At 70.7% G+C, this 109,702-nt stretch carries 119 protein-coding genes and 4 tRNA genes (1 of these 123 only partly in view); 79 read left to right on the top strand and 44 right to left on the bottom strand.

The window, feature by feature from the left end; translation table 11 throughout:
• Nucleotides 1-698 carry the 5' portion of a fumarylacetoacetase gene (gene fahA / locus ACH4TP_RS04560; protein WP_389221085.1) on the bottom strand. 529 nt of this gene lie to the left of the window's left edge, so 698 of the gene's 1,227 nt are visible here — the first part of the coding sequence; it begins with the start codon at nt 696-698; its stop codon lies off the left edge, out of view.
• Between the two features lie 292 nt (nt 699-990).
• On the opposite strand from fahA, the gene ACH4TP_RS04555 reads away from it, so the two are divergent.
• Nucleotides 991-2,325 (top strand): peptidase, encoded by a 1,335-nt coding sequence (locus ACH4TP_RS04555; RefSeq protein WP_398435627.1) that lies wholly within the window; start codon nt 991-993, stop codon nt 2,323-2,325.
• 30 nt (nt 2,326-2,355) lie between these two features.
• Here the strand turns inward: ACH4TP_RS04555 and ACH4TP_RS04550 are convergent, their stop codons facing one another.
• Nucleotides 2,356-4,353 carry a CocE/NonD family hydrolase gene (locus ACH4TP_RS04550; protein WP_398435625.1) on the bottom strand — a complete coding sequence of 666 codons (1,998 nt, stop codon included), beginning with the start codon at nt 4,351-4,353 and terminating at the stop codon, nt 2,356-2,358.
• Nucleotides 4,354-4,564: 211 nt separating this feature from the next.
• Here ACH4TP_RS04550 and ACH4TP_RS04545 point away from each other — a divergent pair, with 211 nt between their 5' ends.
• Complete coding sequence (locus ACH4TP_RS04545) at nt 4,565-5,575, top strand: polyprenyl synthetase family protein (RefSeq protein ID WP_389221077.1); 1,011 nt, start codon at nt 4,565-4,567, stop codon at nt 5,573-5,575.
• A 150-nt stretch (nt 5,576-5,725) separates the two neighbouring features.
• Complete coding sequence (locus ACH4TP_RS04540; RefSeq protein ID WP_398435623.1) at nt 5,726-6,934, top strand: outer membrane lipoprotein carrier protein LolA; 1,209 nt, start codon at nt 5,726-5,728, stop codon at nt 6,932-6,934.
• 67 nt (nt 6,935-7,001) lie between these two features.
• Here ACH4TP_RS04540 and ACH4TP_RS04535 read toward each other — a convergent pair whose 3' ends face one another.
• A complete protein-coding gene (locus ACH4TP_RS04535; RefSeq protein ID WP_398435621.1) occupies nt 7,002-8,312 on the bottom strand; it encodes a M28 family metallopeptidase in 1,311 nt (436 codons plus the stop codon).
• Nucleotides 8,313-8,605: 293 nt separating this feature from the next.
• On the opposite strand from ACH4TP_RS04535, the gene ACH4TP_RS04530 reads away from it, so the two are divergent.
• Nucleotides 8,606-9,001, top strand: a complete 396-nt coding sequence (locus ACH4TP_RS04530; RefSeq protein WP_398435620.1) for a hypothetical protein — start codon at nt 8,606-8,608, stop codon at nt 8,999-9,001.
• A gap of 66 nt (nt 9,002-9,067) precedes the next feature.
• Here ACH4TP_RS04530 and ACH4TP_RS04525 read toward each other — a convergent pair whose 3' ends face one another.
• Both ACH4TP_RS04525 and ACH4TP_RS04520 read right to left on the bottom strand, forming a co-directional pair.
• On the bottom strand, nt 9,068-9,916 hold the full coding sequence (locus ACH4TP_RS04525) for a helix-turn-helix domain-containing protein (protein WP_398435618.1): 849 nt from the start codon (nt 9,914-9,916) through the stop codon (nt 9,068-9,070).
• Nucleotides 9,917-10,173: 257 nt separating this feature from the next.
• Nucleotides 10,174-10,569 carry an ATP-binding protein gene (locus ACH4TP_RS04520; RefSeq protein ID WP_398435616.1) on the bottom strand — a complete coding sequence of 132 codons (396 nt, stop codon included), beginning with the start codon at nt 10,567-10,569 and terminating at the stop codon, nt 10,174-10,176.
• A 142-nt stretch (nt 10,570-10,711) separates the two neighbouring features.
• Between ACH4TP_RS04520 and ACH4TP_RS04515 the strand changes: the two genes are divergently transcribed.
• The 4 genes from ACH4TP_RS04515 to ACH4TP_RS04500 all read left to right on the top strand — a co-directional run bounded on the left by ACH4TP_RS04515 (nt 10,712) and on the right by ACH4TP_RS04500 (nt 12,832).
• Nucleotides 10,712-11,578, top strand: coding sequence for a Scr1 family TA system antitoxin-like transcriptional regulator (locus tag ACH4TP_RS04515; RefSeq protein ID WP_398184036.1), 867 nt, complete (start codon nt 10,712-10,714; stop codon nt 11,576-11,578).
• A complete protein-coding gene (locus tag ACH4TP_RS04510; RefSeq protein ID WP_398435614.1) occupies nt 11,575-11,766 on the top strand; it encodes a DUF397 domain-containing protein in 192 nt (63 codons plus the stop codon). Before ACH4TP_RS04515 ends, ACH4TP_RS04510 begins: the two co-directional genes overlap by 4 nt.
• Nucleotides 11,767-12,003: 237 nt before the next feature.
• Nucleotides 12,004-12,138, top strand: a complete 135-nt coding sequence (locus ACH4TP_RS04505; RefSeq protein WP_389221054.1) for a CGNR zinc finger domain-containing protein — start codon at nt 12,004-12,006, stop codon at nt 12,136-12,138.
• 46 nt (nt 12,139-12,184) lie between these two features.
• Nucleotides 12,185-12,832 (top strand): NADPH-dependent F420 reductase, encoded by a 648-nt coding sequence (locus ACH4TP_RS04500; protein ID WP_398435612.1) that lies wholly within the window; start codon nt 12,185-12,187, stop codon nt 12,830-12,832.
• On the opposite strand, the gene ACH4TP_RS04495 is transcribed toward ACH4TP_RS04500, so the two are convergent.
• Nucleotides 12,781-13,428, bottom strand: a complete 648-nt coding sequence (locus ACH4TP_RS04495; protein WP_398184045.1) for a DUF4291 domain-containing protein — start codon at nt 13,426-13,428, stop codon at nt 12,781-12,783. The genes ACH4TP_RS04500 and ACH4TP_RS04495 overlap by 52 nt on opposite strands.
• Before the next feature lie 127 nt (nt 13,429-13,555).
• Between ACH4TP_RS04495 and ACH4TP_RS04490 the strand changes: the two genes are divergently transcribed.
• On the top strand, nt 13,556-13,873 hold the full coding sequence (locus tag ACH4TP_RS04490; protein ID WP_389221046.1) for a DUF6401 family natural product biosynthesis protein: 318 nt from the start codon (nt 13,556-13,558) through the stop codon (nt 13,871-13,873).
• Nucleotides 13,874-14,026: 153 nt separating this feature from the next.
• Here the strand turns inward: ACH4TP_RS04490 and rarD are convergent, their stop codons facing one another.
• Nucleotides 14,027-15,013, bottom strand: a complete 987-nt coding sequence (gene rarD, locus ACH4TP_RS04485) for an EamA family transporter RarD (RefSeq protein WP_398435789.1) — start codon at nt 15,011-15,013, stop codon at nt 14,027-14,029.
• A 153-nt stretch (nt 15,014-15,166) separates the two neighbouring features.
• Nucleotides 15,167-16,033, bottom strand: a complete 867-nt coding sequence (locus ACH4TP_RS04480) for an SDR family oxidoreductase (RefSeq protein ID WP_398435610.1) — start codon at nt 16,031-16,033, stop codon at nt 15,167-15,169.
• Between the two features lie 106 nt (nt 16,034-16,139).
• Here ACH4TP_RS04480 and ACH4TP_RS04475 point away from each other — a divergent pair, with 106 nt between their 5' ends.
• The 4 genes from ACH4TP_RS04475 (at nt 16,140) to ACH4TP_RS04460 (ending at nt 22,023) form a co-directional block, all read left to right on the top strand.
• Nucleotides 16,140-16,520, top strand: a complete 381-nt coding sequence (locus ACH4TP_RS04475) for a winged helix-turn-helix transcriptional regulator (RefSeq protein WP_389221040.1) — start codon at nt 16,140-16,142, stop codon at nt 16,518-16,520.
• A gap of 75 nt (nt 16,521-16,595) precedes the next feature.
• Nucleotides 16,596-17,426, top strand: coding sequence for a hypothetical protein (locus tag ACH4TP_RS04470; protein ID WP_398435608.1), 831 nt, complete (start codon nt 16,596-16,598; stop codon nt 17,424-17,426).
• Nucleotides 17,427-17,641: 215 nt separating this feature from the next.
• A complete protein-coding gene (locus ACH4TP_RS04465) occupies nt 17,642-19,840 on the top strand; it encodes an ABC transporter substrate-binding protein (RefSeq protein ID WP_398435787.1) in 2,199 nt (732 codons plus the stop codon).
• Nucleotides 19,841-19,842: 2 nt separating this feature from the next.
• Nucleotides 19,843-22,023, top strand: a complete 2,181-nt coding sequence (locus ACH4TP_RS04460) for a bifunctional serine/threonine-protein kinase/ABC transporter substrate-binding protein (protein ID WP_398435785.1) — start codon at nt 19,843-19,845, stop codon at nt 22,021-22,023.
• 39 nt (nt 22,024-22,062) lie between these two features.
• Here ACH4TP_RS04460 and ACH4TP_RS04455 read toward each other — a convergent pair whose 3' ends face one another.
• The 5 genes from ACH4TP_RS04455 to ACH4TP_RS04435 all read right to left on the bottom strand — a co-directional run bounded on the left by ACH4TP_RS04455 (nt 22,063) and on the right by ACH4TP_RS04435 (nt 29,389).
• Entirely contained in the window at nt 22,063-23,124 is a 1,062-nt protein-coding gene (locus ACH4TP_RS04455) for a 2-oxoacid:ferredoxin oxidoreductase subunit beta (protein ID WP_398435607.1), read from the bottom strand.
• Entirely contained in the window at nt 23,117-25,054 is a 1,938-nt protein-coding gene (locus ACH4TP_RS04450; protein WP_398435605.1) for a 2-oxoacid:acceptor oxidoreductase subunit alpha, read from the bottom strand. The genes ACH4TP_RS04455 and ACH4TP_RS04450 overlap by 8 nt, the downstream gene beginning before the upstream one ends.
• A 281-nt stretch (nt 25,055-25,335) precedes the next feature.
• Nucleotides 25,336-26,007 (bottom strand): LuxR C-terminal-related transcriptional regulator, encoded by a 672-nt coding sequence (locus ACH4TP_RS04445; protein WP_398184335.1) that lies wholly within the window; start codon nt 26,005-26,007, stop codon nt 25,336-25,338.
• Nucleotides 26,008-26,785: 778 nt separating this feature from the next.
• The gene (locus ACH4TP_RS04440) at nt 26,786-28,075 is read right to left on the bottom strand and encodes a sensor histidine kinase (protein ID WP_398435603.1); all 1,290 of its coding nucleotides are present in this window, start codon (nt 28,073-28,075) and stop codon (nt 26,786-26,788) included.
• Between the two features lie 111 nt (nt 28,076-28,186).
• On the bottom strand, nt 28,187-29,389 hold the full coding sequence (locus ACH4TP_RS04435; protein WP_398435602.1) for a sensor histidine kinase: 1,203 nt from the start codon (nt 29,387-29,389) through the stop codon (nt 28,187-28,189).
• A gap of 202 nt (nt 29,390-29,591) precedes the next feature.
• Here ACH4TP_RS04435 and ACH4TP_RS04430 point away from each other — a divergent pair, with 202 nt between their 5' ends.
• The 13 genes from ACH4TP_RS04430 to ACH4TP_RS04370 all read left to right on the top strand — a co-directional run bounded on the left by ACH4TP_RS04430 (nt 29,592) and on the right by ACH4TP_RS04370 (nt 41,555).
• On the top strand, nt 29,592-30,020 hold the full coding sequence (locus ACH4TP_RS04430; protein WP_398435600.1) for an NADH-quinone oxidoreductase subunit A: 429 nt from the start codon (nt 29,592-29,594) through the stop codon (nt 30,018-30,020).
• Entirely contained in the window at nt 30,011-30,574 is a 564-nt protein-coding gene (locus tag ACH4TP_RS04425; protein WP_388843967.1) for an NADH-quinone oxidoreductase subunit B, read from the top strand. Before ACH4TP_RS04430 ends, ACH4TP_RS04425 begins: the two co-directional genes overlap by 10 nt.
• The gene (locus ACH4TP_RS04420) at nt 30,571-32,139 is read left to right on the top strand and encodes an NADH-quinone oxidoreductase subunit C (RefSeq protein ID WP_398435598.1); all 1,569 of its coding nucleotides are present in this window, start codon (nt 30,571-30,573) and stop codon (nt 32,137-32,139) included. The genes ACH4TP_RS04425 and ACH4TP_RS04420 overlap by 4 nt, the downstream gene beginning before the upstream one ends.
• Nucleotides 32,136-33,104, top strand: a complete 969-nt coding sequence (locus tag ACH4TP_RS04415) for an NADH-quinone oxidoreductase subunit H (RefSeq protein WP_389221021.1) — start codon at nt 32,136-32,138, stop codon at nt 33,102-33,104. Before ACH4TP_RS04420 ends, ACH4TP_RS04415 begins: the two co-directional genes overlap by 4 nt.
• 107 nt (nt 33,105-33,211) lie before the next feature.
• On the top strand, nt 33,212-33,706 hold the full coding sequence (locus tag ACH4TP_RS04410; RefSeq protein WP_389221580.1) for a 4Fe-4S binding protein: 495 nt from the start codon (nt 33,212-33,214) through the stop codon (nt 33,704-33,706).
• Nucleotides 33,703-34,260: an NADH-quinone oxidoreductase subunit J gene (locus ACH4TP_RS04405; RefSeq protein WP_389221018.1), complete on the top strand. Its 558-nt coding sequence runs from the start codon at nt 33,703-33,705 to the stop codon at nt 34,258-34,260. The genes ACH4TP_RS04410 and ACH4TP_RS04405 overlap by 4 nt, the downstream gene beginning before the upstream one ends.
• Nucleotides 34,260-34,601, top strand: a complete 342-nt coding sequence (gene nuoK, locus ACH4TP_RS04400; RefSeq protein ID WP_389221015.1) for an NADH-quinone oxidoreductase subunit NuoK — start codon at nt 34,260-34,262, stop codon at nt 34,599-34,601. Before ACH4TP_RS04405 ends, nuoK begins: the two co-directional genes overlap by 1 nt.
• Nucleotides 34,598-36,574, top strand: coding sequence for an NADH-quinone oxidoreductase subunit L (locus tag ACH4TP_RS04395; RefSeq protein WP_398435595.1), 1,977 nt, complete (start codon nt 34,598-34,600; stop codon nt 36,572-36,574). Before nuoK ends, ACH4TP_RS04395 begins: the two co-directional genes overlap by 4 nt.
• 27 nt (nt 36,575-36,601) lie before the next feature.
• The gene (locus tag ACH4TP_RS04390) at nt 36,602-38,155 is read left to right on the top strand and encodes a NuoM family protein (protein ID WP_389221578.1); all 1,554 of its coding nucleotides are present in this window, start codon (nt 36,602-36,604) and stop codon (nt 38,153-38,155) included.
• Nucleotides 38,152-39,660 carry an NADH-quinone oxidoreductase subunit N gene (locus ACH4TP_RS04385; protein ID WP_389221009.1) on the top strand — a complete coding sequence of 503 codons (1,509 nt, stop codon included), beginning with the start codon at nt 38,152-38,154 and terminating at the stop codon, nt 39,658-39,660. The genes ACH4TP_RS04390 and ACH4TP_RS04385 overlap by 4 nt, the downstream gene beginning before the upstream one ends.
• 35 nt (nt 39,661-39,695) lie before the next feature.
• On the top strand, nt 39,696-40,145 hold the full coding sequence (gene mscL / locus ACH4TP_RS04380; RefSeq protein ID WP_389221006.1) for a large conductance mechanosensitive channel protein MscL: 450 nt from the start codon (nt 39,696-39,698) through the stop codon (nt 40,143-40,145).
• 157 nt (nt 40,146-40,302) lie between these two features.
• Nucleotides 40,303-41,166, top strand: a complete 864-nt coding sequence (gene htpX, locus ACH4TP_RS04375; RefSeq protein ID WP_389221003.1) for a zinc metalloprotease HtpX — start codon at nt 40,303-40,305, stop codon at nt 41,164-41,166.
• A complete protein-coding gene (locus tag ACH4TP_RS04370) occupies nt 41,163-41,555 on the top strand; it encodes a YccF domain-containing protein (RefSeq protein ID WP_389221000.1) in 393 nt (130 codons plus the stop codon). The genes htpX and ACH4TP_RS04370 overlap by 4 nt, the downstream gene beginning before the upstream one ends.
• A gap of 37 nt (nt 41,556-41,592) precedes the next feature.
• Here ACH4TP_RS04370 and ACH4TP_RS04365 read toward each other — a convergent pair whose 3' ends face one another.
• The 4 genes from ACH4TP_RS04365 to ACH4TP_RS04350 all read right to left on the bottom strand — a co-directional run bounded on the left by ACH4TP_RS04365 (nt 41,593) and on the right by ACH4TP_RS04350 (nt 44,633).
• Nucleotides 41,593-42,831, bottom strand: a complete 1,239-nt coding sequence (locus ACH4TP_RS04365) for an APC family permease (protein WP_398184077.1) — start codon at nt 42,829-42,831, stop codon at nt 41,593-41,595.
• 10 nt (nt 42,832-42,841) lie between these two features.
• Nucleotides 42,842-43,474: an alpha-ketoglutarate-dependent dioxygenase AlkB family protein gene (locus tag ACH4TP_RS04360; protein WP_398435592.1), complete on the bottom strand. Its 633-nt coding sequence runs from the start codon at nt 43,472-43,474 to the stop codon at nt 42,842-42,844.
• Nucleotides 43,471-44,034: a methylated-DNA--[protein]-cysteine S-methyltransferase gene (locus tag ACH4TP_RS04355; RefSeq protein ID WP_398435590.1), complete on the bottom strand. Its 564-nt coding sequence runs from the start codon at nt 44,032-44,034 to the stop codon at nt 43,471-43,473. The genes ACH4TP_RS04360 and ACH4TP_RS04355 overlap by 4 nt, the downstream gene beginning before the upstream one ends.
• Nucleotides 44,035-44,141: 107 nt before the next feature.
• Complete coding sequence (locus ACH4TP_RS04350) at nt 44,142-44,633, bottom strand: YajQ family cyclic di-GMP-binding protein (protein WP_041130732.1); 492 nt, start codon at nt 44,631-44,633, stop codon at nt 44,142-44,144.
• Between the two features lie 171 nt (nt 44,634-44,804).
• On the opposite strand from ACH4TP_RS04350, the gene ACH4TP_RS04345 reads away from it, so the two are divergent.
• Nucleotides 44,805-44,886, top strand: a tRNA-Tyr gene (locus ACH4TP_RS04345).
• A 65-nt stretch (nt 44,887-44,951) separates the two neighbouring features.
• Here ACH4TP_RS04345 and ACH4TP_RS04340 read toward each other — a convergent pair.
• A complete protein-coding gene (locus tag ACH4TP_RS04340) occupies nt 44,952-45,608 on the bottom strand; it encodes an SDR family oxidoreductase (RefSeq protein ID WP_398435588.1) in 657 nt (218 codons plus the stop codon).
• Between the two features lie 2 nt (nt 45,609-45,610).
• Complete coding sequence (locus tag ACH4TP_RS04335; RefSeq protein ID WP_398435586.1) at nt 45,611-46,891, bottom strand: amidohydrolase family protein; 1,281 nt, start codon at nt 46,889-46,891, stop codon at nt 45,611-45,613.
• Nucleotides 46,892-47,097: 206 nt separating this feature from the next.
• Here ACH4TP_RS04335 and ACH4TP_RS04330 point away from each other — a divergent pair.
• From ACH4TP_RS04330 to ACH4TP_RS04295, 8 genes are all read left to right on the top strand, one after another.
• Nucleotides 47,098-47,170, top strand: a tRNA-Thr gene (locus ACH4TP_RS04330).
• Between the two features lie 44 nt (nt 47,171-47,214).
• Nucleotides 47,215-47,287 (top strand) — tRNA-Met (locus ACH4TP_RS04325).
• An 88-nt stretch (nt 47,288-47,375) separates the two neighbouring features.
• On the top strand, nt 47,376-47,540 hold the full coding sequence (gene rpmG, locus ACH4TP_RS04320) for a 50S ribosomal protein L33 (RefSeq protein WP_003956487.1): 165 nt from the start codon (nt 47,376-47,378) through the stop codon (nt 47,538-47,540).
• Between the two features lie 102 nt (nt 47,541-47,642).
• Entirely contained in the window at nt 47,643-48,095 is a 453-nt protein-coding gene (locus ACH4TP_RS04315; protein WP_030687915.1) for a MaoC family dehydratase N-terminal domain-containing protein, read from the top strand.
• Nucleotides 48,096-48,097: 2 nt separating this feature from the next.
• Complete coding sequence (locus ACH4TP_RS04310) at nt 48,098-48,526, top strand: MaoC family dehydratase (protein WP_389220982.1); 429 nt, start codon at nt 48,098-48,100, stop codon at nt 48,524-48,526.
• 91 nt (nt 48,527-48,617) lie between these two features.
• A complete protein-coding gene (locus ACH4TP_RS04305) occupies nt 48,618-49,187 on the top strand; it encodes a TetR/AcrR family transcriptional regulator (RefSeq protein WP_389220979.1) in 570 nt (189 codons plus the stop codon).
• 102 nt (nt 49,188-49,289) lie between these two features.
• Nucleotides 49,290-50,807, top strand: coding sequence for a DHA2 family efflux MFS transporter permease subunit (locus tag ACH4TP_RS04300; RefSeq protein WP_398435583.1), 1,518 nt, complete (start codon nt 49,290-49,292; stop codon nt 50,805-50,807).
• A 303-nt stretch (nt 50,808-51,110) separates the two neighbouring features.
• The gene (locus ACH4TP_RS04295; protein ID WP_398435581.1) at nt 51,111-52,169 is read left to right on the top strand and encodes a UDP-N-acetylmuramate dehydrogenase; all 1,059 of its coding nucleotides are present in this window, start codon (nt 51,111-51,113) and stop codon (nt 52,167-52,169) included.
• Here ACH4TP_RS04295 and ACH4TP_RS04290 read toward each other — a convergent pair.
• A complete protein-coding gene (locus ACH4TP_RS04290) occupies nt 52,166-52,798 on the bottom strand; it encodes an NAD(P)-dependent oxidoreductase (protein ID WP_398435579.1) in 633 nt (210 codons plus the stop codon). The genes ACH4TP_RS04295 and ACH4TP_RS04290 overlap by 4 nt on opposite strands.
• Nucleotides 52,799-52,886: 88 nt before the next feature.
• Between ACH4TP_RS04290 and ACH4TP_RS04285 the strand changes: the two genes are divergently transcribed.
• Nucleotides 52,887-53,483, top strand: coding sequence for a TetR/AcrR family transcriptional regulator (locus ACH4TP_RS04285; protein WP_389220967.1), 597 nt, complete (start codon nt 52,887-52,889; stop codon nt 53,481-53,483).
• Here ACH4TP_RS04285 and ACH4TP_RS04280 read toward each other — a convergent pair.
• Nucleotides 53,480-54,496: an adenosine deaminase gene (locus tag ACH4TP_RS04280; RefSeq protein ID WP_389220964.1), complete on the bottom strand. Its 1,017-nt coding sequence runs from the start codon at nt 54,494-54,496 to the stop codon at nt 53,480-53,482. The two genes, ACH4TP_RS04285 and ACH4TP_RS04280, sit on opposite strands and share 4 nt — an antisense overlap.
• A 120-nt stretch (nt 54,497-54,616) precedes the next feature.
• Nucleotides 54,617-55,843, bottom strand: coding sequence for a pyridoxal phosphate-dependent aminotransferase (locus ACH4TP_RS04275; RefSeq protein WP_398184098.1), 1,227 nt, complete (start codon nt 55,841-55,843; stop codon nt 54,617-54,619).
• A 205-nt stretch (nt 55,844-56,048) separates the two neighbouring features.
• Between ACH4TP_RS04275 and ACH4TP_RS04270 the strand changes: the two genes are divergently transcribed.
• The 10 genes from ACH4TP_RS04270 to ACH4TP_RS04225 all read left to right on the top strand — a co-directional run bounded on the left by ACH4TP_RS04270 (nt 56,049) and on the right by ACH4TP_RS04225 (nt 69,186).
• Nucleotides 56,049-56,121, top strand: a tRNA-Trp gene (locus tag ACH4TP_RS04270).
• A 105-nt stretch (nt 56,122-56,226) separates the two neighbouring features.
• Nucleotides 56,227-56,514, top strand: coding sequence for a preprotein translocase subunit SecE (gene secE / locus ACH4TP_RS04265; RefSeq protein WP_389220958.1), 288 nt, complete (start codon nt 56,227-56,229; stop codon nt 56,512-56,514).
• 44 nt (nt 56,515-56,558) lie between these two features.
• Nucleotides 56,559-57,425 carry a transcription termination/antitermination protein NusG gene (nusG, locus tag ACH4TP_RS04260; protein WP_398435576.1) on the top strand — a complete coding sequence of 289 codons (867 nt, stop codon included), beginning with the start codon at nt 56,559-56,561 and terminating at the stop codon, nt 57,423-57,425.
• A gap of 167 nt (nt 57,426-57,592) precedes the next feature.
• Nucleotides 57,593-58,027: a 50S ribosomal protein L11 gene (rplK, locus tag ACH4TP_RS04255; RefSeq protein ID WP_030687894.1), complete on the top strand. Its 435-nt coding sequence runs from the start codon at nt 57,593-57,595 to the stop codon at nt 58,025-58,027.
• Nucleotides 58,028-58,106: 79 nt separating this feature from the next.
• Nucleotides 58,107-58,835 (top strand): 50S ribosomal protein L1, encoded by a 729-nt coding sequence (gene rplA / locus ACH4TP_RS04250; protein WP_041130743.1) that lies wholly within the window; start codon nt 58,107-58,109, stop codon nt 58,833-58,835.
• Between the two features lie 117 nt (nt 58,836-58,952).
• Entirely contained in the window at nt 58,953-59,876 is a 924-nt protein-coding gene (locus ACH4TP_RS04245; protein WP_398435575.1) for a hypothetical protein, read from the top strand.
• 250 nt (nt 59,877-60,126) lie between these two features.
• A complete protein-coding gene (gene rplJ / locus ACH4TP_RS04240) occupies nt 60,127-60,657 on the top strand; it encodes a 50S ribosomal protein L10 (RefSeq protein ID WP_225803578.1) in 531 nt (176 codons plus the stop codon).
• A 112-nt stretch (nt 60,658-60,769) separates the two neighbouring features.
• Nucleotides 60,770-61,156: a 50S ribosomal protein L7/L12 gene (gene rplL / locus ACH4TP_RS04235; RefSeq protein ID WP_389220947.1), complete on the top strand. Its 387-nt coding sequence runs from the start codon at nt 60,770-60,772 to the stop codon at nt 61,154-61,156.
• A 549-nt stretch (nt 61,157-61,705) separates the two neighbouring features.
• Nucleotides 61,706-65,188, top strand: a complete 3,483-nt coding sequence (rpoB, locus tag ACH4TP_RS04230; RefSeq protein WP_389220944.1) for a DNA-directed RNA polymerase subunit beta — start codon at nt 61,706-61,708, stop codon at nt 65,186-65,188.
• A 98-nt stretch (nt 65,189-65,286) separates the two neighbouring features.
• Nucleotides 65,287-69,186, top strand: a complete 3,900-nt coding sequence (locus ACH4TP_RS04225; protein WP_389220941.1) for a DNA-directed RNA polymerase subunit beta' — start codon at nt 65,287-65,289, stop codon at nt 69,184-69,186.
• Between the two features lie 62 nt (nt 69,187-69,248).
• On the opposite strand, the gene ACH4TP_RS04220 is transcribed toward ACH4TP_RS04225, so the two are convergent.
• The 14 genes from ACH4TP_RS04220 to ACH4TP_RS04155 all read right to left on the bottom strand — a co-directional run bounded on the left by ACH4TP_RS04220 (nt 69,249) and on the right by ACH4TP_RS04155 (nt 80,959).
• A complete protein-coding gene (locus ACH4TP_RS04220; RefSeq protein ID WP_389220938.1) occupies nt 69,249-69,512 on the bottom strand; it encodes a hypothetical protein in 264 nt (87 codons plus the stop codon).
• Entirely contained in the window at nt 69,499-69,732 is a 234-nt protein-coding gene (locus ACH4TP_RS04215) for a hypothetical protein (protein WP_389220935.1), read from the bottom strand. Before ACH4TP_RS04215 ends, ACH4TP_RS04220 begins: the two co-directional genes overlap by 14 nt.
• 17 nt (nt 69,733-69,749) lie before the next feature.
• Nucleotides 69,750-70,655, bottom strand: a complete 906-nt coding sequence (locus ACH4TP_RS04210; RefSeq protein ID WP_398435571.1) for a peptidoglycan-binding protein — start codon at nt 70,653-70,655, stop codon at nt 69,750-69,752.
• Between the two features lie 96 nt (nt 70,656-70,751).
• A complete protein-coding gene (locus ACH4TP_RS04205; protein ID WP_389220929.1) occupies nt 70,752-71,123 on the bottom strand; it encodes an ATP-binding protein in 372 nt (123 codons plus the stop codon).
• Between the two features lie 10 nt (nt 71,124-71,133).
• Entirely contained in the window at nt 71,134-71,706 is a 573-nt protein-coding gene (locus tag ACH4TP_RS04200; protein WP_389220926.1) for a hypothetical protein, read from the bottom strand.
• Complete coding sequence (locus tag ACH4TP_RS04195; protein WP_389220923.1) at nt 71,706-72,836, bottom strand: hypothetical protein; 1,131 nt, start codon at nt 72,834-72,836, stop codon at nt 71,706-71,708. The genes ACH4TP_RS04200 and ACH4TP_RS04195 overlap by 1 nt, the downstream gene beginning before the upstream one ends.
• Before the next feature lie 10 nt (nt 72,837-72,846).
• The gene (locus tag ACH4TP_RS04190) at nt 72,847-73,989 is read right to left on the bottom strand and encodes a hypothetical protein (RefSeq protein ID WP_398435569.1); all 1,143 of its coding nucleotides are present in this window, start codon (nt 73,987-73,989) and stop codon (nt 72,847-72,849) included.
• Nucleotides 73,990-74,054: 65 nt separating this feature from the next.
• Nucleotides 74,055-75,242 (bottom strand): hypothetical protein, encoded by a 1,188-nt coding sequence (locus ACH4TP_RS04185; protein ID WP_389220917.1) that lies wholly within the window; start codon nt 75,240-75,242, stop codon nt 74,055-74,057.
• 34 nt (nt 75,243-75,276) lie between these two features.
• A complete protein-coding gene (locus ACH4TP_RS04180) occupies nt 75,277-76,470 on the bottom strand; it encodes a hypothetical protein (protein ID WP_398435567.1) in 1,194 nt (397 codons plus the stop codon).
• Between the two features lie 39 nt (nt 76,471-76,509).
• Entirely contained in the window at nt 76,510-77,433 is a 924-nt protein-coding gene (locus ACH4TP_RS04175; RefSeq protein WP_389220911.1) for a phage distal tail protein, read from the bottom strand.
• Nucleotides 77,434-77,482: 49 nt separating this feature from the next.
• Nucleotides 77,483-78,733, bottom strand: a complete 1,251-nt coding sequence (locus tag ACH4TP_RS04170; protein ID WP_389220908.1) for a tape-measure protein — start codon at nt 78,731-78,733, stop codon at nt 77,483-77,485.
• Nucleotides 78,730-79,932 carry a phage tail protein gene (locus ACH4TP_RS04165; RefSeq protein ID WP_389220905.1) on the bottom strand — a complete coding sequence of 401 codons (1,203 nt, stop codon included), beginning with the start codon at nt 79,930-79,932 and terminating at the stop codon, nt 78,730-78,732. The genes ACH4TP_RS04170 and ACH4TP_RS04165 overlap by 4 nt, the downstream gene beginning before the upstream one ends.
• Before the next feature lie 49 nt (nt 79,933-79,981).
• On the bottom strand, nt 79,982-80,638 hold the full coding sequence (locus ACH4TP_RS04160) for a hypothetical protein (RefSeq protein WP_389220902.1): 657 nt from the start codon (nt 80,636-80,638) through the stop codon (nt 79,982-79,984).
• 111 nt (nt 80,639-80,749) lie between these two features.
• Complete coding sequence (locus ACH4TP_RS04155) at nt 80,750-80,959, bottom strand: hypothetical protein (RefSeq protein ID WP_389220899.1); 210 nt, start codon at nt 80,957-80,959, stop codon at nt 80,750-80,752.
• 259 nt (nt 80,960-81,218) lie between these two features.
• On the opposite strand from ACH4TP_RS04155, the gene ACH4TP_RS04150 reads away from it, so the two are divergent.
• A complete protein-coding gene (locus ACH4TP_RS04150) occupies nt 81,219-82,037 on the top strand; it encodes a hypothetical protein (RefSeq protein WP_398435564.1) in 819 nt (272 codons plus the stop codon).
• 31 nt (nt 82,038-82,068) lie between these two features.
• On the opposite strand, the gene ACH4TP_RS04145 is transcribed toward ACH4TP_RS04150, so the two are convergent.
• The 4 genes from ACH4TP_RS04145 to ACH4TP_RS04130 all read right to left on the bottom strand — a co-directional run bounded on the left by ACH4TP_RS04145 (nt 82,069) and on the right by ACH4TP_RS04130 (nt 84,019).
• Entirely contained in the window at nt 82,069-82,365 is a 297-nt protein-coding gene (locus ACH4TP_RS04145; RefSeq protein WP_398435562.1) for a hypothetical protein, read from the bottom strand.
• Between the two features lie 113 nt (nt 82,366-82,478).
• Entirely contained in the window at nt 82,479-82,769 is a 291-nt protein-coding gene (locus ACH4TP_RS04140; protein ID WP_389220890.1) for a hypothetical protein, read from the bottom strand.
• Nucleotides 82,770-82,864: 95 nt separating this feature from the next.
• Nucleotides 82,865-83,476 (bottom strand): phage tail protein, encoded by a 612-nt coding sequence (locus ACH4TP_RS04135; protein WP_398184137.1) that lies wholly within the window; start codon nt 83,474-83,476, stop codon nt 82,865-82,867.
• A 132-nt stretch (nt 83,477-83,608) separates the two neighbouring features.
• Entirely contained in the window at nt 83,609-84,019 is a 411-nt protein-coding gene (locus ACH4TP_RS04130; protein ID WP_398435560.1) for a hypothetical protein, read from the bottom strand.
• A gap of 739 nt (nt 84,020-84,758) precedes the next feature.
• On the opposite strand from ACH4TP_RS04130, the gene ACH4TP_RS04125 reads away from it, so the two are divergent.
• Nucleotides 84,759-85,583: a RimK family alpha-L-glutamate ligase gene (locus ACH4TP_RS04125; RefSeq protein WP_398435558.1), complete on the top strand. Its 825-nt coding sequence runs from the start codon at nt 84,759-84,761 to the stop codon at nt 85,581-85,583.
• A gap of 51 nt (nt 85,584-85,634) precedes the next feature.
• Here the strand turns inward: ACH4TP_RS04125 and ACH4TP_RS04120 are convergent, their stop codons facing one another.
• From ACH4TP_RS04120 to ACH4TP_RS04110, 3 genes are all read right to left on the bottom strand, one after another.
• A complete protein-coding gene (locus ACH4TP_RS04120) occupies nt 85,635-85,838 on the bottom strand; it encodes a hypothetical protein (protein ID WP_389220879.1) in 204 nt (67 codons plus the stop codon).
• A complete protein-coding gene (locus ACH4TP_RS04115; RefSeq protein WP_389221576.1) occupies nt 85,832-86,533 on the bottom strand; it encodes a hypothetical protein in 702 nt (233 codons plus the stop codon). Before ACH4TP_RS04115 ends, ACH4TP_RS04120 begins: the two co-directional genes overlap by 7 nt.
• 139 nt (nt 86,534-86,672) lie before the next feature.
• A complete protein-coding gene (locus ACH4TP_RS04110) occupies nt 86,673-86,948 on the bottom strand; it encodes a WhiB family transcriptional regulator (protein ID WP_398184143.1) in 276 nt (91 codons plus the stop codon).
• A gap of 251 nt (nt 86,949-87,199) precedes the next feature.
• Between ACH4TP_RS04110 and ACH4TP_RS04105 the strand changes: the two genes are divergently transcribed.
• From ACH4TP_RS04105 to tuf, 5 genes are all read left to right on the top strand, one after another.
• Complete coding sequence (locus tag ACH4TP_RS04105; protein WP_398184146.1) at nt 87,200-87,649, top strand: helix-turn-helix domain-containing protein; 450 nt, start codon at nt 87,200-87,202, stop codon at nt 87,647-87,649.
• A gap of 336 nt (nt 87,650-87,985) precedes the next feature.
• Nucleotides 87,986-88,357, top strand: a complete 372-nt coding sequence (gene rpsL / locus ACH4TP_RS04100) for a 30S ribosomal protein S12 (RefSeq protein WP_003948652.1) — start codon at nt 87,986-87,988, stop codon at nt 88,355-88,357.
• Nucleotides 88,358-88,359: 2 nt separating this feature from the next.
• Complete coding sequence (rpsG, locus tag ACH4TP_RS04095) at nt 88,360-88,830, top strand: 30S ribosomal protein S7 (RefSeq protein ID WP_015035567.1); 471 nt, start codon at nt 88,360-88,362, stop codon at nt 88,828-88,830.
• Between the two features lie 39 nt (nt 88,831-88,869).
• The gene (fusA, locus tag ACH4TP_RS04090) at nt 88,870-90,996 is read left to right on the top strand and encodes an elongation factor G (protein ID WP_389220870.1); all 2,127 of its coding nucleotides are present in this window, start codon (nt 88,870-88,872) and stop codon (nt 90,994-90,996) included.
• A 148-nt stretch (nt 90,997-91,144) separates the two neighbouring features.
• Nucleotides 91,145-92,338 (top strand): elongation factor Tu, encoded by a 1,194-nt coding sequence (tuf, locus tag ACH4TP_RS04085; protein WP_388844063.1) that lies wholly within the window; start codon nt 91,145-91,147, stop codon nt 92,336-92,338.
• 96 nt (nt 92,339-92,434) lie between these two features.
• Here the strand turns inward: tuf and ACH4TP_RS04080 are convergent, their stop codons facing one another.
• Nucleotides 92,435-94,408, bottom strand: coding sequence for a PIG-L family deacetylase (locus tag ACH4TP_RS04080; RefSeq protein WP_398184151.1), 1,974 nt, complete (start codon nt 94,406-94,408; stop codon nt 92,435-92,437).
• A 214-nt stretch (nt 94,409-94,622) separates the two neighbouring features.
• On the opposite strand from ACH4TP_RS04080, the gene ACH4TP_RS04075 reads away from it, so the two are divergent.
• The 26 genes from ACH4TP_RS04075 to map all read left to right on the top strand — a co-directional run bounded on the left by ACH4TP_RS04075 (nt 94,623) and on the right by map (nt 109,526).
• Nucleotides 94,623-94,985 carry a YciI family protein gene (locus tag ACH4TP_RS04075; RefSeq protein ID WP_398184154.1) on the top strand — a complete coding sequence of 121 codons (363 nt, stop codon included), beginning with the start codon at nt 94,623-94,625 and terminating at the stop codon, nt 94,983-94,985.
• Nucleotides 94,986-95,087: 102 nt separating this feature from the next.
• Entirely contained in the window at nt 95,088-96,329 is a 1,242-nt protein-coding gene (locus tag ACH4TP_RS04070; RefSeq protein ID WP_398435554.1) for an RNA polymerase sigma factor, read from the top strand.
• A gap of 419 nt (nt 96,330-96,748) precedes the next feature.
• Nucleotides 96,749-97,057, top strand: a complete 309-nt coding sequence (rpsJ, locus tag ACH4TP_RS04065; protein ID WP_003948644.1) for a 30S ribosomal protein S10 — start codon at nt 96,749-96,751, stop codon at nt 97,055-97,057.
• A gap of 13 nt (nt 97,058-97,070) precedes the next feature.
• Complete coding sequence (gene rplC, locus ACH4TP_RS04060; protein ID WP_030687820.1) at nt 97,071-97,715, top strand: 50S ribosomal protein L3; 645 nt, start codon at nt 97,071-97,073, stop codon at nt 97,713-97,715.
• Between the two features lie 7 nt (nt 97,716-97,722).
• Nucleotides 97,723-98,373 carry a 50S ribosomal protein L4 gene (rplD, locus tag ACH4TP_RS04055; RefSeq protein WP_189800378.1) on the top strand — a complete coding sequence of 217 codons (651 nt, stop codon included), beginning with the start codon at nt 97,723-97,725 and terminating at the stop codon, nt 98,371-98,373.
• Nucleotides 98,373-98,696, top strand: a complete 324-nt coding sequence (gene rplW / locus ACH4TP_RS04050; protein WP_041130775.1) for a 50S ribosomal protein L23 — start codon at nt 98,373-98,375, stop codon at nt 98,694-98,696. Before rplD ends, rplW begins: the two co-directional genes overlap by 1 nt.
• Nucleotides 98,697-98,736: 40 nt before the next feature.
• The gene (gene rplB, locus ACH4TP_RS04045; RefSeq protein ID WP_030208986.1) at nt 98,737-99,573 is read left to right on the top strand and encodes a 50S ribosomal protein L2; all 837 of its coding nucleotides are present in this window, start codon (nt 98,737-98,739) and stop codon (nt 99,571-99,573) included.
• 12 nt (nt 99,574-99,585) lie between these two features.
• Entirely contained in the window at nt 99,586-99,867 is a 282-nt protein-coding gene (rpsS, locus tag ACH4TP_RS04040; protein ID WP_015035577.1) for a 30S ribosomal protein S19, read from the top strand.
• Between the two features lie 42 nt (nt 99,868-99,909).
• A complete protein-coding gene (rplV, locus tag ACH4TP_RS04035; RefSeq protein ID WP_031012097.1) occupies nt 99,910-100,257 on the top strand; it encodes a 50S ribosomal protein L22 in 348 nt (115 codons plus the stop codon).
• Nucleotides 100,257-101,096, top strand: a complete 840-nt coding sequence (gene rpsC, locus ACH4TP_RS04030; RefSeq protein WP_015035579.1) for a 30S ribosomal protein S3 — start codon at nt 100,257-100,259, stop codon at nt 101,094-101,096. The genes rplV and rpsC overlap by 1 nt, the downstream gene beginning before the upstream one ends.
• Nucleotides 101,097-101,101: 5 nt before the next feature.
• Nucleotides 101,102-101,521, top strand: coding sequence for a 50S ribosomal protein L16 (gene rplP / locus ACH4TP_RS04025; protein WP_017239579.1), 420 nt, complete (start codon nt 101,102-101,104; stop codon nt 101,519-101,521).
• Nucleotides 101,521-101,745, top strand: a complete 225-nt coding sequence (rpmC, locus tag ACH4TP_RS04020) for a 50S ribosomal protein L29 (RefSeq protein WP_017239580.1) — start codon at nt 101,521-101,523, stop codon at nt 101,743-101,745. The genes rplP and rpmC overlap by 1 nt, the downstream gene beginning before the upstream one ends.
• A complete protein-coding gene (gene rpsQ / locus ACH4TP_RS04015) occupies nt 101,745-102,026 on the top strand; it encodes a 30S ribosomal protein S17 (protein WP_030208995.1) in 282 nt (93 codons plus the stop codon). Before rpmC ends, rpsQ begins: the two co-directional genes overlap by 1 nt.
• 99 nt (nt 102,027-102,125) lie before the next feature.
• Nucleotides 102,126-102,494, top strand: coding sequence for a 50S ribosomal protein L14 (gene rplN, locus ACH4TP_RS04010; protein ID WP_003956455.1), 369 nt, complete (start codon nt 102,126-102,128; stop codon nt 102,492-102,494).
• Nucleotides 102,495-102,496: 2 nt separating this feature from the next.
• Complete coding sequence (rplX, locus tag ACH4TP_RS04005) at nt 102,497-102,808, top strand: 50S ribosomal protein L24 (RefSeq protein ID WP_041130777.1); 312 nt, start codon at nt 102,497-102,499, stop codon at nt 102,806-102,808.
• On the top strand, nt 102,805-103,362 hold the full coding sequence (gene rplE / locus ACH4TP_RS04000) for a 50S ribosomal protein L5 (protein ID WP_351657769.1): 558 nt from the start codon (nt 102,805-102,807) through the stop codon (nt 103,360-103,362). Before rplX ends, rplE begins: the two co-directional genes overlap by 4 nt.
• Nucleotides 103,363-103,367: 5 nt before the next feature.
• Entirely contained in the window at nt 103,368-103,553 is a 186-nt protein-coding gene (locus tag ACH4TP_RS03995; RefSeq protein ID WP_003948630.1) for a type Z 30S ribosomal protein S14, read from the top strand.
• A gap of 208 nt (nt 103,554-103,761) precedes the next feature.
• Nucleotides 103,762-104,160: a 30S ribosomal protein S8 gene (gene rpsH, locus ACH4TP_RS03990; RefSeq protein WP_041130779.1), complete on the top strand. Its 399-nt coding sequence runs from the start codon at nt 103,762-103,764 to the stop codon at nt 104,158-104,160.
• A 21-nt stretch (nt 104,161-104,181) separates the two neighbouring features.
• Entirely contained in the window at nt 104,182-104,721 is a 540-nt protein-coding gene (gene rplF / locus ACH4TP_RS03985) for a 50S ribosomal protein L6 (RefSeq protein ID WP_086827576.1), read from the top strand.
• 3 nt (nt 104,722-104,724) lie between these two features.
• A complete protein-coding gene (rplR, locus tag ACH4TP_RS03980; RefSeq protein WP_030687809.1) occupies nt 104,725-105,108 on the top strand; it encodes a 50S ribosomal protein L18 in 384 nt (127 codons plus the stop codon).
• Between the two features lie 45 nt (nt 105,109-105,153).
• Nucleotides 105,154-105,756 (top strand): 30S ribosomal protein S5, encoded by a 603-nt coding sequence (gene rpsE, locus ACH4TP_RS03975; protein ID WP_015035588.1) that lies wholly within the window; start codon nt 105,154-105,156, stop codon nt 105,754-105,756.
• The gene (rpmD, locus tag ACH4TP_RS03970) at nt 105,756-105,938 is read left to right on the top strand and encodes a 50S ribosomal protein L30 (RefSeq protein WP_041130781.1); all 183 of its coding nucleotides are present in this window, start codon (nt 105,756-105,758) and stop codon (nt 105,936-105,938) included. Before rpsE ends, rpmD begins: the two co-directional genes overlap by 1 nt.
• A 1-nt stretch (nt 105,939) precedes the next feature.
• The gene (gene rplO / locus ACH4TP_RS03965; RefSeq protein ID WP_388844077.1) at nt 105,940-106,395 is read left to right on the top strand and encodes a 50S ribosomal protein L15; all 456 of its coding nucleotides are present in this window, start codon (nt 105,940-105,942) and stop codon (nt 106,393-106,395) included.
• A 214-nt stretch (nt 106,396-106,609) separates the two neighbouring features.
• Nucleotides 106,610-107,929, top strand: coding sequence for a preprotein translocase subunit SecY (secY, locus tag ACH4TP_RS03960; protein WP_359507655.1), 1,320 nt, complete (start codon nt 106,610-106,612; stop codon nt 107,927-107,929).
• Nucleotides 107,929-108,576 carry an adenylate kinase gene (locus tag ACH4TP_RS03955; protein ID WP_389220856.1) on the top strand — a complete coding sequence of 216 codons (648 nt, stop codon included), beginning with the start codon at nt 107,929-107,931 and terminating at the stop codon, nt 108,574-108,576. Before secY ends, ACH4TP_RS03955 begins: the two co-directional genes overlap by 1 nt.
• Nucleotides 108,577-108,674: 98 nt before the next feature.
• Nucleotides 108,675-109,526 carry a type I methionyl aminopeptidase gene (map, locus tag ACH4TP_RS03950; RefSeq protein ID WP_369145970.1) on the top strand — a complete coding sequence of 284 codons (852 nt, stop codon included), beginning with the start codon at nt 108,675-108,677 and terminating at the stop codon, nt 109,524-109,526.
• The last annotated feature ends 176 nt before the right edge of the window (nt 109,527-109,702 follow it).

Here is a 109,702-nt window from a genome sequence, read left to right as displayed (position 1 = left end):
TCCCGCGCCGACCAGTCGTTGAGCAGCGTCAGACCGAAGACGTGCTCCCGGAAGTCGGCCAGCGGGACCGGCTTGCCGAGCTCGGACGGGGTGCCGACGAGGAAGCCGACCTCCGCCTCGATGTCCAGCTTGACCGAGGGGCCGAAGACCGGGGCCGGGTCCGACGGCGCCTTGCGCTGCCCGGAGGGGCGGACGACATCGGTGCCGGAGACGACGACCGTGCCCGCGCGGCCGTGGTAACCGATCGGCAGGTGCTTCCAGTTGGGGGTGAGCGCGTCGCCGTCCGGGCGGAAGATCTTCCCGACGTTCGTCGCGTGGTGCTCGCTCGCGTAGAAGTCGACGTAGTCCGCGACCTCGTACGGCAGGTGCAGCGTCACCGCGTCCAGCGGGTGCAGCAGCGGCTCGATGTCGGCCCGGTGCGCGGGCACCGTCACCCAGGCCGTCAGCGCCCGCCGGACGTCGCGCCAGGCGGTCCGCCCGGCCGCGAGCAGCGGGTTGAGGCTCGGCTGCGCGAGCAGCGCCGCGTACGGGGAGCCGAGCGCGTGCGCCGCGGCACCCGCGTCCAGGACGTGCCCGCCGATCCGGACGCCGAGCCGGCGCCGCCCGGGCTCGTCGGCGGTCGAGAAGACGCCGTACGGGAGGTTGTGCGGGCCGAAGGGGTCGCCCTCGGCCAGGTCGAGCGGGCTGTGCTCGGACATCGGTGCGTGCCTCGCTTTCCACGTGTGTGGGGGACACGTTACGGGGCGGGCCGCCGGGCGCGGATGACATGGATCACACAGAAACCGCGGCCTCCGTGGGCAACTGCCCCCATACGCGCGGTTTGTGTCCCGGGCCGCCCCGGAACACCCCCGCGAGCTGCGGAAACAGGGCTCCCCCGGGAGCCTTCCGAGTCATACGATCAGGGCGGTGTCGTGCCGCGTGAAGTAGCCGCGGGCGCGCGCCCACCATCTTTCTTCGCACTCTTTCTCTGACCAGGAAAAGGTCCGCAACGTGAAGATCCGCCGCATTCTGGCGACCGCCGTGGCCGCCGCCGTGACCACCCCGGTCGTCTTCCTCTCGGCCGCGCCCGCGTCCGCCGACACCAAGCCGACCTCCGGGCCCTCGCAGAAGCCCGTGACCCACGCGGGCGACCTCGACGAGGACATGCCCTCGCTGGAGGACCTGAAGGCCGCCGTCGCGGCCGCGCAGAAGGCGTACGACGAGGCCGTCGCCGACGTCGCCAAGGCCCGGGCGGACATCGACGCCCTCGACAAGGCCGACCACCCGCTGCAGGTCGCGGCCGCCGACGCGAAGAAGGCCGCCGACGAGGCCGCCGCCAAGAAGACCGCCGCCGACGAGGCGCTCGCCAAGGCGAAGCAGGACGAGCAGGCCGTGAAGGACAAGCCCGACGCCACCGACGAGGAGAAGGCCGCCGCTGCCGCCGCCGTCACCGCCGCGCAGACGGCCGCCGACGAGGCCGCCACCGCGAAGGCCACCGCCGACACGAAGGCCAAGGAGGCCTCCAAGACCCTGGAGGACGCCAACGTCCAGGCGTTCCGGGTGCTCGCCCTCGCCCAGAAGGTGGAGAAGGCCGCCAAGGAGAAGCTCGACGACGCCAAGGAAGAGCTCGCCTCCTACGAGGACATGGGGGACGAGTGCGAGGAGGACTCCTCCCTCAAGGTGACGGTGAGCGGCCCGAAGAAGGTCACCGCCGGTGAGCCCGCGGTCTTCTCGATGCACGTCACCAACACCTCCGACCACAAGCTGGACCTCGTCAACGCCTTCGCGAACGCCATCCGGCTGCCCGCGCCCGGCGACGAGATCGACGAGGACACGGACTTCTCCGAGCTCGCCATCCCCGTCGAGTGGTCCTCCGCCGACGTCCTGGAGTGGACGCCGATCACCGAGAAGTCCGAATCCATCGAGGTCGGCGAGCTCGACAAGGGCGCCTCGTACGACGTGAAGCTGCGCCTCACGGTCGACGCCAAGGCCACCGCCGGCAAGGGCGCCCTCTTCGGCTACGGGGAGTACGAGAACAACGACGGCTCCTGCGGCTTCGCCAGCGACTTCAAGGACGTGAACTTCGACATCCTCGCCGCCGGCAAGGGCGACAAGCCGAAGCCGACGGAGACCACGACGCCCACCCCGGCGCCGACCGCCACCACCGGCGGCAACACGAACACCACCCAGCAGGGCGGCTCGTCCAACACCCCCGTGAACGGCACCCTCGCCGCCACCGGTGCGAACGACACCCTGCCGCTCGGCTACGCCGCCGCCGGGGCCGTCGCCCTGGGCGCCGGCGCGCTGGTCGTCGCCCGCCGCCGCAAGGCGGACGCGCAGGCGTAACCCCTGATCGGTCCCCCGTACGGCGTGAAGTCAGCCCGCCGTACGGGGGATCCTCTTTTCCCAGGTCCGGTGGAAGACGATCTCGCCGCCCTCCCTGCACACCACCTCGTCCTCGGCGAGGAAGGCGTCCGCGTCGCAGGAGAGCGCCGAGCGGGTGTCGACCGTGACGTCCCAGGCGAGCTCGGGCCGGTGCAGCCGGATCGCCCACTCCGAGCGGGTCCGGGCGGACAGCGGGCCGCTCTCGTCGATCACGCAGGTCTCCACGGCGTCCTCGGTGTACTCCAGGCCGTCCGGGTACACGCGCGTGCCGCCGTACGCCGGGCCGGCCTCCAGCGTCCATTCGCCCCTGGCCACGTCCCGGACCACCACCCGCTCCGGGCGCGGCTCCTCCAGGGTGGCCGGGTACGCGACGCCGAGGGGCGCGGACTGCTCCGGCTCCTCCCACCCGACGGCGTCCTCGGCGGGCGCGCGGACGGGCAGGGTGAGGTTCGAGCCCGCCGGGTCGAGGGTGAAGCCGGCCGCGTCCGGCTGGGGCCAGATCCACGGCCAGTACGCGGAGGAGACCGCGAGCCGCACCCGGTGGCCGGGCGCGAAGCTGTGCCCGATGCCGTTCAGCTCGAAGACGAGGCTCTCCGTCTCGCCGATCTGCGCCTCCACGGCCCGGTCGCGGCCGTAGCGGGCGGAGAGGTTCAGGGCGCCCCGGGTGACGAGGGTGGAGGAGCCGTCCGGGGCGATGTCGCAGAGCCGGGCGATCACCTGTCCGGTGGGGGCGGAGGTGCGCAGGGAGAGGCTCACGGAGGGCCGGCCCAGGATCTCGACGGGGCCGCCGTCCTCGGGGACGGGGAAGTCGAAGCAGGCCGAGCGGGCGTCCTCGTCGCGCTGGTCGGGCGGCAGGTCGGCCTCGCCGCCGACGGGGAGGAAGCGGCCGGCGTCGAGGCCGGTCCGCTGGGGCGAGTCGACCAGGACGGGGGCGCCCTGGAAGGCGTACGTGACGGGGGTGACGTGCGGCGAGGGCCAGGAGGGGTCGGCGACCCAGCGGCCGGGCAGCTCCCCGTACACGGTGGCCGGCGGGTGCGAGTCGCTGATCCAGGAGCGCAGCAGCGGCTCGGCCATCACGTCGTTCTCGACGCCCCTGAGGTGGTGGTCCCACCAGCGCAGGGTCTCCTGGAGGAAGCCGATCGCCGGTCCCGGCGGCAGGCCGCGGTCGGGGTACTGGTGGGACCAGGGGCCGATGATGCCCCGCACCCGGTCCTGGGGGAGGTGCCGGGCGAGCCGCAGGACGGTGTCGCGGTACGGGTCGTGCCAGCCGCCGACGGCGAGGACGGCGGCCCGGACCGCCCCGTAGTCCTCCCGGACGCTGCCGTGCCTCCAGTACGCGTCCCGGGTCTGGTGGGCGAGCCAGGTGTGGACGGGCGGTTCGACGGCCTCCAGGCGCCGCAGCCACAGCTCGCGCCACCCCTCGCCCGCGTACTGAGGATCCGGGGGCCGGGCGGCGAAGGCGAGCAGGGTGGCGGACCGGGCGGACATGCCGGCGCCGAGGACCGAGCCGCCCATGTAGTGGACGTCGTTGTCGTAGCGGTCGTCGGTGGCGCAGACGGAGACGACCGCCTCCAGCGGCCCGGGGGCGAGGGCGGCGACCTGGAGGGCGCTCGCGCCGCCCCGGCCGATGCCGAACATGCCGACCTTCCCGGTGCACCACTCCTGCCCGGCGAGCCAGTTCACGACGGCGACCCCGTCGGCGAGCTCGACGGCGTCGTACGCGTCCCCGGGCAGGCCCCCGCTGTTGCCGTGGCCGCGGACGTCGACCCGTACGGAGGCGTAGCCGTGGCCCGCGTACCAGGGGTGGCGCTGCCAGTCGCGCGGGGCCGTGCAGTCGGTGAGGCGGAACGGCTCGTACTCCAGGAGGGCCGGTACGGGCTCGTCGGTGAGCGGCCGCCACGCGCGCGCGTACAGTTCGGTGCCGTCCGGCAGCGGGATGCGGAGGTCCTCGTGGCGGGTCTCGTACGGGAAGTCGGTACGGATGCGCATGTCAGAACCTCGGTGGACGGGGTGCGCGAACGCTGTTCGGGACAGAACAGTCGTTCCTGGGCGTATCAGCTGATCACGAACATACCGGTGGTGACGGGAAGGCGCCCACGGTGATCGAAAGGTGACCGGATACGCTGGCTTGAGTGAATCGAGCGACACATCGACAATCCATGTGATCGTCAGCAGGCGTCAGCAGACAGGAGACCCCCTCGTGACCGTCGTCGGGCCGTTCGGCCTCAGCGTGCGGGACCAGGCTCTTGAGGCCGATGTCCAGGCCGGTCTGGCGGCTGTGGAGGCGGGCCTCCTGGACGCCACCAAGAGTGACGTCCCCTTCATCACGGAGGCCGCGCAGCACCTCGTCCTGGCCGGGGGGAAGCGGTTCCGCCCCCTGCTCGTGATGCTCGCCGCCCAGTTCGGCGACCCCTACGCGCCGGGCGTCGTGCCCTCCGCCGTGGTCGTCGAGCTCACCCATCTGGCCACGCTCTACCACGACGACGTCATGGACGAGGCCGACGTCCGGCGCGGCGTCGACAGCGCCAACACCCGCTGGGGCAACTCGATCGCCGTCCTCACGGGTGACTTCCTCTTCGCCCGCGCCTCGCACACGCTCGCGGACCTCGGCCCCGAGGCCGTGCGCATCCAGTCCGAGGCGTTCGAACGGCTCGTGACCGGCCAGATCCTGGAGACCGCCGGGCCGATGGACGGCCGCGACCCCGTCGAGCACTACCTCGACGTCCTGGGTGGCAAGACCGGCTCCCTCGTCGCCGTCTCCTGCCGCTTCGGCGCCATGATGTCCGGCGCCGACGAGAGCGTCGTCGACATCCTCACCCAGTACGGCGAGCGGCTCGGCGTCGCCTTCCAGCTCGCCGACGACGTCCTCGACATCGCCTCCGACTCCCACGAGTCCGGCAAGACCCCCGGCACCGACCTCCGCGAGGGCATCCCCACCCTCCCCGTCCTCCGCCTGCGGGCCGCCGCGGCCGCCCACGGGCGCCCGGAGGACCTGGAGCTCGTCGCCCTCATCGACGGCGGCCTCGCCGACGACGAGCGGCACGCGGAGGCCCTGCGCCGGCTGCGCGCCCACCCCGCCCTGGAGCAGGCCCGCCGGGACACCGTGCGGTACGCGGAGGAGGCGCGCGCGATGCTGGCGCCGCTGCCCGACGGGTACGCGAAGGCGGCCCTGGCGGAGATGTGCGACGCCGTGGTCCACCGCGCGGGCTGAGTCGTCCCACCGGTCTAGGTCATCTCAGGGTCGGGTCATCCCGAAGCAGTACGTGAGGTTGATCCCGGGGTCTGACGCTTCCGCGCCGCCTTCTTGGTGAGATGGAGTCATCAACCACAGGGGCAGCACGGTACGGAGGTAGCGGAGACCATGGCAGAGACCCGTAAGGCCAGCCGGTTCATCGTCCCGGTCGCGGTGGCAGGAGTGGCCGCGGCGACCATCGGGCTCGTCCCGGCGCTCGCGGCGTCCGGCGACCCCGACCTGCCGGAGATCACGGCCCAGCAGCTCATCGAGAAGATCGCGGCGTCCGACACCCAGACGCTGTCCGGCACCTTCAAGATCTCCACCGACCTGGGCCTGCCGGCCCTCGACGGGCTGGCGTCCGGCCTCGGGGGCCTGGGCGGCGGCGACGGCGGCTCCGCGTCGGCCGACCCGACCGAGAAGCTCACCTCGCTCTTCTCGGGCAGCCACACCCTGCGCATCGCGGCGGACGGCCCGGAGCGCCAGCGGCTCACCCTGCTCGACGGCTCCGACGAGTACAGCCTGATCCACAACGGCGACGACGTCTGGGGCTACGACAGCAAGTCGAAGGAGGCCTTCCACGAGAAGGGCGCGGGCGGCCCCGGTGCCCCCGGGAAGGACGAGAAGCTCCCCGGCACGCCGAAGCAGCTCGCCGACGAGGTCCTCAAGGCCGCGGGCGACACCACGTCGATCACGGTCGACGGGACGGCGAAGGTGGCCGGCCGGGACGCGTACCAGCTGGTGATCAAGCCGAAGCAGACCGGTTCGACGGTCGAGTCGGTGAAGATCGCGGTGGACGCGGCCAACGGCACCCCGCTGAAGTTCACGCTCTCCTCCGTCGAGGGCGGCAAGCCGGTCGTCGACGCGGGCTTCACGAAGGTCGACTTCGGCAAGCCGGCCGCCTCGGAGTTCACCTTCAAGGCGCCGAAGGGCGTGAAGGTGACGGAGGGCGCGGCGGAGAAGGCCGAGAAGGGCGAGAAGGTCCCGGGTGACCTGCCGGAGGGCTTCGAGGGCGGCTTCCCCGGCCTCGGGAAGGACTTCGGCAAGGACTTCGGGAAGGGCTTCGAGGGCTCCGGCGAGGGCATGAACGTCATCGGCGAGGGCTGGACGACGATCGCGAAGCTCGACATGGGCGGACCGGCGCCCAAGACGGACGAGGCGCCGAAGGAGGTCCAGGGCTTCCTGGACTCCTTCGGCGACAAGGTCACCGGCAAGTTCGGCTCGGGCACCGTCTTCAAGACGAAGCTGGTGAACGCGCTCATGACCGACGACGGCAAGGTCTACGTCGGCGCGGTGACGAAGGACGCGCTGGTGGCCGCGGCGAACGCCGGCAAGTAAGGCCCGAGTTGGGACCCCGGGCGGGTCGGGGGCGAAATTCACCGACCCGCCCGGGAGCTTCTCGGCGTTACGGGAACGTCAGCTTGAAGCTGTTGATGTAGCCGGTGTCGGCCGCGGCCTTGTCCTGGACGCGGAGCTTCCAGACGCCGTTGGCGACCTCGGTGGAGGCGTTCACGGTGTAGGTGGTGTTGATGTTGTCGGTGCTGCCGCCCGCCCGGTTGGACAGGTTGTAGACCGAGCCGTCGGGGGCGATGAGGTCGACGACGAGGTCACCGATGTAGGTGTGGACGATGTTCACACCGACCTTCAGCGTCGAGGGCGCGTTCCCCGTGATGCCGGAGACGGTCACCGAGGAGGTCACCGCGGCTCCCGGGGAGTCCGGGATGGCGACGTCCGTGTCGTTGCCGAAGACCGTGCCGGCCGGCGGGGTCGTCCCGGTGGACAGGTTCCAGACCGCGTACGCGATGGCGTCCGAGTTCCGGTCCAGGGCCGTGTCGTTGATGTTCGCCGAGGTGTCGCAGGACGCGTGGTAGCAGCGGTCGAAGGCCTGGCCGGACGTGCCGCCCCACTTCTGCGCCTGCGCCGCCGTCTTGATGTAGTCGGCACCGGAGAAGAGCCCGCCGACCGGGATGCCCACGTTCTTGAAGGGCGCGTGGTCGGAGCGGCCGTCGCCCTCGGTCTCGATCTCGGTGGGGATGCCGAGCCCGGTGAAGTAGTCCTTGAAGGTCTGCTCAAGGGTCGGGTCGTCGTCGTAGACGAAGTAGCCCGGGTTCGGCGAGCCGATCATGTCGAAGTTCAGATAGCCGCTGATCTTCGAACGCTCGGTCGAGGGAAGGTTGTTGACGTAGTACTGCGAGCCGACGAGCCCGAGCTCCTCGGCGCCCCACCAGGCGAACCGCAGGTGCTTCGTCGGCTGGAGCTGGGCGCGGGAGACGGCGAGCGCGGTCTCCAGGATCGCGGCCGATCCCGAGCCGTTGTCGTTGATGCCGGGACCCGCGGTGACCGAGTCGAGGTGCGCGCCGGTCATGAGCACCTGGCTCGGGTCGCCGCCCGGCCAGTCGGCTATCAGGTTGTAGCCGGTGGCGCCGCTGGAGGTGAAGGTCTGCAGGGTGGTCGTGTAGCCGGCGGCGTCCAGCTTCGCCTTCACGAAGTCGATCGACGCCTTGTAGCCGGTACGGCCGTGGGCCCGGTTGCCGCCGTTGGCGGTGGCGATCGACTGGAGGTCCGTCAAGTGCTGCTTGACGTTGGCGAGCGGGATGTCGGGCGGCGTCACGGCCGCCGTCTGGCCGGCAGCGGCGCTGGTGCCGGTCAGTCCGGCGAGCGCGAGTGCCGCGAGTGCGGCGGCCGCGGTGACGCGTCTGGGCACGGAGATGTTCATGTGGGGGCTCCGGATTCCGAACGGGGATGGGACGGAACGTGCGAGACGCCCCGGGCGGCGGTGCCACGAGGCGTTGGAGCTGTGCGGGTGCGCGGTTGTTCAGTTGTGCGGCTGTTCGGTCACGCGTGCTGAATGTTCAGTGAGAATTTGACTTCACGTCAAGAGCGGAAACCGGTCAGGGGCGTTCGCTCAGCGAACAGTCCGGTGGGCGGCGCAGGACCTGCGCGTGGTGCCGTGGACGGTCCGCGCTCCCACCCCTTTCATCTGGTCGCCCGGCATGGCATCGTCCGCACGTGACAGACATCGCCGGCGGAGCAACGGACTCAGGACGACCCGACGACCGCACCGCGTCCGCCCTGCGGTTCGCCACGGAGCTCGTCGCATGGGTGGCGACCCCCTGGGCCCTGGCCGCGCACTCGTGGCTGCTCGCCGCCCTGTCCGTGGTGGTCCTGATCGGTCTTCCGACCCTCTTCTCCACCCCGGGGGACAAAGCCCATGTGATCGTCGCGGTGCCCGGCTGGGCCACGATCCTGCTGGTGCTGCTCCAGCTGTTCGCCGCCGTGACGGCTTCCTGGCTCGCCTGGCCCGCCTGGGCGGCCGCGCCCGTGACCGGACTGGCCGCCGCGACGGTCGTCACGGAGCGCCGACGCTGGATGTGGCTCCTCTCCGAGAACCGACGCACCGGCTGAGATGCCCACGCGTCGCCGCACCGGGCAGGCCGGGCGACCGCGACGCGTGTGGGCACCCGTCCGGCTTCAGGCGGCGGCTCTCGCGGTCTCGCGGCATTCGGTGCACAGGCCGTCGGGGGTCGGCGGCGGGAAGGGGCGACCGCAGTCGGCGCACTCGATGAAGCGGGGACCCGGCGCGGATGCCGGGGGCGGCGCAGTGGGCAGCGGTGGCGGCAGCAGGGTCCTCAGCCGGTGGGCGAGCAGACCTGCCGGGTGGGCGAGCTTCTCGGGGAGACCCGCGCAGAGCGTGCGGCGGACGGCGTCCGGGTGCGTCCCCCGGTCGAGCCAGGCGGTGACCTCCGGGGCCAGGCGGTGCACGTCACGCTCCGACAGCAGCAGCCGGGGATCGTGCACCCGCAGCCCGGCAAGCAACTCGGCGGCGGCCCGGTGGCGCTCCGCGAGCGGCAGGGGAGGCGGCGGCGGGGTTTTGGGTGCGGGCAGTTCCGGCGGCGCTTGCGGTTCCGGCGGTGCCTGCGGTTCAGGCGGCGCCTGCGATGCCTGCGGTTCAGGCGGCGCCGTCCTCCGTCCGGGCTTCGGCTCAGCCCCCGGACGGTTGTACGAGACCGTACGGTGCACGAACCGGCCGTCCGGCAGCCGCTCCCTGGTCCGCTTCAGATACCCGCAGGCCTCCAGCTCCCGCATGGCGCGGGCGACGACCAGCTCGCTGTTGCGATGCCTGGCCGCAATCGCCTTGATCCCGACCGGGGCCCCGGCAGGAAGCGACTGGATGTAGAGGGCGAGCCCCTTCGCCTGCAGCGTGAGCTCGCGGTGCTGGGCGAGGTGGTTGCCGGTCACCACGTAGTGGGTGTCGTGCCGGACGTTGACGTGAATGAGCCCGGAGGCGCCCAGGGGCGCGCTAGGCTGCTTGGAAGCCATCAGGAAGGGCTTACTTCCTCGGTGGTCAGGCCCTCGATCAGGATTCGCGTTCCGGTCGGGGGCCGACATGTTGCTGGAGTTGTCGCGGTGAGCATATGCCAGGCAACCAGCCGCAAATCCAGCCCAGTTGACCCAATTCACCTGTGTGAGTGACGGGCGGCCTGCGGGGAGGCTGGTGGGGTGAGGTAGGTCATTCCCCCCGGCTTACGCCTTTACGTCGCACCTGACCGCGACGCGGACATCCGCGTCGCGGGCGGCTACGACAGGGCCAGTTCCGCCCACACCGTCTTGCGCGGTACGGGTCCGGGCTGCACGCCCCAGCGCTCCGCGAGCACCTCCACGATCAGCAGCCCGCGCCCGGTCGCGACGGGCAGCCGGTCACCCCGCGTATCGGTCACCTCGATACGGAGGGTGCCCTCGGCGGCGGACATCGCGAGCCGGAAGTCCCGCCCCGGCACGCGACCGTGCGTCACGGCGTTCGCCGCGAGCTCGGCGACGACGTGGGCGGCCGGCCGGGCCACGTACTCCAGTTCCCAGGACCGCAGCTGCTCGACGGCGAGCAACCGGGCGAGCCGCGCCCCGCGAGGGGTTGCGGAGAGCTGGATTCCGAATTGGCGTACGGACGCCACGAGTTGGATGTTTTCTTCGTTCATGTCACCCAGGGTGGTGGCACGTGCCTACGCTGCCCACCGAACACGCCCTTACGTACGGTTACTGTCCCGCGTCTGTCCGGCCCTGTCCCGACTGTCCCGCGCGGCGCTCCGGGAAGGGCTCTGCCGAAGGAGGTGGGCACGCATGAGCGTGGACGAGGTGGACGGCACGGGGACAGAGGACGCGGGCTGGGAGGTGGAGCCGGGGGACGAGTCGGGTGCGGCGGTGGTCGCCGCCGTCGGACGTCAGATCAAGCTCTGGAGAGAGGCCAAGGGGCTGAGCGCGGTCGAGTTCGGCGCGCTGATCGGTTACGGCGAGGACCTGATCCGCAAGGTCGAACGCGGGGTCCGTATCCCGCGCCCGGAGTACCTGGACAAGGTGGACGGCGTGGTGGGGGCCGGCGGGCTCATCTCGGCGATGAAGAGGGACGTGGAGGAGGTTCGGTACCCGAAGCAGGTGCGGAGCCTGGCGAAGCTGGAGGCACGGGCAGTCGAATTCAGCCTTTACTCCAACTCGAACATCCACGGCCTGCTGCAGACCGAGGAGTTCGCGCGTGCGCTGCTCCGCACGTGGCGCCCGGCGTACGGACCGGCGGAGCTGGAGCGGTACGTGACGGCACGTGTGCGGCGTACGGAGGTCCTGGAGAAGGGGCCGGGGCCCGAGTTCAGCTTCATCCAGGAAGAAGCGACGCTGAAGCGGCCGATTGGGGGCAAGATGGTACTTCGCCGTCAGCTCGAACGTCTGCTGGAGGTGGGCGATTTGCCCAACGTCGAGATCCAGGTGATGCCGACCGAGCGCGCCGATCACCCCGGGACGGCCGGGCTGATCGAGATCCTCAAGTTCGGGGACGGCACCAGCGTGGGACGCAGCGACGGCGACTTCAACGGTCGTCCGGTCTCCGACCTCAAGCGGCTCCGGATCTTGGACCTTCGCTATGGCATCATCCGCTCCAAGGCCCTCACTCCTGCGGAGTCCCGGGACTTCATCGAACAACTGCTGGGAGAGACATGATCGGCAACCCCGAGCTGGACTGGTTCAAGAGCAGCTACAGCAGCAGCAGCAACGGCAACGACTGCGTCGAGGTCGCCACCGTCCCCGGCACCGTCCACGTCCGTGACTCCAAGGACGCCGAGGGCGCCCGTCTCGCCTTCGGCCCGGGCGCCTGGGTCGGGTTCGTCGCGTACGCCTCCGGCGAGTAGGGGCTCCGGGGCTGGCCTGCGCGGCTTCGCCGAGTCCGTGCGCGTCCGGGCAGCTCGACGGGGACGTCGAGCTGCCCGAGGAGATGGCGGGCCGGCGCGCTGAGATCGAGGCGGAGGAGCAGCGCGCCGCCGAGGCCGGTGAGTGGCGGCTCGTGTGGAACGGGCCCCGGTAAGCCGTCGAGTCCGTCGAGGTCACCCGTACCGCTCTCGACGAGCAGTCAGAGGTCCACCGGCCGGATGCGGGAATGCGGCGCCGACGACCGCGTGTTGCCGTTTGCCGACACCTCCCGCCCCGGGCGCCGCAGTCGGTGCTCGACGGACCGCTGGGACATCCGCGGCAAAGTGCGGGAACACCGAGCTCGTACGTCATAGGGTCGGCCTCCCGGTCAGTCCTCCCCTTCTGAAGGAGCGCACGCACATGAAGATCGCCGTACTGGGAACGGGTGAGGTCGGGCAGCGGCTCGCCACGAAGTTGGTCTCGCTCGGGCACGAGGTGGCGCTGGGGTCCCGGACCGCGGACAACGCCGACGCCGCGAAGTGGGCGGGGGAGAGCGGCGGGACGCACGGGACCTTCGCCGATGCGGCGGGGCCGGCCGAGCTGGTCGTCAACGCGACCGGCGGGCTCGTCTCGCTGGCCGCCCTGGAGGCGGCGGGTGCCGAGAACCTGCGGGGCAAGGTGCTGATCGACGTGTCCAACGCGCTGGACTTCTCGGAGGGGTTCCCGCCCAAGGTCGGACTGCCCGACGGCAGGAGCGTCGCCGAGCACCTCCAGGAGGCCTTTCCGGAGGCGCGGGTCGTCAAGACGCTCAACACCATGACCAACACCGTCATGGTGGAGCCCGGCCGGGTCCCGGGGCACCACAACGTCTTCCTGAGCGGTGACGACGCGGACGCGAAGGCCGTGGTGGCGGAGCTGCTCGCCTCCTTCGGGTGGGCGGCCGACCGGATCATCGACCTCGGTGACCTGTCGAGCGCCCGCGCCACGGAGCAGCTGATGCCGCTGTGGCTGCGGCTCTACGGGGTGCTCGGCACCGGGGACTTCAACTTCGGCGTCGTGGGGGCCTGAGCCCGATCCCGCAGGTGGTCCAGGAGGCCTTCCGGCTCCGGGTAGGGCCTCTCCTGGGGGAGCAGCCGGGCGGCGGCCTCCAGGTCGCCCGCCCGGACCAGGCCGTGGACCTCGTGGGCGAGCGCCGTCACGTCGGTGATCGAGACCGTCCACTCGTCCGCGTACCGGCGGGACGCCTCGCCCGCCAGGCCGAGCTGAAGCGAGCGGTGCGGGAGGGGGCTCAGGCGCAGGTCGCGCTCCGGGTCCCACTGGACCCGGGCCGGGGCCTGGCGCAACTGCCGCTTCCAGGAGGCCTGGTCGGGGTGGAAGCCGGTCTTGTAGTGGGAGAGGCAGGCGTTCCGCAGGGCCCACTCGAAGCCCTCGCGGGTGATCTCCACGGCGAGGACGGTCTCCTGGCCCTCCTTCTCGCCCCAGCCGCAGCGGTACATCATCCACAGGAACGACGGCTTGATCCAGGTCATCCGGTCCCGCTTCCAGGCGGCCGGGAAGCGGCCGTCGCGGGCGGCGGGGAGGCCGATCCCGGGCCGGTAGGCCTGGTAGACGGTGACGGTGTCCTCGGTGTGGAGCGCGCGGATCCGGTACTTCGGTTCTTCCATGCGCCCCAGGGTGCGGGGGCCGCCCTCGGGCGGGCCACCGGTTTTTCCCAGGACGCCCCCGCGGCCTCCCGGAAGATGCGACCGAAGTCACGGTCCGAACGCCCTGGTACGCACTTAATGTGAAGGGATGAACGATTCGCCCGGCAGCCCGCTGATCGACGTGGTCGCCACGTACATGGCCCGGCTCTCGGAGTTCTCCTTCGAGCCGGGGCTCGTGGCCGCCGTCGACCAGCATGCGGCGGCCGTGTGCGACGCGCTGATCCCGGCCCAGCGGGGCCCGGAGGTCCGGACCGTGCGCCGGGAGGACCTCGCCGACTACGTCCTCGGGTTCACCGACCGGCTCTCCGAGGTCGACTGGACCGAACCCGTCGGCCACGACTTCGCGACCCTGCGCCTGACGGCGGTCTGCTGGCTGATCCGGGAGCACGACCTGCTGGACGCGTGACGGTCGGCGCGATCTGTCGGACGCGTGACGGTCACACGGGCTCCTTGCCGGGGCGGCGTTCCGTCCGCTCCCGCGCCGCCTGGGGGAGAGGCCCCGTGGGTCCGGGGCCCGGACTCCCGACACGACTACGCGCGTGTGCCCCCCCGCCTCCGGTCAGCTCCGGGGCCGGGCCGATGGGGTCGAAGCCGGTGTGGTCCCGCTCTCCCCGCCGGTGTGTCCGCTTGCGGGGGCGGTCTCCGTGCGGTCGGCGGTGCCGGAGGGGTCCGCGGTCTCCGTGCGGGCCGCGGCGGCGGCCGCCTCGACCGCGGCGCGGCTCCCGCGGGCCGTCCGGAGGGCGTCCCAGGTGAGGATCGTCAGGGCCAGCCAGACGAGGGAGAAGCCCACCCAGCGCTCCGCCGGCATCGCCTCGTGGAAGTAGACGACGCCCAGGAGGAACTGGAAGACCGGCGCGAGGTACTGGAGGAGTCCGAGCGTCGACAGCGGGACGCGGATCGCCGCCGCCCCGAAGCAGATCAGGGGCGCCGCCGTGACGATGCCGGTCGCGGCGAGCAGCGCCGTGTGCCCGGCGCCGTGGTGGCCGAAGGCCAGGGTGCCCCGGGTGCCGAGCCAGACGAGGTAGGCGAGGGCGGGCAGGAACTGGACGGCGGTCTCGGCGGCGAGCGACTCCAGGCCGCCGATGTTGACCTTCTTCTTCACCAGGCCGTAGAGCGCGAAGGAGAAGGCGAGGGTGAGCGAGATCCACGGCGGCCGCCCGGCGCCGACCGCCAGGACGACCACGGCGAAGAGGCCGATGCCGACCGCCGTCCACTGCGCGGGGCGCAGCCGCTCCTTCAGGACGAGGACGCCGAGGGCGATGGTGACGAGCGGGTTGATGAAGTACCCGAGGGAGGCCTCGACGACGTGGCCCGTGTTCACGGACCAGATGTAGAGGCCCCAGTTCACGGTGATGACGGCGGCGGCCAGGGCGATCAGGCCGAGCTTGCGCGGGCTGCGGAGCAGCTCGGGTAGCCAGCTCCAGCGGCGCAGCGCGAGCAGCGCGACGGCGACGAAGAGCAGCGACCACACCATCCGGTGGGCGAGGATCTCGATCGCGTCGGCGGGCTTGAGGAGGGGCCAGAAGAGCGGGACCAGCCCCCACATGCCGTAGGCGCCGATCCCGTAGAGCAATCCTGCTCGACCTTCGTTCTGCTCCGTCTTCACCGGACCTCCCGCCCTGTGACGCGCTGTCCTGTCGAAGGTAGCGCCGCACGGGGCGGGTTGTCATGCCCGTTCCGGCATACGGTCATGACAGTGTTACGAGGCGGCCAGCGCTTCCTTGATCGACTCGGCGACCGGGGTGGTCGGGCGGCCGATCAGCCGTGCCAGGTCGCCCGTCCGGAGGGCGAGCGCGCCGAGCGCGACGGCCCGGTCGACGTCGACGAGGATCTCGGCGAAGGGGGCCGGGACCCCGGCGCCGGTGAGGATCTCCAGGTGGACCGCGCCGGGGACGGCGTTGTACGCGATCTCCCGGCCGGTCTGGGCGCCGACCTCGGCCGCGTACTCGGCGAAGGACCAGGCGGTGTCGCCGCTCAGCTCGTACGTCTTGTTCAGGTGCTCCTCGGCCGGGCCGGTCAGGACGGCGGCCGCGGCGGCGGCGTAGTCGGCGCGGGCGGCGGAGGCGACGCGGCCCTCGCCGGCGCTGGCGACGACGGCGCCGTGGGCCAGGACCGGGGCGAGGTTGGCGGTGTAGTTCTCGGAGTACCAGCCGTTGCGCAGGAAGGTGTACGGCAGGCCGGACGCGAGGATCAGCTCCTCGGTCGCCTTGTGCTCGTCGGCGAGCGTGAAGTCGGCCTCCGGGCCGCCGAGGATGCCGGTGTACGCGAGCTGGGCCACGCCCGCCGCCTTCGCCGCGTCGATCACCGCGCGGTGCTGGGGGACGCGCTGCCCGACCTCGCTGCCCGAGATCAGCAGCACCCGGTCACCGGCCTCGAAGGCCTCCGCCAGGGTCTCCGGACGGCTGTAGTCGGCGATCCGCAGCTCGACGCCGCGCTCGGCGAGGTCGGCGGCCTTGGCCTTGTCGCGGACGACGGCGACGACGGACTCGGCCGGGACGGTGTCGAGGAGGGCGTCGACGACGAGACGGCCGAGCTGTCCGGTGGCTCCGGTGACGACGATGCTCATGGTGCTTCCTTCTTCCCGTGGGGGGCGTGGGCTCGCTGGGCGATGCACTCACCGTACGACAGGCGCTAACCATTCGAAAGTACCCACTTTGAAGTAAGGTACTGGCATGGGAGTAAGCAAGCAGCCGAACGTGAACGAGCCGATGTGCCCCTCGCGCCTCGTCCTGGAGCACGTCACCAGCCGCTGGGGCGTCCTCGTCCTCGCGGCCCTCATGGAGCGCTCGTACCGCTTCAGCGAGCTGCGCCGCGAGATCGGGGGCGTCAGCGAGAAGATGCTGGCCCAGACCCTCCAGACCCTGGAGCGCGACGGCTTCGTCCACCGCGACGCCAAGCCCGTCATCCCGCCCCGCGTCGACTACAGCCTCACCCCCCTCGGCGAGGGAGCCGCCCGCCAGGTCTGGGAGCTCGCCCGCTGGACCGAACAGCAGGTGGGCGCGGTCGAGGCGGCGCGCGTGCGTTACGACACCGTGCGCGCGGCGTCCCAATGACGCTGTAGAGCGGGCGAGTTGATCCACGGAGCCCGTACGATCTCCCTCACCGACCGGGGGACCGTGCGAGCGACCGTGGGGGGAACAGTGAGGGACGCGTACGGAAGGGTGCTGCGCGCCGGCGCCGCACTGGCGGCGGGGGCGGCGCTCGTGGCCGGCTGCTCGTCGGGAGGCGGCGGGGGCGACGCGAAGCCGCCCCGGGAGACACCGGGCAAGAGCACGCCCGGGACGCCGACCCCGACCCCGACCCCGACCTCGAAGCCGACCGCGCCGGTCTTCACCCCGGACCCGAAGAAGGCCCCGCGCACCGAGGCCGAGGCGCGGCGGCTCGCCCTCGCGATCGTGGCCGGGCCGGACGACTGGGGGCCCGACTACGTCAAGCGGACCCCGTTCCTCAGCGAAACCGGCTACTGGCCGGTCCTCGACGAGAACTGCGAGTGGGAGGCCGGCACCCTGCCCCGCTCCATCCTCTACAGCGTCACCGCCTACAGCGAGATCCCGGCCGCCGGCGGCAAGGGCCCCCTGCGCGTCGCCGCCACCGTCACCGTCCACCGCACCCCCACGGACGCCGACTGGGAGATGGCCGAGACCCTGGAGGAACCACTGCGCTGCCCCGACCAGGAGCTGCGCCAGGGCGAACGCATCACCGGCCTCCAGTCGCTCGGCATGCCCTACGGCGCCGACGAGAACACCGACTCCCTCATCGAACGCGGCTCGTACCTCAACGACGCCTTCAAGGGACCGCAGCTCTACAGCTGGTACCAGCTGCGCATCGGCCAGGTCAGCGTCGCCGCCGTCGTCAAGGGAGCCCCCGGCCACACCGAGACGGAGACCAACCTCTCCCAGGTCCGGGCCAGCGCCACCATGCAGGACCGCGCCAAGAAGCAGTTGGGAGCCCAGTCGTGAGCCCGATCCCCGACCCCGCCCCCGAGCCCGGCGCCCAGCCGGACCACGGCCCCGGCTCCCGGCCCGGCTCTGAGTCCGCGCACGGGTCCGACGCCCAGCCGCACCACGACGCCGGCTCCCGGTCCGCCGACCAGCCCGCGCACGGGTCCGGAGCGCAGCCGGACCACGGCCCCGGGGCCCGGCCCGCCCCCGAGCCCGGCGCGCTTCAGCCGCTCCTGGCCTCCGACCCCTCGTCGATCGCCGGCTACCGGCTCCTCGGCCGGCTCGGCGCCGGTGGCATGGGCGTGGTCTACCTCGGCCGCACCGACAGCGGTGAGCTCGCCGCCGTGAAGGTCACCCACGCCGACCAGGCCGACCAGGCCGACTTCCGGGCCCGGTTCCGCCGCGAGGTGGAGGCCGCGCGCAGGGTCTCCAGCCCCTGGGCCGTGCCCGTCACCGGCGCCGACCCGGACGCGCCCGAACCGTGGATGGCCACCGCCTTCGTCGCGGGACCCTCCCTCGGCGAGGCCGTCACCGCGCACGGCCCGCTGCCCGAGCGGTCCGTCCGCCTCCTCGGCTGGTCCGTCGCCCGCGCCCTCGCCGCCGTCCACGCGGCCGGACTCGTCCACCGCGACGTCAAGCCCGGCAACGTCCTCCTCGCCGTCGACGGCCCCCGGCTCATCGACTTCGGCATCGCCCGCGCCACCGGCGAGACCGCCCTCACCGCCACCGACATGGTCGTCGGCACCCCCGGCTTCCTCGCCCCCGAACAGGCCGAGGCCCGCACCGACGCCATCGGCCCGCCCGCCGACGTCTTCGCCCTCGGCTGCCTCCTCGTGTACGCGGCGACCGGCCGCCCGCCCTTCGGCACCGGCGCCGTGGACGCCCTCATGTACCGCACCGTCCACGACGAACCCGACCTCACCGGCGTACCCGAAGGACTGCTCGGCCTCGTCCGGGCCTGCCTCGCCAAGGACCCGGCCGCCCGGCCCACCGCCGCCGAGGTCGGTGTACAGCTCGTCGAGGACACCCCGCGCGACGGCGCCGAATGGCTGCCCGCCCCCGTCGTCCGGACCATCGCCGAACGCTCCGCCCGGATGCTCGCCCTCCCCGACATCGACCCGACCGCCCCCGGCACGGCCCCGGACGCCCCGGCGAAGCGCAGCCGGCGCGGCTTCCTGCTGCTCGGCGCCGGTGCCGCCGTCCTCGCGGCGGGCGGCGGCGCCTTCGCGCTGTTCGACCGGCGCGACGACAACGGCAGCGACGGGAAGCACCCCGCGCCCAAACCCCGCGACACCTGGTCCATCGGCGTCCTCGCCGACCTCACCGGGCCCGCCCGGGAGATCGGCCGGGCCCAGGAGCGCGGCGCCCGCCTCGCCGTCGAGCGGTTCAACGCCGTCCACAAGGGCAAGCCCTTCACCCTCGAACTCAAGGTCTCCGACGACCGCGGCGACCGCACCGGCGCCCTCGCCGCCGCCCGCAGGCTCACCTCCGACCCCTCCGTGCTCGCCGTCCTCGGCCCCACCTCCGACGACACCGGCATCGCCGCGCTCCCCGCCTTCGAGGAGGCCGGCGTGCCCCTCCTTACCACCTCGGCGGGCTACAACCTCTTCACCCTGCGCGGCGACGCGGGCAGCCCGCCGAACACGACTGTGCTCCGCGCCATCCCGAACCACTTCATGGCGGGCGTCTACCTCTCCTGGTCCGTCACGCTGCTGCCGCAGATCCGCCGCCCCGGAGTCCTCCAGGAACGCACCGACGACCAGTACAGCTGGCAGTACACCAGCGGCGGCCGCTACGGCTTCAAAAAGGCCGGCCTCAAGCCGCACTACCGGGTCGTCCCGGGCCGGGCCACCGACTACCGCTCGATCATCGGCGAGATGATCGACGCCGGCATCGACGCGTACGTCCACAACGGCGTCCGCTCCACGGCCGTGCTCGCCGCCCGCGCCCTGAACGAACTCGGCTTCACCGGGCCCCGGTTCACCGGCCAGCACGTCTTCGGGACCGAGTTCCTGAAGGAGGCCGGGAGCGCCGCCGAGAACTGGTTCGTCTGCGCGCCCGTCATGGACCCCGTCCAACGGGCCGCCGACACCCGGCAGAAGGCGGCCGACCGCAAGCTCACCCAGGACTTCCTCGACGCCCACCGCAAGCGCTACGGCACCGCCCCCGCCTACTACACCGGCGAATCCTTCGACGTGGTCGGCCTGGTCGCGTCCTGGCTCACCACGCGCGCCCCCAAGGGCCCCCTCACCCGCAAGGGCCTGTGGGAGGCCCTGCGCGAGCAGAAGTACACCGGGGCCATGGGTGGCTACCAGTTCGGCGACAACGGCGAGCTCACCGGTGTCGGCACCTTCCTCTACGGCGTGCAGAAGGGTGCCTACAAGTACCTCGGCCCCGCGCCCGCCGAGCCCGCCAAACCCGCGAAGGCGTGAGCGTGCAGCCCCTCAAGAAGGCCGACCCCTCCTCCCTCGCGGGCTACCGGCTGCTCGGGAGGCTCGGCACCGGCGGCATGGGCGTGGTCTACCTCGCCCGCTCCGCCGGCGGCGCGCTCGCCGCGCTCAAGCTGATCCGCGCCGAGCACGCCGCCGACCCCGGCTTCCGGGCCCGCTTCCGCCGCGAGGCGACCGCCGCCGAGCGGATCACCGGCCGCTGGGTCGTCCGCGTCCTCGGCGCCGACCCGGAGGCCCGTGAACCCTGGCTGGCCACCGAGTACGTCCCCGGACCCTCGCTCGCCGAGGCCGTCGCCCTGCACGGCGCCCTGCCCGAGCCCACCGTCCGCACCCTCGGCGCCCGGCTCGCCGACGCCCTCGCCGACATGCACGCGGCCGGGCTCGTCCACCGGGACGTCAAACCCGGCAACGTCCTCCTCGCCCTCGACGGACCCCGGCTCATCGACTTCGGCATCGCCCGGGTCAGCGGCGCCACCGCCCTCACCGCCACCGACGCGATGATCGGCACCCCCGGCTTCCTCGCCCCCGAACAGGCCCGGGCCGCGGGCGCCGGCGAGGTCGGCCCGGCCGCCGACGTCTTCTCGCTCGGCTGCGTCCTCGCATACGCCCTCACCGGCGAACGCCCCTTCGGTACGGGCGGGATGGCCGCCGTCGTCTACCGCACCGTCCACGAGGAACCCGTCCTCGACGACGTACCGGACACGCTCCTCCCCCTGGTCGCGGCCTGCCTCGCCAAGGACGCCGCCGACCGTCCGACCGCCGCCGAGGTACGGGACGCCCTCGGCCCCTACGAGGGCCCGGCGACGGGGAACTGGCTGCCGCCCGGCCTGCCCGCCCTGATCGCCCAGCGCTCCTCCCGGGTCCTCGACCTGCCCGTCGCCGACCCCACCGTGCTCAACCCCGAGGAACCTCAGGGAACTTCACGGCGCCGCTTCCTCGCCCTCGGCGCGGCAGGGGCCGTCGCGGGCACGGCCGGCCTCACCGCCTGGCTGCTCGGCCGGGACCCGGGCGGCGGCACCGGCGGCGGGACCGGCGGCGGGACCGTACGGACGGCGTACACGCTCGGCGTCCTCACCGACCTCAGCGGCCCGGCCAAGGCGGACGGACGCGCCCAGGAACGCGGACTGCGCCTCGCCACGGAGACCTTCAACGCCCGCGCCGACCGGCCCTTCGACCTGGTGCTCAAGGTGACGGACGACGGGGGAGACCCCAAGCGGGCCGCCGCCGGGGCCCGCGCCCTCCTCAGGGAACCGGCCCTGGTCGCCGTCCTCGGCCCGACGACCCCCGAGACGGCCCTGGCGGCGGCAGACGTGCTCGTGGACCCGAGGGTGCCCATGCTCAGCCTGGTGCCGACGGTCACGGACGGGCAGATCCGGGGCCAGACGCAGGAGACGCGCACCTACTTCGAGATGCGTCCCTACGTCGAAGCGATGATCGTGCCCTTCGGCCGCTATCTCAGCGAACACCACCTGGGCCGCACCGCGGTCATCGAGGACCGGGCCGCCGGCACCTACAGCTGGAGCGCCGCCCGGAGCGCGCAGAACTCTCCCCCCGCCGGCGGCACGGTCACGGTGCACCGGGTCGCGGCGGACAGCGAGGACTTCGGCCCGGCGGTCCGGGAGGCACTCGCCACCTCCCCCACGGGCGTGATGTACCTGGGGACGTCACCGCGCCGGGCCGCCCTGTGCGCCAGGGCCCTGCGGCAGCAGGGCTACCGGGGCCCCCGCGGCAGCGTCGAGGCCGCGCTCGGGCCGGAGTTCCTCGCCGTGGCGGGACCGGCCGCCGAGGGCTGGTACTTCGGGACGGGCTACACCGATCCCGACACGATCCCGACCGCGAAGCCGTTCACGGCCGCGTACCGCAAGCGCTGGCACCTCGCGGCCACGGACCCCGTGGAGCGCTTCGCGGTGGAGTCGTACGACGCCCTGTTCTGGACGGCGCAGGCACTGCGCACCGCCCTCAAGAGGAACGCGGCGCACCCGAGCGCGGCCTTGGCGAACGCCTTCATGAAGGACGACCTCGCCTACCGCGGCGTGGCCAGGTCCTACAACGCCCGCTCCAACGACCGCTCGGAGTCCCAGCTCGTGGGCCTGACCCTCTGGCAGATCAAGTCCGGAAAACCCCGCTGCCTCGGCCCGTTCGCCGAGGCAGCGAAGCGCGACTGACCACGAGACCGGCCACGCAACCGGCCACGCGACCGTACGTCAGCCGACGACCGTCCAGGTGTCGTTGCCTGTGAGGAGCTGGCCCAGGTCGCCCTTGCCGCGTTGTTCGACGGCGGTGTCGAGCTGTTCGGCCATGAGGGTGTCGTAGACGGGCCGGTCGATGGAGCGGAAGACGCCGATGGGCGTCTGGTGCAGGGTGTCCGGGTCGGCCAGCCGGGACAGTGCGAACGCGGTGGTGGGGGTGGTGGCGTGGGCGTCGTGGACGAGGATCTGTGCCTCGTTGTCCGGGGTGACTTCGACGACCTTCAGGTCGCCGGTGGCGGGGTCGCGGACGACGCCCTTGCCGTGGTCGGTGCCGAAGCGGATGGGTTGTCCGTGTTCGAGGCGGATGACGGCCTCGGTGGCCTGGTCCTTGTCCTTGAGGGCTTCGAAGGCGCCGTCGTTGAAGATGTTGCAGTTCTGGTAGATCTCCACGAGCGCGGTGCCGTTGTGCTGGGAGGCCTGGCGCAGCACCTCGGTGAGGTGTTTGCGGTCGGAGTCGACGGTGCGGGCCACGAAGGACGCCTCGGCTCCCAGGGCGAGGGAGACGGGGTTGAAGGGGGCGTCGAGGGAGCCCATCGGCGTCGATTTGGTGATCTTGCCGAGCTCGCTGGTCGGGGAGTACTGGCCCTTGGTGAGGCCGTAGATCCGGTTGTTGAAGAGCAGGATCTTGAGGTTGACGTTGCGGCGCAGGGCGTGGATGAGGTGGTTGCCGCCGATGGACAGGGCGTCGCCGTCGCCGGTGACGACCCAGACGGACAGGTCGCGGCGGGAGGTCGCGAGGCCGGTGGCGATGGCGGGGGCGCGGCCGTGGATGGAGTGCATCCCGTAGGTGTTCATGTAGTAGGGGAAGCGGGAGGAGCAGCCGATGCCTGACACGAAGACGATGTTCTCCTTCGCCAGGCCGAGTTCGGGCATGAAGCCCTGCACGGCGGCCAGGACGGCGTAGTCGCCGCAGCCGGGGCACCAGCGGACTTCCTGGTCGGACTTGAAGTCCTTCATGGACTGGGCGGCTTCGGCCTTGGGGACCAGGTGCAGGAGCGACTCGGTGGGCTCAGGCATCGATGGCCTCCTTGAGGGCGGCCGCGAGCTGCTCGGCCTTGAACGGCATGCCGTTGACCTGGGTGTGGCTGCGGGCGTCGACGAGGTACTTCGCGCGGATGAGGGTGGCGAGCTGGCCGAGGTTCATCTCCGGGATGACGACCTTGTCGTAGCGTGCCAGGACTTCGCCGAGGTTGGTGGGGAAGGGGTTGAGGTGGCGCAGGTGGGTCTGGGCGATGTGGCCGCCCTCGCGGCGGATGCGGCGCACGGCCGCGGTGATGGGGCCGTAGGTGGAGCCCCAGCCCAGCACCAGGGTGGCGGCGCCGTCCGGGTCGTCGACCTCCACATCCGGGACCTGGATGCCGTCGATCTTGGCCTGGCGGGTGCGGACCATGAACTCGTGGTTGGCCGGGTCGTAGCTGATGTTGCCGGTGCCGTCCTGCTTCTCGATGCCGCCGATGCGGTGTTCGAGGCCGGGGGTGCCGGGCACCGCCCACGGGCGGGCCAGGGTCTCGGGGTCGCGCTGGTAGGGCCAGAAGACCTCGGTGCCGTCGGTGAGGGTGTGGTTCGGGCCGGTCGCGAACGGTGTGGTGAGGTCGGGCAGGTCCTCGACCTCGGGGATCCGCCAGGGCTCGGAGCCGTTGGCCAGGTAGCCGTCGGACAGCAGGAACACCGGGGTGCGGTACGTCAGCGCGATCCGGGCGGCTTCCAGGGCGGCGTCGAAGCAGTCCGCCGGAGTGCGCGGGGCCACGACGGGGACGGGGGCCTCGCCGTTGCGCCCGTACATGGCCTGCAGCAGGTCCGCCTGCTCGGTCTTCGTCGGCAGACCCGTCGACGGCCCGCCGCGCTGGATGTCCACGATGAGGAGCGGCAGCTCCAGCGACACCGCCAGCCCGATCGTCTCCGACTTCAGCGCCACACCCGGGCCCGACGTCGTGGTCACGGCCAGGGAGCCGCCGAAGGCGGCCCCCAGGGCGGCGCCGATGCCGGCGATCTCGTCCTCGGCCTGGAAGGTGCGCACGCCGAAGTTCTTGTGCCTGGACAGCTCGTGCAGGATGTCCGAGGCCGGCGTGATCGGGTACGAGCCCAGATACAGCGGCAGGTCGGCCTGACGGGAGGCGGCGATCAGGCCGTAGGACAGGGCGAGGTTCCCGGAGATGTTCCTGTACGTGCCGGTGGGGAAGGCGCGGGTGGCGGGGGCGACCTCGTAGGAGACGGCGAAGTCCTCGGTGGTCTCGCCGAAGTTCCAGCCGGCGCGGAAGGCGACGATGTTCGCCTCGGCGATCTGGGGCTTCTTGGCGAACTTCTGTCGCAGGAAGGTCTCGGTGGCCTCGGTGGGGCGGTGGTACATCCAGGACAGCAGGCCGAGGGCGAACATGTTCTTGGAGCGTTCGGCTTCCTTGCGGGACAGGCCGAAGTCCTTGAGGGCTTCCAGGGTGAGGGTGGTCAGCGGTACGGGGTGGACCCGGTAGCCGTCGAGCGACCCGTCCTCCAACGGAGACGTCGCGTAGCCGACTTTGGCCATGGCGCGTTTGGCGAATTCGTCGGTGTTGACGATGATCTCGCCGCCGCGGGGGACGTCGGCGATGTTGGCCTTCAATGCGGCGGGGTTCATGGCGACCAGGACGTTGGGGGCGTCGCCGGGGGTCAGGATGTCGTGGTCGGCGAAGTGGAGCTGGAAGGAGGAGACGCCCGGCAGGGTTCCGGCGGGGGCGCGGATCTCGGCGGGGAAGTTCGGCAGCGTGGAGAGGTCGTTCCCGAAGGACGCCGTCTCGGAGGTGAAGCGGTCACCCGTGAGCTGCATGCCGTCACCGGAGTCACCCGCGAAACGGATGATCACCCGGTCGAGCCGGCGTACTTCCTTCTCGGTGCCGTGGTGGGGCGTCGCAGGAGCGCTGCGCTGCTCCCCGACCAGGGCCTCACCGGCCTCGCTACTGACCTGGCTGGTCACTGAACTGGACCTCCCTCGCGGCAAGGGGACTCTCCGCCGGAGGCGGGGAGAAGGCTCGGGGTGCGGCAGGCGACCCCGTACGGAGATCACCTACCGTCCCGAGGCCCACCCTACGACGGTAAGGGGGGCCTTCCCGGGACTTCTCGCATCCTGGACCTCTTTTTGAGACGCCCTCTTGCCCTGAATCGTCACGTTCTGTCGCCACCCGGAGTGTTCCGGAAAGTCGGGTTCCGCTCGTTCTTTGGGTCTAGGACCAGTTTATCTGACGAGGTGTCAGGTGATCAGGACTTCAGGTACGTCAATACCGCGAGAACCCGGCGGTGATCGCCGTCGCTCGGGGAGAGGCCCAGCTTCAGGAAGATGTTGCTGATGTGCTTCTCCACCGCGCCGTCGCTCACGACCAGCGCTTTCGCGATGGCGGAGTTCGTCCGCCCCTCGGCCATCAGACCGAGGACCTCCCGCTCGCGCGGGGTCAGATTCGCCAGCACGTCCTGCTGGCGGCTCCGGCCGAGCAGCTGCTGCACGACCTCCGGGTCCAGGGCCGTACCGCCCCCGGCCACCCGCACGACCGCGTCCACGAACTCGCGGACCTCCGCGACGCGGTCCTTCAGCAGGTACCCCACGCCCCGGGTGGAACCGGCCAGCAGTTCGGTGGCGTACTGCTCCTCCACGTACTGCGACAACACGAGCACCCCGAGGCCCGGGTACTCCTTCCGCAGCCGCACCGCCGCCCGGACGCCCTCGTCGGTGTGCGTCGGCGGCATCCGTACGTCGGCCACGACCACGTCCGGCAGCGCGCCCTCGCCCGCCAGTCCCGCCACCGTCTCCACCAGCGCCTCGCCGTCCCCGACCCCGGCGACGACCTCATGCCCCAGATCCGTCAGAAGCCGGGTCAGCCCCTCCCGGAGCAGTACGGAATCCTCCGCGATGACCACCCGTACCCGACCCGCCACGTCCTGCACGCTCACGCCCTGCCGCCCCCATGCTCCGGTGATCCACTCGAACCCCCAGCATGGCATTTCCACGCCCCCCGACGCCGCGCTTCGCCCACCTCCGCGCGCCCGCCCGCCCACGCGCGTCGCCCCGCCGCGAGGCCCGCGCCCGCGCTGGGCGGCGCGCTCCGCCCGGGCTCCGCCCCGCCCCCGTCTGGGGCTCGCACCCGCCTGGGGCTTCGCCCCGCGCCCGTGTGGGGCCCGCGCCCGTCTGGGGCTCCGCCCCGCCCCCGTGCGGGGCCCGCGCCCGCGCGGGGCGGTGCGCTTCGCCCGGGGCTTCGGCCACGCCCCGTCTGGGGCCCGCACCCGCCTGGGGCTTCGCCCCCCCCGCCCGTGTGGGCCGCGCGCCCGGCGGGGCGGTGCCCCCTCCCACCCCCCGTGTGGGCAATCGTCCCGCTGGGGCGGGACGGGTGGGCACACGGGACGGCGCCCTCTAGCGGCGCCTCCGCGTTCCGCGCCTGGACCCGCACCCCATGTGCGCCGTGCACCGGGTGCGGGTCCGGGCTCGGAAGCCTCTGGCGCCGGCAGGGCGCGGGTCCGTTGTGCCCACCCGTTCCGCCCCAGCGGAACGATTGCCCACAACGGGCGGGGCGCGGCCCACAACGGGCGGGGCGCGGCCCGCAACGGGGGCGGGCGCGGCCCGCAACGGGGGCGGGCGCGGCCCGCCACGGGTGGCGTGGCCCACAACGGGGCGAGGGCGCCGCCCAGCTGGGCGCGGGCCCGGCGCACGGCGTCGGCGCTACGCGCGCCAGGGCAGCTCCACGGTCACCGTCGTAGGGCCACCCGTGGGCGAGTCGACCGCGAGGACCCCGTCCACCGCCCCCACCCGCTCGGAGAGCCCGGAGAGGCCCGTGCCGCCGGAGAGGCGCGCGCCGCCGGTGCCGTCGTCGCGGACCTGGAGGAGCAGGCGGTCGTCGGTGCGCCAGACGTCGACCCAGGCGCGCCGGGCGCCGGAGTGGAGGGTGACGTTGCGGAGGAGTTCGGAGACGGTGAAGTAGGCGATGCCCTCGATGGCGGGGGCGGGCCGGGAGGGGAGGTCCACGGAGACGGAGACGGGGACCGAGCAGCGGGAGGCGACGGCGGAGAGGGCCGCGTCCAGGCCCCGGTCGGTGAGGACGGCGGGGTGGATGCCCCGGGCGAGGTCGCGAAGCTCCTGGAGGGCGAGCTTCACCTCGCCGTGCGCCTCGTCGACGAGGACGGCCGCCGCCTGCGGGTCCCGGGCCAGCTTCTCCTTCGCGAGCCCCAGGTCCATGGCGAGCGCGGCGAGCCGCGCCTGCGCCCCGTCGTGCAGGTCGCGCTCGATGCGCCGCAGGTCGGCCGCGGCGGTGTCGACGACGACGCCCCGGTCGGACTCCAGCTCGGTGACGCGCGAGGCGAGGCGCGAGGGGCCGAGGAGTCCGGAGACGAGGAGCCGGTCGACGGAGACGAGCCCGCGCAGCACCCACGGCCCGATGAGGACGAACGCGAGCCCGATGGCGCTGGTCACGGCGATCTCGAAGGGCGCGTCGAGGTAGAAGGAGTGGTTGGCGTCCCCGTACAGCTGGATGCCGTCCTGCCCGACCCACGCGGGGAAGACCCACTGCCACAGGGGGTACGTGAAGAGGCTCCAGCCCCAGGTCCACAGCGCCACGGTCACCGAGAAGGAGAAGACGGCCCACGGCATGTGCAGGACCGCGTACAGCAGGTGCCGCCACGACGCGCCGCTCTTCAGCATGGCCCCCATCCAGGAGAGCGCCCCGCCGGTCCGCCCGCGCACCGGCTCCGGCGCCGCCACGTCGAGGCCGAGCAGCCCGCGCGCCCGGGCCCGCTCCACCGCGCCGAAGCCCCGGCACATCCCGAGCGCCCCGGCGAGGATCGGCACGCCGAGGAAGGTGATGAGCAGCCCGGCGCCGGCCGAGACGAAGGAGACGGAGAGCGCGAACCAGAGGACGCTCAGCGGCAGCCCGATCAGCACGTACAGGAAGGCGCGCCAGGTGCGGGCCTCGAACGGCGCGCGGATCGCGGCGGGAAGTCGGTGGGAGGCGGCCATCGCGGGGTTCCTTCTCTCCTCGGACGGGGGCGGGCGGTACGTGTTCCAGGGTTCCGTTTCGCGACCCGCCGGACCATGAGGGAGGTCGGCGTCTGCGGGCGGGGGTTTTCCCTACCGGACGGGCCCCGAGGTCGGCCGGGACCGCCACGGCAGCTCCGCCGTGACCGTCGTCGGGCCGCCCTCGGGGGAGTCCAGGACGAGCAGCCCGTCGACCGCGCCGAGCCGCTCCGCGAGCCCCGCGAGCCCCGTACCGCCGTCGAAGCGCGCCCCGCCGGCCCCGTCGTCCGCGACCTGGAGCATCAGCCGGTCGCCGACCCGCCACACCTCCACGGAGGCGGACCGGGCGCGCGCGTGCTTGGAGACGTTCTGGAGGAGCTCCGAGACCGTGAAGTACGCGATGCCCTCGATGGCCTCCGCCGGCCGCTCCGCCAGGTCGACCTCCACCTTCACGGGCACGGTGCAGCGCGCGGCGACGGAGGACAGGGCCGCGCTCAGGCCCCGGTCGGTGAGGACGGCGGGGTGGATGCCCCGGGCGAGGTCGCGAAGCTCCTGGAGGGCGAGCTTCACCTCGCCGTGCGCCTCGTCGACCATCGCGGCGGCGGCCTCCGGGTCGGCGAGCAGCTTCTCCTTCGCGAGGCCGAGGCCCATCGCGAGGGCGACGAGCCGGGCCTGCGCGCCGTCGTGCAGGTCGCGCTCGATGCGCCGCAGGTCGGCGGCGGCGGTGTCGACGACCACGCCCCGGTCGGACTCCAGTTCGGCGATCCGCCGCTCCAGCTCGTCGGAGGGCGAGAGCAGTCCGTGGACCATGACCTGGTCGCCGTACGACAGGACGCGGGTCAGGAACGGCAGGACGGGCCAGAGGACGAAGAGCGAGACCAGGGTGAGGACGAACGTCAGGATCCCCCAGGGCAGCCGGATCAGCCCGTACAGCTGGGTCCGCCAGGCCACCGGGTCCTTCAGCGTGGACCACAGCCAGCCGAAGAAGCCGCCGCGCGAGGGCAGCGGGGACGGCTCGGCGATCCGCGTGCCGAGCAGCGCCCGGGCCCGCATCCGCTCCGACTTGCCGATGAAGCGGGCGCCGCAGAGGCCGAGGGCGAGCAGCGGCAGCCCGATGACGGTGACCGCGAGGCCCACGCCGAGCGTGACGCTGACGACCGCGTAGACGAAACCGGCCAGCGCCGTGAACAGGTTGGAGAGGAGGAAGGCGACCTCCTTCCAGGTCTCCTTCCCACAGGCGAACAGCACCGGCGGACGGGGGGTCTCGACGGAGCCAAGGGACTCGACCGGCTGGCGGGGATCAAGATCGGCGCTCATGGTCCCCAGCCTGCCGGTCGGAGAGGGCGCGACGCCATGGGGGAGGTGGGTGAGCGGAAGGGGGGCTATCCCCACCGGAGGGGGCGCCGTCCCCATCGGACGGGGCGCCGTCCCCACCGGAGGGGGGCGCCGGTCAAGCCACCCGCGCCTGCTTACGGCGCCTTTAGCAGGGCCTAGACTCGCGTCCGTACAGAAGTGACCCATGAGACATCGAGACCGAGGGGCGGACGTGCGGGAACCGACCGTTGTCGCGGCCGACGCGGCGGACTACTTCCAGGCGTACTCCGTCGTCGGCCTGCTCGCCGTCGTCGGCGTGCTCTTCGTCGCCGTGGCGTTCGGCGCCGGCCGGCTGCTCAGGCCCGTCGTGCCGACGCCCGAGAAACTCCTCACCTACGAGTGCGGCGTCGACCCCGTGGGGGAGGGCTGGGCCCACACCCAGGTCCGGTACTACGTGTACGCCTTCCTCTACGTCATCTTCGCCGTCGACTCGATCTTCCTCTTCCCCTGGGCGACGGTCTTCGCCGCGCCCGGCTACGGCGCCACGACCCTGGTCGAGATGTTCGTCTTCCTGGGCTTCCTCGCCGTGGGACTGCTCTACGCATACAAGAAGGGCGTCCTGACATGGACGTGACCCCGCTCCCCGCCCCGAAGCTGGGGACCCTCGCCAGGCTCGCCCCCGAGCCGATGAAGGTGGTCCTGAACTGGGGCCGCCGCTACAGCCTGTGGGTCTTCAACTTCGGCCTCGCCTGCTGCGCGATCGAGTTCATCGCCGCGTCGATGGCCCGGCACGACTTCATCCGGCTCGGCGTGATCCCCTTCGCGCCGGGCCCGCGCCAGGCCGACCTGATGATCGTCTCGGGCACGGTGACGGACAAGATGGCGCCGGCCGTGAAGCGTCTGTACGAGCAGATGCCCGAGCCGAAGTACGTCATCTCCTTCGGCGCCTGCTCGAACTGCGGCGGCCCGTACTGGGACTCGTACTCGGTGACGAAGGGCGTCGACCAGATCATCCCGGTCGACGTGTACGTCCCCGGCTGCCCGCCGCGCCCGGAAGCGCTCCTCCAGGGCATCCTCAAGCTCCAGGAGAAGATCGCCCGGGAGAGCCTGGCGGAGCGGTACGCGACCGCCGCCACGGTCTCCCAGCTGACGAGCCCGCTGACGCCCCCGCCGGGAGGCCGGGCATGAACGCGTACGACTCCCTCCCCGACTCCGTGACGGAGGTCTTCGGCGAGGAGGCGACGGCGGAGCGGGCGTACGACCTGCTGACGGTCGACGTCCCGCCGGCGGCCTGGATCACGGCCCTCGAAACCGCCCGCGACGAGCTGGGCTGCACCTTCTTCGACTGGCTGAGCGCGGTCGACGAACCGGGCACGGGCTTCCGCGTCTGCGCGCACCTCGTGGCGCTGGGGGAGGGCGCCCCGAAGCGCCTCCTCCTCCGTACGACGGTCCCGCACGACGCCCCCGTCCTCCCCACCGCCGTCGGGGTGTACGCGGGCGCGGGCTGGCACGAGCGCGAGACCCACGAGATGTTCGGCGTGGCCTTCGAGGGCCACCCGCACCTCGTCCCCCTCCTCCTCCCCGAGAACTTCGAGGGCCACCCCCTCCGCAAGGACTTCGTCCTCGCCGCCCGGGTCGCCAAGGCCTGGCCCGGCGCCAAGGAGCCCGGCGAGTCCCACGACGGCGGCGGCCCCAAGCGCCGCCAGATGCTCCCCCCCGGCGTCCCCGACCCCAACGAATGGGGCCCCCTCAAGGGCCAACTCCCCCCTGCCCCCACCCGCCCCACCCGCGCCGCAGCCGGCGACCGCCCGGTCCGCCGCACCCGCTCGGCCACGGAGGGCTCGGCAACCCAGGCGACCCCGGAGCCGGGCGCCCCGGTCCGCCGCTCCCGCTCGGTCACGGAGGGCTCTGCCAGCCAGGCGACCCCGCCCAGCCCGGAGCCGGGCGCCCCGGTCCGCCGCTCCCGCTCGGCGTCGGAGGGCTCTGCGAGCCAGACGCCCCCGGAGCCGGACACGACGGAAACCCCGGCTTCCCCGGCCCGCCCGCCGCGCCGCTCCCGTTCGGCTGCCGACGGCTCGGCGAGCCAGGCGGCCTCGGAGCCGGTGGCCCCGGCGGCCGGCGGCCCGGTGAGCCCGGAGCCCGGCGCGTCCCCGGAGACCCCGCCCGCCACGGCCCGCCCGCCGCGCCGCTCCCGTTCGGCTGCCGACGGCTCGGCGAGCCAGGTGGCCCCGGAATCGGTGGCCCCGGAGTCGTCAGCCACGGAGGCCGGCGGCCAGGCGGCCCCGGAGCCCGGGGCATCCCCGGAGACCCCGCCCGCCACGGCCCGCCCCCCGCGCCGCACCCGCTCCGCGGCCGACGGCTCGGCGAGCCAGACGGCCCCGGAGACGCCGGACACGGCGGGCCCCGCGCCCCGCGCGGCGGCCGCCACCCCGCGTACCCGCAGCTCGGACGCCCCCTGGCACCACGCCCGCCCGGCCTTCGACGAGGAGCCGCCGCCCCCGGCGGCCGAGCCGGAGGCCCGGAAGGCCGACGCGGCCGAAGCACCGGCCGCCGCCGAACCCGGCGCTACCGAAGCGCCGGCAGCCGAAGCCGCTGCCCCCGAAGGCGCCCCGCCCTCCGGGCCGGCCGCGGCCGAGGCAGCCCCCGACGCCGCCGGAGGCAAGACCGCCGAGGACGGCCCCGCCCCGCAGGGCGACCGCGCCGACAGTGACCCCCACGACCCCAACGACCCCGCCGGAGGCGATCCCGCGTGAACGACGTACTCGACGTCGCCCTCCGGCTGCTCGTCGTCTTCGCCGTGTTCCTCGTGCTGCCGCTCGTCGTCGGGCAGACGGAGCACAAGGTCATGGCGCACATGCAGGGCCGGCTCGGGCCCATGTACGCGGGTGGTTTCCACGGCTGGGCGCAGCTCGTCGCCGACGGCGTGAAGTTCGCGCAGAAGGAGGACGTGGTCCCGAAGGACGCGGACCGGCGGATCTTCCAGCTCGCGCCGGCGGTGGCCCTGCTGCCGTACCTGCTCGTGCTGGTCGCGATCCCGATCGGGCCGAGCGAGGGGGCCGTCGGGCAGGTCGTCGACGCCGGCATCTTCTTCGTGCTCGCGGTGATGGGCGTCGGCGTGCTCGGCTCGCTGATGGCCGGCTGGGCGTCGGCGAACAAGTTCTCGCTGCTCGGCGGCCTGCGGACGGCCGCCCAGCTGCTCGCGTATGAGCTGCCCATGCTGCTGGCGGCCGCCTCCGTCGCGATGGCGGCCGGGACGGTGTCCCTGCCCGGCATCCTGAACGCCTTCGAGTGGTGGTGGCTGCCCTGGCAGATCATCGGCGCGCTGGTGTTCTTCGTCGCGGGGCTCGCCGAACTCCAGCGGCCCCCGTTCGACATGCCGGTCGCCGACTCGGAGATCATCTTCGGCGCGTACACCGAGTACACGGGGCTCCGCTTCGCGCTCTTCCTGCTCGCCGAGTACGCGGGCATCGTCGTCCTCAGCGGCCTCACCACCGTCCTCTTCCTCGGCGGCTGGCACGGCCCCATGGGCGCCGACGGCCTCGGCTGGGTCTGGACCCTCCTGAAGACGGCCGTCCTCGCCTTCGTCGTGATCTGGCTGCGGGTGAGCTACCCGCGCCTGCGCGAGGACCAGCTCCAGAAGCTCGCCTGGACGACCCTCGTCCCGCTCGCCCTCGCGCAGATCGCGCTCACCGGCATCGTGAAGGTGGCGATCCAGTAATGCCCACCGCGTCTCCCGACCACCGCCCCTCATCGACGCCCTCCGGGCGGCCCCGTTCGTTCCCCGGCTCCGGCCTCGCCAAGGGGCTCGCCGTCACCCTGCGCACGATGACGAAGAAGACCGTCACCGCGCAGTACCCGGACGTGCAGCCCGAGCTGCCGCCCCGCACCCGCGGGGTCATCGGCCTGTTCGAGGAGAACTGCACGGTCTGCATGCTCTGCGCCCGTGAGTGCCCCGACTGGTGCATCTACATCGACTCCCACAAGGAGACGGTGCCGCCCGCCGCCCCCGGCGGCCGCGAGCGCAGCCGGAACGTCCTCGACCGCTTCGCCATCGACTTCTCGCTCTGCATGTACTGCGGGATCTGCATCGAGGTCTGCCCCTTCGACGCGCTGTTCTGGTCGCCCGAGTTCGAGTACGCGGAGACCGACATCCACGAGCTCACCCACGAGCGCGACAAGCTCCGCGAGTGGATGTGGACGGTCCCCGAGCCGCCCGCGCTCGACCCGCGCGCGGAGGAGCCGAAGGAGATCGCCGCGGCCCGCAAGGCGGCGGAGAAGGCCGCCGCCGCGCAGGCGGCGGCCACGGAGGACCAGCAGTGACCCTCGCAGCGGCCCAAGCGGCCACGCACGGCTTCCTCTCGCCCACCGGCGTCGAGGTCGCCTTCGTCCTCGTCGGCCTCGCCACCCTCGGCGCGGCCCTCGTCACCGTCACCACCCGCCAGCTGGTGCACGCCGCCCTCTGGCTGGTCGTGGCGCTCGGCGGGCTCGCCGTCGAGTACCTCCTCCTGACCGCCGAGTTCATCGCCTGGGTCCAGGTCCTGATCTACGTCGGCTCCGTCGTCGTCCTCCTCCTCTTCGGTCTCATGCTCACCAAGGCCCCCATCGGCCGCTCCCCGGACGCCGACTCCGGCAACCGGCCGGTCGCCCTCGCCGTCGCCCTGGCCGCCGCGGCCGCCCTCGTCTGGGTCGTCGTCGACGCGTTCCGCACGACCTGGATCGATCTCGACGGACCCGCCCAGGGCTCCACGGGCGTGACCGGCGAGATCCTCTTCCAGCACTGGGTGCTGCCCTTCGAGGCGCTGTCGGTGCTGCTGCTCGCCGCCCTGGTCGGCGCGATCGTCCTCTCCCGGAAGAAGAAGGAGGACGAGAGCTGATGCACCTCGCCTACCCGGCCGTCCTCGCCGTCCTCCTCTTCGCCGTCGGCCTCTACGGCGTCCTCGCCCGCCGCAACGCGATCCTGGTCCTGATGTCCGTCGAGCTGATGCTCAACGCCGTCAACCTCAACCTGGTCGCCTTCGACGTCTGGCTCCGCGACACCCTCCACGCCGGCCAGGCCCTCACCCTCTTCACCATCGCCGTCGCCGCCGCCGAGATCGGCATCGGTCTCGCGATCGTCCTGATGGTCCACCGCAACCGCGGCACCTCGGACGTCGACCGCCTCCGCGACACCAAGGAACAGCCGTCCGCCGAGGAGAAGGCCGAGGCCGCCGCGTGACCACGACCACCCTCGCCGTCCTCGTCCCCCTCCTCCCCTTCCTCGGCTCCGCCACCGGACTCCTGCTCGGCCGCACCGCGCCCGGCTTCGTCCGCCCACTGGCCGTGCTGCCGACGCTCGCCGCCGCCGTGCTCGCCGTCCTCGTCGCCGCCCGCCAGGGCGGGGGGAAGGCGATCGACGCCGCCACCCAGCTCACCCCGACCGGGTCCGTCCCGATCGACCTGAGCCTCCACATCGACGGCTTCGCCGCCCTCGTCGCCGTCCTCGTCGGCGTGGTCGCGACCTGCGTGCAGATCTACTCGACCGGCTACCTCCGCGACGACCCGCGCTACCCCTCGTACGCCGCGCTCGTCTCCCTCTTCACCTCCGCGATGCTGCTCGTCGTCTACTCCGGCGACCTGATGGTGCTCCTGGTCGGCTGGGAGATCATGGGCATCTGCTCGTACTTCCTCGTCGGCCACTACTGGGAGACCCCCGAGGCGCGCTCCGCCTCCCTGAAGGCCTTCCTCGTCACCAAGCTCGGTGACGTCCCCTTCCTCATCGGTCTCTTCGCGCTCGCCGCCGACGCGGGCACCTTCCGGATCACGGGCGTCCTCGGCGCCGTCGCGAGCGGCGGCCTCGACCACCCCACCCTGATCGCCCTGCTGCTGCTCGCCGGCGTCGCCGGCAAGTCGGCGCAGTTCCCGCTCCACACCTGGCTCCCGGACGCCATGGCCGGCCCCACCCCCGTCTCCGCGCTCATCCACGCGGCGACGATGGTCGCCGCCGGCATCTACTTCACGGCCCGGCTGCTGCCGGTCTTCGCCGCCTCCGCCGCCGCGATGACCGTGCTCGCCGTGATGGCCGCGATCACGATGGTCGGCTCGGCGCTCGCCGCGCTCGCCCAGGACGACATCAAGCGGGTCCTCGCCTACTCGACGATCGGCCAGCTCGGCTACATGGCCGGCGCCCTCGCCGTCGGCGACCGGGGCGCCGCCGTCTTCCACCTCCTCTCGCACGCCGCCTTCAAGGCGCTGCTCTTCCTCGCCGCCGGCGCGGTCATCCACGCCGCCGGTACGAACTCGCTCACCGCCATGTCCCGCATGAGCGGCCTCGCGAAGCGCATCCCCGACGCGTACTGGACGATGACCGTCGCCCTCCTCGCGCTCGCCGCGATCCCGCCCTTCGCCGGCTTCTTCTCCAAGGAAGCCGTCCTCGTGGCCGCCGAGCACACCGCCCTCGGCGAGCGGGACGTCGCCCCCGCCGGGGCCGGCTGGATCGTCCTCGTCGCCGGACTGCTCACGGCCCTGCTGACCGCCGCGTACGCGCTCCGCCTCTGGCTGCGGACCTTCCGCGGCCGCGGCGCCGAAGCCCCCGACCACGGCCGCCAGCCGATCGCCATGACGAGCGTCCTGTGGGTCCTCGCGATCCCCTCCCTCGGATTCGGTCTGACCGTCACGTACCTCGACGACTGGTTCGACGGGCACCCGCTGACCCCGACCCTGACCACGGCCGTCCTCGGCACGGGCCTCGCCGCCGCCGGAGCCGCCATCACCTACGCGGTCTGGCGCACCCTCGCCGCCCGCACCCCGGTCACGGCCCCCGTCCCGCACGTCGCCCACCCGGACGCCGAGGCGGGCCAGGTCGAGGCCGAGGCACTGCACCTGCCGCACCCCGCCGAGGACCCGGCCGACCCCGGCCGCGCCCTCCTGGGGCCGCTGCACGGCGCGGCCGCCGACGGCTTCCACCTGGACGCCGTCTACCGGACCGCCTTCGTCCGCCCCGTACTCGCCGCCGCCTCCCTGGTCCGCTTCCTGGACCGCGAGGTCGTCGACACGTACGTGCGCGCCGCGGGCGATTCCGCGAAGGGCCTCGGCTGGCTCGTCCGCCGCGCCCAGACCGGCAACGTGCAGACCTACCTCAGCGCCCTGCTCGCCGGCTCCGTCGTCCTGGCGATCGTCGCCGTCGCCCTCGCCAACGCCGCCGGAGCGTGACCCGTGATCGATATCAGCGAATCCGTGATGCAGTTCCTTCTGGCGTTGATCGTCGCCGGCCCGCTCCTCGGCGCCGCCGCCGCTCTCCTCCCGGCCCCGCCCGGACTGAAGGGGAAGTCGCCCGACCAGGCCGTGCTCCGCCACGGCGTCACCGTCACCGGCGTCATCCTGCTGGCCGCGCTCGTCCTCGCGCTCGGCTTCGACCACGACCACCCGTCGAAGATGCAGGCCACGACGGACATCAGCTGGATCAGGGCACTCGACGTGCGGATCCACCTCGGTGTCGACGGCATTTCCCTCCCCCTCCTGGTCCTGACCGCGCTGCTGACCTTCCTCTGCGCGCTGTACAGCTACTTCAAGATGCCTGCGGGCCCGTCCCCGAAGGCCTTCGTCGCCCTGCTGCTCGTCCTGGAGTCCGGCACCCTCGCCACCTTCGCCGTCCTCGACCTCGTCCTGTTCTTCCTGGCCTTCGAGATGGTCCTCATCCCGATGTACTTCCTCATCGCCCGCTGGGGCGGCGAGGGCAGGCAGGCCGCCGCCTGGAAGTTCATCCTCTACACGCTGCTCGGATCCGTCGTCATGCTGCTCGGCCTGCTCCTCATCGGCGTGAAGGCGGGCACGTTCGACATGGTGGCACTGGCCACTGACAACGGCCGTGGGCTGACCACGTCCGTGCAGGTCATCGCCGTTCTCGCGATCGGTCTCGGGCTCGCCGTGAAGACCCCGATGTGGCCGCTGCACAGCTGGCTCCCGGACGCCCACACCGCCGCCCCGACGGTCGGCTCCGTCCTCCTCGCCGGCGTCCTGCTGAAGATGGGCACGTACGGCTTCGTCCGGATCGTGCTGCCGATCGCCCCCGACGGCATGGCGACCTTCGCCCCGTACCTCGCGGCCTTCGCCGTCGCCGGGATCATCTACGGATCGCTCGCCTGCCTCGCCCTCGCGAAGCCCGGCAACAAGGGCGACCTCAAGCGCCTCATCGCGTACTCCTCCGTCGGCCACATGGGCTTCGTGCTCCTCGGCATCGCCACCATGACCCCCACCGGGGTCAACGGCGCCCTCTTCGCGAACATCGCCCACGGCCTCGTCACCGGCCTGCTGTTCTTCCTGGTCGGCGCGGTCAAGGACCGGTACGGCACCGCCGACCTCGACACCCTCGCCGGAGCCACCGGCGCCGCCCTCTACGGCCGCGCCCCCCGCCTCGGCGCCCTCCTCGCCTTCGCCGCCGTCGCCTCCCTCGGACTGCCCGGCCTCGCCGGCTTCTGGGGCGAGATGCTCGCCCTCTTCGGCGCCTTCGACCCGGCCGAGGGCCTCAGCCGCCCCGCCTTCCTCACCTTCATGGCGATCGGCGCCTTCGGCACCCTCCTCACCGCCGCCTACCTCCTCCTCGTCGTCCGCCGCGTCTGCATGGGCGGCCCGCGACCGGCGGGGGAGACGGCGATCGCCGACGTCCAGGGGTACGAGTTCGCCGCCTGGACCCCGCTCGTCGCCCTCACCGTCCTCGCCGGACTCTGGCCCGCGGTCCTCCTCGGCCTCACCGACCCGGCCGTCCAGCAGCTCCTCGCGGGAGGCCCCCGATGACGTCGTCCCTCGTCCAGTCCGTCGACTGGCTCGCGATCGCGCCCCCCACCCTCACGGCCGTGGTCGCGCTCGTCGTCCTCGTCGCCGACCTCTTCGTGCCGCCGGAGCGCAAGCGGCTCCTCGGCTGGACCGCGATCGGCGGCCTCACCGCCGCCCTCGCCCTCCTGCTGCCGCTGCGGGACGGCGACCGCACCACCTTCTGCCTGACCGCCAAGGCCCAGGCCGAGGGCCACGCGGGCGCGTGCAGCTACACCGCCGACCACTTCACCGTGGTCATCCAGCTGCTCGTCCTCGCCGGCGCGCTGGTCACCGCGTTCCTCTCCCTGGACGAGACCCGCGAGAGGCTCCCGGCCGGCGAGTTCTGGTTCCTGCTGCTGTCCTCGGCCGCCGGCGCCGCCCTGCTGCCCGCCTCCCGCGACCTCGCCACCCTCGTCGTCGCCCTGGAGGTGGCCTCGCTGCCGGCCTTCGCGCTCGTCGGCCTCAAGCGCGGCGACCGCATGTCCGGCGAGGCCGCGCTCAAGTTCTTCCTCTCCTCCGTCACCGCGACCGCCGTCACCCTGCTCGGCGTCAGCTTCGTGTACGCGGCGACCGGCACCCTCCACCTCACGGAGATCGCCCAGCGCCTCGACGACGTCCCCGGGCAGCTCCAGACCCTCGCCGAGGCCGGAGTCGCCCTCACCCTCGTCGGCTTCGCCTTCAAGACGGCCGCCGTCCCCTTCCACTTCTGGGTGCCCGACACCTACGTCGGCGCCCCGCTGCCCGTCGCCGCCTACCTCTCCGTGGTCGGCAAGGCCGTCGGCTTCACCGGCCTGATCCTGGTGACGGTCGTCGCCTTCCCCTCGTACGCGGACGTGTGGGGCCCGGCGCTCGCCGCCCTCGCCGCGCTCACCATGACCGTCGGCAACGTCGCCGCCCTCCGCCAGGTGTCCACGCGCGCGTGGAGCGCGGTACGCCTCCTCGCCTGGTCCTCCGTCGCCCAGGCCGGCTACCTCCTGGTGCCGATCGCGGCCGCCGCGTACTCCGGCGACGACCAGGTCGGCGCCACCGTCGCGTACGCCCTCATGTACGCCGTCGTGAACCTCGGCGCCTTCGCGGTCGTCGCGCTCGTCGCCCGCACCCACCCCGAGAGCCGGATCGCGGACTTCCGGGGCCTGTACGCCTCCAGCCCCGCCGCCGCCCTCGCGCTCGCCTTCTTCCTCCTGAATCTGGCCGGTTTGCCCCCGGGTATCATCGGCCTCTTCGCCAAGGTGACCGTCTTCTCGGCGGCCGTCGACGCGGGCCTCGGGTGGCTGGCCGTGATCATGGGCGTCAACGTCGTGATCGCGCTGTACTACTACCTGCGCTGGACGGCCCTGCTCTTCCGCGTGCCGGAGGGCGCCGTCGAGAAGGCCCACAAGGCCTCCGCGCCGGTCACCCTGGCGATCGTGCTGACCGCCGCCGCCGGAGTCGTCCTGTCGGGCTACCCGCAGTTCGCCCTCCGCTTCGCGACGGGCAGCCTCTTCTGATCCCCCCACAGGAAAACACCGAGGAGCGACACCCCGTGCTGAACGGATTCAAGGACTTCATACTTCGCGGGAACGTCATCTCGATGGCCATCGGTCTGGCCGTCGGCTCGGCGTTCACGGCCGTCGTCACCGGCTTCAGCAAGGCGTTCATCACTCCGCTCATCGGCCTGGCGACGGGCTCGGTCGGCGACTTCAGCGAGGCCAGCTTCACCGTCGGCAAGACCGTCTTCCCCTACGGTCTGGCCATCGCCGCCGCCATAGCGTTCGTCATCACCGCCGCCGTCCTGTACTTCCTCATCGTCGTCCCCATGACGAAGATCCAGGAGAAGTTCGCCAAGGAGGAGGCGAAGGACCCGAAGTCGGAGAAGCGCGACTGCCCCCGCTGCTTCACCGAGATCCCGGCCATCGCCTCCCGCTGCGCCCACTGCACCAGCGAGGTCGAGCCCGCCGTCGGCGGCCTGCAGAAGGTCCCGGCCGCCCGCTGATCGCACGTCGATCACCCGTACGGCCCACACGGCACCCCGTGCGAGCCGGGGAACCCGAGCCTCCCGCCTGGCGTTGACCAGAGCGGGAGGGTCCACTGAGTGAGTGGACCACCACGAAGCGAAGGGTTCCCCTGCCGCACCACCAGGAGGGCGTACCGTGCACCGCCGGCACAACGGGCTGAGGACCGCCGTACTCCTCGGAGGGCTCTCGGCCCTCATCATCGTCATCGGCAGCTTCTTCGGGCGTACGGGGCTGATCGTCGGACTCGTCGTCGCGCTCGGCACGAACGCGTACGCCTACTGGAACAGCGACAAGCTCGCGCTGCGGGCCATGCGGGCCCGCCCGGTCAGCGAGTTCGAGGCGCCCGCGCTCTACCGGATGGTGCGCGAGCTCTCCACGCAGGCGCGGCAGCCCATGCCCCGGCTCTACATCTCGCCGACGCAGGCGCCCAACGCCTTCGCGACCGGCCGCAACCCGCGCAACGCCGCCGTCTGCTGCACCGAGGGCATCCTCGCGATCCTCGACGAGCGCGAGCTGCGCGGGGTCATCGGCCACGAGCTGAGCCACGTCTACAACCGGGACATCCTCATCTCCTCGGTCGCCGGAGCACTCGCCTCCGTCGTGATGTTCCTGGTGAACTTCGCCTGGCTGATCCCGGTCGGCCGCTCCAACGACGACGACGGCCCCGGCATCCTCGGCTACCTGCTGATCGTGATCCTCGGCCCGATCGCCGCCTCGATCATCCAGCTCGCCATCTCCCGCTCCCGGGAGTACGAGGCCGACGCCTCCGGCGCCCAGCTCACCGGAGACCCGCTCGCCCTCGCCGGCGCCCTGCGGAAGCTGGAGGCGGGCACGAAGCAGCTGCCGCTGCCGCCCGAGCCGAAGATCGAGACCGCGAGCCACATGATGATCGCGAACCCGTTCCGGCCCGGCCAGGGCCTCTCCAAGATGTTCTCCACCCATCCGCCGATGGCCGAGCGGATCGCCCGGCTCGAACAGATGGCAGGTCGACGCCCGTGAAGACGATCCTCAACGTCATATGGCTGGTCCTGTGCGGCTTCTGGATGTTCCTGGGCTACATGCTCGCGGGCGTCCTGCTCTGCATCACGATCATCGGCATCCCCTTCGGCCTCGCCGCCTTCCGCATCGGCCTCTACGCCCTCTGGCCCTTCGGCCACACGGTCGTCGACCGGCGCGACGCGGGCGCCCCGTCCTGCGTCGGCAACGTCCTCTGGCTGATCCTGGCGGGCTGGTGGCTGGCGCTCGGCCACATCACCACGGGCATCGCCCTCTGCATCACCATCATCGGCATCCCGCTGGGCATCGCGAACTTCAAGATGATCCCGGTCTCCCTCCTCCCGCTGGGCAAGGAGATCGTCCCGACGAGCCAGGCGTACGGCGCCCACTAGCGCGCCCGTGCGGGCCGCGTCCGCGCCCCGCGACGGACTAAGCGCGCGGCGGCACCCCCCGCCCCCGGCTCACCGACCAGGACACCACGCCCGCCGCCAGCACCCCCGAGCCCGCCAGGACGGAGCTCGTGGGGAGGGCGAAGGCGAGGGCGAGGCAGCCGGTGAGACCGAGGGCGGACAGGTGGCGGGCGCGGCCGCCCAGCGTCCAGGCGGAGGCGTTCGCGATGCCGTAGTAGGCGAGGACGCCGAAGGAGGAGAAGCCGATCGCGCCCCGCACGTCCACGACCGCCGCCACCACGGCCACCACCGCGCCCACCGCGAGCTCCGCCCGGTGCGGCACCCGGAAGCGCGGGTGGACGGCCGCGAGGGCCGTCGGCAGGTGGCCGTCGCGGGCCATCGCGAGGGTCGTGCGGGAGACCCCGAGGATCAGGGAGAGCAGTGAGCCCAGGGCCGCGACGGCCGCGCCGACCGTGACCAGCGGCACCAGCCAGTCGGCGTCCGCCGCGCGGGCCGCGTCGGCCAGCGGGGCGGGGGAGGCGGCGAGGGCGGCCGGGCCGAGGACGGTCAGCACGCTCACCGCGACGAGCGCGTACACGACGAGCGTGAGGCCGAGCGCGAGCGGCACCGCGCGGGGGATGGTGCGGGCCGGATCGCGGACCTCCTCGCCGAGCGTCGCGATCCGCGCGTACCCCGCGAACGCGAAGAAGAGCAAACCCGCGGCCTGGAGCACCCCGCCCGTCACGAGCTCCCCGCCGAGTGCGTGGAGCCCTGCTCCACCCGCCCTGAAGGAGACCGTGACCACGCACGCGAGGAGCGCCAGGACCGCCGCCACGATCACCCGGGTGAGCAGCGCCGACTTCTGAACTCCCCGGTAGTTGACGGCAGTCAGGGCCACCACCGCGGCGACCGCCACCGCATGCGCCTGCTCCGGCCACACGTACGCCCCGACGGTCAGCGCCATCGCCGCGCAGGAGGCCGTCTTGCCGACGACGAACGCCCAGCCGGCCAGGTATCCCCAGAAGGAGCCGAGGCGTTCGCGACCGTACACGTACGTGCCGCCGGAGGCGGGGTAGCGGGCGGCGAGCCGGGCGGAGGACATGGCGTTGCAGTACGCGACGACGGCGGCGAGGCCGAGTGCCCAGAGCAGCCCCGCCCCGGAGCCGGCGGCGCCGGCCGCGGGCCCGAGCGCGACGAAGATCCCCGCGCCGATCATCGAGCCGAGGCCGATCACGACCGCGTCGAAGAGGCCGAGGGAGCGGCGCAGTTCCGGTGTCATGCTCCGCACATTAGACGCCGAGGCCGGTCTCCCTGAGCGTGATGTTCAGGCGCCCGGCGAGACCGAGCGCGGGCGCGGCCGTCCCCGGGAACACCCGGGGGACCCCGTGGTGGACCCACCGTGAGACCCCGCCGAAGACGAAGAGGTCCCCGGAGGCCAGCTCGACGTCCTGGTACGGCCGGCCCCGGTTCTCCTCGTTCCCGAAGCGGAACACGCACCGGTCCCCGAGGCTCAGCGACACCACCGGCGCCCCCGACCGCTCCTCCCGGTCCTGGTGCATCCCCATGTGCGCCCCCGGCGCGTAGAAGTTCACCAGCGCGGTGTCGGGCGTGAAACCCCCGTGGTCCCCGTACGCCTCGACGAGCGCCTCCCGGCCCAGGGCGACCAGCCAGTCCGGCAGTTCGATCCCGACCGTGTCGAGGTAGCGGTACGGCACCCACTGCCGGCCCAGGCAGAGCGACCGCACGGACATCACCCCGCCGCCGGGCAGCACCGTCCGCCGGTAGGGGAAGGGCCCGCGCCCCCACGCGCGGCAGACGTCCACCAGCTCCCGCTGCCGCGCGAACGGCAGCCACGCGGGCACGTGCACCGCCCCGGGCGCCACCGTGGCCCGCTCGCGCGGGAAGAGCCCGTCATCGGTCACACGAGAGCCCCGAGAGCCCCGAGGGCCCCGGAGGCCCCGGAGGCCCCGGAGGCCCCCTGGACCCCTCCCAGGGCCCCTTCGAGCCCTAGGAGCCGCTCCTTGCGCTCCAGCCCGGCGGCGTACCCGCGCAGGTTCCCGTCGGCCCCGATGACCCGGTGGCAGGGCCGCACCACGAGCAGCGGATTGCGCCCGATCGCGGTGCCCACCGCCCGCACCCCGGCGCCGGACGAGCCGACGCGCCGGGCGATCTCCCCGTACGAGACGGTCGTCCCGTACGGGATCTCCTCCAGGGCCCGCCAGACGCGCCGCTGGAACGCGGTGCCGGCGTCGCCGGCGAGCGGCAGGTCGAAGCGGTCGCGGCGCCCGGCGAAGTACTCGCCCAGCTGCCGGGCGGCCTCGGCGAACGCCCCGGGTGCGGGCGTCCACCCGTCCTCGACCTCGACGGCGCCCTTCTGCCCCGGCAGGGACAGCGAGCGCAGCACGGCCCGGCCCCCTTCGGCGAGCTGCCCGACGAGGAGCATCTCGCCCAGGGGGCCGTCGACGTACGCGTACACGGTCATGGCTGGTTCCTCTCCCCGTACGGGTCTTCCTCGGACCCAGTGTGCGGGGACCGCCGAGCCCGGGGCTGGCGGTATTCGGACACGACCCTCATGACCTCACGGCAGGGTCAGCGGTAGTTCACGAACTGGATCGCGAAGTCGAAGTCCTTGCCCTTGAGCAGCGCCTGCACGGCCTGCAGGTCGTCCCGGCTCTTCGAGCTGACGCGCAGCTCGTCGCCCTGCACCTGCGCCTTGACGCCCTTGGGGCCCTCGTCGCGGATGGCCTTCGCGACCTTCTTGGCGTTCTCCTGGGAGATGCCCTCCTGGACGGAGGCGAAGAGCTTGTACTCCTTGCCGGAGAGCTGCGGCTCACCCTCGACGTCCAGCGACTTCAGCGAGATCCCGCGCTTGATCAGCTTGGACTGGAAGATGTCGAGGATCGCCTTGACGCGCTCCTCGCCGTTCGCCTGCATCAGGATCTTCTCGCCCGACCAGGAGATCGAGGCGTTGGTTCCCTTGAAGTCGTACCGCTGGGAGATCTCCTTCACGGCCTGGTTGAGGGCGTTGTCGACCTCCTGCCGATCGACCTTGGACACGATGTCGAAACTGGAGTCGGCCATGACTCGTGGCTCCTTGCTCTGATGCTGTGGGTACCCCCCGAAGCCTAGGGGGTGAGCCGCCGGCCGAACCGCTGATCAATCCGGTGGCGAAGCACCCCCCGGGATCAGGTATTGTTTACGTCGTTGCCGGGGAACACCGCAGAAACGCGGAGGACCAAGGCGACAACCCATGGCGATGTGCCCGAGTGGCCAATGGGAGCGGACTGTAAATCCGTCGGCTTAGCCTACCCAGGTTCGAATCCTGGCGTCGCCACGTGAAGAAGGTCCCCGGTGCTTGCACCGGGGACCTTCACTCGTTTCCGGGGATGGATCCGCGGGTCAGTTTCCGGCCACGTCCTTCACCGCGACCGAGAGCGGGACCGAGCCGGCGATCAGTTCCAGGGTGAGGCCCGCGGTCGCCGGGGTGTCGAGGAGTTCGGCGAGGACCGCGGCGACGTCGTCCCGGGGGACCGGGCCGCGACCCGTACGGGCCTCCAGGCGGACCATGCCCGTGCCCGCGTCGTCCGTCAGGGAGCCGGGGCGCAGGATCGTCCACTCCAGGGCCGTACGGCGGCGGATCTCGTCGTCGGCGGCGCCCTTGGCGCGCAGGTAGGCGTCGAAGACCCCGTCGCCCGGGTGGGACGCGTCCGCGCCCATCGAGGAGACGACGAGGAAGCGGCGCACGCCCGCGCGTTCCGCCGCGTCGGCGAACAGGACGGCCGCCCCGCGGTCCACCGTGTCCTTGCGGGCGGTCCCGCTGCCCGGGCCCGCGCCCGCCGCGAAGACGGCCGCGTCGGCGCCCTGGAGCACCGCGGCGACCATCTCGACCGACGCCGACTCCAGGTCCAGGACGGCGGGCTCCGCGCCCGCCTCCCGCAGGTCGTCGTCCTGTTCCGGGTTGCGGATGATCCCCACGACCTCGTGCCCCGCCGCCGAGAGCAGCCTCTCCAGACGCAGGGCGATCTGTCCGTGTCCTCCAGCGATGACGATGCGCATACTCACGACCGTACGACGGGTCCGGCCGGAGGGCTTCCCGGCTCGGGCGGCCGCTCCGGGCGCGCCTGCCGCGGCAGGTCCAGGGCCGCCGCCGAGTCGCAGTACTCCCGCACCGCGCTGGTCCGGGCCACCACCCGCCCCCGGTGCACCACGATCCGGCTGTACGCCAGGGACAGCACGCCCGCCAGGCGCTCGCCGCGCACCGCGAGCAGCTCCGCCGGGAAACCGGCCTCCACCCGCACCTCGGGGAGGCCCATCACCGCCCGCGCCTCCGCGCTCACCGCCCCGTACGCCTCCTGGGGCGCGAGCCCGCCGAGCGAGGCGAGCAGGTACGCCGCCTCCAGCGGGTCCCCGCGGCCCACCGGGTTGGCCACGTCCCGCAGCGCCCCGCTCCCCGCCGCGACCCGCACCCCGGCCGCCCGCAGCAGCCGCACCGGCGCCGCCCCGCGCAGCTCCGTGCCCCCGCAGCCGCCCTGCGGCAGGCACACCACCGTCATGCCGGCCGCCGCCAGCCGGTCCGCCGTCCGGTGCGCCGCGTCGGGAGGGAGCCGGGAGAGCCCCGCGCACGGCCCGATCGTCACGCCCGGCCGCAGCCCGCCCGCCATCGCCGCGAGCCGGGCCAGGCGCGCCGGGTCGTCCCCGTCGGTGTGCAGGTCGACCGGGACGCCGTGCTCGGCCGCGACGCCGAGCAGCGCCTCCACGTACCCGGCCGGGTCCGGGTCGAGGTCCGGGCGGCCGCCCACCACGCCGGCGCCCATCTTCACCGCGTCCCGCAGCATCGCGAGCCCGTCCGCGCCCGCCGCGCCCGTGAGCAGCCGGGGCACGGCGACGGCCGTCAGGTCGGCGAGGCCGCGCAGCGAGCGCCGGGCCTGGAGCACCGCTTCGAGCGGGCCGAGCCCCTGGACGTCGCCGATCCGCACGTGCGCGCGGAGCGCCGTCGCGCCGTGGCCGAGCTGGAGCAGGGTGGCCTCGGTGGCCCGGCGCTGCACCTCCTCGGGGGCGTACGAGACGGGTCCGGGGGTGTCGGCGGAGAGCGCGGTGTCGGCGTGGGCGTGGGGTTCGGCGGCGGCGGGCAGCAGCAGATAGCCGCTGAGGTCGACCCGTGCGCCGGTGGAGGTGAGGCTGCCGGCGGTGCCGACGGCCTCGATGCGGCCGCCGACGAGGCGTACGTCCACGGTCCGGCCGTCGGTGAGCCGTGCGTGGGAGAGCAGGAGCGAGGTCGAGTCGGCGGTGGTGGCGGCCCCGTCCTCGGGCGGCTGGGGCTGCTTGCTGTCGGCTGACATCGGGCTCCTCAAGACTCCTCAAGATCAAGATCACGCAGCGTGGGGCCGAGCCTAGGGGCGCTCGGAGCGACCTTCGAGGAGGAGCGCAATAGTCGTACTGATGAGGCCACGAGTGGCGTACGGGACGCCTGGTGGGAGCCGTCGCGGGGCCTCGGGGAAACGGATTTGGGTGATGGGCCGGAGACCGTGTAATGTCTTCCTCGCTCGCCCCAATAGCTCAGTCGGTAGAGCGTCTCCATGGTAAGGAGAAGGTCTACGGTTCGATTCCGTATTGGGGCTCTGGTGAGAGGGATCCCGCCTTCGGGCGGGATCCGGATCATCAAAGCGGTGTAGCTCAGTCGGTAGAGCAAGCGGCTCATAATCGCTGTGTCACCGGTTCAAGTCCGGTCACCGCTACAGACAGTAGCCGATTGTGGGGTCGGTCCTGCGATCGGCTACTCTTCTATGCGTTCATCCGTCCATCCGTCCGTCAAGGAGCACTCACGTGGCTGCCACCGACGTCCGCCCGAAGATCACGCTGGCCTGCGTGGAGTGCAAGGAGCGGAACTACATCACCAAGAAGAACCGGCGTAACAACCCGGACCGTCTTGAGATGAAGAAGCACTGCCCCCGCTGCAACTCGCACACCGCGCACCGCGAGACGCGCTAATCAGGCTCGTACACGAGGCCGTCCCCACTCGGGGGCGGCCTCGTGTCGTTTGTCGGCTCCCCCCGACGACATCGGAAACACATCCTGGAGGTATCGAGTTCCATGGCGCTCGACCAGTCCTTCGTGGGCCGGACCTATCCGCCCACCGCGCCCTACGAGGTCGGCCGCGAGAAGATCCGCGAGTTCGCCGAGGCGATCGGTGACGCGAATCCCGCGTACACCGACACCGAGGCGGCCAAGGCGCTCGGGCATTCCGATGTGATCGCCCCGCCCACTTTTGTGTTCGCCATCACGTTCAAGGCGGCCGGCGCCGTCATCGAGGACCCGCAGCTGGGCCTCGACTACAGCCGCGTCGTCCACGGCGACCAGAAGTTCGCCTACACCCGGCCCGTACGCGCCGGGGACCGGCTCTCGGTCACCTCCACCATCGAGGCGATCAAGTCCCTCGCGGGCAACGACATCCTCGACATCCGCGGTGAGGTGCACGACGCCTCCGGCGAGCACGTCGTCACCGCCTGGACCAAGCTCGTCTCCCGCGCACCCGAGGGGGCCTGACCATGACCGCGAAGATCGCCTACGACGAGGTCGAGGTCGGCACCGAGCTGCCCGCCCGGACCTTCCCCGTGACCCGCGCCACGCTCGTGCAGTACGCCGGCGCCTCCGGGGACTTCAACCCGATCCACTGGAACGAGAAGTTCGCGGTCGAGGTCGGCCTCCCGGACGTCATCGCCCACGGCATGTTCACCATGGCCGAGGCGATCCGCGTCGTCACCGACTGGGCCGGCGACCCGGCCGCCGTCGTCGAGTACGGCGTCCGCTTCACCAAGCCGGTCGTCGTCCCCAACGACGACAAGGGCGCCGAGATCGAGGTCTCCGCCAAGGTCGCCGCCAAGCTGGACGACCAGCGGGTGCGGGTCGACATCACGGCCGTGAGCGCCGGGCAGAAGGTGCTGGGCATGAGTCGGGCCGTCGTGCGCCTGGCCTGACCCGCGACTTCGGAAGGGGGCGGCCGTCCCGACGAGGCCGCCCCCTTTTCCGGGTTGACGGAGTTAGTGATTGAGTACTAACTTTGTATGCATGGCCAGGATGAGTGCAGAGGAGCGGCGCGAGAGCGTGATCCGCGCGGCGATGAAGGAGTTCGCCCGGGGTGGCTACCACGGCACCTCGACGGAGGCGATCGCCCGCCGCGTCGGCGTCTCGCAGCCGTACCTCTTCCGGCTCTTCCCCGGAAAGAAGGCGATCTTCCTGGCGGCGTCCGAGCGCTGCCTGGCGGACACCCGGCGGGTCTTCGAGGAGGCCGCCGAGGGGCTGAAGGGGGAGGAGGCCCTGCATGCCATGGCCAATGCCTACACCCGGCTCATCACCGAGCAGCCGGACCGGCTCCTGATGCAGATGCAGGTCTACGTCGCGGTGGCCGCCGCGGAGGAGGCCGGCGACCACGAGTTCGGCGAGGCCGTCCGGGCCGGCTGGATGGAGCTGTGGGAGGCCGTCCACCTGCCGCTCGGCGCCGACGTCGGCGAGACCACGACCTTCCTGGCGTACGGAATGCTCGTCAACACCCTCGTCGCCATGGGGTTCCCGCCCGAGCACCGGGTCTGGGAGGGGTTCTACCCCTCCGCCCGCCTCCTCGGGCGACTGGAGAAGTAGCGCACGCCCGGGCTCCGGCCCGGGGGCCGGTCGCTCCGCGTCCCGGCCGAGCTCTGCCCGTAGAAGTTAGTCATCAATAACTAACCTGAAAGGTGAGCAGCGATGAACCAGCCCGAAGCCCGCCGCGGTTCCGCCGCCTGGGCCCTCGTCATCACCAGCGTCGCCGGCTTCATGGCGGCCCTCGACAACCTCGTCGTCACCACCGCCCTGCCCTCCATCCGGGAGGACCTCGGCGGAGCGCTGCACGACCTCGAATGGACGGTGAGCGCCTACACCCTCACCTTCGCCGTCCTGCTCATGTTCGGCGCCGCCCTCGGCGACCGCTTCGGCCGCCGCAGACTGTTCCTCACCGGCCTCGCCGTCTTCACCGGCGCCTCCGCCGCCGCCGCGCTCGCCCCCGGCATCGACGCGCTGATCGCCGCCCGCGCCGTCCAGGGCGTCGGCGCCGCGATCATGATGCCGCTCACGCTCACCCTGCTCACCGCGGCCGTCCCGCCCGCCAAGCGCGGCATGGCGTTCGGCATCTGGGGCGCCGTCAACGGCCTCGCCGTCGCCGCCGGCCCGCTCATCGGCGGCAGCCTCACCGAGCACATCTCCTGGCCGTGGATCTTCTGGCTGAACGTCCCGCTCGGCCTCGCCCTCCTGCCGCTCGCCCGGCTGCGGCTCGCCGAGTCGTACGGCGCCGGCGCCCGCCTCGACATCGCCGGCACGCTCCTCGCCAGCGGCGGCCTCTTCGGCATCGTGTACGGGCTGATCCGCGGCCCCCTCGACGGCTGGACCTCCGCCACCGTCCTGATCGCGCTGGTCGTCGGCGCCGCGCTCATCGGCGGATTCGTCCACCACGGCATCCACAACAAGGCGCCGATGCTGCCCATGCGGCTCTTCCGCAGCCGCGCCTTCTCCGGCATCAACGCGGCCAGCCTGCTGATGTTCCTCGGCATGTTCGGCTCGATCTTCCTGCTCAGCCAGTACCTGCAGGGCGTCCTGGGCTACTCGCCCACCCAGGCGGGTCTGCGGATGCTGCCCTGGACCGGCATGCCGATGCTCGTCGCGCCGATCGCGGGCGCCCTCTCCGACCGGATCGGCGGCCGCCCGGTCGTCGCCGCGGGCCTCGCCCTCCAGGCGATCGGCCTCGGCTGGTTCGCCCTCGTCGTGACGCCCGACGTCTCGTACGTGGTCCAGCTCCCCGCCCTCGTCGTCAGCGGCATCGGCATGGCGCTGTACTTCGCCCCCGCGGCCAACCTCGTGATGTCCAGCGTCCGCCCCTCCGAGCAGGGCATCGCCTCCGGCGCCAACAACGCGCTGCGCGAGGTCGGTGGCGCGCTCGGCGTCGCCATCATGGCCTCCATCTTCGCCGCCCAGGGCGGCTACGAGTCCGCCCAGAGCTTCGTCGACGGCCTGGTCCCCGCCCTGTGGGTCGGCGCCGGGGCGGTGGCACTCGGCGCGGTGGCCGTCCTCTTCGCCCCGTCGCGCCGGGCCCGCGAGGCGGCGGAGACGGAGGCCGGGGCGGATTCCGGAGCGGATTCCGGAGCGGAGGCGCTGGCCGGGGCTGGAGCCGGGGCCGGAGGCGAGTCCGACTCCGGGACCGGTGCAGGGAAGTCGGGGCTGATCGTCGCGTGACGGCGGTCCGGTGCCGCGCAGGAGAAGCGGCGGCACCCCGAGGCGCACGGCCCCGCCCCTCTCGGCGGGGCCGTCACCTTTCCGTTCGCCGCGACTGCGGCCCGGGGCCGTGTCGGAGGGGCGGCGGCACCCGTGGTGCACGGCCCCGTTCCTTCCGGCGGGGGCGTCGCCTTTCCGGCCGTCGCGGCTGCGGTCCGGTGCCGCGCAGGAGAAGCGGCGGCACCCCGTGGCGTACGGCATCGCCCCTTTCGGCGGGGCCGTCGCCTTCCGTGCGCCGTGAGCGCGGCCCGTACTCTTGAGCCCGTGCAGCAGATCGCAGATGCCCCCCTCGCGCCCCTGACCACCTTCCGGCTCGGCGGGCCCGCCAGCCGGCTCGTCACCGCCACCACCGACGACGAGGTGATCGCGGCGGTCCGTGAGGCCGATGCCGCCGGGACCCCGCTGCTGATCATCGGCGGTGGATCGAACCTGGTCATCGGGGACAAGGGCTTCGACGGCACGGCGCTGCGCATCGCCACCACCGGGTTCGACCTGGAGGGGACCCGCCTGGAGCTGGCCGCAGGCGAGGTCTGGACGGATGCCGTGGCGCGGACCGTGGAGGCGGGGCTCGCCGGGATCGAGTGCCTGGCCGGGATCCCCGGCTCGGCCGGTGCGACCCCCATCCAGAACGTCGGCGCGTACGGGCAGGACGTCTCCGCCACCGTCACCGAGGTCGTCGCGTACGACCGGCGTGCCGAGGAGACCGTCACCCTCACGAACGCCGAGTGCGCCTTCTCGTACCGGCACAGCCTCTTCAAGGACCAGCCCGACCGGTACGTCGTGCTGCGGGTCCGCTTCGAGCTGGAGGACGCCGACGGGATGTCGGCGCCCCTCAAGTACCCCGAGACCGCCCGCGCCCTCGGCGTGGAGGCCGGGGAACGGGTGCCCCTCGCCACCGCCCGCGAGACCGTCCTGGAGCTCCGCGCCGGCAAGGGCATGGTCCTGGATCCGGAGGACCACGACACCTGGTCCGCGGGCTCCTTCTTCACCAACCCCATCCTCACGGCGGGGGAGTACGAGACCTTCCTCGCGCGCGTGGCGGAGCGGCTCGGCCCGGACGTCACCCCGCCGGCCTTCCCGGCGGGCGAGGACGGCGCCGTGAAGACCTCGGCGGCCTGGCTCATCGACAGGGCCGGGTTCACCAAGGGGTACGGTTCCGGGCCCGCCCGGATCTCCACCAAGCACACGCTCGCCCTCACCAACCGGGGCGAGGCGACCACCGAGGACCTCCTGGCCCTCGCCCGCGAGGTCGTCGCCGGGGTGCGGGACGCCTTCGGGATCACCCTCGTCAACGAGCCCGTGACGGTCGGGGTCGAGCTCTAGTGCGCGACCCCGACGCCCTGCTTCAGCGTCGCGGGGTCGTCGATCATCGCCAGCATCGCGTGCGCCACGTCCGCGCGGGCCAGGAAGCGGCCCCGGAGCGGGGTGCCGCCGACGACCGTGCGGTACTGCCCGGTGCCCGGCTTGTCCGTCAGCCGGGGCGGGCGCACGGCGGTCCAGTCGGTGCCGCTCGCGGCGAGCTCGGACTCCATGACCCGCAGGTCGGCGTAGATGTCCTTCAGGACCGCGTTGATGACCGCGAGCGTCGCCCGGTCGACGAGGGGCTGACCCTCCGGGGTCGGCCCCAGCGGGGCCGCGCTGACCACCAGGATCCGGCGCGTCATCTCGGCCTCCATCGCCGTGAGCACCGAGCGGGTCAGCCGCGCCGCCACGCCCGCGTCCGCCCGGCTCCGGGCCCCGAGGCCCGAGAGCACCGCGTCCCGGCCCGCGACGGCCCCGCGCAGGGCCTCGGGGTCGGTCAGGTCGGCCCGCCGGACCGTCAGGCCCGCGCCGGTCACGGTGAGCCGTGCCGGGTCCCGCACCACCGCCGTCACCTCGTGGCCCGAGGCCAGGGCCTGCCGGACGATCTCCTGGCCGATGCCACCGGTCGCGCCGAAGACTGTGAGCTTCATGTCGCACCCTCCCAGGGTGGGTAAGTATTCACTCACCCCTAGGGTGAGTGGATACTCACTCAAACGTCAAGCGTGCACTGGAGGATGCGTGGAACAGAGACCGACCCGGACCCGGATCATCGACGCCGCCCGCGACCTCATGCGGACGGCGGGGCTCGCCCGCACCACCACCAAGGAGATCGCCAAGGCGGCCGGCTGCTCGGAAGCCGCGCTCTACAAGTACTTCAGCAGCAAGGAAGAGCTCTTCCTGACCGTCCTGAACGAACGCCTGCCCCAGCTCGGCGAGCTCCTCGGCATACTCGCCGCCGACCCCGGCGGCCGCACCGTCGAGGAGAACCTCACGGAGGTCGCCCGGCAGGCCGTGCGCTTCTACGAGCAGACCTTCCCGGTCGTCGCCTCCCTCTACGCGGAACCGCAGCTCAAGCGGCGCCACGAGGAGGCCATGCGCACCTACGGCGTGGGCCCCCACAAGCCCATCGAAGGCCTCGCCGCCTACCTCCGCGCCGAGCAGCAGCACGGCCGCCTGAGCCCCGACGCCGACCCGGTGGCCGCCGCCTCCCTGCTCCTCGGGGCCTGCGTGCAGCGCTCCTTCGCCTGGGAGATGACCCCCGACCGCAGGCCGCCGGACTCCCTCGACGACTTCGCCCGCACGCTCGTCCGCACCCTGCTCAGGGGCATCGGCTAGGCGATCCAGTCGTCGATCCCCGCCAGGAGCTTCGCCTTGACGTCCTCCGGCGCCGCCGAGCCCCGCACCGACTGACGGGCCAGCTCCGCCAGCTCCGCGTCGGTGAACCCGTGGTGCCGGCGGGCGATCTCGTACTGGGCGGCCAGCCGCGAGCCGAACAGGAGGGGGTCGTCGGCACCGAGCGCCATCGGGACCCCCGCCTCGAAGAGGGTGCGCAGCGGGACGTCCTCGTGCTTCTCGTACACCCCGAGGGCCACGTTCGACGCCGGGCAGACCTCGCAGGTCACGCCCCGCTCGGCGAGCTTCCGCAGCAGCCGGGGGTCCTCCGCCGACCGCACCCCGTGGCCGACCCGCGCCGCCCGCAGATCGTCCAGGCAGTCCCGTACGGACGAGGGGCCCGTCAGCTCGCCGCCGTGCGGGGCCGCGAGCAGGCCGCCCTCCCGCGCGATCGCGAACGCCCGGTCGAAGTCCCGGGCCATGCCCCGCCGCTCGTCGTTGGAGAGCCCGAAACCGACCACGCCCCGGTCGGCGAACCGGACGGCCAGACGGGCGAGCGTACGGGCCTCCAGGGGGTGCTTCATGCGGTTCGCCGCCACCAGGACCCGCATCCCGAGCCCGGTCTCCCGGGAAGCCGCGTCGACGGCGTCGAGGATGATCTCCAGGGCCGGGATCAGGCCGCCCAGGTGCGGGGCGTACGAGGTGGGGTCGACCTGGATCTCCAGCCACCCCGAGCCGTCCCTGACGTCCTCCTGGGCCGCTTCGCGGACGAGCCGCTGGATGTCCTCGGGCGCGCGCAGGCAGGAGCGGGCGATGTCGTACAGCCGCTGGAAACGGAACCAGCCGCGCTCGTCGGTGGCCCGCAGTTTGGGAGGGGTGCCGCTCTTGAGCGCCTCCGGGAGGTGCACGCCGTACTTGTCGGCCAGCTCGATGAGGGTCGTGGGCCGCATCGAACCGGTGAAGTGCAGGTGCAGATGGGCCTTGGGCAACAGGGTGAGATCGCGTACGTGCTCCATTGGCCGATACTGCCGCACCCGAATGGACGAATGAAGTCCATTTCCCCGATCGGGACCTTGCTAGAACGCAAAAACGGGCCCCCGGTTCCGGAGAACCGGGGGCCCGCGGCGATCAGCGGATCAGTCCGTCGCCTCGGCCAGGAGCTTCTGGATCCGGGACACGCCCTCCACCAGGTCCTCGTCGCCGAGCGCGTACGAAAGACGCAGGTAGCCCGGGGTGCCGAAGGCCTCGCCCGGGACGACCGCGACCTCGGCCTCGTCCAGGATCAGGGCGGCGAGCTCGACCGAGGTCTGCGGGCGCTTGCCGCGGATCTCCTTGCCGAGCAGCCCCTTCACCGACGGGTACGCGTAGAACGCGCCCTCCGGCGTCGGGCAGTACACGCCCTCGATCTCGTTCAGCATCCGCACGATCGTCTGACGGCGGCGGTCGAAGGCGGCGCGCATCTCGGCGACCGCGTCCAGGTTGCCGGAGACGGCGGCGAGCGCGGCCACCTGGGCGACGTTGCTCACGTTGGACGTGGCGTGCGACTGGAGGTTCGTCGCGGCCTTCACGACGTCCTTCGGGCCGACGATCCACCCGACGCGCCAGCCCGTCATCGCGTACGTCTTCGCCACACCGTTGACCACGATGCACTTGTCGCGCAGCTCGGGCACGATCGCCGGCAGCGAGACGAACTTCGCGTCGCCGTAGACCAGGTGCTCGTAGATCTCGTCCGTCAGGACCCACAGGCCGTGCTCGACGGCCCAGCGGCCGATCGCCTCGGCGTCCGCCTCGCTGTAGACCGCGCCGGTCGGGTTCGAGGGGGAGACGAAGAGGACGACCTTGGTCCGCTCCGTGCGCGCCGCCTCCAGCTGCTCCACCGAGACCCGGTAGCCGGTGGTCTCGTCGGCGACGACCTCCACCGGGACACCGCCCGCGAGACGGATCGACTCGGGGTACGTCGTCCAGTACGGCGCCGGGACGATGACCTCGTCGCCCGGGTCGAGGATCGCGGCGAAGGCCTCGTAGATCGCCTGCTTGCCGCCGTTGGTCACCAGGACCTGGGAGGCGTCGACCTCGTAACCGGAGTCGCGCAGCGTCTTGGCGGCGATCGCGGTCTTCAGCTCGGGAAGGCCGCCGGCCGGCGTGTAGCGGTGGTACTTCGGGTTCTTGCAGGCCTCGACGGCCGCTTCGACGATGTAGTCCGGGGTCGGGAAGTCGGGCTCACCGGCGCCGAAACCGATCACCGGACGACCGGCGGCCTTGAGGGCCTTGGCCTTGGCGTCGACGGCGAGGGTGGCGGACTCGGAGATCGCACCGATCCGGGCGGAGACCCGACGCTCGGTGGGAGGGGTAGCAGCGCTCATACCGGCCATCGTCCCAGACCGTGCGGAGGCCCGGCACGCAGGTTTCACGGACCGGACAGGACCGGTCATTACCGGTCGTACGCGCGTCCGGGAGCAGGTCGGCGCGGTTTCTGTTCGACGTAGGGGCCCATGACCACGTATGCTCACTCCTCGTTGGCCCGCACCGACCACATCTCACGATGCGGTACGTTGGGGGCACCGACAAAGGGTCGTAGCTCAATTGGTAGAGCACCGGTCTCCAAAACCGGCGGTTGGGGGTTCAAGTCCCTCCGGCCCTGCTACACACACCGCCAGGTGTTGTGCGCATGTGTACGTACTTCATTGCACCGCCGTGCGGCTCCACCCGGGCGCGGCACGGCCGACCCGGAATCAGGTGAGACATCGTGACGGACGCCGTAGGCTCCATCGACACGCCTGATGCCGACGACGAGACCGCCGAGTCGAAGAAGAAGTCCCGCAAGGGCGGCAAGCGCGGAAAGAAGGGCCCCCTGGGCCGTCTCGCGCTCTTCTACCGCCAGATCATCGCGGAGCTCCGCAAGGTCGTCTGGCCCACGCGGAACCAGCTGACGTCGTACACCACCGTGGTGATTGTCTTCGTCGTCATCATGATCGGCCTTGTCACCGTGATTGACTATGGCTTCCAGGAAGCAGTCAAGTACGTCTTCGGCTGACTTTTTGTTCCACCCCATCTGTATCGCAGGAAGAAGCAGCCACCGTGTCTGACGCGAACCTGAACGACGCCTTCGAGTCCGAGTCCGTCGAGGACGAGCTGGACATCGTCGAGGCCGCCGACGAGGACGTCGAGGACGTCGAGGTCGACGCTGCTGAGGACGCTGCGGACGAGGACGTCGAGGTCGAGGCCGACGAGGACGTCGACGCCGACGAGGACGAGGCCGTCGAGATCGACGAGGACGTCGAGGACGAGGACGAGGACGCCGAGGAGGAGGCCGAGCCGGCCGCCCCGGTCGACCCGATCGCCGCGCTCCGCGAGGAGCTCCGCACCCTCCCCGGCGAGTGGTACGTCATCCACACCTACGCGGGCTACGAGAAGCGCGTGAAGGCCAACCTCGAGCAGCGTGCCGTCTCGCTCAACGTCGAGGACTTCATCTACCAGGCCGAGGTCCCCGAGGAAGAGATCGTCCAGATCAAGGGCGGCGAGCGGAAGAACGTCAAGCAGAACAAGCTCCCCGGCTACGTCCTCGTCCGCATGGACCTGACGAACGAGTCCTGGGGCGTCGTCCGCAACACCCCCGGCGTCACCGGCTTCGTGGGCAACGCCTACGACCCGTACCCGCTGACCCTGGACGAGATCGTCAAGATGCTCGCCCCGGAGGCCGAGGAGAAGGCCGCCCGCGAGGCCGCCGAGGCCGAGGGCAAGCCGGCTCCGGCCCGCAAGCTGGAGGTCCAGGTCCTGGACTTCGAGGTCGGCGACTCGGTCACCGTCACCGACGGCCCGTTCGCGACCCTCCAGGCCACGATCAACGAGATCAACCCGGACTCGAAGAAGGTCAAGGGCCTCGTCGAGATCTTCGGTCGCGAGACCCCGGTCGAGCTCAGCTTCGACCAGATCCAGAAGAACTGATCTCAGCTTCTTCCGCATCTTCCGACCAGGTCAGAGTGGCTCTCGCAGCCGCTCTGACCTGCTCGGTTTTTAGCCGCACGTCTATACCCGTTATCGTTGTGCGGTATGCCTGCATCCGGATGACCGGATGGCGGGCTGAACACTCTCACTAGGACCCGGAGAGAGCAATGCCTCCCAAGAAGAAGAAGGTCACGGGGCTTATCAAGCTCCAGATCAACGCCGGCGCGGCCAACCCGGCCCCGCCGGTCGGCCCCGCGCTCGGTCAGCACGGCGTCAACATCATGGAGTTCTGCAAGGCCTACAACGCCGCGACCGAGTCGCAGCGTGGCATGGTCGTGCCGGTGGAGATCACGGTCTACGAAGACCGCACCTTCACCTTCATCACCAAGACTCCGCCGGCCGCCAAGCTGATCCTCAAGGCCGCGGGCGTGGAGAAGGGCTCCGGCGAGCCGCACAAGACCAAGGTCGCCAAGCTCACGGCCGCCCAGGTCCGCGAGATCGCCACGGTCAAGCTCCCCGACCTCAACGCCAACGACCTGGACGCCGCGTCCAAGATCATCGCTGGCACCGCCCGCTCCATGGGCATCACGGTCGAGGGCTGATCACCCCCCCTCGTGACCTCAGTGGTAGGGCCGGCGCGGCCCGCACCACGACTCCACACCTGAACAAACAGGAGAAGCAGTGAAGCGCAGCAAGGCTCTCCGCTCCGCGGACGCCAAGGTCGACCGCGAGCGGCTCTACGCCCCCCTCGAGGCCGTCCGTCTCGCCAAGGAGACCGCCACCACGAAGTTCGACGGCACCGTCGAGGTCGCCTTCCGCCTGGGTGTCGACCCGCGCAAGGCCGACCAGATGGTCCGTGGCACCGTGAACCTCCCGCACGGCACCGGCAAGACCGCCCGGGTCCTGGTCTTCGCGACCGGTGAGCGTGCCGAGGCCGCGATCGCCGCGGGCGCCGACATCGTCGGCTCCGACGAGCTCATCGACGAGATCTCCAAGGGCAACCGCCTGAACGAGTTCGACGCCGTTGTGGCCACCCCGGACCTCATGGGCAAGGTCGGCCGCCTCGGCCGCGTCCTCGGCCCGCGTGGTCTCATGCCGAACCCCAAGGTCGGCACCGTCACCCCCGATGTCGCGAAGGCTGTCAACGACATCAAGGGCGGCAAGATCGAGTTCCGCGTCGACAAGCACTCGAACCTGCACTTCATCATCGGCAAGGTCTCCTTCGACGAGACGAAGCTGGTCGAGAACTACGCCGCGGCCCTGGAGGAGATCCTCCGTCTGAAGCCGTCCGCCGCGAAGGGTCGCTACATCAAGAAGGCGGCCATCACGACGACGATGGGCCCCGGCATCCCGCTGGACTCCAACCGCACCCGCAACCTCCTCGTCGAGGAGGACCCGGCCGCGGTCTGAACCTCACCGGTTCGCTGAGTGGTCAGCCGGCCCCGCACCTCTCCGGAGGTGCGGGGCCGGCTCTTTGTTACGGTTCAAAGAACGGTAAAGACTTCGATCAAGGGGTGGGGAACTCTGATGAGCAAGTCCGCTTGGAAGCGCGCCGGTGTCGCCCTGACGGCCGTGGCCGTCGTGACGGGCGTCGCGGGCTGTCAGGACGGCGGGGACTCCAAGGCGGCCCCGAAGGAGGCCCCCAAGGCCTCCGCCGAGGCGCAGGGCCACGGGGACGTCACGAAGGTCATCCAGGCCGCGTACGAGAAGACCTCGAAGGCCAAGGCCGCCAAGGTCAAGATGACCATGAGCGTGGAGGGCGTCGGCGCCGAGTCGGGCACCATCGAGATGAGCGGCGTCCAGAGCTGGGCCCCGGCGGCCATGGACATCACCATGAAGGGGTCCATGCTGGGCAAGGGCAAGCCCGGCGCACCCGAGCAGATGCGCATGATCATGCTCGACAACGTCATGTACATGGACGCGGGCGCCAAGCAGGCCGCCGAGATGGACGGCAAGCGCTGGATGAAGCTGGACCTGACGGCCGCGGCCGAGGCCACCGGCGACAAGGCGGTGCAGAAGCAGCTGACCGGCGGCCTGGACAACATGAACCAGGACCCGGCCCAGCAGCTCGCCCTGCTCCTGGACTCCCCGGACCTGAAGCACATCGGCGCCGAGAAGATCAACGGCCTGGAGACCCAGCACTACAAGGGCACGCTCACCTTCGAGCAGATGCTCAAGGCCAACGAGTCGTCGAAGCTCCTCTCCAAGGAGGACCACGACAAGCTCATCGCCGGCATGAAGAAGACCGGTCTCAAGGGCTACGACACCGAGCTCTGGGTCACCGAGGACGGCTACCCGACCCGCATGGACATCGGCATGACCATGGCCGAGGGCAAGATGCGGATCCGGGCCGACTACACCGACTACGGCACCCAGATCGCCGTACAGGCCCCGCCGGCCGAGGACACCCTGGACCTCTTCGAGATGCTCAAGGGCATGGGCACGGCCTGATTTGCTCCTGGCCCAGGCCATCACGTACGCTTCCACAGAAGCCAAAGACCGCTGGTCGTTGCTGTGCCCTTACCGGGTGCGGTGGCCGAAGGATCCGCTGACAACGGACGACCCGCGCAGGTGACTGTGGAAGTGTTCCCGGACTTCACGTTCGGTCGAGCTCAGCCCCGTGCGCCTGCGCCCGGGGCGTTTTGTTTTGTCCAGCCCCCTTCTGAGCGGTCCTCATCACCCGGAAGGAGGCCGACGCACTATGCCGACGCCCAACAAGGCTGCATCGGTGGCCGAGCTCAAGGACGCGTTCCAGAGCTCCAACGCCGCCGTGCTGACCGAGTACCGGGGTCTCACCGTCGCGCAGCTCAAGACGCTGCGTCGCTCTCTCGGTGAGAACGCCCAGTACGCCGTGGTGAAGAACACGCTGACCAAGATTGCGGCCAACGAGGCCGGGATCACCGCACTGGACGAGCACTTCGCTGGTCCGACCGCGGTCGCCTTCGTCACCGGTGACCCGGTGGAGTCGGCGAAGGCCCTGCGTGACTTCGCCAAGGAGAACCCGAACCTCATCATCAAGGCCGGTGTCCTTGACGGTAAGGCTCTCTCCGCCGACGACATCAAGAAGCTTGCGGACCTCGAGTCCCGCGAGGTTCTGCTCAGCAAGCTGGCCGGTGCCTTCAAGGGCAAGCAGACTCAGGCTGCTCAGCTCTTCCAGGCGCTGCCGACGAAGCTCGTCCGCACCGTGGACGCGCTTCGCGCCAAGCAGGCCGAGCAGGGCGGTGCCGAGTAATTCGGCTCGCGCATTGATCCACGCCGCCTAGTGCGTGGGTCGTAGCGGGCCGTTACGCCCGCCTCTCAAGACACATCGGCACCTGCCGAGATTAGTGGAAGGATCGCCCATCATGGCGAAGCTCTCTCAGGAAGACCTGCTCGCTCAGTTCGAGGAGATGACCCTCATCGAGCTGTCCGAGTTCGTCTCGGCCTTCGAGGAGAAGTTCGACGTCAAGGCTGCCGCGGCCGTCGCCGTTGCCGCTGCCCCGGCTGGTGGCGGCGACGCTGCCGGTGGCGCCGAGGAGCAGGACGAGTTCGACGTCATCCTCGAGGGTGCCGGCGACAAGAAGATCCAGGTCATCAAGGTCGTGCGCGAGCTCACCTCCCTGGGCCTCAAGGAGGCCAAGGACCTCGTCGACGGCACCCCGAAGCCGGTCCTCGAGAAGGTCGCGAAGGAGGCCGCTGACAAGGCCGCCGAGGCCCTCAAGGCCGCCGGTGCCTCCGTCACGGTCAAGTAAGACCGTTTCGGCTCACTGAGCTGACTCCTGCCCCCGTGTAACGCGGAGGCAGCGAAAGGCGATCACCCTTCTGGGTGGTCGCCTTTCGGCGTTCCCCGGAAGCGGGCGTGGCGGGGCGCCTCAAGGCCGCCGCGAGCGGAGTATGGTGATCTTCGCCGTGCGCCCCGCTGACCGGGGGGCCTTGACGAACCGCACGCAGCGCGCAATTCTCAGGACGCGTCGTCACAACGATCCGTTTCCGAGGCATGGATCGACGACTGAACGGGCAGTATCGAGGTGCGCCGCACGGCGCGAGGTACCGCGGAGTTGAGAGCAACGAGGGTCGCGAAGAAGTCGCCCTGGACATCAGTGAGCCAAGTGGCTACACTGACCCTTTGCGCTGCCTGTTAGCTGCCCCCTGCCCGTCACCAGGGGCATACCTTCGCATCAGCTTCGTGGACCGACCCCGTCTGACCTGGCCTTTTGGTCATCTCAGGAAAAGTCTGCCGTGAAGCGTTGCTGGGGACCGGTACGCGCGTAGTGAGTCCGAGCCCTCGGAAGGACCCCCTCTTGGCCGCCTCGCGCAACGCCTCGACCAATACGAACAACGGCGCAAGCACCGCCCCGCTGCGCATCTCCTTTGCAAAGATCAAGGAGCCCCTCGAGGTTCCGAACCTCCTCGCGCTGCAGACCGAGAGCTTTGACTGGCTGCTCGGCAACGCCGCCTGGAAGGCTCGCGTCGAGGCTGCCCTTGAGTCGGGACAGGACGTCCCCACGAAGTCCGGTCTGGAGGAGATCTTCGAGGAGATCTCCCCGATCGAGGACTTCTCCGGGTCGATGTCGCTGACCTTCCGCGACCACCGCTTCGAGCCGCCGAAGAACTCGATCGACGAGTGCAAGGACCGTGACTTCACGTACGGCGCCCCGCTCTTCGTCACCGCCGAGTTCACCAACAACGAGACCGGCGAGATCAAGTCCCAGACGGTCTTCATGGGCGACTTCCCGCTCATGACCAACAAGGGCACCTTCGTCATCAACGGCACCGAGCGTGTCGTCGTGTCGCAGCTCGTCCGCTCGCCGGGTGTCTACTTCGACTCCTCCATCGACAAGACGTCCGACAAGGACATCTTCTCCGCCAAGATCATCCCGTCCCGGGGCGCCTGGCTGGAGATGGAGATCGACAAGCGCGACCTGGTCGGTGTCCGCATCGACCGCAAGCGCAAGCAGTCCGTCACCGTCCTCCTGAAGGCCCTCGGCTGGACCACCGAGCAGATCCTGCAGGAGTTCGGCGAGTACGAGTCCATGCGCGCCACCCTGGAGAAGGACCACACCCAGGGCCAGGACGACGCGCTGCTCGACATCTACCGCAAGCTGCGCCCGGGCGAGCCGCCGACCCGTGAGGCCGCTCAGACGCTGCTCGAGAACCTCTACTTCAACCCGAAGCGCTACGACCTCGCGAAGGTCGGCCGCTACAAGGTGAACAAGAAGCTCGGCGCCGACGAGCCGCTGGACGCCGGTGTCCTCACCACCGACGACATCATCGCCACGATCAAGTACCTCGTGAAGCTCCACGCGGGCGAGACCGAGACGGTCGGCGAGAACGGCAACGAGATCGTCGTCGAGACCGACGACATCGACCACTTCGGCAACCGTCGTCTGCGCAACGTCGGCGAGCTCATCCAGAACCAGGTCCGCACGGGTCTGGCTCGTATGGAGCGCGTCGTCCGCGAGCGGATGACCACGCAGGACGTCGAGGCGATCACCCCGCAGACCCTGATCAACATCCGCCCGGTCGTGGCGTCGATCAAGGAGTTCTTCGGCACCTCGCAGCTGTCCCAGTTCATGGACCAGAACAACCCGCTGTCGGGTCTGACGCACAAGCGTCGTCTCTCGGCGCTGGGTCCGGGCGGTCTCTCCCGTGAGCGGGCCGGCTTCGAGGTCCGAGACGTGCACCCGTCCCACTACGGACGCATGTGCCCGATCGAGACCCCCGAAGGCCCGAACATCGGTCTGATCGGTTCGCTCGCCTCGTACGGCCGCGTCAACGCGTTCGGTTTCATCGAGACGCCGTACCGCAAGGTCGTCGACGGCCAGGTCACCGACGAGGTCGACTACGTCACCGCCGACGAGGAGGACCGGTTCGTCATCGCGCAGGCCAACGCCGCGCTCGACGACGAGCTCCGCTTCTCCGAGAACCGCGTCCTGGTCCGCAAGCGTGGCGGCGAGGTCGACTACGTCGAGCCGTCGGACGTGGACTACATGGACGTCTCGCCGCGCCAGATGGTGTCGGTCGCGACCGCCATGATCCCGTTCCTCGAGCACGACGACGCCAACCGTGCCCTCATGGGCGCGAACATGATGCGTCAGGCCGTCCCGCTGATTAAGTCGGAGGCCCCGCTCGTCGGCACCGGCATGGAGTACCGCTGCGCCACCGACGCCGGCGACGTGCTCAAGGCCGAGAAGGACGGTGTCGTCCAGGAGCTGTCGGCCGACTACATCACGGTCGCCAACGACGACGGCACGTACATCACGTACCGCCTGCACAAGTTCTCCCGCTCCAACCAGGGCACCTCTGTCAACCAGAAGGTCGTCGTGGACGAGGGGCAGCGCGTCATCGAGGGCCAGGTCCTCGCCGACGGTCCCGCCACCGAAGAGGGCGAGATGGCCCTCGGCAAGAACCTCCTCGTGGCGTTCATGCCGTGGGAGGGCCACAACTACGAGGACGCGATCATCCTGTCGCAGCGCCTCGTGCAGGACGACGTCCTCTCCTCGATCCACATCGAGGAGCACGAGGTCGACGCCCGTGACACCAAGCTCGGCCCCGAGGAGATCACCCGGGACATCCCGAACGTCTCCGAGGAGGTCCTCGCGGACCTCGACGAGCGCGGCATCATCCGCATCGGTGCCGAGGTCGTCGCCGGCGACATCCTGGTCGGCAAGGTCACCCCGAAGGGTGAGACCGAGCTGACCCCGGAGGAGCGCCTGCTCCGCGCGATCTTCGGTGAGAAGGCCCGTGAGGTCCGTGACACCTCGCTGAAGGTGCCGCACGGCGAGATCGGCAAGATCATCGGCGTCCGCGTCTTCGACCGCGAGGAGGGCGACGAGCTTCCCCCGGGCGTGAACCAGCTGGTCCGCGTCTACGTCGCCCAGAAGCGCAAGATCACCGACGGTGACAAGCTCGCCGGCCGTCACGGCAACAAGGGTGTCATCTCCAAGATCCTCCCGATCGAGGACATGCCCTTCCTCGAGGACGGCACCCCGGTCGACATCATCCTCAACCCGCTGGGTGTCCCGTCCCGAATGAACCCGGGACAGGTCCTGGAGATCCACCTCGGCTGGCTCGCCAGCCGCGGCTGGGACGTCTCCGGTCTCGCGGACGAGTGGGCGCAGCGCCTCCAGGCGATCGGCGCCGACCAGGTCGCCCCCGGCACCAACGTCGCCACCCCGGTCTTCGACGGTGCGCGTGAGGACGAGCTCGCGGGTCTGCTCCAGCACACCATCCCGAACCGCGACGGCGAGCGCATGGTGCTCCCGTCCGGCAAGGCGAGGCTGTTCGACGGCCGCTCCGGCGAGCCGTTCCCGGACCCGATCTCCGTCGGGTACATGTACATCCTCAAGCTGCACCACCTGGTCGACGACAAGCTGCACGCGCGTTCGACCGGTCCGTACTCGATGATCACCCAGCAGCCGCTGGGTGGTAAGGCCCAGTTCGGTGGCCAGCGCTTCGGTGAGATGGAGGTGTGGGCGCTGGAGGCTTACGGCGCCGCGTACGCCCTCCAGGAGCTGCTGACGATCAAGTCCGACGACGTGACCGGCCGCGTGAAGGTCTACGAGGCCATCGTCAAGGGCGAGAACATCCCTGAGCCCGGCATCCCCGAGTCCTTCAAGGTCCTCATCAAGGAGATGCAGTCCCTGTGCCTCAACGTGGAGGTGCTGTCCTCGGACGGCATGTCCATCGAGATGCGCGACACCGACGAGGACGTCTTCCGCGCAGCGGAGGAGCTCGGCATCGACCTGTCCCGGCGCGAGCCGAGCAGCGTCGAAGAGGTCTGACGGGAGTCCGGCGGGGGCTCAGCGATGAGCCCCCGCCGGCCCCAGGACCCCCGTATCAGACCCCACAGCCTTACAACCCTGAGAGGGATTGACGCATAGTGCTCGACGTCAACTTCTTCGACGAGCTCCGGATCGGTCTGGCCACCGCTGACGACATCCGTCAGTGGAGCCACGGCGAGGTCAAGAAGCCGGAGACCATCAACTACCGCACCCTGAAGCCCGAAAAGGACGGACTCTTCTGCGAGAAGATCTTCGGTCCGACCCGGGACTGGGAGTGCTACTGCGGCAAGTACAAGCGCGTCCGCTTCAAGGGCATCATCTGTGAGCGGTGTGGCGTCGAGGTCACCCGCGCCAAGGTGCGCCGCGAGCGGATGGGCCACATCGAGCTCGCCGCTCCCGTCACCCACATCTGGTACTTCAAGGGCGTTCCGTCGCGCCTCGGCTACCTGCTCGACCTCGCCCCGAAGGACCTGGAGAAGGTCATCTACTTCGCGGCGTACATGATCACGTACGTCGACGACGAGCGCCGTACGCGTGACCTGCCCTCCCTGGAGGCGCACGTCTCCGTCGAGCGCCAGCAGATCGAGAACCGTCGCGACTCCGACCTGGAGGCCCGCGCCAAGAAGCTCGAGAACGACCTCGCCGAGCTGGAGGCCGAGGGCGCCAAGGCCGACGTGCGCCGCAAGGTGCGCGAGGGTGCCGAGCGCGAGATGAAGCAGCTGCGCGACCGCGCGCAGCGCGAGATCGACCGTCTGGACGAGGTCTGGTCCCGCTTCAAGAACCTCAAGGTCCAGGACCTGGAGGGCGACGAGCTCCTCTACCGCGAGCTGCGTGACCGCTTCGGCACGTACTTCGACGGTTCGATGGGTGCCGCGGCGCTGCAGAAGCGCCTGGAGTCCTTCGACCTGGAGGAGGAGGCCGAGCGCCTCCGCGAGATCATCCGTACCGGCAAGGGCCAGAAGAAGACCCGTGCGCTCAAGCGCCTCAAGGTCGTCTCCGCGTTCCTGCAGACCGCGAACAGCCCCAAGGGCATGGTTCTCGACTGCGTCCCGGTCATCCCGCCGGACCTGCGTCCGATGGTGCAGCTGGACGGTGGCCGCTTCGCGACCTCCGACCTGAACGACCTGTACCGCCGTGTCATCAACCGCAACAACCGTCTGAAGCGTCTGCTCGACCTCGGTGCCCCCGAGATCATCGTGAACAACGAGAAGCGGATGCTCCAGGAGGCGGTCGACGCCCTCTTCGACAACGGCCGTCGTGGTCGCCCGGTCACGGGCCCCGGCAACCGTCCGCTGAAGTCCCTCAGCGACATGCTGAAGGGCAAGCAGGGTCGATTCCGTCAGAACCTGCTCGGCAAGCGTGTCGACTACTCGGCGCGTTCCGTCATCGTCGTCGGCCCGCAGCTCAAGCTGCACCAGTGCGGTCTGCCGAAGGCCATGGCGCTGGAGCTCTTCAAGCCGTTCGTGATGAAGCGCCTGGTCGACCTGAACCACGCGCAGAACATCAAGTCGGCGAAGCGGATGGTCGAGCGCGGCCGCACGGTCGTGTACGACGTCCTCGAAGAGGTCATCGCCGAGCACCCGGTCCTGCTGAACCGTGCGCCCACGCTGCACCGCCTCGGCATCCAGGCCTTCGAGCCGCAGCTGGTCGAGGGCAAGGCCATCCAGATCCACCCGCTCGTCTGCACCGCGTTCAACGCGGACTTCGACGGTGACCAGATGGCCGTCCACCTGCCGCTCTCCGCGGAGGCGCAGGCCGAGGCCCGCATCCTGATGCTGTCCTCGAACAACATCCTCAAGCCGGCCGACGGCCGTCCGGTCACGATGCCGACCCAGGACATGGTCCTCGGTCTGTTCTTCCTGACCACCGACGGCGAGCTCCGTGACACCAAGGGCGAGGGCCGTGCGTTCGGCTCCACGGCCGAGGCGATCATGGCGTTCGACGCCGGCGAGCTCGCGCTGCAGTCGCAGGTCGAGATCCGCTTCCCCGTCGGCACCGTCGCTCCGCGCGGCTGGGTTCCCCCGGTCGCCGAGGAGGGCGAGCCGGAGTGGCAGCAGGGTGACTCGTTCCGTCTGCGGACGACCCTGGGCCGCGCGCTCTTCAACGAGCTGCTGCCCGAGGACTACCCGTTCGTCGACTACTCCGTCGGCAAGAAGCAGCTCTCCGAGATCGTCAACGACCTCGCCGAGCGCTACCCCAAGGTCATCGTGGCGGCGACGCTCGACAACCTGAAGGCGGCGGGCTTCTACTGGGCGACCCGTTCCGGCGTCACCGTGGCCATCTCCGACGTCGTCGTTCCCGAGGCGAAGAAGGAGATCGTCAAGGGCTACGAGGCGCAGGACGAGAAGGTCCAGAAGCAGTACGAGCGCGGTCTGATCACCAAGGAAGAGCGCACGCAGGAGCTCATCGCGATCTGGACCAAGGCGACCAACGAGGTCGCCGAGGCGATGAACGCGAACTTCCCCAAGACGAACCCCATCTTCATGATGGTTGACTCGGGTGCCCGAGGAAACATGATGCAGATGCGGCAGATCGCCGGTATGCGTGGTCTGGTGTCGAACGCGAAGAACGAGACCATCCCGCGTCCGATCAAGGCGTCCTTCCGTGAGGGCCTCTCCGTCCTCGAGTACTTCATCTCGACGCACGGTGCCCGTAAGGGTCTCGCCGACACCGCCCTGCGTACCGCCGACTCGGGTTACCTGACCCGTCGTCTGGTGGACGTCTCGCAGGACGTCATCATCCGCGAGGAGGACTGTGGCACCGAGCGCGGTCTGAAGCTGCGGATCGCGGCCAAGGACGAGGCCGGTGTCCTGCGGAAGACGGACGACGTCGAGACCTCCGTGTACGCGCGGATGCTCGCCGAGGACGTCGTCGTCGACGGCAAGGTCATCGCGCCGGCCAACGTCGACCTGGGTGACGTGCTCATCGACGCCCTGGTCAACGCGGGCGTCGAGGAGGTCAAGACCCGCTCGGTCCTGACCTGTGAGTCCGCCGTCGGCACCTGTGCGTTCTGCTACGGCCGTTCGCTCGCCACCGGCAAGCTGGTCGACATCGGTGAGGCGGTCGGCATCATCGCCGCCCAGTCCATCGGTGAGCCCGGTACCCAGCTGACGATGCGTACCTTCCACACCGGTGGTGTGGCCGGTGACGACATCACCCAGGGTCTGCCCCGTGTCGTCGAGCTCTTCGAGGCCCGGCAGCCGAAGGGTGTCGCCCCGATCTCCGAGGCGGCCGGTCGCGTCCGCATCGAGGAGACCGAGAAGACCAAGAAGATCGTCGTCACCCCGGACGACGGCACCGACGAGACGGCCTACCCGATCTCGAAGCGTGCCCGTCTGCTCGTGGGCGAGGGCGACCACGTCGAGGTGGGCCAGAAGCTCACCGTGGGTGCCACCAACCCGCACGACGTGCTTCGCATCCTGGGTCAGCGCGCGGTCCAGGTCCACCTGGTCGGCGAAGTCCAGAAGGTCTACAACTCGCAGGGCGTGTCGATCCACGACAAGCACATCGAGATCATCATCCGGCAGATGCTGCGCCGCGTGACGATCATCGAGTCCGGCGACGCGGAGCTCCTGCCGGGCGAGCTGGTCGAGCGTTCGAAGTTCGAGACCGAGAACCGTCGTGTGGTCACCGAGGGCGGTCACCCCGCCTCCGGCCGTCCGCAGCTGATGGGTATCACCAAGGCCTCGCTGGCGACGGAGTCCTGGCTGTCGGCCGCCTCCTTCCAGGAGACGACCCGAGTCCTGACGGATGCGGCGATCAACGCCAAGTCCGACAGCCTCATCGGCCTCAAGGAGAACGTCATCATCGGTAAGCTCATCCCGGCCGGTACGGGTCTGTCCCGCTACCGCAACATCCGGGTCGAGCCGACCGAGGAGGCCAAGGCCGCGATGTACTCGGCCGTCGGCTACGACGACATCGACTACTCGCCGTTCGGCTCGGGCTCCGGCCAGGCCGTTCCGCTGGAGGACTACGACTACGGTCCGTACAACCAGTAAGCGAGTCGCTTGACCGAAGGGCGGTCACCCCGTGTCACACGGGGTGGCCGCCCTTCGGCGTCTCAGCGTGCCGCGATCTCCCAGGCCGTGACGGCGACCGTCGCCACCGCGGCGAGGGCGCCGATGCTGGCCAGGGGCCAGCGGGCGCGCTCCAGGGCGTCGAGGCGGGCCTCGTGGTCGGCGAGCTGCTTGTCGGTCTGGTCGCTGCGCTGCACGAGCAGGGCGAGCGAGCCGTCGACGCGGGCGAAGCCGGCCTCCAGGGTGCCGCGGAGCCGCTCCAGTTCGAGGGCGACGGCCACCGGGTCGTTCGGGTCAGGCTCGGTCATCGGCACCGCCCTGGGTGGGCCGCAGCCAGGACGGCAGCAGGTTCTGCACCAGGTCGAGGGCCATCACCCGGGCCAGTCCGCCGGCGACGGCCAGGGCCCCGGCGACCCAGGGGAGGGTCGCGGGGATGCCGGAGGCGTCGACGATCGCGGGGAGGACGACGGCGATGCCGACGGCGGACTGGAGGACGGTACGGGCCGTGCGCTTGGCGGCATCGGACATCACTGTGCTCCTTGCGGTTACTTCGTGTACGGGACCTTGAGGGCGTTCCAGGAGGCGGCGCCCGGGATGCCGTCGGCGTCGGAGCCGCGGAAGCCGAGCTTGTGCTGCCACTTGGCGTAGCTGAGCCGGTCGGCCTCGCCCCAGCGGGGGCTCGGGCCGACGGTGTACGCGGAGCAGCCCTCGGCGACGAGGCGGCGGCCCATGGCCGTGATGACCGGGGAGCTCGTCTCCGCGCGGAAGAACGAGGTGCCCGGGAAGGGCTGGAAGCGGGGGGCGGCCGGCTTGGCCGGCGGGTTCTTCGCGGGGGCCGCGCCGAGTCGTTTCTGCACCCGGTCGCGCATCGTCGGCATGGCGAAGCCGCGGGGGTCGTCCTTCCAGTCCGACCACTCCTTGTGGCCGATGACGGAGCGGGCGCCCCAGCCGTGGGCCCGGCACAGGGCGGCGGAGACCCGTTCGATGGCGTCGAGCTGGGCGGGCGGCCAGGGGTCGGTGCCGTCGCCCATGTTGACGCATTCGAAGCCGTAGAAGCGGGAGTTGCCGTCGACGGCGCCGGCGCTGCCCTGGTGCTCGCGCGGGGCGGGCGGCCGGTCTCCGTACGTCTCGGTGATCACGGCCTGGAGGACGGACGGGTCGCCTCCGCCGGCGTGGTTGGCGCGGCCGTTGGCGACGAGGTGGACGCTGCCGTCCTTGGCGATGACGCCGTGGCAGAGCGGGCCCGGCAGCCCCTCGTATCCGTTGAAGCACATCTCGACCGTGTTGGCGGTGCCGGCGGAGACGGTGTGGTGGATGATCACGCCGGTCACGGGGCCCCAGGCGCCGTGGCCGTCGCGGTTGTGGGTGCGCCAGCCGGGGTGCTCGACGACGGTGACGCCTTCGGCGCGGAGCGCGGCGACGAACCGGTCCGCGGTGAGGGGAGTGGCCATCTGGTGTCCTCCAGGCATGAAAAAGGCCCGCGCCGGGGGAGCCGGCCGGGCGTGTGCGGTTGTTCCGTAAGGGGCGTTACGGGGCGTTACGGTGCTTTACGGGGTGGGCGCCGGGGCCCAGGCGGCGCACAGCGCGGCGTACGCGGTGCGGCGCGACTCGAAGTCGGCGAGCGCCGCGGTCACGGCCCGCTGGGCGGCGGTCTGGTCGGGGACGGCCGGGGCGCCGTCCCTCGCGTCCACGATGACCAGGCCGGAGCCGCGCAGGACGGTGTCGCCCGTGCCCTTCTCCATGACCTCGGCGGTGACGTACACCGCCGGGTACTGCCCGGTCACCGGGTCGCGCTGGACGGTGTTGCCCAGGCTGTTGTCGTAGACGCGTACGGAGAGGGTGTGGCCGTTCTCGGTGACGGTGGCGCGGCCCGCGTAGTCGATGGCCACGCCCCAGGGCTGGGTGGGGTCGATGTTCATGGGGTGCTCCTCAGGTCTGCATGCCGTGGATGAGGACGGGCTGGGCGTAGACGGTGCCGGCCGTGGCCAGGGCCTGGATCTCGATGTTCATGGTCTGCCCGAACCTGGTCTTCATGTCGCCGGGCAGCAGGCCGGTGTAGTCGTACGTGGTGCCGGCGGTGACGGTGGGGCCGAACGGGGTGCTGTCGACGAGCACCCGCACCTGGCCGGTGCCGCCCGTCGACGCCGCGGTGCTGATGGCGAGGCGCATCTTCGGCTGCCAGACGGGGTTGGAGCAGCGGGCGACGGTGACGAAGGAGGCGCTCGTGGTGGAGGGCCACTTGGCCGTGTCGACGGGCAGCGGCGGCATCAGCTGCAGCCAGGGCCGGGCCAGGCCGCCGGTCATGATGTCGTCCGAGAAGATCTCGTGGCTGTAGCCGTCGAACACCCGGATCAGCGGCCGGGTGATGCTGATGTTGGCGGTCTGCGTCGCGGGCCGGAACTCGTTGGCGGCGGGACGGGTGTTGACCGCGGTGGACAGTGCCTTGAGCCGGCGTTCCATCTGGTTCAGCCGGTCGATGATGTCCTCGGGCAGCTGGGGCATCAGGACTCCTCGAGGTAGAGCTCGGCGGTGTCGGGACGGCCGCGCTCCGGGGGAGTGACCTTGACACCGATGATCCGGTAGCGGGCGTCGAGGCCCTGCGGGAACCACTCGTCGGTGATCCGGATGCGGGCGACGCGGCCGATGAGCTGCGGCGGGACGACCCCGCCGAGGTGGATGCTGACCGAGGGGATCACCACCGCGCCCCGGGACTCGTCGAGCTCCCGGTTGGCGATGGAGCCGAGCGCGAGCGTGTCCGTGACCTCGTTGTGGTCCGAGGACAGGTCGATCAGCGGCCAGCCGTCGACGAGCAGGTCGGTGGCGACCTGCTGGTCGGAGTAGAGCGGCCGGGATTCCGTGGCGGCGTTGGAGTTGACGGAGGCGCCGCGGGCCAGGGCGGTGGTGCCGCCGCGGGTCGCGTCGTACGGGAAGGAGTACGACAGGATGACGCCGGGCCGGTCGAAGATCAGGTCGGTCGCACCGTTGACGATCTTGGGCGCGCCGAGCCGGAGCTGCCGCACCCGGGCGCCGCTGATCGGGTCCCGGTAGACCAGGATCTGGTGCTCGAAGCCGTTCTCCAGCTTGGCGATCTGGTCGAGCGCGTCCTGGTAGACGGTCTCGTCACCGAGCCGCCAGGAGACCGTGCGCTTGTACTCGGAGGTCTCGTCGCCGAGGGTGATGCCGAGGCGGCGGGGCTCCTCGCCCGCGGGCGCGCCCGGGTAGTTCTGGACGTCGAGTTCCTTCCAGAGCCGGCGGGCGATCTCCAGCTGGTCGGTCGGGGTGTCGTACTTGATCTCGGTACGGATCCGGCGGCGGCTCGCGTACGAGTCGAAGGTCGCCGCCTGGATGCCGAGCGTGAGCACGCCGCGGCCGCTGGACTGCAGCGTGGTGGTCCAGACGATGCCACCCCACCACAGGTCGCCGCCGCGCTCCAGGTAGACCGCGGTGCGGCCCTCGCGGACCTTCTTGACCCGCTCGGCGATGGCCTTGTCGGGGATGGGGACGGTGCCGGAGAGGGAGCCGGCCTTGCCGATGTAGTCGTCGAACTGGACGTCCCGCAGGGGCAGGATGTCCAGCGTCTGGTCGGTGAGCAGGTCGCAGAAGATGGCCCGGTAGGGAGTGTCGATACTCATCGGTCGCGCCTCACTGGACGTAGGTGGCGGTGATGCGGAGGGAGCGGCCCGCCGTCAGGACACCGTTGGGGGACCAGGTGCGCAGGTTGATCTCGCCGGTGGTCAGGACCGATGCGCTGCCGTGGCCGAAACCGTCGGAGGCCGTGGCCTCGAGGTTGAACTCCGGGCGCCATCCGACGGGCAGGATGCACAGCAGCTCGTCGGTGATGTTGCCGGCCGTGGTGGCGGTGATGTCGGCGCCGGAGCGGACCATGTTGACGTTGAAGGAGACGACCCCGCGGGTCCTGCGGGCGTTGAAGTACGACAGGGTCCAGCCGGCCTGCGCGGTGGCCCCGCTGGTGATGGCCTCCACCTCGATCGGAGGCTGGTAGGCCACCCAGGCGCTGCCGTTCCAGCGCTGCAGCTGGCCGCCGTTGTAGTCCCGGTACTGGCCGTTGTAGCTGCCGGTGGTGATGGTGCCGCTGGGCGCGATGCCGCCGATCTCCTTGGGGTAGGCGACCCAGGCGGTGCCGTCCCAGCGCTGCAGGAAGTGCGCGTTGTCGTTGTCCTGGTACTGGCCCGGGTAGGCGCCGGGAATGCCGGCGTTGTTGTAGACGGGCATGATGCCGCCGGACGCGACGGTGGTGACGCGCAGGTCGGTGGCGGCGCCGCCGACCCAGTCGATGCCGCCGTTGCCGGCGGAGGCGCCCTTCTTGACCTTGACGGTGAAGAGGGCGAGGGAGCGGGCGGGGGCGGTCGGGGCGACCGGGGTGGCCGACGCGGTGCCCTTGACGATCTCGATGCCGGCCTCGTACTTGCCGAGGGCGTCCGCGTCGTGGTCGTAGACGCGGACCACGACGAGGTCGATGCGGTCGTTGAGCGGGTCGCCGTCGGCGAAGGTGATGGTGACGTCCTCGTCGAGGGCGACCGGGTAGGCCCCGTCGGCGACGACCCCGGCCGCGATGACGGCCTTGCCGGCGTAGACGATGGCCGTCATCGGGCCGGACGAGCTCATCCACAGGCCGCCGACCCGGTACTTGCCGTCGGATGTGCCGGGCAGGATGCCGGACCGGACGCCCAGCGGGCTGACGGGGATGGTTGCGCCGATGTTGGTGATGCGTGTGTTCTGGCGGGTCTGACCGGTGGGCAGCAGCCAGCCGGAGCGTACGGGCATGGGTTCTCCTGTGGACGGGCGGTCGGGGCGGCGGGACTACGCGACTGCGGCTACGCGACCGGGGGTCAGTACTGCGGGTCGACGCGGATGAAGGCGTTGTCGTACCAGGCGGTGGCGCCGACGGTGTTGGCGACGAGGCGGAAGTGGGCGGTGAAGGTGTAGGTGGCGCCCGCGGTCAGCCCCGACAGGCGCCGGTTCATCCCCACCGACATGAAGTTCTCGGCGGACGCGAGCACCGCGTACTCGTCGTCCGGCTCCTGCACGACCGTGGCGCCCTGGGTGAGCCGCAGTGCCATGTAGCCGTAGTAGTCCTTGTGCGACCGCAGCCGGGCGCCGAAGTTGACGATCACGGCCCTCGACGCCGGGGCGACGAAGTTCAGCGTGAGCGGGGTCTGGACCGTGTCGAGCAGGGTGCTCGTGTACGTCGTCGACTGGGTGTAGCCCGCGTCCGTGAGGTCGGTGTAGTACGGCCCCGCGAACGCCGGCGCCCACGCGCTGCCGTTCCAGCGCTGGAGCTCCCCGTTCGCGCCGTCCCGGTACTGGCCGATGTAGCTGGCCGTCAGGGTGGAGGCGGACTTCGGGACGATGCCGCCGAGCGCCTCCGGGTACGCGACCCACTTGCCGCCGTCCCAGCGCTGCAGCTGGTTGTTCGGGGCGTCGATGTACGCGCCCGGGTGGGAGCCCGGCTGCACCACGCCCTCGACGGGCAGGATGCCGCCGGCCGCGACGACCGGGGTGCGCAGGTCGATCAGGGAGGTGTTCCACGGGATGCCGCCGTTGCCCGCGCTGGCGTTGGCCGGCACCAGCACCTTGTACAGCGGGAGGCTGCGTGCCGGGGTGGCCGGGACCTGCGGGTTGGCGTCCGGCACGCCCTGGATGACCTCGATGACGGCCTCGTTGCGGGTGCCGCCGTCGTACAGCTTGTCGTAGACCCGCAGGACCACCAGGTCGAGGCGGCCGTACGTGGCGTTGCCGGCGGTGAAGGTGACCTGTTCGGCGGCCGGCAGGGTCACCGGGTAGGCGCCCTGCGAGATGTCGCCCTGGATGACGGCGCGGCCCTCGGAGACGGTCGCCGTCATGGCGGAGGCGCCGGTCATCCAGAAGCCGGAGAGGCGGAACTGGCCGCTGTAGGAGCCCGGCAGGATGCCGGAGCGGACCTGGACGGGGTTGACCATGGTGGTCGGGGTCTGGGTGAGGCGGGTGTCCTCGCGGGTCTGGCCGGTCTCGACGGCCCAGCTGCTGCGCAGGTTCATGGGGTTCTCCGAATCGGGGTGGGAAGAAGGCGGTTCAGGACCGGATCCACTGGGCGGTGAGAGTGGTGTAGTAGCCGGAGCCGCCGAGGGTGCGGACCGGGGCCGTGGCGTTGTGGTATCCGGCGAGCTGGACCACGTTGCCCGCGGTGAGCTTGACCAGGCCGTCGCCACCGACGCTCGTGGTGCCCCCGGCCGCCGCGGCCATCCAGGTCATCCGGGAGTAGCCGACGCCGCCGACGAGGATGCGGGCGCCGCGCACACCGCTGGTGGAGTCGACGCCGTACCAGTTGATGTTGGCGCCGACCCGCCACCAGCCGGTGCGCGGGACGACGAAGCTGTCGGTGCCGTTCCAGCCGCTGAAGTCGTCGATGTCGACGTAGTTCAGGGTGATCGGCGTCCACGCGTTCTGCGGGACGCTCTGCATCGTGGTCTGCGAGGCGCTGAAGAGGATGGTCGCCTTGCCCTCGGCGTACTGCCAGGCGGAGCCGTCCCAGCGCTGCAGGATGCCGGCGTTGTCGCGGTACTGGCCGGTGTAACTGCCGGTGGTCGCCGTGCCGTTCGGGGCGATGCCGCCGATCGCCTTCGGGTACGCGACCCAGGCCGTGCCGTCCCAGCGCTGCAACTGGCCCGAGACGTCGCGGTACTGGCCGGCGTACACGCCGTTGAAACCGCTGGTCGGCATGATGCCGCCGAGCGCCGTCATCGGGTAGTGCTTGGTGGTGACGGCGCCGGTCGTCCAGCCGATGCCGCCGGTGCCGGCGGAGGTGCCGGCCGGGACGGAGACCGTGTAGAGCTGGAAGGAGCTGCCGGGGCCCGAGGCCGGGACCTGGGGGGTGGCCGAGGGCGTGCCCTTGACCAGCCGGATCACGGCGTCGGTGGTGCCGCTCTTGTCATAGGTGTCGTCGAGGACGGCCAGTTCGATGACGTCGATCCGGCCGTACTGCGGGTCGCCGTCAGGGATGGTGATCGTCTCGGGGGCGGTCACCGCGATCATGTACGCGCCCTGGGCGGTCTCGTAGCCCTGGATGACGGCACGGCCGGTGCCGATGCTGCACTGCATGGCGGAGTCGCCGGTCAGCGCGAAGCCACCCGGCACGATGCCGGGACGCGAGCGCAGCGGTGGCGCGGTGGCGCTGCCGCTGCTGGGGGTGAGCAGCGCGGACAGGGCGATCCGGGTGTCCTCGCGGGTCTGACCGGTGGACTGGAGCCAGGCGGCCCGTACGGTCATGGGTTCACCTCTTCCGGGAGGGGCGGGCGGGGGTCTCGGTCACCATTCGGCGCTGCGCCAGCGGACCGTCATCAGCGCGTCGGGGGTGGCGGAGTCGGGCCGGAACGCCAGCTCGGTGCGGCCCGGTTCGAGGAGGAACAGCTCCTCGGGGCTGGAGTCGGCCATCGCGGTGTGGCGGCGGGAGGCGGTGTTGTTGAGCGTCACCGTGCCGTTGGCGGTGTCGACGACGAGCTCGTCGCCGGCGGCCAGGTCGATCGCGTACCGCAGCCGGCGCTTGGAGACCCGCTCGGTGACGGTCGGCATGGAGCAGGGGCCGCGGAAGACGATCACCGGGTGGGTGGCGGCGGAGCCGGTGTTCTCGGCGACGGCGTCACCGGTGGACTTGGCCTGGCCCCAGTTGAGCGGCCAGGTCAGCGGCCAGGTGAGGCCCGACTCGGGCTGCGGCGCGGTGGTGGAGGCGGACTGCTCGTTGACGGCGTAGCGGCGCGGGTCGGAGGCCAGCCACTGGATCGACATCTTCGAGCTGCCCTGGGTGGCGAAGCCCTGGTCCGCGGGGACCACGCGCTGGGCGATCCGGGCGCGCACGGCGAGGAGTTCGCCGTGCAGCCGGACGGTCAGCCAGCGCTCCTCGTCGAGCAGGGCGAGCGACTGGCGCAGGGCGCGGACGGCCCCGGCGGCGGCGTCCTGGCCCGGCATCAGCACGATCGTGCCGCTGATCTTGCGCGGCTTGGCGTACCGGGAGCCGGGCCAGGCGCCGTGCGAGGTGGGCCGGTCGGCGTCGGAGGAGTCGTACTCGGGCAGGTCCTCCCAGCCCTGGAGACCGGTCCGGTCGACGTTGAACGGCGTACCGGGGCCGATGAGGAGCCCGGCCCACTGGATCTGCCCGTCCTGGGTGATCAGCGAGCCGGGCGCGAGGTCGGCGGTGAGGTCGTTTCCGGCGTATGTGGTTGTGGTCTCGGCCATGGGGCCGTCACCTCACTTCTGAGGGGGGCTGGTGTCGGGCGGGAGGGGCTCAGCCGTGGGCGGCGAGGAGGAAGAGCAGGTCCTCCGCGGTCGACCGCGGGCCGGCGCCCGGGTCCTCGTGGAACTCCGTGATCCGGTGTGGCTGCCGGGGAGCCTCGGTGAGGGCCGGGACGCGCCGGTGCTCCAGGACGGTGAGCGGGTCGATGCGCGGCGCGCTGTCGGCGCCGGGGAAGACGAGACCGCCCTCGGCGAGCATCGGGATCTTGTCGATGTCGACGCCGAAGTGCTTGCCGAGGAAGTCGAAGCTCAGCTTGTTGAGCCCGTCGATGATCCAGTTGGCGAAGGCGATGAGCCCGTTGATCGGTCCCTTGACGACCCCCAGCACGGCGGTCAGGGCGCCCTTGATCAGCTCGCCCATGCCGTGCAGGGCCTTGCCGACCGCGTCCTTGGCGTGCCGGAAGAAGCCGGGGATCTTGTCGGTGAAGAAGGACAGGAACGGGTGGATCGCGTTCTTGATGCCGCCGATGGTGCTCGAAGCGATGCCGCGCAGGGCGTTGGAGGCGGAGGTGACGGCGGTGCCGACCCTGGAGATGCCGCTGATGGCGGAACCGACGATCTTCAGGGCCGTCGTGAACAGGGTGAGGTAGGCCTTGAAGTAGGTCCCGACGGCCTGGCCGATGAGCTTGATCACCGGCTGCAGGAACTTCCAGACGGACTGGAAGCCCTTCAGGGCCTGCTGCATGACCTGCTTGATGATCCTCTGGCCGGTCTCGCTGTTCACCGCGTACTCGATGAGCCAGGAGATGACCGGCATGAGGATGCCGAGGACGAAGCCGAGCGGGTTGCTGCGCATGGCGAGGTTGACGCCGGTCATGGCGACCGAGGCGATCTCCATCACCGTGCCGAAGGTGTCCATCAGCTTGGTGATGGTGTCGACGACCGGGAGCAGCGGCGCGAGGATCGCGAGGACGCCGCCCAGGCCCGTGGCGAGCTTGCCGAAGGACGACTTCGCCTTGGCGGCCTTGTCGCCGAAGGACTTGACCCCCTTGGCGGCGCGCGACTGCCCGAGCTTCGAGGCGGAGGTGGCGGTGGTCCCGGCGTTCTGGCCGAAGGCGCGCACCGAGGCGGCGGCCGTCCGCGCCCCGTCACGGAGCCGGTCGGCCCCCGCGGCGGCGCGCTGCGCCGCCTGCCGGAGCCGCTGCAGGGTGTCGGCGGCCCGGCCCGCGCTCGCCGCGAAGTCGGAGAACGCCCCGGCGCTGCCCTTGAACGGCGCGAAGGGGTCGAGGGCCGCGGCACTCATCCGCGTGCCTTCGCCAGGTACATCAGCGCGTCCGCCGTGGACTGGGGGTCGCTGTTACGGGCCGCGTGGTAGTGCTCGATGTGCAGCCCGGCACCACCGCCGCCGCCCGTCTGCAGCTGCGCCGTCATGCGGGCGCGGCGGGCGGTCATGGCGAGCAGCCGGTCCAGCTTGGACAGTGGCAGGACGGCCTCGGCCTCGCCGGCCTCGGCGAGGATCGCCGGGACGCCGCCGCTGCGGGGCATGACGACACCACCGGTGGCGAGCATGGGGATGGTGGGGATGTGGACGCCGAAGGTCTTGCCGCCGACGATCGGGACCCAGCCGGGGACGCTGACCTTGACGCCGTTGACGGCGCTGATCATCCGGTTGATGAGGCCGATGACGGCGTTGACCGGGCCGGACACACCGCTCTTGATGCCCTCGAACGCCCGGGACGCGATGTCCTTCAGGCCGTTCCAGATGGAGGACATCTTGTCCTTGACGGCGGTGAAGGCGTTCGGGATCGCGGACTTGATCCAGTTCACCACGGGAGTGATGACGGCCTTGATGCCGTTCCAGACAGCGCCGACGACGGTCTTGATCGCCGTCATCACCGTGGTGATGACGGTCTTCCAGATGTTGACGTAGGTCTTGATGACGGTGGCGACCGCCTTGACCACGGTGGAGATGGCCTTCTTGATGCCGTTCCAGACCGTCTTGATCAGGTCGCCGGCCTTCTTCATGATCGGGCCGACGGCCTTCATGACGGCGCTGATGACGACCTTGATGCCGTCGAAGGCCTTCTTCAGGACCTTCTGCATCGTCTTCGACTGCATCGCCATCTCGACGATCTTCTCGATGAGAGGCATGAAGAGTTCGAGCAGGCGGGCGAGGAAGTTGCCCTTCATGGACTTGTTGAGCTTGTCCTGGCCCTTGGAGGCCTTGCCGGCGCCGGATTCGTACTTGCCGAGCTTGCCGCCGGCGGACTCGCCGGTCCTGCCGGCCTTGGTCATGGCCTGCTCGGCCCGGTCCGAGGCGGACTTCAGGTCCTTGAGCTCCTTGGCGGAACCCTGGGCGGCGCCCTTGATGCCGTTGATGCCGCGGCCGGCCGACGAGGCGCGCTGACCGAGGGTCGACGCGGCGCGGTCGGCCGCGTCCGACGCGGACTTGAACTGCTTGAGGGATCCGGACGAGTTGTTCAGTGAACGTACGAGTGACATGCGTGTCCACCTCTGCTGATGGTGGTGGGAAGGGGGTGGGGGCGGGGCGTCAGGCCAGGGCCGAGCTCAGCAGGTTGACCTGCCGCTGCAGGGCCGTGACGCGGTTGGTGACGCCCTGCAGTTCGGGTGCGCTGGACATGTTGCGGACCCCGGCCCGGACCCCGTCGGCCCACCGGTCGATCCGGCGGACCTTCCGATCCATCTCGCTGACGCGCTGTTCGAGCCTGTTGATGCGGACGTTGGAGTTCCCGATGCGCTGCTCGGCGTTGTGGACGCGCTGGTTGGACTGCCGGAACTTCTCCAGCATCTGCTCCTTGAGCAGCCCGATCTTGTGGTCGGCGGACTCGAGCCGTTCCGCCGCCGCACGCGCGTCCCGCTTCGCCTTGCGGGTGTAGGAGAGGAATCCGGACTTCGCCCGGGTGATGTGGAACTTCTTCTCGAGCACGCGCTCGATCACGGGTTCCAGGCTGAAGAGGGCCGGGAGCGTGATGCTGATGACCAGGCCCGGAAAGGCGATGGCGAACAGGTCCCAGGAGCCGTGGAGCGCGGTGACCTCGCCCTTGAGGACGGTGTGGTCGCTCGCGATCTTGGTGATTTCCTTCTTGACCTCGGTGTAGTCGTGCCCGTGGACCTTCTCCTTCTTGGCGTCGTCTTCGAGTGCGGCGACCCTGTCTTCGAGGGTCTTGGGCTTCTCGGTGTCGCCCATGTGTTCCTCCTGATGGCGGCTTCGGGGAAGCCGAAGTCCCCGCCGCACGCCTCCGGGTGGAGGGGCGCGACGGGGACTTCGTGGAGATCTGCGGTGCCGGCGGACCGGGCCCTACTGCCGCGGGGCGCGGTGGGGGCCGCGGAGTTCGGCCAGGGCGTCGTTCCAGCCGGCGGTGTACGCGCGGATCTCGCGAGCCGCGACCTCTGCGTCGAGGGTGGCGAGCAGTGCGCGCTTGTCGAGGGGACCGGGGCCGCGGAGCAACACGTCGAGGCGGTCGTGGAGCGTGTTCCCTGGGCGGCTTCCCCCGGTCTGAGACGTCATGGTGCCTGCCTTCCCGCTGTCGAACGTACGTGCGGGGCATTGTCGAACTAAAGTTCGACCTTTGTCGAGCTTGAAACGTCTGACGGCGCGTCTCCCCGCCTCCGACCTGAGGGGATTGACCAGGGATCGGTCCTCGAACAGAGCTTGTGTTCGACCGGGGTACTCTGGATGGCGCGTTCCCTGGACCTGACACATTCGGGGAGCCGGGGGCGCGAGGGGCGCGTGGGGACCCCTGGGGGGTGGAAGGCAGTGCTGACGCATGGACACGGAGCCGGGCGGTAACCGGCGCGAACAGCTCGTCGACTGGCTCGAATCCCATCCCGACCTGCCTCATCTCTTCGCGAGGCTCGCCGAACTCGTCCATGTCGCCGGGTACGCCCCGGAGGACCTCGTCGTGCTGCCCCGCGCCGAGGTGGACCGCCGCGAGACCGCCGCGTTCACCGCGGGCTGGGCCGAGGCCGTCTCCGACGAACTCCCGCGCATCCGCAGGGAGTACGAGAGGCGCGTGGCGGACGCCTACGGGCAGGGACAGGGCGACGCGCGCGGCATACGGCGCCCGCAGCGACGCACGGACGCCGCCCCTCAGGACGGTGCCCGCGTGATCCCGCTGCCGTTCGCCCGGCTCCTGGAGCCCCCGGCCGCGGTGGTCGAGGCCGAGGAGCGCGTACGCCGGGAGCGGGAGCTGTTCGAACAGCGCCCCGCGCCGGAGCCCGCGCCCCAGCGCGCACCTCAGGCCGCGCCCCAGTACGCACCTCAGCCCGCGCCTCAGTCGACGCCCCAGCCCGAGCCCCTGTTCGAGCCCGAGCCGGAGCACGGGTCGGGATCCGAACCGGAGCCCGACCCGGACGCCCGGGTGACCGCCCAGGAGGGGCGCCCCCGCAGGAACGCACAGCCGGTGCGGAAGGTCGTCCGCGGCAAGGGCGGCCGCCCGATCGTGCCGCCGCTCAGCGGCGTGCCCGGCCAGAGCGGCGGGAGCCCCGAGCGGCGCGGCCGCCGCCTCTCCGAACGGGCCAGGAGCCTGGAGGAGGAGCTGGCCGCCGAGCGAGCACAGGAAGCGCCCCCGGAGCCCGCTTCCTGACGGGAGCGGGCGCCGGGGGCACGGGCGGGGGTCAGCCGAAGAAGCGGGCGAGGGCCGCCGGGGAGACCGCCTCGTCGGCGCCCTCCGGCCCGGCCCCGCCGTCCCCCTCCCCGTCCCCGTCCGTGGCGCCCGGACGGGGAACGGGCTGCGGCGGATCGGGGGTCTCGTCGTCCTCGGCGGTGTTGACGCACTGGAACATCCAGTTGGCGGCGGCCAGGTGGTCCACCGCGGCCGCGAGCAGGTGGTCGGTCAGCGACCACTCCGCCGCCTCCCCGTGGATCTCGCGCTGCAGGGCGCCGTCCGCCGGGAGGTGCTTGATCATGACCATCAGGCGCCGGCTGGAGAGGTCGCCCCGGTACCAGTCGAGGAGATCGGTGGCGTAGTAGCGGAGCAGGTCCGCTTCGAGGGCCTCGGCGTGTTCGTCGACGAACTCGACGAGGCTCAGTCTTCCCCCAGGCCGAGCCCGGTCTCCTTGCCGTAGGCCTCCAGGATCGCGGCGATGTCCTGCATCGTGAGCTCGTGCTCCTCGAAGCGCGCGAACTGCTCCTCGCCCATCAGGAGCGCGAGCAGGCCGTCCACGTCGTTGTCGTCGAGCGTGCGCAGCGCCTTCGCGGTCTTGCGCGACAGCTCGGTGGGAAGCGTGAAGGACTCGCCGTCCAGCTCGAAGGACCAGGTGCGGCCATGGGCCTCCAGTCGCTGGGCGCGTGCGGCGTTGACGTCGAAACGGGCCATGGTGATGCGTACTCCTTGTTCGAGTGGGTTCGCCTGCTGAGGAGAGGGGGTGGGGCGGGACGGCGGTGCGCCGTCCCGCCCCGGGTGGAGAAGGATCAGACGGTCGCGGAGTACTGGCTGTCCTTCATGATGAAGGTGGCCAGCGGCTTGCCGTCGCCCTTCGACATGGCGGTGAAGGTGATGCCCAGCTGGGACGCGGCCTTGCGGCCCAGCTTGATGTCGTCGGTCGCGGTGACCTGACCGTTGGGGATGATGAAGCGGTACTTGACCACGGTCGTGCCACCGGCCTTGACGTCGGTGAACTCGAGGCCGAGGGCGCGCACGTCCACGAACGGACGCTCGGCGATCTCGTAGCGGTAGGTGTCGACCGCCGGGGCCGCGTCCTGCTTGACGGCGTCGCCGCCCATGAAGAACGGCAGCGTGTCCTCGTTGAACTGCAGCAGCGAGAACTTCAGCGACAGGTCACGGGCCGAGTAGATGTAGTGGACCGGGGAGACCGACTGCCACGAGTCGACCGGCTCCAGCTTGTCCTTCTTCGAGAACGTGACGCCGTCGCCGGAGGTGAAGCCGAGGTCCTTCCAGCCCGCGCTGGTCCAGTCGGCGGCGGAGTCGGCGCCGAAGGAGGCCGGGGCGGCGTTGCCCGCGGTGGCGACGTAGAGCTTGCCTGCACCGGCGACGCGGATCTCGGCGGCGTTGTTTCCAGCCATGGTGGTGTTTCTCCTTGATGAGAGGGGTGAGGGCGCCGCCCCGGGCCGTCAGGACCCGGGTACGGCAAAGGCCCCGCCGGACGGCAGGGCCTGGTCTGTGGGGCGCGCCCCCGTCAGGGGGCGGCGGGACCGTTACGGAGCGACGGTCAGGGAGAGCTGGATGAGGCAGAGGTAGCGGTTGGCGCCCCGGTAGAGGTAGTCGGGCGTCCAGCGCGGCCCGTCCATCTCCTCCACGTCCTGGACGAGGCTGTTGCCGACCTGCTTGCCGAGCGTCATGAGCAGGGACTTGCGGGCCGCGTTGGCGAGGATGTGGGCCGCGGGCTTGTTCGGCGCGTAGACCTCGAACTCGATCAGCGGCTTGTCCAGGTGCAGGTCGCCGATCCAGGCGCCGCCGCGGCGGTTCACCAGGACCGCGCTCTGCGTCCCGTCGAAGCCGGCCGGCGCCTGGGCCGCGACCGTGACGCCGGCCAGCGCCGGGTCGGCCTTGAGGACGTCGACGACCAGCTTCTCGACGTCCGGGAACGCACTCGGGGGAGTGGTCATGACGGTTCTCCTCAGGAGGAAGAGGGGCGGAGGGGCCGTCCGTCCGGGGCGCTCGACGCGGGGAGGGGAGGGGCGCGGAGCGCTCCCGGACGGCGGACGGCGGAGCCTGCGGCCCGTCTCGCGGGCACAGCTCCGCCGCTGCACCAACTGTGACAGGGAGCGTGCGCGCACGCAACTAGTTCTGGAACCGATCCGCGCACGAACCCGGTACGGCCCCGATCGCGACCTCCACCACGACCCTGCCGCGGGGCCTCCGGGCGGCCCGCGTGGAGGCCCCGCGCCGGCGGCCCTGGCGCGGGCCCCGCCCGGACGGCCCGCCCGGACGGCCCGCGCGGAGGGGCGCGCGTGAAGGCCTTGCGCGGGCGGCCCTGCGTGAAGGCCCCGCATGGAAGGGCCTGCGCGGACGAGCCTCTGTGGAGGGGCGCGCGGGACGACCCTGCGCGGAGGGAACCGCCTGGAGGGCCCCGCAGGGGGGGGCGCGCATGGAGTGGGCCCGCATGGAGGGGCCCGCGCGGAGGGCGCGCTTGGACGGCCCTGCGCGGAGGGCTCCGCTCGGGCGGTCCCGCGTGGAGGGGTGCGCGGGGGCGGCCCTGCGTGGAGGGGGCCACTAGGACGACCCGGTGCGGAGGGGGCCGCGCGGCGGGCCTCGCAGGGCGGGGCCCGGCGGAGAGGTCGCCCGTGTCGTGGGGCCCGTGCGGGTGGCCGATAGGTTGGGTCGTCCCGACCCAGGAGCCGCCCCGTGTCCCGCCGCCCCCGCCTGCTCTACGTGACCGACCTCGCCTACCCGGCCCGGGGGCGCCGCTACGGAGACGAGGACGTCGACCTCACCGCACGCCTGCGCGCCGCGTTCGACCTGGCGCTCTGTCACCCGCTCGACGCCACGGCCCTCATGGAGGGCTTCGACGCCGTCGTCGTGCGCAACAGCGGTCCCGTCCTCGGCTACCAGCGGGAGTACGAGGCCTTCCGGGAGCGGGCCCGCGCCCTCGGCACCCGCGTGTACAACCCGCTCCACGGCCGCGGGGACATGGCCGGCAAGCGGTACCTCCTCGACCTGACCGCTGGCGGACACCCCGTCATCCCCACCGCCGACCGGCCCGAGGACCTCCACCGCCTGCCGGACGCCGCCGAGTACGCGGTCAAGCCCAAGGCCGGCGCCGACTCCATAGGCCTGCGATTCGTCCGGTACGAGGAGCTCACCGGCCTCGCCTACGGGGACGTCCTCGTCCAGCCGCGCGTCGACTTCCGGTACGAGGTGTCCTTCTACTTCGTCGACGACCTCTTCCAGTACGCCCTGTACGCCCCCGACCCCGAGCGCCGCTGGGTCCTGGAGCCGTACGAACCCACCCCCGAAGACCTCGACTTCGCCCGCCGCTTCGTCGACTGGAACACCCTCGACCACGGCATCCAGCGCGTCGACGCCTGCCGCGCCCCCGACGGCGGCCTCCTCCTCGTCGAGCTGGAGGACCTCAACCCGTACCTCTCCCTCGACCGCGTCCCCGAGCCGGTGCGCGAGCGCTTCGCCGACACCCTGGTCGACTCCCTGCACCGCTTCCTGGAGGCATGACGAAGCGCCCCGCGTCCGGGAGGGACGCGGGGCGCTTCTCTTGGGGGGTGGTCAGGCGGTACGCGGACGGCGGCGGGCCAGTCGTTCCGCCGCGAAGACGTCCTCCAGGCGGAACAGCTGGGCCCGGCCCGCCCGGCCCGCGGCCCGCAGATGGCCCAGCTGGACCCACTTGCGGATCGTCGCGGGCGCCACGCCCGCCTCCTCGGCGGCCAGCGGGCCGGGGACCATCGTGGGCAGGGCGGGTGAGCTCAGCATGGGGTCTCCTCCGTGTCGTCCATCGCCGCTTCGATCTCCTCGGTACGGGTCCCCGAGGCCTCCGACAGCTCCTCCCAGCGGTCCTCCGCCCACAGGTGCCGGTAGGCGGGGTCGTCCTGGCAGCCGCACACCTCGTCCGTGCAGACGCAGGCCGGGTTCACGCACAGCACCGCGCGCCGGTCCGGGAACGCCCGCAGCGACACCGAGTCGCACCAGGGGCAGCGGCCCGAGACCCGCACGATCGTCTCCGTGTCGCCGAGCGTCCGGGCGCACCGCCGGGCCATCCGGCGGATCTCGTCCCGCACGTGCCGGGCCAGGTCGGGGTGGGCCGCGATCGGGTCGAGCAGCCCCACGAGGCGCCGGAGCCGGTCGATCACCCCGGCGCGCGGCGGGCGGGGCAGCGTGAGCCGGGCGCACACCGCCTCCTCCAGCTCCACCACCCCGTCGGTGATGTCCCGGATCGCGTCGGAGACGTGCAGCCGGATCGGCGCGGCTCCCTGACCGGGAACGGCGAGCCCGTGCCGCTGCTGGAGCAGCAGCGCCTCCCGCCGCTCCTCCCGGATGAGCTCGTCCCGACCGGCGTGGGAGGGGGCGGGGGCGGCCCCACCGGGCCCGCGCCGCCCGGGCGCCAACTCCTCGGCGAGCTCCGGGAACTGCCTCACCAGCGACGCGGTCCACAGCGCGACGTCCCGCAGGACGACCGCGACGGCGGCGTCGGTACGGGCGGCCTCGGCGGCGTCACGCGGTGCGGGCCGGGCGGCGCCGGTGCGGGTGGGCTCGGCGGCCGGGGCGGCCGCCGTGGTGTCGGGGCCGGTGGATCCGAGGGGAGTGTGGTCAGCCACGGCGGCCGCTCCCCGTCGTCGCGAGGGCCTTCGCGACGCGCCGGGCGTCGGCGGGGCGGCCGTTGCGCCAGAGGCGGCCCGCGCAGACGCCGTCGAAGTAGCTCTCGGCCGGGGCCACGGCCGCCTCGCACTCGCTCCGGACGGGGCAGTCGGCGCAGGCCCGCAGGGCGGGGGCCGCCTCCTTGGCGCGGCGGGCGAAGACGACGGACGGGGAGAGGCCGGCGCACGCGGCGGAGGCCTGCCAGGGGGACGGTTCGGGATGGAACAAGGGGTTCTCCACGGTCCGGGGCCCGCCCGGGCCGTCCATGGGGCCGGTGGGGCGCCTGGGGCTCAGGGGGCCGACGAGTGCGGCGGCGAGCCAGACTTACACGTTGCGTGCGAGCGCGCAACAAAAATCCGAGCCGCCTCGACCCTCCCTTCACCGATTCGACACGATTGCGTGCCCGAAAGCACGTAATTCCGTGCGCGCAAGCACGCTAAGGTAGGGGCCCGGAGGGTGGGGAAAGAGGAGCGGAAAGCATGAGCACTCAAGGGCTCGACGAGTTCGCAGGCTGGGTCGAAGGCCTGATGAGACAGCGCGGCTACGACATCGACAGCCCGCGCGGCGGCGGGAAGTCCCGCATCGCGGACGAGGCGGGCGTCCACCGCGCCGCCGTCACGCGCCTGTTGCAGCGCCAGAGCATGCCCGACCTGGAGACCATGCGCCGGATCGCCCCGCTGCTCGGCGTCTCCGTCCGCGACATGCTCATCCGGTCCGGGCGCGTGACCCCCGAGGAGCTCCCGATGGCGGCGGACCTGCTGCCGCCGACCGACTGGCAGCCCTCGATGGAGGACTTCGCCCGCTGGCTGGGAGTGCCCGACGAGCGCATGGGCGTCTTCGTCAAGGTCGTGAACCAGTTCCTGGAGCCCGATACCGAGGCGGCGCCCCCCGTCGAGGCCCCCGAGCCCCGCCGCAGCGCCCGCGACTGATCCGGAGCGCCCCGGACCGGCCGGCGTCCTGCCCGGTCCCGGTCCGTCCGCCGGAACGATCCGCCCAGGTCCCGGCCCGCTCCGGCCGGGACCCCGTGCGCGTGGGCATTTGTTTTGACCGGAGTCCATGCGATAGGTACGCTCATGCCTTGTGCCTGGGGTGTGCCTGGGCTCCCGTGCGTGTCCTCAACCGCACGGCGAGTCATATATCGGCCACCGCGATCCGCGCCTTCTCCGCCTTGTGCGGAGGTCCGCGAGATTCGACACGCCCGACCGCGTGGGTCGGTGAATGTTCCGGGTTAGTTTTACCGACGGCACACAGAAACCGGAGAAGTAGTGCCTACGATCCAGCAGCTGGTCCGTAAGGGCCGGCAGGACAAGGTCGAGAAGAACAAGACGCCCGCACTCGAGGGTTCCCCTCAGCGTCGCGGCGTCTGCACGCGTGTGTTCACGACCACCCCGAAGAAGCCGAACTCGGCCCTCCGTAAGGTCGCGCGTGTGCGTCTGACCTCCGGCATCGAGGTCACGGCCTACATCCCGGGTGAGGGTCACAACCTGCAGGAGCACTCCATCGTGCTCGTGCGCGGTGGCCGTGTGAAGGACCTGCCGGGTGTTCGTTACAAGATCATCCGCGGTTCCCTCGACACGCAGGGCGTCAAGAACCGTAAGCAGGCTCGCAGCCGCTACGGCGCCAAGAAGGAGAAGTAAGAATGCCTCGTAAGGGCCCCGCCCCGAAGCGCCCGGTCATCATCGACCCGGTCTACAGCTCTCCTCTTGTCACCTCGCTGATCAACAAGATCCTGCTGGACGGCAAGCGTTCCACCGCCGAGCGCATCGTGTACGGCGCCATGGAGGGTCTTCGTGAGAAGACCGGCCAGGACCCGGTCATCACGCTGAAGCGCGCTCTCGAGAACGTCAAGCCGGCCCTCGAGGTCAAGTCCCGCCGTGTCGGTGGCGCCACCTACCAGGTGCCGATCGAGGTCAAGCCGGGCCGCGCGTCCACGCTCGCCCTCCGCTGGCTCGTCGGTTACTCCCGCGCCCGTCGCGAGAAGACCATGACCGAGCGCCTCATGAACGAGCTCCTCGACGCCTCCAACGGCCTCGGTGCTGCCGTCAAGAAGCGCGAGGACACGCACAAGATGGCCGAGTCCAACAAGGCCTTCGCGCACTACCGCTGGTAGTCGCAACCCACATCGAGACCGAGAGAAGACTGAAGCCTTATGGCTACCACTTCGCTTGACCTGGCCAAGGTGCGCAACATCGGCATCATGGCCCACATCGACGCGGGCAAGACGACCACCACCGAGCGGATCCTGTTCTACACCGGCGTCTCCTACAAGATCGGTGAAGTCCACGACGGCGCTGCCACGATGGACTGGATGGAGCAGGAGCAGGAGCGCGGCATCACGATCACGTCCGCCGCGACGACCTGCCACTGGCCGCTCGAGAATGTCGATCACACGATCAACATCATCGACACGCCGGGTCACGTCGACTTCACCGTCGAGGTGGAGCGTTCGCTGCGCGTGCTCGACGGTGCTGTCACCGTGTTCGACGGTGTGGCCGGCGTCGAGCCCCAGTCCGAGACCGTCTGGCGTCAGGCGGACCGCTACGGCGTTCCGCGCATCTGCTTCGTCAACAAGCTCGACCGGACCGGCGCCGACTTCCTCCGCTGCGTCGACATGATCGTGGACCGCCTCGGCGCGACCCCGATCGTCATGCAGCTCCCGATCGGTGCCGAGGCCGACTTCGAGGGCGTCATCGACCTCGTTCGCATGAAGGCTCTTGTCTGGTCCGCCGAGGCCACCAAGGGCGAGATGTACGACGTCGTCGACATCCCGGCGGACAAGGCCGAGCAGGCCGAGGAGTACCGCGCCAAGCTCGTCGAGGCCGTTGCCGAGAACGACGAGGAGCTCATGGAGCTCTTCCTCGAGGGCACCGAGCCCACCGAGGAGCAGCTCTACGCGGCGATCCGTCGCATCACCATCGCCTCCGGCAAGGGCGGCGAGACCACGGTCACCCCCGTGTTCTGTGGCACCGCGTTCAAGAACAAGGGCGTCCAGCCCCTGCTCGACGCTGTCGTCCGCTACCTGCCGTCCCCCCTGGACGTCGAGGCCATCGAGGGCCACGACGTCAAGGACGCCGAGGTCGTCGTCAAGCGCAAGCCGTCCGACGACGAGCCGCTGGCCGCCCTCGCGTTCAAGATCGCGAGCGACCCGCACCTCGGTAAGCTCACCTTCGTCCGGATCTACTCCGGTCGCCTGGAGGCCGGCACCGCGGTGCTGAACTCCGTCAAGGGCAAGAAGGAGCGCATCGGCAAGATCTACCGCATGCACGCGAACAAGCGTGAGGAGATCGACTCGGTGGGCGCCGGCGACATCGTCGCCGTGATGGGCCTCAAGCAGACCACCACCGGTGAGACGCTGTGTGACGACAAGGCCCCGGTCATCCTGGAGTCCATGGACTTCCCGGCGCCGGTCATCCAGGTCGCCATCGAGCCCAAGTCCAAGGGTGACCAGGAGAAGCTGGGTGTCGCCATCCAGCGTCTCGCGGAGGAGGACCCCTCCTTCCAGGTGCACTCGGACGAGGAGACCGGCCAGACCATCATCGGTGGTATGGGCGAGCTTCACCTCGACATCCTCGTCGACCGCATGCGTCGCGAGTTCAAGGTCGAGGCGAACGTCGGCAAGCCGCAGGTCGCGTACCGCGAGACGATCCGCAAGGCCGTCGAGCGCGTCGACTTCACGCACAAGAAGCAGACCGGTGGTACGGGTCAGTTCGCCAAGGTCCAGATCGGCATCGAGCCGATCACCGAGGGCGACGCCGCGTACGAGTTCGTGAACAAGGTCACCGGTGGCCGCATCCCGAAGGAGTACATCCCTTCGGTCGACGCGGGTGCGCAGGAGGCCATGCAGTTCGGCATCCTCGCCGGTTACGAGATGACCGGTGTGCGTGTGATCCTGCACGACGGCGCCTACCACGAGGTCGACTCCTCCGAGCTCGCCTTCAAGATCGCCGGCTCGCAGGCCTTCAAGGAGGCCGCGCGCAAGGCTTCCCCCGTCATCCTTGAGCCGATGATGGCCGTTGAGGTCGTCACGCCCGAGGACTACATGGGTGAAGTCATCGGTGACATCAACTCCCGCCGTGGCCAGATCCAGGCCATGGAGGAGCGCAGCGGCGCCCGCGTCGTGAAGGGCCTCGTGCCGCTCTCGGAGATGTTCGGCTACGTCGGAGACCTCCGCAGCAAGACCTCGGGTCGCGCAAGCTACTCGATGCAGTTCGACTCCTACGCCGAGGTTCCGCGGAACGTCGCCGAGGAGATCATCGCGAAGGCCAAGGGCGAGTAACTCTCCCGAGTTCACGCTTTAGGCTTGACACCAGTCGTCGGGGCTCGGCCCCGGAACCCCGAGGTACGGCCCCGGCGACTGGCATCCCAGCAAAGATCACCTGGCGCCGATGAAGCAAGGCGTTCAGAACCACTCCAGGAGGACCCCAGTGGCGAAGGCGAAGTTCGAGCGGACTAAGCCGCACGTCAACATCGGCACCATCGGTCACATCGACCACGGTAAGACGACCCTCACGGCCGCCATTACCAAGGTGCTGCACGACGCGTACCCGGACCTGAACGAGGCCTCGGCCTTCGACCAGATCGACAAGGCTCCCGAGGAGCGCCAGCGCGGTATCACCATCTCGATCGCGCACGTCGAGTACCAGACGGAGCAGCGTCACTACGCTCACGTCGACTGCCCCGGTCACGCTGACTACATCAAGAACATGATCACGGGTGCCGCGCAGATGGACGGCGCCATCCTCGTGGTCGCCGCCACCGACGGCCCGATGCCGCAGACCAAGGAGCACGTCCTCCTTGCTCGCCAGGTCGGCGTTCCGTACATCGTCGTCGCCCTGAACAAGGCCGACATGGTGGACGACGAGGAGATCCTGGAGCTCGTCGAGCTCGAGGTCCGTGAGCTCCTCTCCGAGTACGAGTTCCCGGGCGACGACCTGCCGGTCGTCCGCGTCTCGGCGCTCAAGGCGCTCGAGGGCGACAAGGAGTGGGGCGAGAAGCTCCTCGGCCTCATGAAGGCCGTGGACGAGTCCATCCCGCAGCCCGAGCGTGACGTCGACAAGCCGTTCCTGATGCCGATCGAGGACGTCTTCACGATCACCGGTCGTGGCACCGTCGTCACCGGTCGTATCGAGCGTGGTGTCCTCAAGGTCAACGAGACCGTCGACATCATCGGCATCAAGACCGAGAAGACCACCACCACGGTCACCGGCATCGAGATGTTCCGCAAGCTGCTCGACGAGGGCCAGGCCGGTGAGAACGTCGGTCTGCTCCTCCGTGGCATCAAGCGCGAGGACGTCGAGCGCGGCCAGGTCATCATCAAGCCGGGTTCGGTCACGCCGCACACCCAGTTCGAGGCCCAGGCCTACATCCTGTCGAAGGACGAGGGTGGCCGTCACACCCCGTTCTTCAACAACTACCGCCCGCAGTTCTACTTCCGTACCACGGACGTGACCGGCGTCGTGACCCTCCCCGAGGGCACCGAGATGGTCATGCCGGGCGACAACACCGCCATGTCCGTCGAGCTGATCCAGCCCGTCGCCATGGAGGAGGGCCTCAAGTTCGCCATCCGTGAGGGTGGCCGGACCGTCGGCGCCGGCCAGGTCGTCAAGATCACTGCCTGATCTTGAACTGACCTGGTAGCTCGCAAGAGCTGCTGAGCAGTAAGGGAAGGCCCCGCACCGAGAGGTGCGGGGCCTTCTCGCGTTCCCGGAGAGTCCCTACGGCCGCCAGCTCCACGGGCGCCCGTCCGCGCCCAGGCCCACGACGACCGGCCCCCGCGCGCCCAGGTGGAGCGCGGTCGAGACGGCCGGTCCCTTCCGGGTACGGAGCCGGCCGCCGGCCCTGAGGGCGGTACGGCCCTCCTCGTCCGTGCCGAGCAGGACGGTCCCGAGCGCCGGGGACCGGGCGGCGACCACGCCCCCGTACCCGTCGAGTCCGGCGTCGCCGTCCGGGCCGATCAGGGGCGCGGACGCCGGCGCCCGGAAGTACGGCGCGCCGCCCGCGCTCGCCACCGTGGAGCCGGAGAGCGGCAGCGGGACCGTCTGCGGGACCCCGTCCACCCAGTGCCGTACGTGCTCCCGCCCCGCCGCGTACAGGTGCACCCGGCCGGACGCGTCGAGCGAGACCGCCAGACCGTCCTGGACCTCCGCGTCGCCGGGCAGCGGCCGCCAGGGGGACCAGGTGCCGTCCGTCGCCCGCACCCGCGTCGAGACGCCCTTGTCCGCGTTCCGTACGAAGAGGTGGACCCGGCCGTCGGGGGCCGCCACCGCCACCGGGGCACCGATCCGGCGCCCCCGGTCGTCCCCGCGCTCCGGGTTGCCCAGGCCCCGCCAGGCCAGGAAGGGCCCGCCGGGGGAGCGCTGCTCCAGGAGCACCACCTCGCGGCGGTTGGCCGCGCCGTGCCCGTCGAGCGCGGCGAACCGCACCCCGAGGAGCAGCACCCGGCCGTCGCCGAGGACCGCCGAGCCGAGCGCCGGGGCGAGCGGGCCGCCGCCCAGGTCCACCGGCTCGCCCCAGACCCCGGGCGCGGACTCGCGCCAGCGGACCGCGCGCAGCCCGAGCACCCCGTACGCGGCGAGCCGCCCGCCCGGCTCCTCGGCGAGCGCGGGGCCGGGGCCCGGCCAGCGGTGGTGGGTGGAGCGCACCCAGCCCTTGCGGTTGGTCAGCGGCCGGTCGCCGCTGACGCCGTAGTCGCCGCAGCCCGAGGGGTTCCCGCACGGCCAGGAGGGGTTGCCGCCGTACGGGACGAGCCGGGCCGCCTTCTCCTTCAGGACCTCCGGCGGGAGGTTCTTGGGCCAGTGGCGGTTGTAGTAGCCGCGGAAGGCGGTGGTGGTGAAGGCCGGGACCGGTTCGCCGTCCCGGACCGCGTCGGCGACCCAGCGGCAGAGCGCGGCCCAGGTGAAGGAGGCGGCCGCCGTGTGGTCCCCGTGGTCGGAGTAGCCGGGCTGCTCGGAGTTCCGCTTCCGGGTGGCCTCGTCGCTCAGCTGGATGTCGGGGTCCGGGTCCAGGGTGTGCACGACCGTGGGCCGGTGGCGGCGGAGCAACTCGGCGAGGACGTCGACCAGTTGGTCGTAGTCGTAGGTGCCGGCGCGGGTGACGGGGGAGCCGGCCGACAGATGGGTCCGCAGCTCCAGGGCCCGGTCCTGCCAGAGGGCGGGCAGGGCCATGTAGCGGCGGCCGGAGTGCATCGGCAGGTCGAGGAAGACCAGCTCGACCCTGCGGGCGCCGTGGACGAGGGTGTCGGACTCGGCCCGCCGGCCGCCGGGGAGCGCCAGGGCCTCCCGCCGCCACGGCGTGAACATCGGGAGGCCGAGCGCCGCCGCGTACGACTGGCGCAGGCCCTGGCGGCGGGCGGCGGAGTAGGCCGCCGGGTCCGGGGGGGTGTCGGGCATCCCCGCGATCCGGTTCCGGCCGTTGTGCTCGCCGGCCGTCACGTACACGGAGACGAGCGGGACGCCCGCGTCGAGCAGCCGCCGTGTGTCCGGGTTCATGAAGTACAGGTCGTCGTCCGGGTGCGCGGAGAACTGCATGAGCAGCGCCCGCCCGCCCCGCGAGGAGGCGATCGGCCTGCCCGGCGCCGGGTCGGCGGTGGGCGCGGTCCGGCGCGGCTCCGGTACGGAACACCCGGCGGTCGCCGAGAGGACCGCGAGGGCGGCGGCGAGGACAGTCCTCCGGCGGGGTGGAGTGTGCACGACAGGGCCTTTCGCTCAAGTGCTCCCCTGGAAGACGGGTGTGCGAGCGAGGCGGTTGTGTGCGGGGCGGGACCGGCCGGGAGGATCACCGGAAAAGATCACCGGAAAAAAGATCTTCGAAAACGTGCGGACGGATGTCGAGAAGGCGATCCTGGCTCCGACCGGAGGGTGACAGCGCGCCACAGGGGCGGGCGGGACGGGGAGGACACCCGAGATGAAGTACGTCGCGATGATCTACGGCAACCAGGCCAAGTGGGACTCCTTCCCCGCCGAGGCCTGGCCCGAGGCGATCGCCCGCCAGGAGGCCTTCAACACCAGGTACCGGGAGACCGGCGAGCTCCTCGGCGCGTACGGCCTCGCCGACGCCGCCGCCGCCCAGCTCGTCCGCCGCGTGGACGGCGCCCCCGCCGTCACCGACGGCCCCTACCTGGAGACCAAGGAGTACCTGGCCAGCTTCTACCTGCTCGACTGCGAGAACCTGGAGCGCGCCCAGCAGATCGCCGCCGACATGCCCTTCGCGGACGTCGAGCCCGTCGAGCTCTGGCCGATCCTGCACGAGTCCGCGGCGGACGTGTGACGGGCACGGCACGAGACGGGGGCCGATGACGGTGGCCTGTGCTTCGCGTGGTCAGCGGCCTGTCGTCGTGACCGGCGCCCGCGTGGCCGGGGGTCGGGCGTCGTGACCGGGACCCGGGCGGTCGAGGACCTGCTGCGCACGTACGCGCCGCAGGTCCTCGGTGGGCTCATGCGGCGGTACGGGGACTTCGACCTCTGCGAGGACGCCGTTCAGGAGGCGCTGATCGCGGCGGCCCGGCAGTGGCCGGAGGAGGGCGTGCCCGAGAACGCGCGCGGGTGGCTGCTGACCGTGGCCCGGCGGAAGTACGTCGACCAGGTGCGCAGCGAGGCCGCGCGCCGCCGCCGGGAGGACGCCCTCGCGCTCGCCACGCCGGACTCCGAGCTCCTGGCCCGCGGTGCCGACGAGGCTCCCGGTGCCGACCGGGACGACTCCCTGTCGCTGCTGTTCCTCTGCTGCCATCCGGACCTGTCGCCGCCCAGCCGGATCGCGCTGACCCTGCGCGCCGTCGGAGGCCTGACCACCGCGCAGATCGCCGCCGCCTTCCTCGTGCCCGAGGCGACCATGGCGCAGCGGATCAGCCGGGCCAAGCAGACGATCAAGGCCGGTGGGCTGTCCCTTGCGCCGCCGGAGGGGGAGGAGCGCACCGCCCGCCTCGCCGAGGTGCGGCACGTGCTCTACCTCGTCTTCAACGAGGGCTACACGGCCAGCGGCGGCGAGGCGCTCACCGCGCCCGAGCTGTCCACGGAGGCGATCCGGCTGGCCCGGATGCTGCACCGGCTCGTCCCCGACGACACCGAGACGGCCGGCCTGCTCGCGCTGATGCTGCTCACCGACGCCCGCCGCCCGGCCCGCACGGGCCCGGACGGGGAGCTCGTCCCGCTCGCGGAGCAGGACCGGGGGAGCTGGGACGCGGCGCTGATCGCCGAGGGCGTGGAGCTGCTCGGCCGCACCCTGCCGGCGGGCCGGGTCGGTCCGTACCAGCTCCAGGCGGCGATCGCGGCCGTGCACGACGAGGCCGCGTCCGCCGGGGCCACGGACTGGCCGCAGATCCTCGCCCTGTACGAGCTCCTGGAGCGCACCGGGCCGAACCCGATGGTGACCCTCAACCGGGCCGTCGCCGTCGCCATGGTCCACGGCCCGGAGGCCGGTCTCGCGCTCCTGGACGGGCTCGCGGAGGACCAGCGACTGGCCAGGAGCCACCGCCTCCTCGCGACCCGCGCGCACCTGCTGGAGCTCCTCGGCGAGCGGCAGGAGGCGGCCGTCGCCTACCGGGAGGCGGCCCGCCGCGCGACCAGCGCGCCCGAGCGGCGGCATCTGACGGAGCGGGCCCGGCGCCTGGGCTGAGGGGCGCGCGCGGCAGGTCCATGCGCCCCGGCGCATGGACGTACGTGACGTGGGGTACAGTCTTCGCCCCCGATTGGCGGCCGGAAGGCCCCGTATGGCAGACTGTCCAAGTTGCTCGGTTGAGTGCCGATGCTGCGCGCCTCCCGTCGGGAGGACCGGAAGCGAGTCCCACAGTACTCGTCGACCCCTCGGGTCGGACGTACGGGAATCTTCTGGGAAGCGTCAGCGGGGTGCCGGCCAGGCGCCCGGTGGGTGTTTCGCCCCCGGCCCGCGGTCACTGGGACCGCGTCCCCTTGGTTGGGAGATCCCTAGGGATTTCTGCGTAGAGGGAACGCGACACGCCCGACCGCGTGGGTCGGAGGAAGACGCAAACGCACCGGGTTCCAGAGCGTTAACGAGACAAAGGACTACTAGTAGCCATGGCGGGACAGAAGATCCGCATCCGGCTCAAGGCCTACGACCACGAGGTCATCGACTCCTCGGCGAAGAAGATCGTCGAGACGGTGACCCGCACTGGTGCGTCGGTCGCGGGCCCGGTGCCGCTGCCCACTGAGAAGAACGTGTACTGCGTCATCAAGTCGCCGCACAAGTACAAGGACTCGCGCGAGCACTTCGAGATGCGCACGCACAAGCGCCTCATCGACATCCTCGACCCCACGCCGAAGACGGTTGACTCGCTCATGCGCCTCGACCTGCCGGCTGGCGTCGACATCGAGATCAAGCTCTGAGGTGACGCGCGAGATGGCTAAGAACATCAAGGGCATCCTGGGCGAGAAGCTCGGCATGACGCAGGTCTGGGACGAGAACAACCGGGTCGTCCCGGTGACCGTCGTCAAGGCCGGCCCGAATGTCGTGACCCAGGTCCGTACGAACGACGTCGACGGCTACGAGTCGGTCCAGATCGCCTTCGGCGAGATCGACCCGCGCAAGGTGAACAAGCCCCTCAAGGGTCACTTCGCCAAGGCCGACGTCACCCCGCGCCGCCACCTGGTGGAGCTCCGCACCGCTGACGCCTCCGAGTACACGCTCGGCCAGGAGATCACCGCCGAGGTCTTCGAGGCCGGCGTGAAGGTCGACGTCACCGGCAAGAGCAAGGGCAAGGGCTTCGCCGGTGCGATGAAGCGCCACAACTTCCGTGGTGGCAAGGCCTCGCACGGTGCCCACCGCGTGCACCGCAAGCCCGGTTCGATCGGTGGCTGCGCCACCCCGGGCCGTGTCTTCAAGGGCATGCGCATGGCCGGTCGCATGGGCAACGAGCGTGTGACCACCCAGAACCTGACCGTCCACGCCGTTGACGCCGAGAAGGGTCTGCTGCTCATCAAGGGCGCCGTCCCCGGCCCCAACGGTGGCCTCGTCCTGGTCCGCACCGCGGCCAAGGGGGTTTGAGGAACCGATGAGCACCATTGACATCCTTTCGCCGTCTGGCGACAAGGCCGGGACCGTCGAGCTCCCCGAGGAGATCTTCGGCGCCAAGGTCAGCGTCCCGCTGATCCACCAGGTCGTCGTCGCGCAGCTGGCCGCGGCCCGTCAGGGCACGCACAAGACCAAGACCCGTGGCGAAGTCCGCGGTGGTGGCAAGAAGCCTTACCGCCAGAAGGGCACCGGCCGCGCCCGTCAGGGTTCGACCCGCGCCCCGCAGTTCGCCGGTGGTGGCGTCGTGCACGGTCCCGTGCCGCGTGACTACTCGCAGCGGACCCCGAAGAAGATGAAGGCCGCCGCCCTCCGCGGTGCCCTGTCGGACCGGGCGAACCACTCCCGCATCCACGTCGTCACCGGCGTGGTCGAGGGTGGCATCTCCACCAAGGCCGCCAAGACGCTGTTCGGCAAGATCTCGGAGCGCAAGAACCTGCTCCTGGTCGTCGAGCGCTCCGACGAGGCCGCGTGGCTGTCCGCCCGCAACCTGCCCCAGGTGCACATCCTGGAGCCGGGCCAGCTCAACACGTACGACGTGATCGTCTCCGACGACGTGGTCTTCACCCAGGCCGCCCTCGAGTCCTTCGTGTCTGGCCCCCAGACCGCTGAGACCGAAGGGAGCGACGCCTGATGACTGAGGCCGTCGTCACCAGCAAGACCTTCTCGGACCCGCGCGACATTCTCGTCAAGCCGGTCGTCTCGGAGAAGAGCTACGCCCTGCTGGACGAGAACAAGTACACGTTCATCGTCGCGCCTGGCTCCAACAAGACCCAGATCAAGCAGGCCGTCGAGGCGGTCTTCTCGGTCAAGGTCACCGGGGTCAACACGATCAACCGCCAGGGCAAGCGCAAGCGCACCCGCACCGGTTTCGGCAAGCGCGCCAACACCAAGCGCGCCATCGTGACCCTTGCTGAGGGCAACCGTATCGACATCTTCGGCGGTCCGACCGCCTAACGGCGGTCTGGATCGTCCGGAATCGGACGAGGACTGAGAAATGGGAATCCGCAAGTACAAGCCGACTACGCCGGGCCGTCGCGGCTCCAGCGTTGCCGACTTCGTCGAGATCACGCGGTCCACGCCGGAGAAGTCGCTGGTCCGCCCCCTGCACAGCAAGGGCGGCCGTAACAACACCGGTCGTGTGACCGTCCGTCACCAGGGCGGTGGCCACAAGCGTGCCTACCGTGTGATCGACTTCCGTCGTCACGACAAGGACGGCGTGCCGGCCAAGGTCGCTCACATCGAGTACGACCCCAACCGCACCGCGCGCATCGCGCTCCTCCACTACGTGGACGGCGAGAAGCGCTACATCATCGCCCCCAAGGGTCTGACCCAGGGCGACCGCGTCGAGAACGGCCCGGGCGCTGACATCAAGCCCGGCAACAACCTGGCGCTCCGCAACATCCCGGTCGGTACCACGATCCACGCGATCGAGCTCCGTCCCGGTGGCGGCGCCAAGTTCGCCCGCTCGGCCGGTGCCTCCGTGCAGCTGCTGGCGAAGGAGGGCACGATGGCCCACCTCCGCATGCCGTCCGGTGAGATCCGTCTCGTCGACGCCCGCTGCCGCGCCACGATCGGCGAGGTCGGCAACGCCGAGCAGTCGAACATCAACTGGGGCAAGGCCGGCCGCAAGCGCTGGCTGGGCGTTCGCCCGACCGTTCGCGGTGTGGCGATGAACCCGGTCGACCACCCGCACGGTGGTGGTGAGGGCAAGACCTCCGGTGGTCGCCACCCGGTCTCCCCGTGGGGTCAGAAGGAGGGTCGTACGCGTTCGCCCAAGAAGGCTTCGAACAAGTACATCGTCCGCCGCCGCAAGACGAACAAGAAGCGCTAGGAGCGGGTTTAGATGCCGCGCAGTCTCAAGAAGGGACCCTTCGTCGACGGCCACCTCGTCAAGAAGGTGGACGCCCAGAACGAAGCCGGTACCAAGAACGTCATCAAGACCTGGTCCCGTCGCTCGATGATCATCCCGGCCATGCTCGGCCACACGATCGCGGTGCACAACGGCAAGACCCACATTCCGGTGTTTGTCACCGAGTCGATGGTCGGCCACAAGCTCGGCGAGTTCTCGCCGACGCGCACCTTCCGGGGTCACGTGAAGGACGACCGGAAGTCGAAGCGCCGCTAGTAGCGGGGTGGAATGACCATGACAGACACTGGAAGGACAACCATGGAAGCCAGGGCCCAGGCGCGGTACATCCGCGTCACGCCCATGAAGGCCCGCCGCGTGGTGGACCTTATCCGTGGCATGGACGCCACGGAGGCTCAGGCGGTCCTGCGTTTCGCCCCGCAGGCCGCGAGCGTGCCGGTTGGCAAGGTGCTGGACAGCGCCATCGCCAACGCCGCGCACAACTACGACCACACGGACGCCTCTTCGCTGTACATCAGCGAGGCGTTCGTCGATGAGGGCCCGACCCTGAAGCGGTTCCGTCCGCGTGCCCAGGGCCGTGCCTACCGGATCCGTAAGCGGACCAGCCACATCACCGTGGTCGTCAGCAGCAAGGAAGGAACCCGGTAATGGGCCAGAAGGTTAACCCGCATGGGTTCCGGCTCGGCATCACCACGGACTTCAAGTCCCGCTGGTACGCCGACAAGCTGTACAAGGACTACGTCAAGGAAGACGTCGCCATCCGTCGGATGATGACGTCCGGCATGGAGCGCGCCGGCATCTCGAAGGTTGAGATCGAGCGCACCCGTGACCGCGTGCGTGTGGACATCCACACCGCTCGTCCGGGCATCGTCATCGGCCGCCGTGGCGCCGAGGCCGACCGCATCCGCGGCGACCTCGAGAAGCTCACGGGCAAGCAGGTCCAGCTGAACATCCTCGAGGTCAAGAACCCCGAGATGGACGCCCAGCTGGTCGCCCAGGCCGTTGCCGAGCAGCTCTCCTCCCGCGTCTCCTTCCGTCGTGCCATGCGCAAGAGCATGCAGGGCACGATGAAGGCCGGCGCCAAGGGCATCAAGATCCAGTGCGGCGGTCGTCTCGGCGGCGCCGAGATGTCCCGCTCGGAGTTCTACCGCGAGGGCCGTGTGCCGCTGCACACGCTCCGCGCGAACGTGGACTACGGCTTCTTCGAGGCCAAGACGACCTTCGGTCGCATTGGCGTGAAGGTCTGGATCTACAAGGGCGACGTCAAGAACATCGCCGAGGTCCGCGCCGAGAACGCCGCTGCCCGTGCGGGTAACCGCCCGGCCCGTGGCGCCGGCGCTGGCGACCGCCCGGCCGGCCGTGGTGGCCGTGGTGGCGAGCGTGGCGGCCGCGGCCGCAAGCCGCAGCAGTCGGCTCCGGCCGCCGAGGCCCCCAAGGCCGAGGCTGCCGCCGCTGCTCCGGCTGAGAGCACCGGAACGGAGGCCTGACCGACATGCTGATCCCCCGTAGGGTCAAGCACCGCAAGCAGCACCACCCGAAGCGCTCCGGCGCCAGCAAGGGTGGTACGCAGGTTGCGTTCGGCGAGTACGGCATTCAGGCCCTCACGCCGGCTTACGTGACCAACCGCCAGATCGAGGCGGCTCGTATCGCGATGACCCGCCACATCAAGCGTGGCGGCAAGGTCTGGATCAACATCTACCCGGACCGCCCGCTGACGAAGAAGCCCGCCGAGACCCGCATGGGTTCCGGTAAGGGTTCTCCGGAGTGGTGGATCGCGAACGTCAAGCCGGGTCGGGTGATGTTCGAACTGTCCTACCCGAACGAGAAGATCGCGCGCGAGGCCCTGACCCGTGCGGCCCACAAGCTGCCGATGAAGTGCAAGATCGTGAAGCGCGAAGCAGGTGAGCTGTGATGTCGGCCGGTACCAAGGCGTCCGAGCTGCGCGAGCTGGGCAACGAGGAGCTTCTCAACAAGCTCCGCGAGGCCAAGGAAGAGCTGTTCAACCTCCGCTTCCAGGCGGCGACCGGTCAGCTCGAGAACCACGGTCGGCTCAAGTCCGTCCGTAAGGACATCGCCCGGATCTACACCCTGATGCGTGAGCGTGAGCTGGGCATCGAGACGGTGGAGAACGCCTGATGAGCGAGAGCAACGTGACTGAGAAGACCGAGCGCAACGCTCGCAAGGTCCGCGAGGGCCTGGTCGTCAGCGACAAGATGGACAAGACCGTCGTCGTCGCTGTCGAGGACCGCGTCAAGCACGCGCTGTACGGCAAGGTCATCCGCCGTACGAACAAGCTCAAGGCTCACGACGAGCAGAACGCTGCCGGCATCGGCGACCGCGTCCTCCTGATGGAGACCCGGAAGCTGTCCGCCACGAAGCACTGGCGCGTCGTCGAGATCCTCGAGAAGGCCAAGTAATTACCTGAGGGGTATCCCTCAGGTCAGTTCCGCCAGGCTCGGCCGGGGCTTCCTCGTGAAGCCCCGGCCGGGAACCGGCAGACAAATCAGGAGATAGACGTGATCCAGCAGGAGTCGCGACTGCGTGTCGCCGACAACACTGGTGCCAAGGAGATCCTTTGCATCCGTGTTCTCGGTGGCTCCGGTCGCCGCTACGCGGGCATCGGTGACGTCATCGTCGCCACCGTCAAGGACGCGATCCCCGGTGGCAACGTGAAGAAGGGTGACGTCGTCAAGGCGGTCATCGTTCGCACCGTCAAGGAGCGCCGCCGCCAGGACGGCTCGTACATCCGCTTCGACGAGAACGCCGCTGTCATTCTCAAGAACGACGGCGACCCTCGTGGCACCCGTATCTTCGGCCCGGTCGGCCGTGAGCTGCGCGAGAAGAAGTTCATGAAGATCATCTCGCTCGCGCCGGAGGTGCTGTAAGCATGAAGATCAAGAAGGGCGACCTGGTCCAGGTCATCACCGGTAAGGACAAGGGCAAGCAGGGCAAGGTCATCACGGCCTTCCCCGCCGAGAACCGCGTCCTGGTCGAGGGTGTCAACCGGGTCAAGAAGCACACCAAGGCCGGCCCCTCGCAGGCCGGCGGCATCGTGACGACCGAGGCTCCGGTCCACGTCTCCAACGTCCAGCTGGTCGTGGAGAAGGACGGCAAGAAGGTCGTCACGCGTGTCGGTTACCGCTTCGACGACGAGGGCAACAAGATCCGCGTTGCCAAGCGGACGGGTGAGGACATCTGATGGCTACCACCACTCCGCGTCTCAAGACGAAGTACCGCGAGGAGATCGCGGGCAAGCTGCGTGACGAGTTCAAGTACGAGAACGTCATGCAGATCCCCGGCCTCGTGAAGATCGTGGTCAACATGGGTGTCGGCGACGCCGCCCGTGACTCGAAGCTCATGGACGGTGCCGTCCGTGACCTCACCACGATCACCGGTCAGAAGCCGGCGATCACCAAGGCTCGCAAGTCCATCGCGCAGTTCAAGCTGCGTGAGGGCCAGCCGATCGGTGCGCACGTCACCCTCCGTGGCGACCGCATGTGGGAGTTCCTGGACCGCACCCTGTCGCTCGCGCTCCCGCGCATCCGCGACTTCCGCGGCCTGTCCCCCAAGCAGTTCGACGGCCGTGGCAACTACACCTTCGGTCTCACGGAGCAGGTCATGTTCCACGAGATCGACCAGGACAAGATCGACCGTGTCCGGGGTATGGACATCACCGTGGTGACCACGGCGACCAACGACGACGAGGGCCGTGCCCTTCTGCGTCACCTCGGCTTCCCGTTCAAGGAGGCGTAAGCGAGATGGCGAAGAAGGCTCTCATCGCGAAGGCTGCCCGCAAGCCCAAGTTCGGCGTGCGTGGCTACACGCGCTGCCAGCGCTGTGGTCGTCCCCACTCCGTGTACCGCAAGTTCGGCCTGTGCCGCGTGTGCCTCCGTGAGATGGCTCACCGTGGCGAGCTGCCGGGCGTGACCAAGAGCTCCTGGTAATCCCCTAGTTGGGATGACCGGAGTCTCTCGGTAAGCATTGGGTCGGCGGAGGCCCACCCCCGCATGCCTTAGGCTTGTGGGGTTGGGCGTCCGCCGCCCGTACGACTTACTACGCCGTAGGTCCCCGCGCCGCACCCGTCCCGCCCCTGTGTGGGGAGAGGGATGGCGCATACAGGAAACCCCGGCGAGAGAGGCCGAAGGCCAATTCATGACCATGACTGATCCGATCGCGGACATGCTGACTCGTCTGCGTAACGCGAACTCGGCATACCACGACTCCGTGACGATGCCGCACAGCAAGATCAAGTCTCACATCGCGGAAATCCTCCAGCAGGAGGGCTTCATCACGGGCTGGAAGGTCGAGGACGCCGAGGTCGGCAAGAACCTCGTGCTCGACCTGAAGTTCGGTCCGAACCGTGAGCGCTCCATCGCGGGCATCAAGCGGATCTCGAAGCCGGGCCTCCGGGTTTACGCAAAGTCCACCAACCTGCCGAAGGTTCTCGGCGGCCTGGGCGTGGCGATCATCTCCACGTCCCACGGTCTCCTGACCGGCCAGCAGGCGCAGAAGAAGGGCGTGGGTGGGGAAGTCCTCGCCTACGTCTGGTAGTCGGGAACGGAGGAATAGCTAATGTCGCGTATTGGCAAGCTCCCCATCACGGTTCCCGCCGGCGTGGACGTCACCATCGAGGGCCGCACGGTCACGGTCAAGGGTTCCAAGGGCACCCTGACCCACACCGTCGCCGCGCCGATCGAGATCGTTAAGGGCGAGGATGGCGTGCTCAACGTCAACCGTCCGAACGACGAGCGTCAGAACAAGGCCCTGCACGGCCTGTCCCGCACGCTGGTGGCCAACATGATCACCGGTGTGACCCAGGGGTACGTGAAGGCACTCGAGATCAGCGGTGTCGGTTACCGCGTGGCCGCGAAGGGCTCCGCTCTGGAGTTCCAGCTCGGCTACAGCCACCCGATCCTGGTCGAGGCGCCCGAGGGCATCTCGTTCAAGGTCGAGTCGCCGACCAAGTTCTCGGTCGAGGGCATCGACAAGCAGAAGGTCGGCGAGGTCGCCGCCAACATCCGCAAGCTTCGCAAGCCCGACCCCTACAAGGCCAAGGGCGTGAAGTACGCGGGCGAGGTCATCCGCCGCAAGGTCGGAAAGGCTGGTAAGTAAGCCATGGCATACGGTGTGAAGATCGCCAAGGGCGACGCCTACAAGGGCGCCGCCAAGAAGCGCCGCCACATCCGCATCCGCAAGAACGTGTCGGGTACGGCGGAGCGTCCGCGCCTCGTCGTGACGCGTTCCAACCGCGGTATCACCGCTCAGGTCATCGACGACCTCAAGGGCCACACCCTTGCGTCTGCGTCGACCCTGGACGCGTCGATCCGCGGCGGCGAGGGTGACAAGTCCGCGCAGGCCAAGCAGGTCGGCGCCCTGGTCGCCGAGCGCGCCAAGGCCGCCGGCGTCGAGGCTGTCGTGTTCGACCGTGGTGGCAACAGGTACGCCGGGCGCATTGCCGCTCTGGCTGACGCCGCCCGCGAAGCCGGGCTGAAGTTCTAAGCCCCGGTTCCGGGACTAACGGACGTAACAGAGAGAGGTAATCCAATGGCTGGACCCCAGCGCCGCGGCAGCGGTGCCGGTGGCGGCGAGCGGCGGGACCGGAAGGGCCGCGACGGTGGCGCTGCCGCCGAGAAGACCGCGTACGTTGAGCGCGTTGTCGCGATCAACCGCGTCGCCAAGGTTGTCAAGGGTGGTCGTCGCTTCAGCTTCACCGCGCTCGTCGTGGTGGGTGACGGTGACGGCACCGTAGGTGTCGGTTACGGCAAGGCCAAGGAAGTTCCCGCGGCCATCGCCAAGGGCGTCGAGGAAGCCAAGAAGAACTTCTTCAAGGTTCCCCGCATCCAGGGCACCATCCCTCACCCGATCCAGGGCGAGAAGGCCGCGGGCGTCGTCCTGCTCAAGCCGGCTTCCCCCGGTACCGGTGTTATCGCCGGTGGCCCGGTGCGCGCCGTGCTCGAGTGCGCCGGCGTTCACGACATCCTGTCGAAGTCGCTCGGCTCCGACAACGCGATCAACATCGTGCACGCGACCGTGGAGGCCCTCAAGGGCCTGCAGCGTCCCGAGGAGATCGCGGCTCGCCGCGGTCTGCCCCTCGAGGACGTCGCTCCCGCGGCTCTGCTCCGTGCGCGTGCTGGGGCGGGTGCGTAATGGCTCGCCTCAAGGTCACGCAGACGAAGTCGTACATCGGCAGCAAGCAGAACCACCGCGACACCCTCCGTTCCCTGGGCCTCAAGCGCCTGGGTGACGTGGTTGTCAAGGAGGACCGCCCCGAGTTCCGCGGCATGGTGCACACCGTCCGCCACCTCGTGACGGTCGAGGAGGTTGACTGACATGGCGGAGAACAACCCGCTGAAGGCCCACAACCTCCGTCCCGCCCCGGGCGCCAAGACCGCGAAGACCCGTGTCGGTCGCGGTGAGGGCTCGAAGGGTAAGACGGCCGGTCGTGGTACGAAGGGTACGAAGGCCCGCTACCAGGTTCCGGAGCGCTTCGAGGGTGGCCAGATGCCCCTCCACATGCGTCTCCCGAAGCTGAAGGGCTTCAAGAACCCCTTCCGCACCGAGTACCAGGTCGTGAACCTGGACAAGCTGGCCGCGCTCTACCCGCAGGGTGGCGAGGTCACGGTGGCCGACCTGGTCGCCAAGGGTGCCGTTCGCAAGAACCAGCTCGTCAAGGTCCTGGGCCAGGGCGAGGTCTCCGTGGCGCTGCAGGTTTCGGTTGACGCCGTCTCCGGCTCCGCCAAGGAGAAGATCGCCGCCGCCGGCGGCACCGTCACCGAGCTCGTCTGAGACGACTCGATGGCATGAACATCCGATCGGGGATGCCTCCCAAAAGGGGCATCCCCGATTGGTCGTTCCTAGGGGGGCATGGTCGCCGGTAAGGTGGCGTGCACTGTCTAGGCTCCGTGCGGTATGCCCGCACGCGATTCATGACCGATACCCAATTCGTCGAACCTCAAGACCGTCACCCTTGACGCATAGCGCGGGGGTCGCAGGAGGCACCGTGCTCACCGCGTTCGCCCGGGCGTTCAAGACGCCCGACCTGCGCAAGAAGCTGCTCTTCACGCTTGCCATCATCGTGCTGTACCGCCTCGGGGCCCACATCCCGGTGCCCGGCGTCAGCTACGAGGCCGTCCAGCAGTGTGTCAAGCAGGCCAGCGAGGGCAACAACAGCCTGTTCGGCCTGGTCAACATGTTCAGTGGCGGGGCGCTGCTGCAGATCACCATCTTCGCGCTCGGCATCATGCCGTACATCACGGCGAGCATCATCCTGCAGCTGCTGACCGTCGTGATCCCCCGCCTCGAAGCCCTCAAGAAGGAGGGTCAGGCCGGTACTGCCAAGATCACGCAGTACACCCGGTACCTGACCGTGGCGCTCGCCATCCTCCAGGGCACCGGCCTCGTCGCCACCGCCAAGAGCGGCGCGCTCTTCAGCGGCTGCATCGTCGCCGACCAGGTCGTGCCCGACCAGTCGATCTTCACCATCGCCACCATGGTCATCACCATGACCGCGGGCACCTGTGTCGTCATGTGGCTCGGTGAGCTCATCACCGACCGCGGCATCGGCAACGGCATGTCGATCCTGATGTTCATCTCGATCGCCGCCGGCTTCCCCGGCGCCCTGTGGGCCATCAAGCAGAGCGGCAAGCTCGCCAAGGGCTGGATCGAGTTCGGCACCGTCATCCTCATCGGCTTCGTGATGGTGGCCCTCGTGGTCTTCGTCGAGCAGGCCCAGCGCCGCATCCCCGTGCAGTACGCGAAGCGCATGATCGGCCGGCGCTCCTACGGCGGTACGTCCACTTACATCCCGCTGAAGGTGAACCAGGCGGGTGTGATTCCTGTCATCTTCGCGTCGTCGCTGCTCTACATCCCGGCCTTGATCGCGCAGTTCTCGAACAGCACCGCGGGCTGGAAGACCTGGATCGAAGCCCACTTCGTCAAGGGTGACCACCCCTACTACATCGCCGCGTACTTCCTCCTGATCGTGTTCTTCGCCTTCTTCTACGTGGCGATCTCGTTCAACCCCGAGGAAGTTGCGGACAACATGAAGAAGTATGGTGGCTTCATCCCGGGTATCCGGGCTGGTCGACCTACTGCCGAGTACCTGAGCTACGTGCTCAACCGGATCACTTGGCCGGGCTCGCTGTACTTGGGTCTGATCGCTCTCGTGCCGACGATGGCGTTGGCAGGCTTCGGTGGCGCCAATGCCAACTTCCCCTTCGGTGGAACGAGCATCCTCATCATCGTGGGTGTCGGGCTGGAGACCGTGAAGCAGATCGAGAGCCAGCTCCAGCAGCGCAATTACGAAGGGTTCCTCCGCTGATGCGAATCGTCCTCGTCGGACCGCCCGGTGCGGGCAAGGGCACGCAGGCCGCGTACCTCGCCAAGAACCTGGGCATCCCGCACATCTCTACGGGCGACCTGTTCCGTGCCAACATCTCGCAGGGCACGCCGCTGGGCGTAGAGGCGCAGTCGTACATGAAGGCCGGCCAGCTCGTGCCGGACTCCGTGACGATCGGGATGGCCGAGGACCGCATGCGCCAGGCGGACGCCGAGGGCGGCTTCCTGCTCGACGGCTTCCCGCGGAACGTGGCCCAGGCCGAGGCCCTGGACGCCTTCCTCAAGGCCAACGACATCGAGCTGGACGCGGTCCTGGACCTCGAGGTCCCCGAGGACGAGGTCGTGAAGCGGATCGCGGGTCGCCGCATCTGCCGCAACGAGTCCGCGCACGTCTTCCACGTGACGTACAACGCCCCCAAGACCGAGGGCGTCTGCGACGTCTGCGGCGGCGAGCTGTACCAGCGCGAGGACGACAACGAGGAGACGGTGCGCAAGCGCCTGGCGGTCTACCACACGGAGACCGAGCCGATCATCGACTACTACCGGGCGCAGGACCTGGTCGTGACGATCTCGGCGCTCGGCAAGGTGGACGAGGTCACCGCCAAGGCGATGGACGCGCTCAAGAAGTAACCCCTGGTTCGTTCGATACGGCCGCGGTGCCCCTCGGGGGCGTCGCGGCCGTATCGTTGTTCTGGTTCCCCGTACTCGAAGGAAAGGCCGCGGCCACGATGGTGCAGATCAAGACCCCCGAGCAGATCGCGAAGATGCGCGAGGCGGGGCTGGTCGTCGCCGCCATCCACGCGGCGACGCGTGAGGCGGCCGTGCCGGGCGCCACGACGAAGGACCTCGACGAGGTCGCGCGGAAGGTCATCGCCGACCACGGGGCGAAGTCGAACTTCCTCGGGTACGGCGGCTTCCCCGCGACGATCTGCACCTCGGTCAACGAGGTCGTCGTCCACGGCATCCCCGACGACAAGACCGTCCTCAAGGACGGCGACATCATCTCGATCGACTGCGGCGCGATCGTGGACGGCTGGCACGGCGACGCCGCGTACACCGCCTTCGTCGGCACCGGTCACGCCCCGGAGCTGATCGAGCTCTCCCGGGTGACCGAGGAGTCGATGTGGGCCGGCATCGCGGCCATGAAGCTCGGCAACCGCCTGGTGGACATCTCCAAGGCGATCGAGACGTACATCAAGCGCCAGCCGCGCCCCGCCGTCGGCGACCACAGCCTCGGCCGCTACGGCATCATCGAGGACTACGGCGGCCACGGCATCGGCACCGAGATGCACATGGACCCCCACCTCCTGAACTACGTCTCCCGCAAGCGCGGCAAGGGCCCCAAGCTGGTCCCCGGCCTCTGCCTCGCGATCGAGCCCATGGTCTCCCTCGGCACCCCGCACACCGAGGTCCTCAAGGACGACTGGACCGTCATCACCACCGACGGCACCTGGTCCTCCCACTGGGAGCACAGCATCGCCCTCACGGAGGAGGGCCCCCTCGTCCTCACCGCCGTCGACGGCGGCAAGGCCAAGCTCGCCGAACTGGGCGTGACGGCGGCGCCGGACCCGCTGGCGTAGTGCCGGGCCCCCGTCCGGCGGTCGGAGGCCGCCGCAGCGGCCCGAAGCCTGTGAGGCGCCCCGGGCGCCGAGCCTGCGAGGGCTGCGTCGGGGAGTGGGTCGGCGGCGCCGGACCCGCTGGCGTAGTGCGGGGTCCGGGGGGTCGGCCGTGCCGGGCTCTCGTCCGGCGGTCGGAG

The sequence above is a fragment of the Streptomyces sp. NPDC021012 genome, assembly GCF_044333355.1.
Lineage (GTDB): Bacteria > Actinomycetota > Actinomycetes > Streptomycetales > Streptomycetaceae > Streptomyces.
The sequence above is the reverse complement of the archived record's forward strand: the minus strand, read 5'-3'. Positions and strand labels throughout refer to the sequence as shown.

Coding starts and splice junctions, on each gene's coding strand:
- ACH4TP_RS04315 (WP_030687915.1), top strand. CDS start 47,643: ATGGCGCTCGACCAGTCCTTCGTGGGCCGGACCTATCCGCCCACCGCG.
- ACH4TP_RS04525 (WP_398435618.1), bottom strand. CDS start 9,916: ATGGCTTCCAAGCAGCCTAGCGCGCCCCTGGGCGCCTCCGGGCTCATT.
- rpsG (WP_015035567.1), top strand. CDS start 88,360: ATGCCTCGTAAGGGCCCCGCCCCGAAGCGCCCGGTCATCATCGACCCG.
- rpsC (WP_015035579.1), top strand. CDS start 100,257: ATGGGCCAGAAGGTTAACCCGCATGGGTTCCGGCTCGGCATCACCACG.
- ACH4TP_RS04195 (WP_389220923.1), bottom strand. CDS start 72,836: ATGAGTATCGACACTCCCTACCGGGCCATCTTCTGCGACCTGCTCACC.
- ACH4TP_RS04455 (WP_398435607.1), bottom strand. CDS start 23,124: ATGCCTGAGCCCACCGAGTCGCTCCTGCACCTGGTCCCCAAGGCCGAA.
- ACH4TP_RS04145 (WP_398435562.1), bottom strand. CDS start 82,365: ATGGTCATGATCAAGCACCTCCCGGCGGACGGCGCCCTGCAGCGCGAG.
- rplW (WP_041130775.1), top strand. CDS start 98,373: ATGACTGAGGCCGTCGTCACCAGCAAGACCTTCTCGGACCCGCGCGAC.
- rplL (WP_389220947.1), top strand. CDS start 60,770: ATGGCGAAGCTCTCTCAGGAAGACCTGCTCGCTCAGTTCGAGGAGATG.
- ACH4TP_RS04170 (WP_389220908.1), bottom strand. CDS start 78,733: ATGAGTGCCGCGGCCCTCGACCCCTTCGCGCCGTTCAAGGGCAGCGCC.
- ACH4TP_RS04290 (WP_398435579.1), bottom strand. CDS start 52,798: ATGAAGCTCACAGTCTTCGGCGCGACCGGTGGCATCGGCCAGGAGATC.
- ACH4TP_RS04150 (WP_398435564.1), top strand. CDS start 81,219: ATGGACACGGAGCCGGGCGGTAACCGGCGCGAACAGCTCGTCGACTGG.
- rpsQ (WP_030208995.1), top strand. CDS start 101,745: ATGAGCGAGAGCAACGTGACTGAGAAGACCGAGCGCAACGCTCGCAAG.
- ACH4TP_RS04355 (WP_398435590.1), bottom strand. CDS start 44,034: ATGACCGTGTACGCGTACGTCGACGGCCCCCTGGGCGAGATGCTCCTC.
- ACH4TP_RS04310 (WP_389220982.1), top strand. CDS start 48,098: ATGACCGCGAAGATCGCCTACGACGAGGTCGAGGTCGGCACCGAGCTG.
- ACH4TP_RS04385 (WP_389221009.1), top strand. CDS start 38,152: ATGACGTCGTCCCTCGTCCAGTCCGTCGACTGGCTCGCGATCGCGCCC.
- nuoK (WP_389221015.1), top strand. CDS start 34,260: ATGCACCTCGCCTACCCGGCCGTCCTCGCCGTCCTCCTCTTCGCCGTC.
- ACH4TP_RS04185 (WP_389220917.1), bottom strand. CDS start 75,242: ATGAACCTGCGCAGCAGCTGGGCCGTCGAGACCGGCCAGACCCGCGAG.
- ACH4TP_RS04105 (WP_398184146.1), top strand. CDS start 87,200: ATGAGCACTCAAGGGCTCGACGAGTTCGCAGGCTGGGTCGAAGGCCTG.
- ACH4TP_RS04440 (WP_398435603.1), bottom strand. CDS start 28,075: ATGGCCGCCTCCCACCGACTTCCCGCCGCGATCCGCGCGCCGTTCGAG.
- ACH4TP_RS04495 (WP_398184045.1), bottom strand. CDS start 13,428: ATGGAAGAACCGAAGTACCGGATCCGCGCGCTCCACACCGAGGACACC.
- map (WP_369145970.1), top strand. CDS start 108,675: ATGGTGCAGATCAAGACCCCCGAGCAGATCGCGAAGATGCGCGAGGCG.
- ACH4TP_RS04515 (WP_398184036.1), top strand. CDS start 10,712: ATGAGCGTGGACGAGGTGGACGGCACGGGGACAGAGGACGCGGGCTGG.
- rplC (WP_030687820.1), top strand. CDS start 97,071: ATGGCTAAGAACATCAAGGGCATCCTGGGCGAGAAGCTCGGCATGACG.
- rplR (WP_030687809.1), top strand. CDS start 104,725: ATGGCATACGGTGTGAAGATCGCCAAGGGCGACGCCTACAAGGGCGCC.
- ACH4TP_RS04140 (WP_389220890.1), bottom strand. CDS start 82,769: ATGGCCCGTTTCGACGTCAACGCCGCACGCGCCCAGCGACTGGAGGCC.
- ACH4TP_RS04305 (WP_389220979.1), top strand. CDS start 48,618: ATGGCCAGGATGAGTGCAGAGGAGCGGCGCGAGAGCGTGATCCGCGCG.
- ACH4TP_RS04215 (WP_389220935.1), bottom strand. CDS start 69,732: ATGTCCGATGCCGCCAAGCGCACGGCCCGTACCGTCCTCCAGTCCGCC.
- rpsJ (WP_003948644.1), top strand. CDS start 96,749: ATGGCGGGACAGAAGATCCGCATCCGGCTCAAGGCCTACGACCACGAG.
- ACH4TP_RS04205 (WP_389220929.1), bottom strand. CDS start 71,123: ATGAACATCGACCCCACCCAGCCCTGGGGCGTGGCCATCGACTACGCG.
- ACH4TP_RS04135 (WP_398184137.1), bottom strand. CDS start 83,476: ATGGCTGGAAACAACGCCGCCGAGATCCGCGTCGCCGGTGCAGGCAAG.
- fusA (WP_389220870.1), top strand. CDS start 88,870: ATGGCTACCACTTCGCTTGACCTGGCCAAGGTGCGCAACATCGGCATC.
- ACH4TP_RS04165 (WP_389220905.1), bottom strand. CDS start 79,932: ATGTCACTCGTACGTTCACTGAACAACTCGTCCGGATCCCTCAAGCAG.
- ACH4TP_RS04505 (WP_389221054.1), top strand. CDS start 12,004: ATGCGGGAATGCGGCGCCGACGACCGCGTGTTGCCGTTTGCCGACACC.
- ACH4TP_RS04550 (WP_398435625.1), bottom strand. CDS start 4,353: ATGCGCATCCGTACCGACTTCCCGTACGAGACCCGCCACGAGGACCTC.
- rpsS (WP_015035577.1), top strand. CDS start 99,586: ATGCCGCGCAGTCTCAAGAAGGGACCCTTCGTCGACGGCCACCTCGTC.
- rarD (WP_398435789.1), bottom strand. CDS start 15,013: ATGTGGGGGCTGGTCCCGCTCTTCTGGCCCCTCCTCAAGCCCGCCGAC.
- ACH4TP_RS04120 (WP_389220879.1), bottom strand. CDS start 85,838: ATGCTGAGCTCACCCGCCCTGCCCACGATGGTCCCCGGCCCGCTGGCC.
- ACH4TP_RS04275 (WP_398184098.1), bottom strand. CDS start 55,843: ATGAGCGCTGCTACCCCTCCCACCGAGCGTCGGGTCTCCGCCCGGATC.
- ACH4TP_RS04155 (WP_389220899.1), bottom strand. CDS start 80,959: ATGACGTCTCAGACCGGGGGAAGCCGCCCAGGGAACACGCTCCACGAC.
- rplO (WP_388844077.1), top strand. CDS start 105,940: ATGGCGGAGAACAACCCGCTGAAGGCCCACAACCTCCGTCCCGCCCCG.
- ACH4TP_RS04520 (WP_398435616.1), bottom strand. CDS start 10,569: ATGAACGAAGAAAACATCCAACTCGTGGCGTCCGTACGCCAATTCGGA.
- rplD (WP_189800378.1), top strand. CDS start 97,723: ATGAGCACCATTGACATCCTTTCGCCGTCTGGCGACAAGGCCGGGACC.
- ACH4TP_RS04280 (WP_389220964.1), bottom strand. CDS start 54,496: ATGGAGCACGTACGCGATCTCACCCTGTTGCCCAAGGCCCATCTGCAC.
- rpsE (WP_015035588.1), top strand. CDS start 105,154: ATGGCTGGACCCCAGCGCCGCGGCAGCGGTGCCGGTGGCGGCGAGCGG.
- ACH4TP_RS04220 (WP_389220938.1), bottom strand. CDS start 69,512: ATGACCGAGCCTGACCCGAACGACCCGGTGGCCGTCGCCCTCGAACTG.
- ACH4TP_RS04410 (WP_389221580.1), top strand. CDS start 33,212: ATGACGAAGAAGACCGTCACCGCGCAGTACCCGGACGTGCAGCCCGAG.
- ACH4TP_RS04175 (WP_389220911.1), bottom strand. CDS start 77,433: ATGGCCGAGACCACAACCACATACGCCGGAAACGACCTCACCGCCGAC.
- rpsH (WP_041130779.1), top strand. CDS start 103,762: ATGACCATGACTGATCCGATCGCGGACATGCTGACTCGTCTGCGTAAC.
- rpmD (WP_041130781.1), top strand. CDS start 105,756: ATGGCTCGCCTCAAGGTCACGCAGACGAAGTCGTACATCGGCAGCAAG.
- rplP (WP_017239579.1), top strand. CDS start 101,102: ATGCTGATCCCCCGTAGGGTCAAGCACCGCAAGCAGCACCACCCGAAG.
- rplF (WP_086827576.1), top strand. CDS start 104,182: ATGTCGCGTATTGGCAAGCTCCCCATCACGGTTCCCGCCGGCGTGGAC.
- ACH4TP_RS04190 (WP_398435569.1), bottom strand. CDS start 73,989: ATGCCCGTACGCTCCGGCTGGCTGCTGCCCACCGGTCAGACCCGCCAG.
- ACH4TP_RS04490 (WP_389221046.1), top strand. CDS start 13,556: ATGAACGATTCGCCCGGCAGCCCGCTGATCGACGTGGTCGCCACGTAC.
- rplB (WP_030208986.1), top strand. CDS start 98,737: ATGGGAATCCGCAAGTACAAGCCGACTACGCCGGGCCGTCGCGGCTCC.
- rpmC (WP_017239580.1), top strand. CDS start 101,521: ATGTCGGCCGGTACCAAGGCGTCCGAGCTGCGCGAGCTGGGCAACGAG.
- ACH4TP_RS04210 (WP_398435571.1), bottom strand. CDS start 70,655: ATGGCCACTCCCCTCACCGCGGACCGGTTCGTCGCCGCGCTCCGCGCC.
- ACH4TP_RS04480 (WP_398435610.1), bottom strand. CDS start 16,033: ATGAGCATCGTCGTCACCGGAGCCACCGGACAGCTCGGCCGTCTCGTC.
- ACH4TP_RS04390 (WP_389221578.1), top strand. CDS start 36,602: ATGCAGTTCCTTCTGGCGTTGATCGTCGCCGGCCCGCTCCTCGGCGCC.
- ACH4TP_RS04160 (WP_389220902.1), bottom strand. CDS start 80,638: ATGGGCGACACCGAGAAGCCCAAGACCCTCGAAGACAGGGTCGCCGCA.
- ACH4TP_RS04340 (WP_398435588.1), bottom strand. CDS start 45,608: ATGCGCATCGTCATCGCTGGAGGACACGGACAGATCGCCCTGCGTCTG.
- ACH4TP_RS04200 (WP_389220926.1), bottom strand. CDS start 71,706: ATGCCCCAGCTGCCCGAGGACATCATCGACCGGCTGAACCAGATGGAA.
- ACH4TP_RS04500 (WP_398435612.1), top strand. CDS start 12,185: ATGAAGATCGCCGTACTGGGAACGGGTGAGGTCGGGCAGCGGCTCGCC.
- rplV (WP_031012097.1), top strand. CDS start 99,910: ATGGAAGCCAGGGCCCAGGCGCGGTACATCCGCGTCACGCCCATGAAG.
- ACH4TP_RS04435 (WP_398435602.1), bottom strand. CDS start 29,389: ATGAGCGCCGATCTTGATCCCCGCCAGCCGGTCGAGTCCCTTGGCTCC.
- ACH4TP_RS04350 (WP_041130732.1), bottom strand. CDS start 44,633: ATGGCCGACTCCAGTTTCGACATCGTGTCCAAGGTCGATCGGCAGGAG.
- ACH4TP_RS04075 (WP_398184154.1), top strand. CDS start 94,623: ATGAAGTACGTCGCGATGATCTACGGCAACCAGGCCAAGTGGGACTCC.
- ACH4TP_RS04335 (WP_398435586.1), bottom strand. CDS start 46,891: ATGTCAGCCGACAGCAAGCAGCCCCAGCCGCCCGAGGACGGGGCCGCC.
- ACH4TP_RS04430 (WP_398435600.1), top strand. CDS start 29,592: ATGAGACATCGAGACCGAGGGGCGGACGTGCGGGAACCGACCGTTGTC.
- ACH4TP_RS04130 (WP_398435560.1), bottom strand. CDS start 84,019: ATGACCACTCCCCCGAGTGCGTTCCCGGACGTCGAGAAGCTGGTCGTC.
- ACH4TP_RS04365 (WP_398184077.1), bottom strand. CDS start 42,831: ATGACACCGGAACTGCGCCGCTCCCTCGGCCTCTTCGACGCGGTCGTG.
- ACH4TP_RS04535 (WP_398435621.1), bottom strand. CDS start 8,312: ATGAACATCTCCGTGCCCAGACGCGTCACCGCGGCCGCCGCACTCGCG.
- ACH4TP_RS04540 (WP_398435623.1), top strand. CDS start 5,726: ATGGCAGAGACCCGTAAGGCCAGCCGGTTCATCGTCCCGGTCGCGGTG.
- ACH4TP_RS04245 (WP_398435575.1), top strand. CDS start 58,953: ATGAGCAAGTCCGCTTGGAAGCGCGCCGGTGTCGCCCTGACGGCCGTG.
- ACH4TP_RS04425 (WP_388843967.1), top strand. CDS start 30,011: ATGGACGTGACCCCGCTCCCCGCCCCGAAGCTGGGGACCCTCGCCAGG.
- rplX (WP_041130777.1), top strand. CDS start 102,497: ATGAAGATCAAGAAGGGCGACCTGGTCCAGGTCATCACCGGTAAGGAC.
- ACH4TP_RS03995 (WP_003948630.1), top strand. CDS start 103,368: ATGGCGAAGAAGGCTCTCATCGCGAAGGCTGCCCGCAAGCCCAAGTTC.
- ACH4TP_RS04180 (WP_398435567.1), bottom strand. CDS start 76,470: ATGACCGTACGGGCCGCCTGGCTCCAGTCCACCGGTCAGACCCGCGAG.
- ACH4TP_RS04300 (WP_398435583.1), top strand. CDS start 49,290: ATGAACCAGCCCGAAGCCCGCCGCGGTTCCGCCGCCTGGGCCCTCGTC.
- rplK (WP_030687894.1), top strand. CDS start 57,593: ATGCCTCCCAAGAAGAAGAAGGTCACGGGGCTTATCAAGCTCCAGATC.
- ACH4TP_RS04510 (WP_398435614.1), top strand. CDS start 11,575: ATGATCGGCAACCCCGAGCTGGACTGGTTCAAGAGCAGCTACAGCAGC.
- ACH4TP_RS04420 (WP_398435598.1), top strand. CDS start 30,571: ATGAACGCGTACGACTCCCTCCCCGACTCCGTGACGGAGGTCTTCGGC.
- ACH4TP_RS03955 (WP_389220856.1), top strand. CDS start 107,929: ATGCGAATCGTCCTCGTCGGACCGCCCGGTGCGGGCAAGGGCACGCAG.
- ACH4TP_RS04475 (WP_389221040.1), top strand. CDS start 16,140: ATGGGAGTAAGCAAGCAGCCGAACGTGAACGAGCCGATGTGCCCCTCG.
- rplJ (WP_225803578.1), top strand. CDS start 60,127: ATGCCGACGCCCAACAAGGCTGCATCGGTGGCCGAGCTCAAGGACGCG.